Consider the following 110,072-nt stretch of genomic DNA (forward strand, 5'->3'; position numbering starts at 1 on the left):
GGCCGAGGCCGGGGTGATCGGACGGCCCGACCCGGTCGCCGGGAATGTCGTCAAGGCGTTCGTGTCGCTGCGCCCCGGTGTCGAGCCGACCCCGGATCTGGAGCGGGAGCTGCTGGCCTTCGGCCGCCGCAAGCTGGGGCCGGCCGTCGCTCCCCGGGAGATCGCCTTCGACCAGAACCTGCCCAAGACCCGCAGCGGGAAGGTGATGCGCCGTCTGCTGCGCGCACGGGAACTCGGCCTGCCCACCGGCGACTTGTCGACTTTGGAGGGATCCGCATGAGCGTGACCCGCCCCGCCCGCGCACGGAAGGACTCGGCGCCCTCGAAGTCCGGCAAACCGGCGACGCACAAGGCGGCCGGAACGGCCGAGCGGAAGGTGAGTGCCGGGCCGCCGGCCGGGCGCGGGCCGGCCGGGCACCGGACGGACCTCCTGGAGGCGATGCTGCGCATCCGGCGCTTCGAGGAGCGGTGCGTCGAGCTGTACAGCGCGGCGAAGATCCGCGGCTTCGTCCACCTGTACATCGGTGAGGAGGCCGTCGCCGTCGGTGTGCGACCTGGCCTCGTTGTACGAGCGCTGCGGACGCATCCGGGGCCGCCCCGGCTCGGTCACCGTGCTGCCGGTGCTCACCATGCCCGCGGGCGACATCACCCACCCCGTGCCGGACCTGACCGGCTACATCACCGAGGGGCAGATCGTGCTCTCGCCCGAGACGCACGCGCGGGGCGTGTACCCGCCGCTGGACGCCCTGTCCTCCCTGTCCCGGCTGATGCGCAAGGGCGCGGGCCCCGGCCGGACCCGTGACGACCACCTCGACGTCGCGGCCCAGCTGCTGGCCGCGCTGGCCCGGGCCCGGCAGGTGCGCGACCTCGCGGACCTGGTCGGCCAGGCAGCTCTCAGCGCGACCGACCGCCGCTACCTGGACTACGAGGAGGCGTTCCTGCGGGACTTCGCGAACCAGCGCGCCGACGCACCACGCGACCTCGACACCTCGCTGGAACGCGGCTGGCGGGCCCTGCTCACCCTGCCCCGCAGCCAGCTCTCCATGCTCCCTGCCCGGCTCCTCGACGCCCATGGGGCGAGGGACCTCGACGCTCTCGGGGATCCCGGCGAGGGGGTGCCGCGATGACCGGCGCCCGGCGTACGCCGCCCGGGCGGGCGGGACGCCTGCGGCTGCGGCACAGCCTCGATGTCGCCGAGCGCGGAGCCGATCTGCTCGAGCAGAAGCTGCGCATCCTGCGCTCCGAGCACCAGCGGCTGCTGCGGGCGGAGCAGGAGGCCGCCCGGGTCTGGCGGGACGCGCTGCCCGAGGCCGAGAGATGGCTGCTGCGGGGCCTGCTGCTGAGCGGGGAGCGGGCCCTGGACTCGGCCGCCGCGGGCATCAGTCCCGCCGAGATCGCGGTGCACTGGGCCACCTCCATGGGGGTTCGCCATCCGGCGTCGGTCACCACGTCCGTGCCCGCCCGGCCGCCCACCGCCGCCGCTCCCACCAACACGGCTTTCGTGCACGCCGAGGCGGCCTACGGCCGTGCCCTGCGGGCCGCCGCCGAGTACGCGGCCGCCCACGCCGCCGACGAGCTGGTGGGTGCGGAGGTCCTCGGCACCCGGCACCGGGTGCGTGCCCTGCGGCGCCACTGGATCCCCCGCCTGCGGGAGGCCCTCGGCCAGGCCGACCTGGCCCTGGAGCAGGCCGAGCACGAGGACGGCGTCCGGCGCCGCTGGGTGGCTCGGACCGCGGAGCGGTGACCGTCGCGCTCTGCCGTGTGCTCCTCCGCAGCAGGCGGCGGTTCACTGGAACGCCGCGTGGATCTCCTGTTCGGTCGCGGAGTGCGAGACCAGGAGGAGTTCGTCGCCGGGATGGAGCCGTATCGCCGGATCGGGCACGGTGGGCTGCCCCTCGCGGACGATGGTGGCGACGACCGTCCCTTCGGGCAGCCGGACGTCGCCCAGGGCCCGGCCCACCGCCCTGGACTGCGGTGTGATGGCCGTTTCGATGACGTCGACGCCGGCCTTGCTGAGCCGCAGCAGGGCGACCGTGTCGGTGGCGCCGGTGGCCTCCTCGATGAGGGAGACCAGGGGCGTGGCGGCCGGAACGGCGACGTCGACACCCCAGCGCCCGTCGAACAGCCAGGCGTTCTCGGCGTCGTTGACCCTGGCGGCCACACGGGGGACGGAGAACTGGCGTTTGGCGAGCAGGCTGATGACGAGGTTGTCCTCGTCATCTCCGGTGGTGGCGATGACGAGGTCGGCGGTCAGCGCACCGGCGTGTTCCAGGAGGGCCGGTTCGCAGGCGTCCCCCGGAACCAGCCGTGCGGCGATGCGGCCCCGAAGGCCGGCCAGGCGGTCGTCGTCGGCGTCGATCAGAGTGACCTCGTTGCGGGCCGCGGCGAGCACCTGGGCGATCTGGGTGCCGAGGCGTCCCGCGCCGGCGATGAGCACGTTCACGTCCCCAGCTCCTTGTCGAGAAAGCCGCGCAGCCGGCCCAGGGCGGTGGCGGCGACGGCGAAGGTGACCAGGTCGCCCGCCTGGGCGGGCGTGCTGTGCGCGGGGATCAGGGAGCGGCCCCCGCGGGTGACCTCGACGACGCGGATCTCACCGTCGACATCGAACTCGGTGAGCCGCCGCCCGATGAGGTAGGCGGGTACTTCTGAGCGGATGAGCAGCGTCTCTCCGTTGCCGAAGCTGAGTTCGGGACTGAGGTGGCGGTGCAGGAGCATCTGGTGGATCTGGTGCACGGTCCAGCGGACGCTGGCGATGGTGGGGATGCCGAGGTCGCGGTAGATGTCGGCGCGCCGGGGATCGTAGATGCGGGCGAGGACGATCGGCACCCGGTAGGTCTCCTTCGCGGTGCGCGCGCTGACGATGTTGCTGTTGTCGCCCGACGTGACGGCCACGAACGCGTCCGCGTGCTCGATCCCGGCGGCCGTGAGGACGGCGCGGCTGTAGCCGTTGCCCTCGTGGAAGCGGATGCGGGGGCTGTCGGGCAGCCGCTGGGCCGCCTTGGGACGCCGGTCGACGACAACCACGTCGTGCCCTTCGGTGGCGAGCAGACCGGCGAGCATCGACCCCACCCGTCCGCAGCCAACGACGATCACCTTCACCGTGGGGCTCCTTTCCGGCGCTCCGCGCGGCGGCGCAGCCATGCCTTGCGGGCCTCGTCCGCGATCAGGGGCAGGGTGCCGAGCCCGGCGAGGACCGCCCAGTCGGCGGCGTCGAGCGGGGCGGTGTTGAAGACGGCCTGCAGCGGCGGGAGATAGCTGATGGCGGCCATCAGGGCGACGCCGAAGCCGCCGGCCGCCAGCAGGGCCGGGTTGGACAGCAGACCGGCCTTCAGGACGCTCTGGCGGTCGGTGCGCACGGCGAGCGCGTTGAAGAACTGGCTGAGCACGATCCCGGCCTGGACCATGGTGATCGCCTCCTGGTACACGAGGGTGTCCTCGGTGAAGTCGTCGTACGGGATGCCCGAGGAACCGATGTGCCAGAAGAACAGGGCGGTCACGCAGATCGCCTGGATGCCGCCGAGGAACAGGATCCGCCCCACGACTGCGGCCGAGAACAGGCGTTCTTGGCGGGACCGCGGCAGGCGGTCCATCACGTCGGGCTCCGGTGGCTCCGCCCCGAGAGCCAGTGCGGGCAGCACGTCGGATCCCAGGTCGATCGCCAGGATCTGCACCGCGCTGATCGGGACCAGCGGAAAGCCGGCGAAGGTCGCCGCCAGGATCGGGACCAGCTCCCCGATGTTGTGGCTGAAGAGGTAGACGAGGAACTTGCGGATGTTCTGATAGACGGCCCGGCCGAGCCGTACCGCCGCCGCGATGGACGCGAACGAGTCGTCCAGCAGCACCATCGAGGCGGCTTCCCGGGCGACGTCGGTGCCCGAGACACCCATGGCCACGCCGATGTCGGCGTGTTTGAGGGCCGGTGCGTCGTTGGCGCCGTCCCCGGTGACGGCCACGACCTCGCCGCGTCGCTGGAAGGCCGTGACGACCCGCATCTTGTGCTCGGGGCTGACCCGGCACAACAGCAGCTCGGACGGCTCGGCGAGCAGCGCGTCGAGTTCCTCGTCGTCCATCGCGTCAAGGCGGGCGCCCGTCACCACGATCGGATCCGGGCGCCGTACGATCCCGACGCGACGGGCCACCGCCTCCCCGGTCAGCGGGTGGTCGCCGGTGACCACGACGATCCGGATGCCGGCCCGGCGGCAGGCGGCGACCGCGTCGGAGACCTCCGGGCGCGGCGGGTCCAGCATGCCGACCAGGCCGAGCAGCGTGAGTGCCGACTCCGCCTCGTCCTGCGCGGGGCGCGGCCCGTCCAGCTCCCGCCGCGCGACGGCCAGCACCCGCAGCCCCTGAGACGCCAGCGCATCACTCGCCGCGACGGCCGCCGCCCGGTCCTCGCCGGTCAGCGACCCGCGCCGCCCCGCCCACTCCACGTCGGTGCACCGCGCCAGCAACTCCACGGGCGCGCCCTTCACACACGCCTGACAACCCACACCGCTCTTGTGCACCGTCGTCATGAGCTTGCGGTCCGAGTCGAAGGGAAACTCCGTCACCCGCGGGGCCTGAGCCTCCTCGGCGTCCAGGTCGAGCCCGGCCTTGGCCGCCACCACGAGCAGCGCCCCCTCGGTGGTGTCGCCGAGCACCCGCCAGTGCCCCCGGGGGCCGACCGGGGGAACCAGCCGGGCGTTGCAGCACAGACCCGCCACCCGCAGCAGTTCACGCACGGGCCCCGCGTCGGCGACCTCGCCGCCGGGGGCGTACCCCACCCCGCTCACCGAGTGCGCCGCACCCCCCGCCCACACCTGTGTGACGGTCATCTCCGCCTGGGTGAGCGTCCCGGTCTTGTCGGTGCACACCACCGTGGTCGACCCGAGCGCCTCCACCGCCAGCAGTTGCTTGATCAGGGCGTGGCGGCGCGCCATCCGCCGTACCCCGATCGCCAGGGACACCGAGAGGGTGGCGGGCAGCCCTTCCGGCACCAGCGCCACCATCACTCCCAAGGCGAACACGAAGACGGTCACCGGGGACTCCCCGGTGGGCAGCCGCACGGCGAACATCAGGGCACCGATCGCCAGCGCAGCACCCGCCACGCGCCGCGCCATGGAGGCCACCTGGAGCTGCAGCGGGGTCTTCTGCCGGGGAGCCGCCGCGGCGAGCCGGTAGATGCGCCCGAACTCGGTCCGCGCGCCGGTGGCGAAGACCACCGCCCGCCCCGACCCGGCGACGACCTCAGTCCCCATGAACACGCAGTTACGGGCCTCCAACGGCGGCCCGGCCGCCACTGGATCGGCCGTACGGCCCACCGCGTTGCTCTCCCCGGTCAGCGGCGCGTTGTTCACGGCCAGCTCGTGCGCCTCCACCACCCGGCAGTCCGCCGACACCGCGTCCCCGGCCTCCAGCACGACCATGTCGCCCGGCACCAGCTCCCGGGCGGGCACCTCCAGCCGCTCGCCGCCGCGCAGCACGCGGCAGGTGTGGGGCACCATCGCCGCCAGCGCCTGGGCCGTGCGCTCGGCCGAGTACTCCTGGGCGAACCCGATGGCGGCGTTCAGCACGACGACGCCGAGGATCGCCACCGCCAGCTGCAAGGTCCCGATATCGCGCGGTTCTTCCAGCCCGTATGCCAGAAAGGTGATCCCCGACGCGACGATCAGCACGACCGCGAAGAGGTCGGTGAACTGTGCCCCCAGTTGACGCCACACGGCGCGCCGCCGGGGCCGGGGCAGTTCGTTGGCCCCGTGGCTCTCGAGCCCGGCCCGTGCCTGCGCCGCGGACAGGCCGCGCCGTGACGTGTCCAGTGCCGTGAAGACGTCACCGACAGCCAGTTGCGTCACCGGGACGGACGTGGCGTGGACCGCCTCGCTCTGCGCCCCGCCTTGGACGAGGGGATCCGTTCGGCTGTGCATCATCCGATCCTGTGCGGTGGCGGGATCACCGTCGCCGCGGGCATCGGTCTCACTGCGCACAGGGCCTTGGCTGAGGCTGCCATCACGGACTCCAGGGAGCTCGGCGGGCGTTGCGCCGGTTCGCCGCCCTCGATGGACGGCCGTCCCATCGTGTTCCGGGCACGCCGACGCCACCAGGGCCGTCCGGGCCAGAGGTCCGGGCCGTTCGCCGTCTCACGCCGGGACTGTGATGACGGGGCAGTGGGCGTGGTGCAGTACTCCTTGGCTCACCGAGCCCAGCAGCATGCCCGTGAAGCCGCCGTGCCCCCGGGTTCCCACGACCAGCCCCAGGGCGTGTGCCGAGGCGTCCGTCAGAACCTGCACCGGGTGTCCGAGGACGACTTCATGGTGCAGTTCCACGTTCGGGAACCCGGCGGAGCGACCCGCGACCGTCTCGGACAGCACGCGGCGGCACTCCCGCACCGCGGCGTCCTCGTCCAGGGCACCGAGGAGCGGCGGATGCCACACGTACAGGGCCCGCAGGTGCGCACCGCGCAGGGCCGCCTCCTCGAACGCCAGGTCCACCGCCGCGGCCGAATGCGGACTGCCGTCGACGCCGACCACGAAGTACGCAGGCTGCTGGGTGATGTGCTCCGGCTCCGGTACGACCACGACCGGGCACGCGGCGCGGGCGGTGAGCGGGAGCGCCACCGAGGCGGAGCCGAACAGCTCACGCCGTCTGCTCAGGTGCCAGGAGCCCACCACGACCAGGGAGGCACCGCGGGCCTCCTCTCCCAGAACCCACGCCGGCTCTCCCTCCGCCAGCAGCGTCGACACCTCCACCGTCGGCTGCCGGGACTCCACGAAGGCGACCGCCTCCTTCAGGACCTGGTCGCCCATCCCGTGCAGCGCCCGGTTCCACTCCTCCCACGACGGTCGTACCTCCCCCGACCGGTGTCCGCGGGTCGGTACGCCCTGGGCGTGGACGAGCCGCAGTGGCAGGCCACGGCGGCCCGCTTCGTCGGCCGCCCAGGCGAGCGACAGCCGCTTCGCAGGGTCGGGGTCGACGCCCACCACTATCGGCCGGCGTCCGTCCGCTCCGGTCATGACTCCTCCAAGAGATCTCCGTGCCGCCGTCCGTCCGCCGTCCTTCCAGCCTCGTCCCTGCCGCCGGGTGCCGCCACGCCACGAAAAGTCCTGTCCGGCGTCCGGGTCCATCCGGGCCGTTTGGTCCCGGTGCCTGTGCCGACATGGCCCAAAGGGTCGGGTCGGTCGCCTCATGGTGCGCACGCCAGGTCCGGACAAGGCTTGCCGGTACGCGCAGCACCGGGTGACCGGCAGCTCGCACACCACGTCCGAGGAGGCGGCGGTCATGAGGCGGACACAGGAGACCAAGCGCCCCCGAAGCCCTCGCGGGCCGGAGCCCCAGGATCTGCGCACCCCCTCCGGGCGGCCCCGTCCGTACTGAGGGTGGACGGGTCCCGGTCCGTCAGCGGACGAGGACCCGCTCCCCGGAACGCGGGACGACCGCGGTCCAGCCCAAGGTCCGGTCGATGCGGTCGCGCAGCGCCTCGGCCGCGTCGGGCTCTCCATGCACGAGATAGGTGGCGTGCGGTGCGGGCGCCCCACGCAACCACTGGATGATCTGTCCGGCGTCGGCGTGCGCCGAGAAGTGCGGTACGTCGGCGACCTCGGCGCGGACCGGGACGTACTCGCCGAACATCTTGAGCACCTTCGCCCCGTCGACGAGATCGCGGGCGCGCGTACCCTGCGCGGCGAAGCCCACGACGACGACGCTGTTGCGCGCGTCGGGCAGCAGGCGCCGCAGGTGGTGCAGGACGCGCCCTCCGGTGGCCATGCCGGACGCGGAGACGATGACGGCGGGTCCGCCCGCGCGGCTCAGCTCGACGGACTGCTGGATCGACCGAACGGGACGGAACGGCTCCGGGCTCAATGCCGCCGTTCCAGCGAGGGCGACCTCGGGCAGCAGTTCCGCCGCCCCCGAGCGGACGGCATCACGGTAGACGTCGAGGGCGGCCAGGGCCATCGGGCTGTCGACGTACACGGGCACGTGTGCCGGGAGCCGGCCGGCCCCGCGGAGTTGGGCAAGCTCGTGCAGGACGACCTCGGTGCGGTCGAGGGCGAACGCCGGGATGACGACGGTGCCGCCGCGAACGAGGGTCCGGACCAGTACGTCCGCGAAGTGGGCGCGGCCGGCCTCCTCCTCGTGGCGCCGGTTGCCGTAGGTCGACTCCATCAGCAGTACGTCCGCCCCCGAGAAGGGTTCCGGCGGGCGCAGAAGCGGATGGCCCGGGCGGCCCAGATCGCCGCTGACGGCCAGGGTGCGGCCGTCCTCCAGAGTCAGACGGGCCCAGGACGAGCCGAGGATGTGCCCGGCCGGGTGCAGCGTGAGCCGGGTGCCGACGGCGATGTCCGTCGACGTGCACGCCGGGACGGGGGCGAGCAGCTTCATGGTGCGGTCGACGTCCGCGTCGTCGTACAGGGGCTGCGCGGGACGGTGCTTGGACCAGCCGTGCTCGTTGGCGTGCTGGGCCGCCTCCGTCTGGAGCTTGGCGCTGTCCCGCAGCACGATCTCCATGAGCCGCGCGGTGAACTCCGTCGTCACGATCCGGCCACGGAAGCCGTGGCGTACCAGTCGCGGCAGATACCCGCAGTGGTCCAGGTGGGCGTGTGTGACGACGACGGTTTCGATGTCCGCCGGATCGCACGGCAGACCGCGCCAGTTGCGCCTGCGCAGTTCGGCAAGGCCTTGGAAGAGGCCGCAGTCGATCAGTACGCGCGCGTGGTCGCTCTCGACGAGGAACTTGCTGCCGGTGACCGTGCCGACGCCGCCCAGGAAGGTCAGCAGGGCCGGCCGGGCTCGGGTCGGGGTGCGGCTCTCCGGGTCGACTACCAAGGTGGTCATGACGCCGGTCTCCTTCGTGGTCGGGCCGATCGGCCCTGGTGGTTCCACGATTCCTGTGGTGTGCTTGAGACGACGGGAAGGACCCCTTTTCCGGACGCGGAGAAGCGGCTTCGGGCCGTGCACCGCGCAATCAGGATCCGCGAGAAGCGGATGGGTCCTTTCCGCCCTTTCTCCAAGCTGGTTCTCGTGCCGGGGTACGGGGCGGCTTTCAGGTGTAGATGATCTGGCTCCCGGCCGCCCGCTCGTAGAACTCGCCGACCGTGAGGATGTCCTGGACGTGCTCGACGAGGTCGTCCTTGTCGAGTTCGAAGAGGTCCACCGATGCCCTGCAGGCGTAGATGCCCGCGCCGGTGTCGGCGATCATCTCGAGGAACTCGGGGATCGGTGGGATGTCGAGCTGGTCCATCTTGCGTTCCATGTACCGGGTGACCAGGTCGGGTACGCCCGGCAGGCCGCCCAGGAGGGTCGGCAGGTGCAGGCCCGGGTTGCCGACCGTGGCGAGCTTGATGTGCTCCCAGCGCTTCTTGGTGATGGCGTCCAGGCCGAAGAAGGTGAAGAACAGGTCGGCGTCGATGCCCTCGGCGCGGGCACCGTTGGCCAGGATCAGGGCCGGGTAGATCCCCTCCAGGGATCCCTTGGAGACGATGATCGAGACTTTGTCGATCGTCGCCCTGGTCGACTCGGCCGTCGCCCTGCTCGACTCGGCCGTTGCCCTGTCCAATGCGGTGTCGGTCATGACGGCACGCTCCTCAGATGCAGCCGCGCGGCTTGGGAATGCCGGCGATCTTCGCGGCGGTCTTCGCCGGTCCCTTCGGGAAAAGCTGGTAGAGCTCCTTGACACTCACTCCGGACGTCTTGCCGAGGACACGGACGGTCGGTCCGGTGCCCTTCTGGGCGTACTGGGCGCGCATGAAGCGGATGACCGTCCAGTGCCGGTCGGTCAGCGTCTCGATGCCGGCCTCGCGGGCGATCTGCTCGGCCATCGGCTCGGTCCACCGGTCGGGGTCGGTGAAGAACCCCTCGTCGTCGACCGGGACGGCGGTGTCGTCGTAGGTGGTGGTGGCCATGGTGGTGTCCTCCGGGTCAGACGGGGAGTTGTTGCTTGCCGCGCTCCGGCATCGGTGATCCGATGCCGGGCAGCTCGCGGCCGGGCAGCAGGCTGTGCCAGTACAGCCATTCGAAGGCGAGCTTTCCGAGGTGGTTGGCGTACGACTCCTTCAGCAGCGGCAGGCCGACGCCGGCCGGGTAGTGGCCGGGCAGCGGCTCGGTGTCGTAGTTGAAGTCGATGAGCAGCGCCTTGTGGAAGCCGGTTTCGACGAAGCAGTTGGTGTGCCCGTCGAAGGAGGCGTCCAGCGGCTCTCCGGCGAGGAAGCGGCCGATGTTGTGCACCAGCGTCTCGCCCTCGAAGTGGGCCACCGAGCCCGCCTTCGACGCGGGCAGGCCCGCCGCGTCGCCGACAGCGAACACCTCGGGGCGGTCAGGGTGTTGGAGGGTGTGCGGGTCGACGGGGACGAATCCGAGTTCGTCGCCCAGTCCCGGGGAGCGGTCCACGTACGCGGCGCCGCCGTGCAACGGCACGACGACGGCCAGGTCGAACGGCACCTCGCGGTCGTCGTACGACACGAGCCGCCCGCCGGCGCCGTCGACCTCGCCCAGCGTGAACTCCGTGATCAGTTCGATGTCCTTCTCCGCGAGCAGTCCGCCGAGCGACCTGGCGGCCACCGGCTTGGTGAAGGCGGCGTCCAGGGGGGTGGCGTAGGTGAGCCGGACGCGGTCGCGGATCCCGCAGCGCTGGAAGTACCAGTCGGCGAGGAAGGCGAACTCCAGTGGCGCGACAGGGCACTTGACCGGCAGGTCGGCCACGTTCACCACCACGCGGCCGCCGTCGAAGCGTTCGAGCGCGTTGTGCAGGCCGACGGCGCCCGGCAGGTCGTAGAAGGTGAAGACGTTCTCGCACCAGCCGGGGCCGGTCAGTCCCGCGGTCTCCTCGGAAAGGATCCGGGCGCCGGTCGCCACGATCAGAACGTCGTACGTCAGCCGGCCGCCGACCGCGAAGTGGACCCTCCGCGCGTCCAGGTCGACCCGGTCGATCCTCGCCCGCATGTAGTCGATGCCGCGGTGGAGCTGACGCGGCCGGGACCGGATCAGGTGGTGCGGTTGAGCCATCCCGAACGGCACGAACAGCAGCCCGGGCTGGTAGACGTGGTCGTCGTCCTGGTCGACGACCGTGATCCGGCACTCCCGCTCGTCGTGCGCACGGCGCAGCCGGTTGGCCGCGAGCGTGCCGGCCGTACCGCCGCCGAGAATCACGATGTGTTTGCTCATGTCTCCACTCTTGTGCGGGAGATGAGGCGGAGTGAGGGGCCGGTGGTCCCTGGCCGGGTACCCATAGGGGTATATCCGTGAAAGAGGGCCGAAAGGCCCCGTCACTGCTCCCCCTGGGCCCTGGGCGCGCCCTGTCCCCCGCGTTCCACTGGAAACCGGAGCAATCGACGTGGAGGAGAGAGGCGCGGCCATGACCAGCACAGCGTCGGGGACGCCGTCTCGACCGGAGGACGACGCGGCTCAGGTTCTCGAAGTCACTCATCTCGACGGGGACGCATACGTCGTCGGCGTGCGCGGGCACCAGGTCCTGGTGGACCAGCCCACGGAGGTGGGCGGCAAGGACACCGCGCCCACCCCCACCGAACTGTTCGCGGCATCCCTCGCCACCTGCGTGGCCTTCTACGCGGGCCGCTATCTCCGGCGCCACGGGTTGCAGCGCACCGGGCTGCGGGTGCGCGCCGAGTTCGCCATGGCGACCGACCGCCCGGCGCGCGTCGCGTCCGTCCGGCTGGTCCTCACACCTCCGCCCGCGCTGTCCGAGCAGCGCCACGCGGCCCTGCTCGCGGTCGCGTCGCATTGCACGGTCCACAACACGCTGCATCAGCCGCCGCGGGTCGACATCGAGCTGGCGCCGTAACTCGGACCGCCGCCTGACACCGCTGACAGGCGTGTGTGCACGGCCGGTTGGGCGGCTCGTCGAGCATCGCGGCGAGGCCATGGGCAGGCTCGCCGCGCGCTGCTGTCACAGACGGGAGACCCGTCCTGTTCTTGCGCACGCGCAGTCGCAACTGCTGGTGACCATGCGTGGTCGACGCGGCAGAGCCGTGGGGGGGGGGGGGGGGCGGCCCCCCGGCCCCCCCCCGCCCCCCCCCCCCCCCCCCCCCCCCCCCCCCCCCCCCCGGGGGGGGGGCGCGGGGGGGGCGGGGGGGCCGCCCGGGGGGCGGGGCCCCCCCCCCCCGCCCCCCCCCCCCGACGGTCTCCCACCGCGGAGCAACGCTCACGCGTGCCGCACGGGGATGGTCCTGGTGCCCGCCTTCACCTCCGGCACCGGAACCGTGATGGTCAGAACTCCGTCCTTGTATTCCGCGGTCGCCTCGTCCCCCTTGGCTCCGGCAGGCAGCCGGACGGTACGGGTGAAGGTGCCGTAACGGAACTCCGTGTGGTGCTTTTCCTTGGTCTCTTCGGCGCGCTCGGCTCGCAGCGTGAGCAGACCCTCCGTGACGGTGATCTCGACGTCCTTCGCGGGGTCGATGCCCGGGAGCTCGGCCCGCAGCTCGTACGTTCCCTCTGTCAGGCGCTCCTCGATGCGGATGCCGTGGGTACCCGGAACGGTGTGCACCGCGGGGAACCCGCCCTCGACCCAGCCGAACAGGTCGGGAAGCGTCGGCCAGCCGGGCAGCCGCTCGATCATGCTGCTCATGTCACCCTCCCTTCTTCCCTCTTCCATCGTGACGCCGCAGGCCAGGGGTGTGCCTGGGCCGACCGGCCCTCTGGTGGCCCCGGTCGGCCCCTGGCCGCCCGGTGAGCTCGTCGTCAGGCGGGCCCTGAGGCTGCGGACGGTCGTACGGCCGAGCCGTCGTCGGGAAGGTCCGGGTCGAGAACGGGGCGGCGGCGTGGTCCGAGCAGCTCGCAGTCCACAGCCACCACGCCTTCCACGGCTTTCGTCAGTCGCGTGGCAAGGGGTATGAGCGTGGCGTCCCTGGCCCGGCCGGTCAGCCGCACGACGCCTTCGCGGACCTCCACTCGAACCGTCTCGGGCGCGTCCCGGAAGAGGCGGCCAACGACGTCGTACCGCACTTCCCGTGCGATGTCCTCGTCGCTCCGCAGGAACACCTTGAGCAGGTCGGAGCGGCTGACGATGCCCTGCAGTACGCCCTCGCCGCCGACGACCGGCAGGGACTCGACCCCGAAGTACGCCATCATCCGCGCGGCCCGTGCGACGGGATGGTGCGTCTCGGTGGTGACAGCCGGCGTCGTCATCAGCTCCTCGGCGGTCCGGGCCCCGGCCTTGACCAGATCGGACGCGTGCTCGATCCGGCCGACACCGGCTGAGTCGTCGTCGCGGAACTCCTCCTTGTGGAGCAGGTCCGCATGGGTCACGACGCCCAGGACCCGGTTTCCTTCGTCTATGACGGGAAGAGCGCTGACCCCCCACCGCTGCATGGCCTTGACGATGTCCTTGAACGTCGCCCCACGCCGAAGAGCCACGACGGTGCGGGTCATCACATCGCCCACGGTGGTCGGGGTGCCGTACATGGTGTCCTCCGGCGAATTCCGATACGAGCGGGCGGGCAAGCCCCGGATCAGCCCCGGCTTCCGCTCCCAGAGGGGGCGTACAGGTCGAGGATGCGGCTGCGGGCGACGTGCAGCCGACGGGCCACGACCCCGCCGACCCACAGCGTGACGGCGTGCCCCATCGCGGGATCGTCCGCGCACATCCGGCGTACGGCCCCGGCGTCGAACTCGTGGGCGCGTACCAGGCCCACCGTCTCGGCACCGAACCGCCACCCGTGGGGCGGGAACAGCCAGGACCAGCCGAGCAGTTCACCGAAGCCCAGTGTCTCGAGCACGACCGGCCTACGGCCGGGCACCCGCATGTCGAGGGCCACGGTGCCGGACCGGATGATCCAGAAGTGGTCGGCCCGGCCGCCCTCGCCGAAGAGCCGGATGCCCGCCGGGAAGCGCGCCTCGTGAGCCAGGCTCATGAGCCTGCCGCGGTACTCCGCAGGGAGCGTCGTGGCCGGCCGGGGCATTGTCGCGGTCGTCATGGTGCGCCTCCTCGTGCGCCGGCCGGCACGGCCGTCGTCGTGGGCGTACGTCGCCTGTCTTCAGCCTCGGCCACGGGCGCGGGGAGAGCATGGGCCGACCGGCCCTCGTCCAGGGTCCCAGTGGGCATGTGTGCACGACGCGGCGGGTGACGCGCGGGGGCCGTCAGCGCTTGACCGTCAGCGGCACGGTGTCCTCGATCACCGCGTGGCCGTCCTCAGGGGAGTCCCAGTACGCCGTGAGGAGGCCGGCACCCGAGCGGGTCGCCTTGTAGGGGATCGTCACGTCGAACGTGCCCCGCGTCCCGGTGCCGGAGGTCGCCACGCCGTAGATGTTCGCGGCGGTGCGTCCGGCAGCGTCGGTGATCTTCAGGCGGAAGGTCGCCTCGAACGTGTTGGCGCTCCCCCACACCCGGACGGGCGTGCGGATGGTGTCGCCGATCAGCGGCGACTCGACCAGGACGAGCGGCGTGAGGTCCTCGAAGTCGGCCCGGCCGACCGGCCCGTTGAGGAGGATGCCTTCCCCGCCGAAGGACGTCACCGGCTTGCCGTCCAGCTCGAAGCGCACCTTCTCAATGGTGGGGAAGCGGGTCGCGGTGAACACCACCTGGGCGAGCCTGGCACGCATCGACAGGCTTCCGCCGCCGTCGTCGAAACGGCCGGACAGGTCCACCGTGGCCACCTTGCGGTCGACCACGACCGAGTGCAGCGTCGTGCCCGACGGAATGGCCGTCGTGCGCCTGTGATCGCGTTCGTAACGGCTGGGTCCGGCCAGCAGGGCCCGCAGGGCACCCGCGGCGGTGGTGGGCGCGGTCACGCTGCGCGGGGCTGGTGACACCTTCTCGCCGTGCAGGAAGTACACCGATGCACGCACCTGGCGCGGTCCGCCACCGGGGGGGGGCAGCGGAGTCGTCGGCGCGGGGGTGCCGGGTGTGGTGGTCCCGTCCCGGCCGGGTGCGGTGGTGTCGTCCCGGCCGGGTGCCGTGGGGCTGCCTCCCGTCGTGCCGCCGCTGCTGCCGTCGGTGTTCGACGTGCCCGGCATGCCGGTTCCGGGAGTGGTGCCCGGGGCACCGCTGCCGGTGTCGGTGCCGCACGCGGTCGCCGCCGAGGACAGGAGCAGGGCGGCGGCAGCCAGGACGATCGGTCGCCGCAGCCGGTGGGAGATGGGTTTGGTGGAGATTTCTGTGCGCATGGCGGCCTCCTCCGACCCTTCCAGGCAACACCCCCGGGAGACCCGCCCCAAGTGCCGTACGGCCCTGACGAGCAGGCCGTACGGCATCGACTCGGGTCGCGCCGGGCGTCGGTGACGCGGCATCAGAAGCGCGGACGACGACCCTCCTTCCGGCGTTGCCGCACGCATTGGCGGCCGCCGGGCCAATCGCCGCTGAGCGAGGACGCGTTGAGCGGGGCGGGCCGGAGCCGGGTGCGTTCGCGGGGAGGACGACCATCGGACCGGCGTGCTGAGCAGTCGTACACATCAATAGGCCGGTTGGCCTGGCCGGATGTCCCCAACGGCTCTCCTCGCCGGACCGCCGGCAGCCTAGGGTCGTGTGCGGGGCATCAGCCCCCGGCCGCTGCTCAGGAATCGGCCGTGGGCGGTCGGCCCCGGACGGGCTTTCCCTGCCCGGCAACCTCCCGCGTCCGGGTGGGGAATCCGGTGTCCGGCCGGCGGTCAGGAGGGGAGCGCCGGCCGGACGCACACCGACTCGCCCGAGGAACTCCTCGCCGAACGCTGTCCTGGTGAGACGGTCGCCGTGGGAGACCCTCGCTACGACGTCGGCTTTCCCTCGCCCTGCGCGGCCTGCAGGTCGGCCAGCAACTCGGCCTGCCCCGCGAGCACCCCGGACAGAATGGTCCGCGCGACTCGCAGGAGCTCCGCGACCTGCGGGCTGGTCAGCGAGTAGTACACGGTCGAGCCCTCCTTGCGGGTCGCCACCAGATTCGCCCGCCGCAGCACGGCCAACTGCTGGGACAGATGCGCCGGTTCGATGCCGACCTCGGGCAGCATCTCGGCGACTGCGTGTTCGCGCTCGCTCAGCAGCTCCAGGACCCGGATACGAGCCGGATGACCCAGAGTCTTGAAGAACTCGGCCTTCAGTTGGTACAGCGGTGCACTCATCGTGCCGTCCTCTCCCCGACACCACAGCACGGCCCGACCGGCCGAAACGCGGCGCATCGCATCCACCCTCCCCCACCCTTCGGGCGGGGGGACCCATCTCGCTTCGCTCGTCAAGAACATACGACCATCCTCGCCTGCGGCACCGGCCACCCCGCACTCGCGGGTGACTGTCCGACCTCGATCGCCTGCGCCGCCTGCTCACCGCCACCGGATTCACCGAACCGGACATCGAACCGATGCGCGCAGGGCAACCGCCCTGGCCCGGGCCGGTCGGTCAGGCCTTCTTGACCACGCTGGACTTGAGCTGCATGGCGCCGAACCCGTCGACCTTGCAGTCGATGTCATGGCCGTCCACGCCGTCGACGAGGCGGATGTTGCGCACCTTGGTGCCCGCCTTGATCCCGGTCGGGCTGCCCTTGACCTTCAGCGTCCTGACCACCGTCACGGTGTCACCGTCGGCGAGCACGTTGCCGACCGCATCGCGGATCACCCTGTCCCCGGAGGCACCCTCCACGGACTCCTGGGACGGCGACCACTCGTGCCCGCACTCGGGGCAGACCAGGAGCGCACCCATCTCATAGGTGTACGAGCCGGAACATTCGGGGCAGGCGGGAAGGCTGTTGTCACTCATGGCATGGATCTTTCAGTCAGTGAGCCGATACGTGGGTCAGGTCGGGGTCTGGCGGGGATCAGGCGGGCCAGCCGTCGGTGCGCCACGCCTGCCTGCTCTCCTCGGGAGCGGCCGGCCCCCGGGCGTGGGCGGCGAGTGCGGCGGCCAGGTCGCAGTGGACGGGGACGTCCGGGCAGTCGCCGGGCGGGACCAGCGAGCCGTCGGCGGGGATGGCGGCCAGTTCCAGGTGTCGGCCCGCTGCGGCGAGGCGGTGTGCGGCCTCGATGATGGCCAGCTGGCCTTCGGTGGACCAGCTGCGCAATTCGCTCAGGTCGAGGATGACCGGTCCGGTACCGCGGGCGACGACCCAGCCGACTGCGCCACCGAAACGACGGACAGCGTCGGGACCCAGGTATCCGGCGACGGAGAGGATGCCGAGATCCTGCTCGATGGTGTACCGCCACTCGATGGTCATGGGGGTGAACTTCCTTGTGGTGCGGTCCGTCGGATTCAGTCGGGTTCAGAGGGGGGTTCGGTCGGATTCAGCGGGGAGTTCAGTCACGGATTCAGAGGGGGAGGGTGATCCAGATGCTCTTGCCGAGCCTGTCGGCGTCCGCGCGGACGACCGCGCTGCCGCCCAGCCCCAGAGTCAGCTCCATGACCGTGGCCAGCCCACCGGTCCCGCCGGACGCACCGCGCAGTGGAGGCTGGTAGGGGTGGCGGTCGTGGACGGCGAAGGCCATGCAGTCCCGCCCCGCCGCGTAGATCACGGTCAGCTGCGGGGAGCAGACGGCGGCGTGCCGGACGCTGTTGGTCACCAGCTCGCCCAGGATCAGTAACGCCGGGTCCACGGCGGGGTGCCGCAGGCCGATCCCCCATTCGACCAGCGCCTGCTCGGCCGTCTCGCGGGCCATGCGCACGGCAGCCGGCATGGTCGGCAGGGTGAGCACGTGCCGGAGTGGGAGGGTTTCCAGTCGCTTCGACATCACGACTCCGCGCGGACCAGGCGGAAGCCGCTGACCGTCTTGGGGTGCAGGCGCAGCACGGTGTCGTGCGGGCCGTGGGTCCAGCCGGTCAGGGTGCGTCGGTAGTGGGCCGCCTCGTCGGGATCGGTGATCACCTCGGCGGGGCCGGACAGGGTCACCGTCCAGCCGGTGCCGGCCACGGCCCGGATCTCGTCCACCTGGTACGTCGCCGCTTCGGGCACGACAGCCGCCTGGACAGGAGCTCGCACGATCAGACGCCCGTACTCCCACACATGCCGGGCAGGCCGTACGACGGTCTGCCCCCGCTGCGGGTACACCAGCCGCCCGAGGCTGCTCCCCTCCACCAGCCACAGGGCCTCCGCACCGGAAACCTCGACCATGCGCCGGGCCTCGACGGGAAGACTCATCGCGCGGACCCTTCACTGAACTCGGCGGGAGACCCGGCGGGGCTCGGGACTGCCTTCTGCTTCTGCCGGGCTGCGCCCGTGGGCAGAATTCCCGCCTGCTCCAGGTGATCCCGAGCGTCCCGGATGGCCTCCGGCGTGGTGGCGTAGTCCCGGCCGTCGTACTGCAGCAGTTCCAGCGCGCCGACGGATTCCAGGACCTGACGCTGCTCGGGGCGGATGCCGGAGACCAGGACGAGGATGCCGCGCCGCTTCAGCTTCTCCACCGCGTCCTTGAGTACGAGGGCGCCGGTGGCGTCCATCGTCGACACCCGCGACATGCGCAGGATCACGACCCGTACGTCGGCCACCTCGGTCAGCTCCAGCAGGAAGCGGTGTGCGGCGGCGAAGAACAGCGGTCCGTCGATCCGGTACGCGACGATGTGCTCGGCCAGCAGTGCGTGTTCCTCTTCACTGTGGTCGCCCCGATCGAGCGGGACCTGTCCGAAGCTGGCCTGCTTGGCCACGGCGCGCAGGGCGAGGGCGCCCGCGACGACCAGGCCGATGATCACCGCGTACACGAGGTCCAGTGCCAGGGTCGCGACCGCGGTCAGGACGAGGATCAGCGCATCCGAGCGGGTGGCCTTGGCCATGGCCCTGAGCGAGCCGACCTCGACCATGCGGACGGCGGTGGCCAGCAGTACACCGGCGAGGGCGGCGAGGGGAATCTTCGACACCAGGGGAGCCGCCGCGAAGACGATCATGGCGAGGATCGCCGCATGGGTGAGGGCGGCCAGCCGGGAGCCCGCACCCGTGCGGACGTTGACCGCGGTCCGGGCGATCGCGCCCGTCGCCGGCACTCCGCCGAACAGCGGGGCCGCGATGTTGGCCAGCCCTTGGCCGAACAGCTCGCGGTCGGGGTCGTGCCGCTGCCCGACCGTCATGCCGTCCGCCACCGAGGCGGACAGCAGCGACTCCAGAGCCGCGAGCGCCGCCACGGCCACGGCCGGTGCGACCAGCGTCCCGAGCGAGCCGAGGTCCAGGAAGCCGAGCGAGGGCGCGGGCAGCCCGGACGGAAGGTCGCCGATCGGCTGCGCCGCGTCCAGGCCCGCGACCTCGGCGACGACCGTGGCGGCGATGACCGCGAGGATGGAGAACGGGACGGTCGGGCGGCGGCGGGCGCCGATCAGCATGACCGCGGCCACCGACACGGCGAATCCGACCGCCGTCCAGTTCGGACGGTGCGCGAACTCCTCGACGGCCCGCCAGGTCACCACCAGCACGCGATCGCCCTCGGGTCTGGGCACGCCGAGCGCGTTCGGGACCTGCTGCAACCCGATCACGCAGGCGATACCCAGCGTGAAGCCCTCCACCACCGGCGCGGGCACGTACTGCATGTACTTGCCGGACCGCAGCGCGGCCAGCACCACGAGTATGACGCCCGCCATCAGCCCCACGGTCAGCACGCCGGTCGGACCGTACTCGCCGACGATCGGCACCAGCACCACGGTCATGGCCCCGGTCGGTCCGGACACCTGGAGATTGGACCCGCCGAACACGGCAGCGAGCGCACCGGCGACCACCGCGGTCGCCAGTCCCGCCTCGGCGCCGAGACCGGAGGAAACGCCGAAGCCGAGGGCGAGCGGCAGCGCCACGATCGCCACGGTCAGGCCGGCGAGCAGGTCCCGCCGCGGGGCACGCCGCATGTCCGTCAGGTCGTCGCGCGTGGGCAGGAGCGCGGTGAGCCGGGCCGTGGCCCGGCCGATCGCCGAGGTCATCGCGCGGCGACCTCGGTTTCCCGCAGCTCGGCCAGCAGTTCGTTGCGCCCGGCGAGCATCTCGGTCAGGATCCGGCGCGCGGCCGTCATCAGATCCGCCACGTCCCCACCCGCCAGCTCGTAGACGACGGTCGAGCCCTCCCGGGTCGCGGTGACGATCCCGGACCGCCGCAGCACCGCCAGCTGCTGGGACAGAGTCGACGGCTCCACCTCGATGGCGGTCAGCAGCTCCCGCACGGGCCTCGGCCCGTCCTGCAGCAGCTCCAGTACCCGAATCCGCACGGGATGCCCCAGCATCCGGAAGAACTCGGCCTTGGCCTGGTACAGCGGAACGGACACGATCCCTCGGCTTCCCCTACAGCACCCCACCTCGGGGTGGACACGAAACGCTGCGCCGGCGGCTGCCGGAGAACGGGCACAGCAAACACAGCATCTAGGCAATTGCGAAATTTTGCAATTCCGCATCTCCTGCGCCCGCCGGGCCGGCCCGACCGGCCCTCTTGGCCGCGAGACGCTCAAGACATGACGGGCGCCCCTGCCCGCGCCGCACGCCGCCGACCAAGATCTGGTCCAGGAACGGCGGGAATGTCCGAATCAGTGCCCCAGGCGGCGGTGCCGTCACGCCCCCGGCTCGACGTGCCGGACCGCATCGCCCGGGACCCGCGACCCGCGAGCTCGCCATCCAACGGCTCGGATGATGCCGTGCCGCAGGGTGTGCGCCGTGGTGCACCAGAACATGGCGATGGTCGCCGCCCATGACCCGACGGATGGCGTCACGGCCTCACGACGTGCGGGGCTTGGTGAAGAACGGTAGAAGTGGGGGGAGGGCGCAGCGTCGCCCGGACGCCTCAGTCATCCCGTGGTCCCGATGGTCTCGAGCCCGAGTGTCCGCGGGGCAGGATGGGCGAGATCGACATGCACGGTGACACCAGTGGCACCCCACTCGGCAACGGCTCCGACCCCCGTCCGGACCCGGCGGCCGCGTCCGGCCCGGCCACGGCGCTCGTCGACACGCAGGGGATCGTCAGGGGGTGGAGCGGGGGCGCCGAACGGCTGCTCGGGTATGCATACGGGGAGATCGTCGGCCGTCCCGTGAAAGGCCTGCTCGGTTCGGGCGCGGACGTCGAAAGGGGATTCCCGGCGGTCCCCGGCGAGCGCGGTGGAACGATCCGGCTCCGGCACCGCAGTGGTCGGCGAGTGGACGTACGTGTGCGGGCCTATCCGTCATGTGATGGCGAGGGCAATGCGCAGCAGTTCGTGGTGATCACGCCACAGAAGCAGCCACAACCGGAGCAGCTGACACCGGATCAGCTGACACCGAACGGGCTGATCACCGAGGAAGCCTTCGCCCAGTGCGACCTGCCCCTGATGGTGTACGACTCCCGTCTGCGGGCGCTGCGGGCGAGCGCCGGCGCCGTCCGGGAACTCGGTCTCACCGAAGAGGAGATGTGTGGTCGACGTGTCACGGACATTCTGCCGCCGCACATCTGCCGGCGGGTGGAGGACGGCATGCATCGCGCGTTCACCACGGGGGAACCCGAACACTTCCATGTGCGCGGCCGACCTCGCCCCGACGCGCCTGAAAGGGTCTGGGCCGTGACCGTGTCCCCGCTCACCCGGGCAGGGCAGGTCCGGCACGTAGAGGTCACGGCACTCGATGTCACCGAGCAGCACTTCGCCCGAGAGCGTCTCGCCCTGCTCAACGACGTCAGCACGCAGGTCGGCAGCACCCTGGACGTGATGCGCACGGCCCAGGAGATGGCCGACCTGGCGGTCGGCAAGCTGGCCGACTTCATCAGCATCGACCTGCTGGACTCCCTGTTCCGGGGTGCCGAGCCGAGGCCTTCCGCCCCTGGCACCGTCGCCCTGCGCCGTGCGGCACAGCAGTCCGTCCTCCACGGCGTACCCGAGGCCGTGATCCAGCAGGGAGACGTGGACTACTACCCCGAGTCCACGCCCCCGGTCCGCTGCCTCGCCACCGGCCGGTCCTCGCTGCACCGGACCCTGGACGACCAGGCCATCAGGGAGTGGCAAGAGGCCGACCCGGGGCGGTCAGGGGTGGTCCGTGCCTTCGGCATCCACTCGGTCATGGTCATTCCCCTCCGGGCCCGCGGCATCACCCTCGGCGTGGCCGTCCTCGTCCGCCACCGGCGTCCGGATCCCTTCGAGGAGGACGATCTGCTCCTCGCCGAGGAGATCGGCGCACGTGCCGCAGTGGCCGTGGACAACGCCCGCCGCTACACGCTCGAACGCACCACCGCACTGGCGCTGCAGCGCAGTCTGCTGCCCCGTCGGCTCGCCGCCCAGGACGCCGTCGAGGTCGCCTACCGCTACCTGCCGACCCGTACCCGGGCCGGGCTCGGGGGCGACTGGTTCGATGTGATCCCTCTGTCGGGCGCCCGGGTCGCGCTGGTCGTCGGGGACGTCGTGGGGCACGGCCTGCGTGCCTCCGCCACCATGGGGCGCCTGCGGACCGCCGTACGCACCCTGGCGGACGTCGACCTGCCCACGGACGAGCTCCTCGTCCATCTCGACGACCTGGTCACCCATCTCGCAGCTGAGGAGGACACCACCGAGGGCCCCGAGTCCGACCTCGGGATCTCCACCGACCTGATCGCCACATGCCTGTACGTCGTGTACGACCCGGTCACACGTCGCTGCACGGCCGCCACCGCCGGCCACCCGCCGCCCGCCGTCGTCACCCCTGATGGCGTGGCGGACTTCGTTGAGGTCCCTTCCGGGCCTCCGCTGGGTGTGGGCGGTCTGCCCTTCGAAACGGTCGAGTGGGAACTGCCCCCGGGCAGCCTCCTGGCGCTGTACACGGACGGCCTGATCCAGGGGGCCGAACTGGACCTCGGCAAGGGCCAGACAGAACTGCGCCGGCGCCTGGAACGGCCCAGCCCCTCGCTCGAGGCCACCTGCGACGACCTGGTCCGGAGCCTTCTGCCCACCCAGCCGCAGGACGACGCCGCCCTGCTCGTCGCCCGTACCCTGGCCCTCGACGCCGACCAGGTCGCCACGTGGGAGCTGCCGTCCGACCCGGCCGCGGTGGCCGAAGCCCGTGCGGAGATCCTGGCCCGGCTGACGCGGTGGCGTCTGCACGATGTGGCCTTCACTGTCGAGCTGGTGGCCAGCGAACTCGTCACAAACGCCATCCGCTACGGCCAACCACCCATCCAACTGCGTCTCATCCATGACACCGCGCTCCTGTGCGAGGTCTCCGACAGCAGCAGCACCGCTCCGCACCTGCGGCGGGCGCGAACCTTCGACGAGGGCGGGCGCGGACTGCTGCTCGTGGCTCAGTTCGCTGAGCGCTGGGGTACCCGACACCACGCCGGCGGCAAGACGATCTGGGCGGAGATCGCACTCCCCGACAGCCGAGAGTGAGAGCGCCGCCGCCCCACCACACCTTGCTGCCTCGCCACCCGGCTCTGAGCTACGGCCGCCCCGGACCCCACGGACCCGCACCCCGGGTATCGCCTCCGCCGGGCAGACCGGGCGGCCGGCCAAGCGGGCGAAGGAAACATGACCGCCGGCTTCGATCACAGTGCGACCGCGCTCCTGCCGCGCCACGAACTCTCTTCCGTCCCCGGGGTGCGGCGTCGCCCGAGTCGCCTCGCTGTCTCGGAAAGCGCAGGATGAATCTGCAAACCGTCCCGATTCCTTCTCCTCTCCCCGGAGGTGGACGAGACGACGCTGCGGCGGAACAGCCTCCGCGCCCGGAGCCGCCGGGTCCCCTGCACGTGCGGCTGAAGCAGGATGCCCAGGTGGACCAGTTCGCCGATCAACGCCGAGCTCGTGGTCCGGGCACCGGTCCGGCGCAATGCCCACGGCAAGGGCGAGCACCTGCCATCGCGCCGCGCGCGCACGCCGTGCACCTCTTCTCCGCACAACAGGTCTGCGGCTGCCGCCCGACGAGGCCCCGCGGCCTCGGACACGGGCGGAGCGGCCGAGGCGTCCTGATGCGGGCCGACCGCTCGGCCGCCCGGGACCTTCGGCCCCTGCCGAGGTCCGTACGCCGTGCGACAGCGTCTGAAGCAGCCGACACGGGAGGCTTCATGTCCACGGTTTCCGCTCCACAGCTCCGCGGTGAGCCGGGCGGTGACGGCTCCGTCGCCGTGGCCGTCTCGGGGCTGGTGAAGACCTTCGGGCGAACCCGTGCGCTGGACGGGTTGGACCTGACCGTCACCACGGGCGAGGTGCACGGCTTTCTCGGACCCAACGGCTCCGGCAAGACCACGACCATCCGTGTCCTGCTCGGACTGCTCCGGGCCGACGCGGGCGAGGCCCGGCTGCTGGGCGGTGACCCCTGGCGCGACTCCGTCGCCCTGCACCGGCGGCTCGCCTACGTGCCGGGCGATGTCAGCCTGTGGCCCAAGCTCACCGGCGGCGAGATCATCGACGTCTTCGGCCGACTGCGCGGCGACCTCGACCCGGTCCGGCGCGATGAGCTGCTGAACCGGTTCGAGCTGGACCCGACAAAGAAATCCCGCACCTACTCCAAGGGAAACCGGCAGAAGGTCGGCCTGGTCGCGGCGCTGGCCTCCCGCGCCGAACTGCTGCTTCTGGACGAGCCGACCTCGGGTCTGGACCCGCTGATGGAGAGCGTCTTCCAGGACTGCATCCGCGAGGTGAAGGCCGAGGGCCGCACGGTGCTGCTGTCCAGCCACATCCTGGCCGAGGTGGAGGCGCTGTGCGACCGGGTGAGCATCATCCGGGCGGGCCGCACGGTGGAGAGCGGCACGCTGGCCGGGCTACGGCATCTGACACGCACGTCGATCGACGTCGAGACGGTCCGCCCACCCAGCGGCCTCGGCGTGCTCGCGGGCGTCCACGATCTGCGGGTCGAGAACCACCGGGCCCGCTTCGACGTCGACACCGATCGCCTGGACGAGGCCGTGCACCGGCTCGCCGACTTCGGCATCCGCACCCTCACCAGCCGGCCCCCGACCCTGGAGGAACTGTTCCTTCGCCACTACGACGCGGAGCCCGTCCCACGCGTGAAGGACGAGACGCGATGACCCTCGCGACCGATCAGACGGGCACGGCAGTCCTCACCCGGCTGATCCTGCGCCGCGAACGGGTCCGCATCCTGATCTGGACCGTCGCCATTCCGCTGCTGGTGCTGCTGACAGCGGCGAGCGTGAAGGGGCTCTACCCCACCCAGCACGACCTCGACGTGGCGGCCGAGGCCAGTGAGGGCAACGCCGCGGCCATCGCCTTCAACGGACCGGCCCAGGGCCTCGACACGCTGGGCGGTGAGGTGGCCTTTCAGGTCGGCACCTTCGGACTGGTCCTCGTGGCCGTGATGAGCACCTTCATGACCGGGCGGCAGACGCGCGCCGAGGAGGAGGCCGGCCGCGCCGAGATGATCGGCTCGCTTCCGGTCGGCGGACACGCGAACGCCACCGCCGCTCTGCTGGTCGTGTCCGGCATGAACGTGGTCGTCGGGGCGCTGGTGGCACTCGGCCTCATCGCCATGGACCTGCCCGTCACGGGTTCGGTCGTCTTCGGCGTCTCCTTCTGCGCGCTGGGACTCGTCTTCGCCGCCATCACCCTCGTCGTCGCCCAGATCTCGGAGAACACCAGGGTCGTGCACGGCAGCATCGGGGCCGTGCTAGGCGTGGCTTTCCTGCTGCGTGCCGTCGGGGACATCGGGGACGGCACGGTGTCGTGGTTCTCCCCGATCGGCTGGGTCCAGAAGACACGGCCCTTCGCGGGGGAACGCTGGTGGCCCCTGCTGATCGCCGCCGTGTTCGCCGCCGCCGCCGTGCTCGGGGCGCACGCGCTGTCCGACCGGCGAGATCTCGGTGCGGGCCTCGTGCCGCCCCGGCCGGGCCCGCCGAGGGCGGCACGCGGCCTCGGCCGGCCGCTCGGGCTGGCCCTGCGCCTGCAGCGCGGAAGCCTGATCGGCTGGAGCTGCGGTGTGTTCCTGACCGGTCTCGCCTACGGCTGGGTCGCCGACGATGTCGAGGACTTCGTCGCCGACAACGAGGCCCTGGAGGACCTGATCACGGGGTACGGCGGAGCGAGCCTCACCGATTCCTACCTGTCCCAGTCGCTCCTCGTCGTCGCTCTCCTCGGTGCCGGCTACACCGTCCAGTCCGTCCTGCGGCTGCGCGGCGAGGAGAGCGGACTGCGCGCCGAGCCGCTGCTCGCCACGCCGGTCTCCCGTGGCCGCTGGGTGGCCGGTCACCTGACGGTGGCGCTGGCCGGCAGCGTCGCGATGCTCGTCGCGGCCGGTCTCGGCACGGGGCTCGCGTACGGCATCACCAGCGGTGACCTGGGCCAGGTGCCCCGCCTCGTCGGCGCCGCACTGGCCTACACTCCCGCGCTCTGGCTGCTCGCGGGTCTCGCGATCGCCCTGTACGGGCTCGTCCCGCGCGGCACAATCGCCGCCTGGGCCGCCCTCCTCGCGTGCTTCGTCATCGGCCTGCTGGGCGAGGCCCTCGATCTCCCGGGCCGGGTCAGGGACATCTCGCCGTTCGAGCACATACCGCACGCACCGGCGGCCGACCTGGGCCTCACGGCACCGGCGCTCCTCACGGCGATCGCGGCCGCCCTCACGGCGGCCGGTGTGGCGGGCTTCCGACGGCGGGACATCGGCTGAGCGCTCCGCCGAGTCTCTCGACCTCCCTCGCATCGGGGCGACCCCGTTCGAGGGGAACGCACCGAGACAAGGCCCCGCGAACCCTCAGCGCTGCCGAACCGCAGCGGAGACCCGCGCCGCACCCCTGGGCCAGATCACCTCGACCGGGATGCCCCGCGCCCGTGCACAGGCGACGAGGTGCGCGGTGGCGTCCCTGCCATCGGTCGGGGAACCGTCCCAGACGGCCAGCACCTTCCGGCTCGCGGCGACGAGTCGCTCGTCGGCGCCGATGCGGGCGTCCCTGTCGGCGGGGTCGAAGGCCAGCAGCCGTACGTGCTCGGCGAGCATCAGCAGCTCCGCGGCCGCCGAACGGTCGGGTTCCGGCAGGATCGCGGGCACCGAGCGCTGTCGGCAAAAGCACCACGAGCCTGCGCCCGGCCTCCCGCACCGCCCGTCCGAACGTCAGAGGCAGCCCTGCCCCGGCACGTACAAGACCGCCGGCGCCCTCGGTGAGGCGTGCCAGGCGGTCCTTCAGCTCGGCCTCCACCAACTCCAGTGTGGGCACGGTCAGATCGGCGTGCCCCACGGCGACGATCACCGGCCCCGCCCCGTCCTGCCGAACATGCCTGGTCCTCTCCCTGTCACGACCCGTCTGAGGCAGTGAACCGAGGGGCGTCCGCCCTCCGGTAGGGCCGAAGGGCCCATGGCCGGTCAGGCAGGCGACAAGCGCGTGCGGTCGGCCCGCCGGCGGACGTCGCTGATCGCCTCGGGCTCGGTACCGGCCTCGTGCCGCACCGACCGGTACCGAAGGGCCGTTCGGCCCCCCGCCGCGGGCCGCTGTGGCCCCTGCCCGAGCCGGTGCCCGCGCGGGGATTCTGGAACCGAAGGGGTCCGCACACCGGCGTGCGGGCACCGACCCGGGGAGGTGTTGGCCGTGCTTCGCCCCGTTGTGGTGGGACTGGACGGTTCCCGCGAAAGCCTCGCCGCCGCCGACTGGGCGGCCCGGGAGGCGCTCAGGCGCGGCCTGCCGCTGCGCCTGGTGCACGCCTGGGAGGGCGGTGTGTCGCCCGACCAGTCGGAGTTGCCCGAACTGGAGGCACCGCGGTACTGGGCGCGGCGGATCCTGCGCGGCGCCATGGACCGGCTCAACGAGCGTTACCCGCAGGTCTATCTGAGCGCCGAGCAGATCTCCCGGCCCGCGGCCGACGCCTTGGTGGCGGCGAGCGACGAGGCCGAGCTGCTGGCGCTGGGCAGCCGGGCGTTCAGCGGTTTCGGCGGGTTCCTGGCCGGTTCGGTGGCGCTGGCCACGGTCGCCCATGTGGCGCGGCCCGTCGTACTTGTACGGGCCGATCAGACACTTGAGGACGAGCATCTGCCGGATGCGGAGGGCAGGCTGTCGTCGCACACGCCGTACCGCCCCGTCGTGGTCGGCGTGGACCCGGCGTATCCGTCCGAGGAGCTCCTCTCCTTCGCCTTCGAGAGCGCGCTGCTGCGCGCCGCCCCGCTGCGGGCCGTGTACGCCTGGCGCCTGCCGTACGTCCAGAGTGCGGCGGTGGCGAAGGTGCGCAGGACGATGGGGGCGGCCGCCGACAAGGCGCTGGCGTCGGCGCTGCGGCCGTGGCGGGAGAAGTACCCGACGGTCGAGGTCGTCGAGATGGCGGAAGAGGGACATCCGGCGCAGCGGCTGCTCCATGCCACGGACGACGCCGGTCTGCTGGTCGTCGGCCGCCGGAACCGTCCGGCCAGGATCGGCATGCGCACGGGGCCGGTCGCACATGCCGCTATGCACCACGTCCGGTGCCCCGTCGCCGTCGTCGCGCACGGGTGAGTCGTCCCTCCCGGTCCGGATGACAGGGCCCGGGCCGGGAGGGACCCGTATCCACCGATGCCCGCAGGGCACGCACCCAAGGGGGGCGCCGTGTTCCAGGTTCGTGTCCACGGCCGCGGAGGCCAGGGCGCCGTTACGGCCGCCGAGTTGCTGTCGGTGGCGGCCTTTCTGGAGGGCCGGTACGCGCAGGCGTTCCCGAGCTTCGGTTCGGAGCGTACGGGAGCGCCGGTCGTCGCGTTCTGCCGGATCGACGACCGCCCGATCCGCGTCCGTGAACCGGTCACCCGGCCCGACGCGCTGGTGATCCAGGACGCGACGCTGCTGCACCAGGTGAACGTCTTCGAGGGCCTCGTGCCTGGCGGCTCCGTACTGATCAACTCGCCGAACAGCCCGGACGAGTTGGGCCTCGCGACGCTCACCGGGCGCATCCTCACGGTACCCGCCACCGCCCTCGCCGTACGCCACCTCGGCCGCCCGGTCCCCAACCTCGTTCTGCTCGGCGGCCTCGCCGCTCTCACCGGCTGCGTCACGATCGACGCGCTCACCACCGCCGTGCGGGACCGTTTCCCGGGCGGTCTGGGCACGGCCAACGCGGCCGCGGCCGAGGAGGCGTACGACCATATCCGTGTCCAGCGGGAGGAGTCCGCCCATGCTCAAGCAGACTGAGGGCTCGCGGGCGGTCGCCGAGACGGTCGCGTACTGCCGCCCCGAAGTGATCGCCGCCTACCCGATCTCCCCGCAGACGCACATCGTGGAGGAGCTCAGCCGGCGGGTGAAGTCGGGATCGCTCACACCGTGTGAATACGTCAACGTCGAGTCGGAGTTCGCCGCGATGTCGCTGTGCATCGGGGCCTCCGCGGCGGGCGCCCGTGCCTACACGGCCACCGCGAGCCAAGGCCTGCTCTACATGGTGGAGGCCCTGTACAACGCCTCCGGGCTCGGCCTGCCCATCGTGATGACGGTGGCCAACCGCGCGATCGGCGCCCCGATCAACATCTGGAACGACCACAGCGACGCCATGTCCCAGCGCGACTCGGGCTGGATCCAGCTGTACGCGCGCGACAACCAGGAGGCGGCCGACCTGCACCCGCAGGCGTTCCGGCTGGCCGAGGAGCTGTCGCTGCCGGTGATGGTGTGCATGGACGGCTTCGTGCTGACGCACGCCTGGGAGCCGATCGAGGTGCCGGAGCAGGCGCAGGTCGACGCGTTCCTGCCGCCGTACGAGCCACGCCAGGTCCTGGACCCGGACGAGCCGGTGTCGATCGGCGCGATGGTCGGGCCGGAGGCGTTCACCGAGGTGCGCTACCTCGCCCACGCCAAGCAGATGCAGGCGCTGGAGGCGATCCCGGACATCGCACGGCAGTTCCGGCAGGCGTTCGGGCGGGACTCGGGCGGCCTGATCCATCCGTACGCGTGCGAGTACGCCGACACGATCGTCGTGGCCCTCGGCTCGGTCCTGGGCACGGTGTGCGACGTCGTCGACGAGATGCGCGCGGCCGGGGTGCGGATCGGGGCGCTGGGGATCACCTCCTTCCGGCCGTTCCCGTTGGAGGCGGTACGGACCGTGCTCGGCGGGGCCCGCCGGGTCGTCGTTCTCGAACGCGCACTCGCTGTCGGCGTCGGCGGGATCGTCTCGCAGAACGTGCGCACCGCGCTGTCCGGGATCCGGCTGGACGGTCACACGGTGATCGCCGGGCTCGGTGGGCGCCCGATCACCAAGACCTCGCTGCACCGGCTGTTCGCCGACGCGGTCGTCGGGCGGCTCGGGCATCTCACGTTCCTGGATCTCGACACCGGCCTGGTGGAGCGGGAGTTGGACCGCATGGCGCGCACCCGCAGGTCCGGGCCGTCGGCGGAGAACATCCTGCGTGATGTGGGGAGCAACCGATGAGTGCCGCGCGGCAGGTGAAGTTCTACCAGGTCGGCAGCTTCGCCGCCGGAAACCGGCTGCTGAGCCCGGAACTGCGGTCCGACCAGGCCGACCCGGAGCGGGCCAACGCGCTCACCTCCGGCCATCGCGCCTGCCAGGGCTGCGGCGAGGCGCTCGGCGCCCGCTACGTCCTCGACGCGGCACAGCGGGCGGCCGGCGGCAAGGTGATCGCGGTCAACGCGACGGGCTGTCTGGAGGTGTTCTCCACGCCGTACCCGGAGACCTCCTGGCAACTGCCGTGGCTGCACTCCCTGTTCGGCAACGCACCCGCCGTCGCCGCGGGGGTCGCCGCCGCGCTGCGCGCCAAGGGGCGCATGGACGTCCGGGTGGTCGGGCAGGGCGGGGACGGCGGCTCGGTGGACATCGGCTTCGGCTGTCTTTCCGGCATGTTCGAGCGCAACGACGATGTCCTGTACGTCTGTTACGACAACGAGGCGTACATGAACACCGGCGTCCAGCGCTCCGGGGCCACTCCCCCGGCCGCGCGCACGGCCACCACCCAGGCGGTCGGCGAGGAGCCGGGCGCGCCTTTCGGGCAGGGCAAGAGCCTGCCGCTGATCGCGATGGCCCACGAGATCCCGTACGTCGCCACGGCCACCGTCGCGGGGCTGCGTGACCTGGAGGCCAAGGTGCACCGGGCGATGGGGATGCGCGGCGCCCGCTATCTGCATGTGCTGGTGCCCTGCCCGCTGGGCTGGGGCACGGCGTCCTGTGACACCGTACGCATCGCGCGGCTGGCCGAGCAGAGCGGGCTGTTCCCGGTGTTCGAGGCCGAGCACGGCGAGGTCACCGACGTGACGCCGATCCGGCGGCGGGTGCCGGTGGAGGAGTATCTGCGACCGCAGAAGCGGTATGCGCACCTCTTCCGGCCGGAGCCGCGCACGGACGTCATCGCCCGTCTCCAGCGGCTCGCCGACCGCAACATCGCCCGCTTCGGGCTCCTGCCTCAGGAGCGGGCACACGAGCAGGCACAGGAGGCAGCGCCGTGAAGGAGAAGCCGTTCGCGATCACCCTGGACGTGGGGTCCAGCCTCGCCAACCGCACCGGCGCCTGGCGCACCGAGCGCCCCGAGTACGTCCACCGGCTGCCGCCGTGCAACCAGGCCTGCCCGGCCGGCGAGAACATCCAGCAGTGGCTGTTCCACGCGGAGAGCGGCGACTACGAGTCCGCCTGGCGGCAGTTGATGCGGGACAACCCGCTGCCGGCCGTCATGGGCCGGGTCTGCTACCACCCGTGTGAGACCGCCTGCAATCGCGTACAGGTCGACAACGCCGTGGGAATCAACGCCGTAGAGCGCTTCCTGGGCGACGAGGCGATCAAGCGGGGTTGGCGGGTGGAGGCGCCCGCGGCCTCGTCCGGTAAGCAGGTCCTGGTCGTCGGCTCCGGTCCGGCCGGGCTGTCCGCCGCGTACCATCTCCGGCTTCTCGGGCACGAGGTGACGATCCGTGAGGCGCAGGAGCGTCCGGGCGGCATGATGCGTTACGGCATCCCGCGCTACCGGCTGCCCCGGGAGGTGCTGGACGCGGAGATCGACCGCATCCTGGCGCTGGGCGTCACGCTGGAATGCGGCACCCGCGTCGACGACGTGCTCGCCGCCCGGCGCGACGGCGGCTTCGACGCCGTGTTCCTGGCGGTGGGCGCGGGCATCGGCAGGCGCACGTACATCCCGGCGGGCGACAGCGCGCACATCCTCGACGCGGTGGCGCTGCTGGGCAGCATGGAGGGCGAGGATCCTCCCCTGCTGGGACGCACGGTCGCGGTCTACGGCGGCGGCAACACGGCCATGGACGCGGCCCGCACCGCGCGCAGGCTGGGCGCGACCGACGCCGTGGTGGTCTACCGGCGCACCCGGGACCGGATGCCCGCGCACGACGAGGAGGTCGAGGAGGCGCTGGAGGAGGGTGTGCGGCTGAAGTGGCTGTCCACCATCAAACACGTCGGCGGCGGCCGCCTCACCGTCGAGCGGATGCGGCTCGACGAGAGCGGATTCCCGCAGCCCACGGGCGAGTTCGAGGAACTGGACGCCGACACGGTGGTACTGGCGCTGGGGCAGGACTCCGACCTGTCGCTGCTGAAGGGCATGCCCGGCCTGACGGTGGACCACGGTACGGTGCGGGTCGCCGAAGGGCTGATCACCGGGCAGGAAGGCATCTTCGCCGGGGGCGACATGGTGCCGGACGAGCGCACGGTGACCGTGGCCGTGGGCCACGGCAGAAAGGCCGCGCGGCACATCGACGCGTATCTGCGCGGGACCCCCCGCGCGCCCGGCGCCAAGCACGCTCCGGCCGGCTACGACCGGCTCAACACCTGGTACTACTCGGACGCTCCTGCGTCGGTGCGGCCCCGGCTCGAACTGGCCCGCCGCGTCTCGACGTTCGACGAGGTGATGCAGGGTCTCGACGAGTCCACCGCCCTGTTCGAGGCGCGGCGCTGCATGTCGTGCGGGAACTGCTTCGAGTGCGACAACTGCTACGGCGTCTGCCCGGACAACGCGATCACCAAGCTGGGGCCGGGCCAGGGCTTCGCGATCGACCTCGACTACTGCAAGGGGTGCGGGCTGTGTGTGGCCGAGTGTCCGTGCGGGGCGATGGAGATGGTGCCTGAGGAGTAGGGGGGCCTCAGGCCTGCGTCGTGAGTGCGGCGAGGGCCGCGTCGAGCCGGCGTGTGGCCTCCTCGGCGACCGGGCGCAGGGCGTCGAGTTCGGTGAGGGCCACCATCGTGTTCGGGTCCAGCGCCTGTACGGCCGTGCGGTCGCCGTCGGCGCGGACGACCACGTTGCAGGGCAGCAGCAGGCCGACGGAGCGGTCCGTTTCCAGGGCGCGGTGGGCCAACGGCGGGTTGCACGCGCCCAGGATCACGTAGTCCTCCATGTCCTGGTCGAGCTTGGCCTTGAGCGTGGCGGTGACGTCGATCTCGGTAAGGATCCCGAACCCCTGCGCGGCGAGGGCGTCCCGGACGCGGCCGACGGCGGTGGCGAAGTCGGTGTCGAGGTGCACGGTGCGGTCGTAGCGCATGGTGGGGTCCTTCTGTTTACGCCAGTGACAGGAACAGCTTCTCCAGGCGGGCACGCATCTGGTCGGTGTCCGCGCCGTTCTTCCGGCCGGAATCGATATCGATCACGCACTGCTGCAGCCCGGTGGCGATGATCGCGAAGCCGGCCCGGTCCAACGCCCGCGAGGCGGCGGCCAGCTGCGTCACGACCTCCTCGCAGTCCCGGCCCTCCTCGATCATCCGGATGACGCCGGAGATCTGCCCCTGCGCCCGGCGCAGCCGGTTCAGTACGGCCTTGAGGTCCGCGCCTTCGAGTTCGAGTTCCACGATCACTCCCCGGATCAATACCCCTACGGGTATCGTACGCCCGATTCGATTCAACCGGCGCTCGGCCCGACCGGGCCGCGTTCGGCCAGTGCGGCGTGGGCAAGGAGGTGCTGAGCGAGGTCACGGGCCTCGTCGGCGGTCAGCGCCGCCCAGACGCCCGGCTCACCACCCCGGTCCGGGCCCACGTCCAGCGTGACCCGGCCGATCGGCCGGTCCGCCGGAGCGAGCCTCAGGCACTTCACCACGATCCGCCGGCCGCACGTCGTCACCAGAGCCGCGTCGCCGGCCGTGCGCGACCGGCCTTCTCCCGCCGTCGTCATCGGTCTCACACCCTTCCCGGGGGACATTCCCTCGAGCACTCCCCCGCCCGACGGCACCTCGCCGCCGTATACCTACCGGGGTATTAAGAGAAGCGCGCCCGGAGTCTGAATTGTTCCCGTGGTCCGGCGTGGGCACGGCGGGCGCCGTAGGGGGATTGCCGCGCCGGAGCAGACAGGAGCCCGGCGGCCATCGGACGGCCGCTGGCGGCCCAGGCGAGGATGCCGCCGGCCACCGAGTAGGCGTCGACGCCGCGGGCGGTCATCCAGTCGGCAGCGGTCTTGCTGCGATTGCCGCCGGCGCAGATCACGTACACCGGCCGGCCGGTGGGCAACGCGTCGCAGCGGACCGGGACGGTGCGCAACGGGATCAGCCGCGCGCCGGGCACATGCCCGGCCTCGTACTCGTCGGGTTCGCGTACGTCCACGACCAGGCCTCCCTCGACCCAGGCCGCGGCGAATCTCTCCAGCCTCGCTTCACGGGCCACTTCATTGCCTCCTCAAATACCCCCGGGGGTGTCCTGGCGCCGAGAGTACGGCGCCTTGCGGAGTCGCGTCAAATACCCCCTGGGGTATTTGCCCACCAGGCAAATCCGGCGGCGGCAGTCGATCAGGTGACGCCGAGAGCCGGAGGGCTCGAACGCCCTCCGGCTCACCTCGCCGCCGACCGTGTCGGCCTCCGGCCCCCTCCCCTGTGCTCCGGTCAGCCCACGAACTCCCCCACCGCGGCCTTCAGTTCACCGAGCCCCTTCTTCGCGTCCGTGAAGAACATCCCGGTCTTCGGGTCGGTGTAGAGCTCGTTGTCGATGCCCGCGTAGCCGTGGCCCATCGAGCGTTTGATCACGACGACGCTCTTCGCCTTGTCGACGTCGAGGATCGGCATGCCCGAGATCGCGTTGCCGGGGCGGCGGGCGATCGGGTTGGTCACGTCGTTCGCGCCGATGACGAGGGCGACGTCCGCCTGCGGGAACTCGGGGTTGACGTCGTCCATCTCCTTCAGCCGGGTGTACGGCACGTTGGCCTCCGCCAGCAGCACGTTCATGTGCCCCGGCATGCGACCCGCGACCGGGTGGACGGCGTAGCTGACGTCGACGCCGTGGTCGGTGAGCAGCTTGGCCAGGTCGCCGAGTTCGTGCTGCGCCTGGGCGGCGGCGAGGCCGTACCCGGGGACGAAGATGACCTTGCGCGCGTACGCCAGCTGAATCGCCACATCGTCCGCGGAGACCGACCGCACCTGGGCCGGCGCCCCGGAGGCGGTCGCCGCGGGGGCGCCGTCGCCGGTGCCGAAGCCGCCGGTCACGATGTTGGCGATGGAGCGGTTCATGGCGTCGGCCATCAGCTTGGTCAGGATGCCGCCCGAAGCGCTGACCAGCATGCCCGCGATGATCAGCGCCGTCTCGTTCAGGACGAAGCCCGCCATCGCGACCGCCGAACCCGTGAAGGCGTTCAGCAGGGCGATGACCACGGGCATGTCGGCGCCGCCGATGGGCAGCACCATCGTCACGCCGAACAGCAGCGCCACGGCCACCAGCCCGTACAGGGCCGTACGGGACTCGGGCGCCGACACCAGCCGGACCGTGCCGGCGACGAAGGACACCGGCAGCGCCACGTTGAGCAGCCGCGCGCCCGGGAAGACCACCGGCGCGCCGGACACCACACCCTGGAGCTTGCCCGCGGCGATCAGCGAGCCGGAGAAGGTGACCGCGCCGATGACGATGTCGAGCGCGCCCGGGAGGGACACCCGTGCGCCCAGCAGCGCGGCATCGTCGGCCTGGAGCAGGTCGGTGATCGCGATCAGCGCGGCCGCGCCACCGCCGACCGCGTTGAAGAGGCTGACCAGTTGGGGCATGGCGGTCATCTGCACGGCACGCGCGGCCCACATGCCGAGGGCGGCGCCGACCAGTCCGCCGCTGACGAGGACGAGCCAGCCGGTGCGGGTGATCACGTCCTCGTACGCCACCAGCCATACGGTGGCGCCGATCGCGACGGCCATGGCGGCGGCGGAGAGGCTGTTGCCGCGGCGGGCAGTGCGCGGGTGGTTCATCAGGTGCAGGCCGAGGACGAAGCAGGCGGCCGCGGCCAGGAAGATGTAGTGGACGGCGTCGGCGACGTTGTCCATGGCGGTCACACCTCCTTCTTCTCACCGGTCGGCTTGGCCTTGAACATCTCCAGCATCCGGTCGGTGACGACGTACCCGCCGACGACGTTCATGGCCCCGAACGCCATCGCCACGAAGGCGAGGACGTATCCGAGCCACGTGTGCGACTCGGCCGCGATGAGCATCGCGCCGATGACGACGATGCCGTGCACGGAGTTGGAGCCGGACATCAGCGGGGTGTGCAGGGTCGCCGGGACCTTGCTGATGACCTCGATGCCGACCAGGACGCTCAGCACGAACACGGTGATCGCGGCGAGGAGATCGAGGTTGTTCATGAGGACTCCCCTCCCTCGGGTTCGGTCACTCCCGTGAGCGCGGCCGTGATCTCGTCGGCCGGGTCGAGGACGATCTCGCCGTCGCGCCCGAGGTGGCGCAGCACGGCGACGAGGTTGCGGGCGTACGCCGTGGACGCGGCGGTCGCCATGGCGGACGGCAGGCGTCCGGCGCCGATGAGCGTGACGCCGTTTTCGAGCACGTCGGTCTTGTCGGGTTCGGTGCCCTCGACGTTGCCGCCGAGCTCGCTCGCGGCGAGGTCGACGACGACCGCACCGGGCGCCATCCGCTCGAGCACGGCCGCGGTGACCAGCAACGGCGGCTTGCGGCCCGGTACTTGCGCCGTGGTGATGACGATGTCGCTGCGGGCGACGTGCGCGTCCAGCGCCCCCCGCTGGGCCCGCTGCTCCTCCTCGGTCAGCTCGCGTGCGTAGCCGCCCTGGCCGGCGCCCGATCCGGTGCCTGGCGAGCGCTGGATGTCGAGGAATCGGGCGCCGAGCGACTCCACCTCCCCTCTCGACTCGGGGCGTACGTCGTACGCCGTGACGACGGCGCCCAGGCGGCGGGCGGTGGCGATCGCCTGGAGCCCGGCCACTCCGGCGCCCAGGACGAGGACCTGCGCCGGGCGCATGGTGCCCGCCGCGGTGGTCAGCATCGGGAAGAACCGGTCGTAGGAGTCGGCCGCGAGGAGAGCCGCCTTGTAGCCGGCGACGTTGGCCTGGGAGGTCAGCGCGTCCATGGACTGGGCGCGGCTCAGCGTGCGGGGCAGCAGATCCAGGCTCACCGTGCGGATGCCGCGCTCGGTCAGGTGCTGGACGAGGGCCGGGTGCCGCAGCGGTTCGAGCAGCCCGATGAGGGTCTGCCCGGGGCGCAGTGCGGTGGCGGCCTCCTCGTCCGGCGGGCCGACGCACAGGACGGCGTCCGCGCGCGCGTACAGCTCCTCAGGGGGCACGACAGCCGCCCCCACGGCCGTGTAGTCGGCATCGGTGAACCAGACGCCGGATCCGGCTCCGGCCTCGATCAGCACCTCGAGTCCGGCCCGGCGCAGGAGGGTGACGGCCTCGGGGACGAGGGCGACCCGGCGTTCGCCGGGCGCCCGCTCCCGTACGGCCCCTACGGTGACGTTTGGCATGATCTGCTGCCCTCCCTGTGGCCCGGGATGTCCGGGGCCGTCAGAACTCGAAGACGAGGCGCGCCTCGGCCCGTCCGCCGAGGACCTCCTCGAAGGAGTCGTTGACCTGGTCCAGGCGCCGCGGTTCGGCGATCACCCGGGTGCGTCCGGCGGCGTGCAGCGCGAACACCTCGGTCAGGTCCTGGCGGGTGCCGACGATGGAGCCGATGACGGAGATCCCGCCGAGCACGGTCTCGAAGATCGGCACGTCGATCGCCGCGTCGTCGGCGGGCAGCGCGACCATGACGAGACGTCCGCCGCGGTTGAGTGACCTGTACGCCTGCTCGAACGCCTTGGGCGCGGCGGCGAGCACGACGGCCACGTCCGCGCCGCCGGCCTTCTTGATCTCCTCGACCGGGTCGTGTGTCCGGGCGTTGACGATCTCGTCGGCGCCGAGCCGGTGGGCCAGGCCCAGTTTGTCGGGTTCGAGGTCGACGGCGGTGACGAAGCCGCCGACGAGCCGGGCGTACTGGAGGGCCAGATGCCCGAGGCCGCCGATGCCGAAGACGGCGACGCGTTCGGCCGGCTGTACGCGGGCGACCTTGATCGCCTTGTAGGTGGTGACGCCCGCGCAGGTCAGGGGCGCCGCGTCGAACGAGGTCACACCGTCGGGCACCTGGACGACCGCACCCGCGTTCGCCACGGTGTACTCGGCGTAGCAACCGTCCACGGAGTAGCCGGAGTTGACCTGGCTCTCGCACAGGGTCTCCCAGCCGGAGACGCAGTAGCGGCAGGTACCGCAGGAGGAGCCGAGCCACGGGACGGCGACCCGCTTGCCGATCAGCGTCTCGGAGACGCCCGCGCCGACGGCCTGGACGGGGCCGATCCCCTCGTGGCCGGGGATGAACGGCGGCCGCGGCTTGACGGGCCAGTCGCCGTGCGCGGCGTGGATGTCGGTGTGGCACAGGCCCGATGCCTCCATGCGGACGAGCACCTGGCCGGGGCCCGGCTCGGGGACGGGGACGTCCTGGATCTCCAGCGGCTTGCCGAAGTCGGTTACCACTGCTGCCTTCATGACCCACTCCTCAACTCGGTTCACTTCCGGGCGGTTCACCCGGCTGACGAAATGCAGCCCGTCCCCGGCTGCGAGGGAGAAACCGCCCGGTGTGCCGGGTGCGACGTCCAGGACGAGGCGCGGACGGCCGAGTGCCTCGTACAGGTCGGCGTCGATGTGGAAGGTGCAGCCCGCCACGACGCCCAGCAGCACATCCCCCTTCCCCAGGGCGAGTTCGCCGTCGGGGAAGCACATCGGGGCGCTGCCGTCGCAGCAGCCGCCGGACTGGACGAACATCACCGGTCCCCCGCGGGCGGCGCGCAGGGCCGCGATGGCCTCGCGCGCCGCCTCCGTCGCGGTGACGCGCCCGGCGGTGTCGTCGTGGACGTGTCCGGGCATGTCCGCTGCCCCCTAGAACAGCCCGAGCGGCTCGGTGCCGTAGCTGACCAGGAGGTTCTTGGTCTGGCTGTAGTGCTCGAGCATCATCTTGTGCGTCTCGCGGCCGATGCCGGAGACCTTGTAGCCGCCGAACGCGGCGCCCGCCGGGTACTGGTGGTAGCAGTTCGTCCAGACACGGCCGGCCTTGATGGCGCGGCCCATCCGGTAGGTGCGGCCGGTGTCGCGGCTCCAGACGCCGGCTCCGAGGCCGTACAGCGTGTCGTTGGCGATGTCGAGGGCCTCCGCCTCGTCCTTGAAGGTGGTGACGGCGAGGACGGGTCCGAAGATCTCCTCTTGGAAGACCCGCATCCTGTTGTGGCCCTTGAGGACGGTGGGCTCGAAGAAGTAGCCGTCCGCGAACTCCCCACCGAGGGTGGGCCGGTGGCCGCCGACGAGGAGCTCGGCCCCTTCCTTCAGGCCGATCTCGACGTACGACGCGATCTTCTCGACCTGCTGCCGGGAGACCTGCGGCCCGATCATGGTGGCGGTGTCGAGCGGGTCGCCCTGCTTGATGGCGCGGATCCGCTCCAGGCAGCGGCCCATGAACTCCTCGTAGATGTCCTCCTGGATGAGGGCGCGGGAGGGGCAGGTGCAGACCTCGCCCTTGTTGAACGCGTAGAGCACCAGGCCCTCGACGGCCTTGTTCAGGAAGTCGTCGTCCTCGGCGGCCACGTCGTTGAAGAAGATGTTCGGCGACTTGCCGCCCAGCTCCAGGGTGACCGGGATGATGTTCTGGGACGCGTACTGCATGATGAGCCGGCCGGTGGTGGTCTCACCGGTGAAGGCGACCTTGGAGATGCGCTTGTTGGTGGCCAGCGCCTTGCCGATCTCGGTACCCGGGCCGTTGACGACGTTGAGGACGCCCGGCGGCACGATGTCGCCGATGACCTCCATCAGCTTCAGGATCGACCACGGGGTCGGCGAGGCCGGCTTGATGACCGTGGCGTTGCCGGCGGCGAGCGCCGGGGCGAGCTTCCACGCGGCCATCAGCAGCGGGAAGTTGAACGGGATGATCTGCCCGACCACGCCCAGCGGCTCGTGGAAGTGGTAGGCGATCGTCTCCTTGTCGATCTCGGTGATCTCGCTCTCCTGGGCGCGGATCGCGGCCGCGAAGTAGCGGAAGTGGTCGGCGGCGAGGGGGATGTCGGCGGCCAGGGTCTCGCGGACCGGCTTGCCGTTCTCCCAGCTCTCGGCGACGGCGAGTTCCTCGCGGTGGGCGTCGATGGCGTCGGCCACCTTGGTGAGCACCGCGGCCCGCTCGGTGGTGGACGCGTCGCCCCACCTGTCCTTGGCGGCGTGTGCGGCGTCCAGGGCGAGTTCGATGTCCGCGGCGCCGGACCGGGGCACCTCGCAGATGGGCTTGGCGGTGGCGGGGCACGGATTGGGTGTGTACTTGCCGGTGGTGGGTGCCTCCCACTTGCCGCCGATGAAGTTCTCGTACCGGGGTGCGACGTCAACTGGACTGCCCGGCCTGCCCGGAGGGTCGTACTTCATGACCGTCCCCTTTCCGATCGCGGCGATCGTGGTGATGGTCGGCACGCTAGAAGCGGGAACGCTGCAACAACGCTGCATGCCGGGCGACCTGCGGCGGGATCGACAGCAGGTCGGCGTCCAGCGCGTGGGCCCGTGCGACCGCCGCCGCGCGCTGGGGTGAACCGCCCGGCAGCCGCTGGGCGAGCGTTCGCCAGGCAGCGACGTCGTCGGCTCCCCATTCCGCGTCCACCCAGTGCCGCAACAGCCCCGGGTCCCCGCTGCCGAGCACGGCCCCGCGCAACTGCTGCTCCAGGGCACGCCGTTGTTCCACGACGACCGGCGCCTCGGACCGCGGCAGCAGCGGCCCCCGGTAGCGGGCCAGCGCCTCGCGCACCCGCCCCTCGGCGAGCAGCGCGGTCACGTCGGCGAAGTCGGCGCGTACGCGGCTCAGCAACGCATACGGCCGTGAGCCGAGCAACGCCGGCCCGAGCACAGCCCTCAACCGGGTCAGCTCGGCCCGGAGCGTCGAGGCCGGCACCTCACGCTCCGACAGGTCGACGGCGAGCCGCTCACCGGTCACTCCCCGGCCGGCCAGGGCGAGCGCCACCACGATCTCGCTGTGCCGCGGACTGAGCCGCTGGACACCTTCGGCATGCTCCAGCAGGGCGCTGTCCCGCCCGAGCGCGGACAGTCGTACGACGGTCTCACGACCGTCGGCGGACAGCGGCCGCCCCTCGGGTCCGAGCAGCGCCTTGGTGGGCCCGGTCCGGGCGAGCTCGGCCTCGGCCGCGAGCGCGGCGGCCCGTACGGCGGCCAGGGCCGGAGGGGAGGCGATACTGCCTCCGCCGGTGAGGTCGATGACCCCCAGCACCCGCCCGGTGCCCGGGTCGTGCACGGGGGCGGCGGCGCAGGCCCAGTCGTGCACGGCCGAGCTGAAGTGCTCGCCGGTCACGATCTGGACGGGGTGCCCCACTTCCAGCACGGTGCCCGGCGCGTTCGTCCCGGCCCGTGCCTCGGACCACACCGCACCCTCGGCGAAGTGCATCCGCTCGGCCCGCCGCACCGCCCCGCTGTCGCCCTCGACCCACAACAGCGTCCCGTCGGTGTCGCCCACCGCGAAGACATGCCCGTCGTCGGCCGCGCCCGCCCCCAGCAGGTCCCGGAACAGCGGGAGCACCGTGGCCAGCGGGTGGCCGCGCCGGTAGGAGGCCAGTTCCTCGACGCTGCGGGTCGATCCCGGCAGAACGCTGCCGTCGGCTCGTACGCCACGGGCCGCGCACCGCTGCCACGAGTCGGCCACCAGGCGCCGTACGCCTGGCGGCGGAGTCGGGTGCGGTGACGTCATGAACCGCTCGTGTGCGGCGCGCAGTGCGGATGTGGAGGCGGCGTCGGCAGCGTCCATGGCACCTCCCTCGTGCCTTCGCGCGGGTACGGCCCCATGAGCCTCACGCACCCCGGACAAGAGACCGCAGAGGCCGTTCGGCCCCTGCGGCAGGGTCGGTGGGACTTTCCCCCCGCTTCGAGGTCCGGTCCCGGTCCGTTGTCGGCCGGGGCACGGCATCATGACCCGGAGGCGAGGGTGCGGCGGTCGTGTTCGACGTGCCGCGCGAGAGCGACCAGCCCGATGGCGCCCAGCACCGCGAGCGGCGCCAGGATGATCCCCACCATGGACATGGTCAGCGCGAAGGCCAGGAACGCGAGCACCACGGCGAGCGCGTACAGCACGGTTTCCTCCGTGACCAGGAACAGGCGCCGGTACTTCATGACGGCCTCCCTCGCCGGCGGTTCTCCTTCTCACTCTCAGCGTCATCCGGAGTCGAGTGTGACGGGATGGGCCGGGTGGCCGTGGTGCCCGGCCGGACGGCCCTGATCCCACTCCCCCCTGGACGGGGTGTGCCGGGCCCGCCGACTGTGCGGAAGCGCGTCCCCAGCACGACCGCCGCCGGCCTGACGCGGGCCCGGCAACGGGCAAGGCGGCCTGCCCTGCCCTTTCCCGAGGGGCCGCACGAGGCGTTCCCATCCGCCGATGTGCCTCGTGGGCCGACCCTCAGCGTGACACCGCGCACCATGAAGAGGCAGAACCGAAAGGCCCGTGACAGAGGTCCGACCGGCCCCGTTCCGGGGGCGCCGCCTACTGCGCTTGCGCCGCCACCGGCACCCGCCACACCAGCGTGCTCCCGCCGCCCTCGGGAGTGGTCACCGTCAGCTCGCCGCCCAGCTGCTGAGCCCGCTCGGCCATGTTGGCCAGGCCGCTGCGGCGCCCCTCGGCCGGGATACCGATGCCGTTGTCGGACACGGTCAGCCGCACCTCATTCCCGTCGGTCACCAGCCCGACCTCGGCGCGGTCGGCGCGGGCGTGCCGGCCGACGTTGGTCAGGGCCTCGGAGAGCACGGCCACCACATGGTCGGCGACCTCGCGGGGTACGTCGGTGTCCACCAGGCCCTCCATGCGCACGCTCGGCGCATACCCCAGTACGGCGGCGGCCTCGCCGGCCACGCGGACCACTCGGGCCCGCAGCCCGGTCCCGGAGGCTCCGTCGCGGGCACGCAGGCCGAAGATGGTCGATCGGATGATCTTGATGGTCTCGTCCAGGTCGTCCACCGCTCGCGCCACGCGGTCCGAGGCCTGCTCGTGCTCGATGAAGCGGCCGGCGCTCTGCAGTGTCATACCCGTCGCGAACAGCCGCTGGATCGCCAGGTCGTGCAGGTCCCGCGCGATGCGGTCACGGTCCTGCAGCAGGGCGATCTGCTCCGCGTCCGCGCGGCGCTCGGCCAGCTCCATCGCGATCGCGGCCTGCGCGGCGAAGCCCTGGAGCGGCTCGATCTCCTTGTCGGAGAACACCGTCTGCCCCGCCTCACGCACCAGCAGCACCACACCGCGTACTCCGTCGCCCCTCCCGATGGGCACGGCCACGGCTGCCCCCAGCCCCTCGAATCGAGGCAGGGGGGACGTCACACGCTCGTCATGGGTGATGTCAGGGCTGGTGAGGGGGGCGGCGGTGGAGAAGGCCTCGCCGATCAGGCTCTCGTTCATGGGCAGAACGAGCCCGCGATGGGCCTCGGCGCCCTGTCCGACGGCCAGCTCCACCTCGAGCGCTTCGGCGTCCTCCAAGGGCATGGCGACCACGGCGAGAGCCGCGCCGGTGATCTCCCTGGCGCGCTCGGCGATCAGGCCGATGGCCTCGCCGCGCTCGCTGCCGGACATCAGGCGTTGGGTGAGTTCCGCATTGGCCTGCAGCCAGCGCTCCCGCAGCCGCGACTCCTCGTACAGGCGGGCGTTGTCGATGGCGACGCCCGCCGCGACGGCCAGGGTCGACAGGACCGACTCGTCCTCCTCGTCGAACTGCACCCCGCCCCGCTTCTCGGTGAGGTACAGGTTGCCGAAGACCTGGTCACGGACCCGGATCGGGACACCGAGGAACGTGTTCATCGGCGGGTGGTCCGCCGGGAATCCGTACGAGGCGGGGTGCTGGGAGATCTTCGACAGCCGCAGGGGCTCGGGGTGCCGGATCAGCTCGCCGAGGATGCCGTGGCCCTCCGGGTAGTGACCGATCCTGGCGATCTGCTCCTCGTCGACCCCGACGGTGTGGAAGGCGGACAGCCGCTTGCCGTCGGAGCCGATGACGCCGAGCGCGGCGTACTGCGCGTCGACCAGGACCGCCGCGGCTTCCACGATGCTGTGCAGCGCCTGTTCGAGGTCCAGCTCCCGGCCGACCGAGAGCACCGCTTCCAGAAGGCTGTGCACCCGGTCGCGGGTGCCACGGGCCGCGTCGAGACGGGCCTGCAGCTCTTCCAGCAGCTCGTCCAGCTTCAGCTGCGGCAGCCTCACGCGGGCCTGACCGGCCTGCTCCTGGCTCTCCACCGGTGCTCCTCCACGTCCCCTCGACTCACCCGAAGCCGACCGTTGCGGGCAAGTGCCACGCTAATGGTCCAGGGCAGGGGACGGTAGCGGATCGGCCGTGCGGCCGGACCAGTCCCGGTCAGCGGGGGCCCCAGAAGGCGGGCTCAGTGGCCCTGCTGCTTCATCCGGTCCTGGGCCTGGGTGGCGATGACCGCGGCCTGGATACGCCGCTCCACACCCAGCTTCGCCAGCAGCCGGGAAATGTGGTTCTTCACCGTCTTCTCGGCCAGAAAGAGCCGCTGACCGATCTGCCGGTTGGTCAGTCCCTCACCGATCAGCGCGAGAATCTCCCGCTCACGGTCGGTCAGACCCGGCAGCGCGTCCGGCTCCTCCTCCTTCTCCTGACCGTGCCGCAGCCGGGCCATCAGCTTGGTGGTCGCACTCGGATCGAGCAGGGACTGCCCTCGCGCAACCGTTCGCACCGCCGACACCAGATCCGAGCCCTGGATCTGCTTCAGCACGTACCCCGACGCACCGGCCATGATCGAGTCCAGCAGCGCCTCCTCGTCATCGAACGAGGTCAGCATCAGACACGCCAGCTCCGGCATCCGCGAACGCAACTCCCGGCACACGCTCACACCGTCACCGTCCGGCAGACGCACATCGAGCACCGCCACCTGCGGGCGCAGCGCGGGCACCCGGACCAGAGCCTGCTCAGCCGTGCCCGCCTCACCGACCACGGTGATGTCCGGCTCGTCGTCCAGCAGGTCGTGCACCCCCCGCCGCACCACCTCGTGGTCGTCCAGCAGGAACACCCGGATCGGGGTGTCGGGGCCGGGCAGCTCGCCGTCCGCCATCACATGCTCCTTGTTCTGCGTCGTATGAATCTGTACGCGTCCAGCACGATCATCCGCGATCCGGGGCTGTCGGACCAGGGCCGTTGGGCCCTGCTGTCCTCGCCCACGGGACGCTCGGCCCCTGCGGCGGCGCCCGCCCTTCAGGGAGCCTGAAAAGGAACGGAGGCCGATGTCCGGGTTCCCCCCGGGACCGGCGACAACCGCTGCGACCGCCAAGAGCCCCTGGTCCGGTGGCCCGCTGGGCGCGCAGCCGCGCCGCGGGTGGGAAGGGAGTGAGTGCGATGCCCCGCATCGTCGGAGAGGTGATGACGCGTGAGGTCGTCGAAGCCCGCCGGGAGACACCGTTCAAGGATGTCGCACGGCTGCTGGACCGGCACCGGATCAGCGGGCTGCCGGTGGTGGACCACGACGACAAGGTCGTGGGCGTGGTCTCCGGGACCGACCTGGTCCGCTGCCAGGCGGCCCGGCACGCCCACGGCCGGGCAGGCCGGTTCCGGATACCCGCGCTGCGCCGCTCCGTCCGCACCAGGGCTGCCCTTGCCCCAGCCGTCACGGCTGGAGACCTGATGTCGACGCCCGCGATCACGGTTCACCCTGAGCAGCCGGTCGCGGACGCCGCGCGCATGATGGAGCGCCACGGTGTCGAGCGGCTCCCGGTCGTGGACGAGGAGGACCGGCTGATCGGCATCGCCACGCGGCGCGACCTGCTGCGCGTCTTCCTGCGCACGGACGACGAGATCCGCCAGGAGGTCATCGAGGACGTACTGAGCCGCGTCACGGGCGCGGCCACCACGCCCCACACCGTGCTCGTCTCCGTCCGTGACGGCGTGGTGGCCCTGGAAGGGCGCCTGGAGCGTCGCAGCGACATCCCGCTCGTGCTCCGGCTCACCTATCGGGTGGACGGAGTGGTCGGCGTGGTGAACGGCCTGGCCTTCCGCACGGATGACACCCGCACGTCGGACAAACCACCCGCCGCCGGAATCACACACACCTAGCCACTGCGGCGTGCGGGCCGTACGACCCAACGGCGTGCGGGCCCGTCAGTCCCTCACGGGGACCAACGGGGCCTGCTCGCAGGAACCGTCGGCGAGAGACGCTGCTGGTGGGAGCGGTGCCGATCCCCCGCGGTGCCGCTCCCACCCGCACCGCCGACTGGGGGCTTCGGCTCTCCACGCCGGCTTCGGCTCTACGACGGAGGCACGCTTCCATGACGCGCGACGCCCGAACCTCGACCACCGACCCCATCCCGGCCCCCACGGAGATCACCATCGCCGTGGACAGGCTGGTGACGAACGGGCTCAAGGCGCTCGCGGACTACGAGGCCCTCGACCAGGAGCAGGTCGACCACATCGTGAAGAAGGCCTCGGTCGCGGCGCTCGACCAGCACACCACACTCGCGCGCCTCGCGGTGGAGGAGACCGGACGCGGCGTGTTCGAGGACAAGGCGGCCAAGAACATGTTCGCGTGCGAGCACGTCACGCACAGCATGGGGCACCTGAAGACCGTCGGCGTCATCGCCCGCGACGACATCGAGGACATGGTCGAGATCGCGGAACCCGTCGGCGTGGTGTGCGCCGTCACGCCGGTCACCAACCCGACCTCCACGACCGTCTTCAAGGCGCTGATGGCGCTGAAGACCCGAAACCCGGTGGTCTTCGCCTTCCACCCTTCCGCGCAACGGTGCAGCGCTCAGGCGGCCCGGATCGTACGGGACGCCGCGGTCGCAGCCGGTGCGCCGGAGCACTGCATCCAGTGGATCGAGACCCCGTCGGTGGAGGCCACCGGCACGCTCATGCGCCACCCGGGCGTCTCACTGATCCTCGCCACCGGCGGCAACGCCATGGTCAAGGCCGCCTACTCGGCCGGCAAGCCCGCCCTGGGCGTGGGCGCGGGCAACGTACCGGCGTATGTGCACAAGAGCGCGAAGCTGCGCCGGGCCGTCAACGACCTGGTGCTGTCCAAGTCGTTCGACAACGGCATGATCTGCGCGTCCGAGCAGGCCGTCGTCCTGGACGACGAGATCTACGACGCCGCACTGGCCGAGTTCCGCACGCTGCACGCCCACCTGGCGACCGCCGAGGAGAAGGCGAAGCTGGAGACCTTCCTCTTCCCCACCGGCAAGGTCGAGGGCGGCGGCTGCGAGCCCAAGGTCAATTCCGCGGCCGTCGGGCAGAGCCCGGCATGGATCGCCGAGCAGGCCGGATTCACCGTGCCCGCCGACACCTCGCTCATCCTGGTCGAGGCCGAACGGGTCGGCCCGGACGAGCCGCTGACCCGCGAGAAGCTCTGCCCGGTGCTGGCCGTGCTGCGCGCCGGTTCCGCGCAGCAGGGTTTCGACCTCGCCGCCGACATGGTCGCTTTCCACGGCCAGGGCCACAGCGCGGTCATCCACACCGAGGACCGGGAGCTGGCCGAGGCGTACGGCCGCCGGATGAAGACCGTGCGGATCATCGTCAACGCACCCTCCTCCCAGGGCGCGATCGGCGGCATCTACAACAGCCTGCTGCCGTCGCTGACACTCGGCTGCGGCTCCTGGGGCAGCACGTCGGTGTCCAACAACGTCTCCGCCGCCCAGCTCCTGAACGTCAAGCGGGTCGGCACGCGCCGCAACAACCTGCAGTGGTTCAAGGTCCCGCCGAAGATCTACTTCGAGCCGCAGGCCATCCGCTACCTCACGGCGATGCCGGACGTGCACCGCGTCACGATCGTCACCGACGCGACGATGACCCGTCTCGGCTTCGTCGACCGTGTCTCACGCGTCCTGCAGCGCCGCCACGAGCCGGTCACGCTCCAGATCATCGACAACGTCGAGCCCGAACCGAGCATCGACTCCGTCCGCCGCGGAGCGCGTCTCATGGGCGACTTCCGCCCGGACACCATCATCGCGCTCGGCGGCGGCTCCCCCATGGACGCGGCCAAGGTGATGTGGCTGCTGTACGAACAGCAGGCCGAGGGCAAGGACATCGACTTCGCCGACATGCGGCAGAAGTTCTCCGACATCCGCAAGCGCGCCTTCCGCTTCCCCGTCCTCGGCAAGCTCGCGCGCCTGGTGTGCATCCCCACCACGTCCGGAACCGGCGCCGAGGTCACGCCGTTCGCGGTCATCTCCGACCCCGCCACGGGCAAGAAGTACCCGCTCGCCGACTACGCGCTCACTCCGAGCGTGGCCATCGTCGACCCGCTGCTCACCACCGAACTGCCTCCGGCACTGGCCGCCGACAGCGGCTTCGACGCCCTCACCCACGCCATCGAGGCGTACGTCTCCGTCTACGCCAACGACTTCACCGACGGCCTCGCCCTGCACGCGATCCGCCTGATCTTCGCCCACCTCGAGGCGGCGGTGAACGACCGCACCGGCCGGCCGGACGCCCGCGAGAAGATGCACAACGCGGGCACCATCGCCGGCATGGCTTTCGGCAACGCCTTCCTCGGCATCGTCCACGCCATGTCCCACACCCTCGGCGCCACGTTCCGCATCGCCCACGGCCGCACCAACGCCGTCCTGCTGCCGCACGTCATCCGCTACAACGGCACCGTCCCGACGAAGCTCACCGGCTGGCCCAAGTACGAGAACTACCGCGCCCCGGAACGCTTCCAGGACATCGCCCGCACCCTGGGCCTGGCCTCGGCCACCCCGGCCGAGGCCGTGGAGTCGCTTGCCCGCGCGGTGGAGCGGCTCCGGGCCGCCGTGGGTATCGAGCCGTCCTTCCAGACCCTCGGCATCGACGAGTCCGCCTTCCTCGCCTCCCTGCCCCAGCAGGCCCTGGGCGCCTACGAGGACCAGTGCGCGCCCGCCAACCCGCGGATGCCGATGCTCGACGACATGCAGGAGCTGATGCGTGAGGCCTTCTACGGCCGGACGGACTCGGCTGCCGTGTAGGCCTGGCGGCAGGCAATGGACCGGGGCACCGCCGCAGATGTGCGGCGGTGCCCCGGTCTGGTTCAGCAGGCGGTGGTCGGGGGCTGTTCAGCAGCCGGTGCTCGGGTTCAGAAGGCGGCCAGGCCCTGCTCACGGAACTGCTCACGCACCCGCTGCACCAGTTCGGGCCCCGGAGTCGGGGTGTCCCGCAGCGGGAAGGGCAGGCCGAGGGCGTCGTACTTCGCGGCCCCCAGTTTGTGGAACGGCAGTACGTCCACGCGGTCGACGCTCCCGAGACCGGCCACGAAGCGGGCGAGAGCCTCGACGGATTCGGGGGCATCGGTCCAGCCGGGCACCAGGACGTACCGGACCCACATCCGCACGCCCAGCCGGTCGAGTCGGGTCGCGAAGTTGAGCGTGGGGCGCAGTTCGCCACCGGTGAGCTTCCGGTACGTGGTGACGTCGAAGGACTTGATGTCCAGCAGCACCAGGTCGGTGCCGGCGAGGAGTTCGTCGCTCGCCCGGGAGCCCAGGAAGCCGGACGTGTCCAGGGCGGTGTGCAGTCCGGCCTCTTTGCAGCGGCGCAGCACCTCGGCGGTGAAGGCCGGCTGCAGCAGCGGCTCCCCGCCGGTGACGGTCACGCCTCCCCCGGCCGTGGTGATGAAGCCCCGGTACCTGTCGATCTCCGCCATCACCTCGTCGACCGTCGCCTCCCACCCGCCACGCATGTGCCACGTGTCGGGGTTTGCGCAGTACAGGCACCGCAGCGGGCAGCCCTTGAGGAACAGTACGAACCGGGTCCCGGGACCGTCCACGCCGGTGGACAGGTCCCAGGAGTGAATGCGCCCGGTCGTCGTCATCGCCGTCTCAGCCGTCATGTCCGCCATGGCCGTCACAGCGAGCCGTGGAAGGTGCGGCTGATCACGTCGAGCTGCTGCTCGCGGGTCAGACGGACGAAGTTGACCGCGTATCCGGAGACGCGGATCGTCAACTCCGGGTACTTCTCCGGGTGTTCCATCGCGTCCTCGAGCGTCGCCCGGTCCAGCACGTTGACGTTCATGTGGAAGCCGCCGGAGGCCATGTACGCGTCGAGGATGCCGGCCAGGTTGGCCGCGCGCTCCTCGGGGAAGTGGCCCAGTCCCTCCGGCGTGATCGTGGTGGTCAGCGAGATCCCGTCGCGGGCCTCCTCGTACGGCAGCTTGGCCACCGACAGGGCGGAGGCGGCCACCCCGTGCCGGTCGCGGCCGTTCATGGGGTTGGCGCCGGGGGCGAAGGGCCGGCCGGCGCGGCGGCCGTCGGGGGTGTTGCCGGTGTGCTTGCCGTACACCACGTTGGAGGTGATGGTCAGCACCGACTGTGTGTGCTCGGCGTCCCGGTAGGTGGGATGCCTGCGCACCTTCGCCATGAACGACTCCACGAGGTCGACGGCGAGGGAGTCGGCCCGGTCGTCGTTGTTGCCGTAGGCCGGGAACTCGCCCTGGGTCTCGAAGTCCACGGCCAGCCCGGTCGCGTCACGGAACACCTTGACCCGTGCGTGCTTGACGGCGGACAGGCTGTCCACGGCGACCGACAGACCGGCGACACCGCAGGCCATGAAGCGGTGCACCGGGTGGTCGTGCAGCGCCATCTCGATGCGCTCGTAGGCGTACTTGTCGTGCATGTAGTGGATGACGTTGAGCGTGTTGACGTAGGTCTCCGCCAGCCAGTCCAGAACTCGGTCGTACGCCGCCGACAGTTCTTCGTAGTCCAGGTACTCCCCGGTCAGCGGGGCAGTCCGCGGCGCGATCTGCTCGCCGGTCATCTCGTCACGGCCGCCGTTGACCGCGTAGAGCAGCGCCTTGGCGAGGTTGACGCGCGCCCCGAAGAACTGCATCTGCCTGCCGACCGCCATGGCGGAGACGCAGCAGGCGATCGCGGTGTCGTCGCCGGTGCTCGGCCGCATCAGATCGTCGGACTCGTACTGCACGGCGCTGGTGTCGATGGACACCTGGGCGCAGAACCGCTTGAAGCCCTCGGGCAGCCGGGGCGACCACAGCACCGTGAGGTTGGGCTCGGGGGCCGGCCCCAGGTTGTACAGCGTCTGCAGGAACCGGAACGAGGTGCGGGTGACCAGTGGCCGGCCGTCCGCACCGATGCCGCCGATGGACTCCGTGACCCAGGTCGGGTCGCCGGAGAACAGCTCGTCGTACTCGGGGGTGCGCAGGAACCGCACGATCCGGAGCTTGATCACGAAGTCGTCGATCAGCTCCTGGGCGCGGGTCTCGTCGATGATCTGCTCCTCCAGGTCGCGCTGGAGGTAGACGTCCAGGAAGGTGGAGGTGCGGCCCAGCGACATCGCGGCGCCGTTCTGTTCCTTCACGGCGGCGAGGTAGCCGAGGTAGAGCCACTGCACGGCCTCGTGCGCGGTGGCGGCGGGGCGGGAGACGTCGCAGCCGTACGAAGCGGCCATCTCCGTCAGCTCGCCCAACGCCTTGATCTGCTCGGCCAGTTCCTCCCGGTCCCGGATGACGTCCGGGCCGGACGGCCGCGCGTCCAGCAGGGCCCGCTCGGCCCGCTTGGCATCGATCAGCCGGGCGGTGCCGTACAGCGCGACACGCCGGTAGTCGCCGATGATCCGGCCGCGGCCGTAGGCGTCCGGCAGACCGGTGATGACCCCGGCCTTGCGGGCGGCCCGCATCTGCGGGGTGTACGCGTCGAAGACGCCGTCGTTGTGGGTCTTGCGGTAGGTGCCGAACACCTTCGTCACGAACGGGTCGGGCTCGTAGCCGTACGCCCTCAGTCCGTTCTCCACCATCCGCAGGCCGCCGTTCGGCATGATCGCGCGCTTGAGCGGGGCGTCCGTCTGGAGACCGACGATCAGTTCCCGCGCCAGGTCGATGTAGCCGGGCTCGTGGGAGGTGATCGTCGAGGGGGTCGCGGTGTCGACGTCGAGGATGCCGCGGCGTCGCTCCTCCGGGAACAGCGCACTGACCTGCTCCCAGACGGCCTTCGTGCGATCCGTGGCACCGGTGAGAAAGTCCGCGTCGCCTCCGTACGGCGTGTAGTTCGCCTGGATGAAGTCGCGGACGTCGATCCGCTCCCGCCAGGTCGTCCCGCCGAAGCCTCGCCAGGCTTCGGCGGTCCGGCTGCCGGCTGTCACCGTCGCGGTCATCACAGGTCCTTTCCTTCAGGGCTTCTCTCACAGCCGATGGTTGTCGCCGGCGGTGATCGCGGCGAGTGCCGGACAGGGCACGGGACGGCCCTGTCCGACCCGGCCCGCCGGGACCTTCGGCCCCAGCGCTCACCTGTGACGCCGCTGTCAGCCGCCGACCAGGTCGGGCCGGACGAGCGTGCCCGCCCTGCCGTGGACGATCTCGTACGCCGCGTCGAGGGCGCCGATCGCCGCCAGCCCCGCGGTGTGTTCGACGAACCGCGCGGCGGCCTCGGTCTTGGGGCCCATGGAGCCGTCCGCGAAATGGCCGCGCCGCAGCTCGGCGGGGGTCACGTCGAGGACGGGCTGCTGGCGGGGGGTGCCGTAGCCGGTGTAGACGCACGGGACGTCGGTGAGGATCAGCAGGAAGTCGGCCTTGAGGTCCTCGGCGAGCAGGGCTGCCGTGAGGTCCTTGTCGACGACCGCCTCGACGCCGGCCAGCGCGCCGGTGTCGCCGTCGGCGGTGACGGGGACGCCCCCGCCGCCCGCGCAGATCACGAGGGAGCCGCTGTTCAGCAGTTCCTGGATCGTGTCGGTCTCCACGATGCGCTCGGGCGCCGGCGAGGCGACGACACGGCGCCACCCTGTGCCGTCCTCGGCGATGTGCCAGCGGTGCCTGCGGGCGAGGGACTCGGCGAGTTTCCGGGAGTACATCTGGCCGACGAACTTCGTGGGCCGGGCGAAGGCCGGGTCGTCGGCCCGGACGAGGGTGTGGGTGACCAGCGCGGCGATACGGCGCCCGGGCAGGGCGTTGTGCAGGGCGCACGCCAGCAGGGAACCGATCATGCCCTCGGTCTGGGCACCGAGCAGGTGCAGCGGATAGGGGCCGGTCAGGGCGGGATCCGCCGTGCTCTCCACGGCGAGCAGGCCGATCTGCGGGCCGTTGCCATGGGTGATGACGACCTCGTGTTCGTGGACGAGGGCGGCGAGCGCGGTGGCGACCCGCTCGATGTTGGCCTGCTGGACGGCCGCGTCGGGGCGTTCGCCGCGGTGCAGCAGGGCGTTGCCGCCGAGGGCGACGACGATGCGCATGGTTCACTCCCCGAGGGTGGCGACGAGTACGGCCTTGATGGTGTGCAGCCGGTTCTCCGCCTGGTCGAAGACGATCGAGGCGGGCGAGGAGAACACCTCGTCGGTGACCTCCAGGCCGTCGAGGCCGTAGGTGGCGTGCAGATCGTGGCCGAGCCGGGTGCGGCGGTCATGCAGGGACGGCAGGCAGTGCATGAACCTGACGTCCGGATTGCCGGTGGCGGCCAGCGTCCCGGCGGTGACCCGGTACGGCAGCAGCAGGCCGATCCGGTCCCGCCAGGTGTCGGCGGGCTCGCCCATGGAGACCCAGACGTCGGTGTGCAGGAAGTCGGCACCGCGTACGGCCGTCTCGGCGTCCTCGGTCAGGGTGATCCTCGCTCCGCTGCGGTCGGCGAGCGCGCGGCAGGTGGTGACCAGGGCCGGGTCGGGCCACAGAGCGGCGGGGGCGGCGATGCGGACGTCCATGCCGAGCAGGGCACCGATGGACAGCAGCGAGTTGCCCATGTTGTTGCGGGCGTCACCGAGGTAGCAGTAGCTGATCTCGGGCAGCGGCTTGGAGGTGTGCTCGCGCATGGTGAGCACGTCGCACAGGCTCTGGGTGGGGTGCGCGGTGTCGGTCAGTCCGTTGTAGACGGGGACGCCCGCGTGGGCGGCGAGCTCGGTGACGACCGGCTGGGCGGAGCCCCGGTACTCGATGGCGTCGAACATCCGGCCCAGCACGCGGGCGGTGTCGGCGATGGACTCCTTGCTGCCGATGTGGGTGTCGCCGGGGCCGAGGTAAGTGGTGGCGGCGCCCTGGTCGGCGGCGGCGGCCTCGAAGGCGCAGCGGGTGCGGGTGGAGGTCTTCTCGAAGATCAGCGCGAGGTGTTTGCCGGTCAGCCGGGGCTGTTCGGCGCCGTTGCGCCGGGCGGTCTTGAGTTCGGCGGCGAGGTCGAGGAGGTGGTGGACCTCGTCGGCGGTGAAGTCGAGTTCGCTCAGGTAGGAGCGGCCTCGCAGGTCCGTACTGGTGACGGTGGTCATGGCGGGTCCTCGTGCGGTGCGGTCAGGCGACCGGGTCGCGTTCGATGGGGCAGCTCATGCAGCGCGGGCCGCCCCGGCCGCGGCCGAGTTCGGCGCCGGCGATGGTGACTATCTCGATGCCCTGTTTGCGCAGGTAGGTGTTGGTGGTGACGTTGCGCTCGTAGCCGACGATCACTCCCGGGGCGAGGGCGAGGAAATTGCTGCCGTCGTCCCACTGCTCGCGTTCGGCGCCCAGGCTGTCCTGCGGGGCGGCGAGCATCCGGACCTTGTCCAGGCCGAGGGCTTCGGCGAGGGCGGTCGCCAGGTCCGAGTTCGGGGCGACGGCGAACCCGGCCTCGTGCGCGCCGCTGGGCGTGAGGGTCCACGAGCGCAGTGAGTCGGCCAGCCCCGGGTAGAGGACGAAGGCGTCCCGGTCGACCATGGTCAGCACCGTGTCGAGGTGCATGTACGTGCGCGTGGCGGGGAGTTGGACCGCGATCAGCCTGGTCGCCGTGCCGGCCGCGAAGAGCCGGACGGCCAGGTTCTCCACGGCCTGCGCGGTGGTCCGCTCCCCCATGCCGACCATCACGGCCCCGTTGCCCAGGACGTGCACGTCACCGCCTTCGAGGGTGCCCACCGGTCCGTCGAGGATCGGCGCGGGCGCGGTGGCGGCGAACATCGGGTGGAATCGGTAGATGGCCTCGGCGTGCAGGCTCTCGCGGAGCCGGGCGGGCTTGGCCATGGGGTTGACCGACAACCGGTCGTAGATCCAGGAGGAGTTGTCGCGGGGGAAGAGGTGGTTGGGCAGCGGGGCGAGGGCGAAGTCCTCGGCGTTCAGCGCGTTCCACACCAGGCTGTGCGGGGTGGCGAGCGGCAGGTCGCTCTTGAGCAGCCCGCCGATCAGATAACCGGCGAGGGTTTCGCCGTCCGGCTCGGCGCACAGGTCACGCACGGGGTCCACCAGGGCGGGACCGACGGTGGCCCGGGTGACGACCCGGTCGAGCAGCCAGTCGCGGGCCTCGGGAATGTCCAGGGTCCGGGCCAGCAGGTCGGCGAAGTAATGCACACGGGCGCCGTGGTCACGCAGCACCTGGGCGAACGCGTCGTGCTCCTCGCGGGCCCGCTTGGCCCACAGGATGTCGTCGAAGAGAAGGGCGTCGACGTTGCGCGGGGTCAGCCGCGAGAGTTCGAGTCCGGGACGGTGCAGGATCACCTGGCGCAGGCGGCCTGCTTCGGAGTCGACGTGGAAGGTGTTCATGGCGGAGCTTCCTTGCCGTCGGGTTCAGTCGTGGTGGCGGGGCAGGTTCTTCCGGAAACCGCTCGGCCGGCTCGGCTGCGCTGCCCGCTTGGCCCGCGCGACCGGCGGGGTCTCCGGCGCCCGCGCTTGCGTGACGGGGAGCCGTGTCGGTTCCGGCTCGCCGTACTCGCCGCGGTCGCGCTTCAGCCAGACGTAGACGGGCAGGCCCAGCAGCAGCACGAACAGCCCGTAGTAGACGGTCTGGTAGCCGCTGCCCTGGATCGACCAGTACGAGAAGGCCATCGCCAGCGCCGCGACCGTGACGTCCCGGGCCAGCCGCCGGCGGCTGAGCCTCTCCCGGCCGCGCACCAGCAGCCAGTACAGCTGCGCGGCGGCAGAAAACAGGTACGGGATCACAGCAGTCAGCACACTCAGCAGCACGATCTTGGTGAAGACGTCCTCGAAGCGCGTATAGCTGAACACGGTGATCAGGGAGGCCAGCACCGTCGAGGCGACGATGCCGAAGGCCGGGACGCCGCTGTCTCCGCGCAGCCTCGCGAAGGCTCCGGGGAAGAGTCCGTCGCGGGCTGCGGCGTACGGCATCTCCGCGCACAGCATGGTCCAGCCGTTCAGGGCGCCGATGCCGGAGACGATCGCGGCCACCGCGACGGCGTCCCCGGCCCAGCTGCCGCCGACGATGTTGTTCGCGGCGTCGGTGAACGGTGCTGTCGTGGCGCCGAGTTGCGCGTGGGAGACGGTGCCGAAGACGGCGAGGGTGCCGAGGATGTAGACGGCGGCGCAGACGAGGGTGCCGTAGACGGTGGCGCGCGGGACGTTGTGTTCCGGATCGCGGACCCGGCCGGCGACGACCGAGGCGGCCTCCAGGCCCAGGTAGCTGAACAGGGCGATGGCCGCGGCGGCCGAGATCGCTCCGACCGCGGACTGGCCGCTGGCGTTGAAGACGCCGAAGTTGTCCGGGTCGATGAACAGCAGCCCGACGGTGGCCATGAAGACCAGCGGCACGAACTTCAGCACGGTGGTGATCACCTGGAAGGCGCCGGTGTTCCGCGCTCCGGTGAGGTTGATCGCGGCGGGGATCCACAGCCCGACCAGGGCGATGAGTATCGAAATCCAGGTCTTGTGACCGGTGTTGACGAATACCTCGACGTACCCGACCCAGGCCACGACGATCGCCGCGTTGCCGGCCCAGACGGTGATCCAGTACGACCAGGCGTTGAGGAAGCCGGCGAACTCGCCGAAGGCTTCCCGGGCATAGACGTACGGCCCGCCGCTCGCCGGGACGCGCCTCGACAGGGAGCCGAAGGTGAGGGCCAGCGCCAGCGCGCCGAGCGTGACGGCGACGATCGCCACCAGTGAGATGGGCCCGTACGGTGCGAGGGCGGAGGGCAGGGCGAACACTCCGGTGCCGATGATGCTGCCGATCACGAGAGCGGACGCGGCAGGTAGACCGAGTGCCGCGTCGGGAGCGGGTCTCGAGCCGCTCCGTGTGGTCCTGGACATGGCTGCGCTCCTTGTGCGGGTCGCTGTGGATCAACTCTGATCCGCGAACGATCCTTCTGCGCCACCCCCCTCGCCGTCAGCGGCCACAAGACCCCCACGCGGTCCGTTGGTCCCGACTTGCGGCACGTTCGGGCGGGCGGCAACGGGACAGGGCCGATGGGAGAGCGCTTGGGCGCCGTACGGCCCTGCGAGCGCCGTGGCCGTTGGGCCGATGCGCCCGAGTTGACGGGGCCTTCGGTCCTCACTTCGCTCAGCGCCGCGAAACGGCACCGAAACACGGTCGGATGCCTGCTACACAGAAGACCCGCCGCCCTCCCGTGACGCGGCGCTCTTTCCCTCTCATCCCCCCTGCCCGGGAGGCTTCATGCTGTCCGCAGAATCCGCTGCCGTCGTGCGTGCCACCCTGCCCGTCGTGGCCGGAGCACTCGACGAGATCACGACGCGCTTCTACGGCGCGATGTTCCGCGACCGGCCGGAACTGCTCGACGGAATGTTCAACCGCGGCAACCAGGCCAGCGGAGCCCAACGCCGCGCACTGGCCGGTTCGATCGCAGGCTTCGCGACGGCCCTCCTCGACGAGCCGGACACACGCCCGGATGCCCTGCTGGCCCGCATCGCGCACAAACACACCGCGGTCGGGGTCACCGACGACCAGTACACGATCGTCCACAAGTACCTCTTCGGCGCGATAGCCGAGGTCCTCGGCGACGCGGTCACCCCGGAGGTGGCCGCCGCCTGGGACGAGGTGTACTGGCTGATGGCCGGTGCCCTGATCGCCCAGGAGGCCCGCCTGTACCAGGACGCGGGCGTGGAGCCCGGCAGGATCTGGCGGCGGTGGACGGTCGTCGAACGCCGCACCGAGACCGACGACGTGGTGTCCTTCCTGGTCCGCCCCACCGACGGCGGACCCGCGCCGCGGGCCCGGGCGGGCCAGTACGTGAGCGTGCGTGTCCGCATGCCCGACGGCGTGCACCAGCTGCGCCAGTACAGCCTGTCCTGCGACCCCGGCGGTGACCTGCGGCGGATCACCGTGAAACGGGTGACCGGGACGGCGGGCGAACCGGACGGAGAAGTCTCCGGCCTCCTGCACGACCAGGTCCACGAGGGCGACGAACTCACCCTGTCCGCGCCCTTCGGCGACGTCTTCCTCGACGACCCGGCCGACGCCACCGACCCGGTCGTCCTGGTCTCCGCGGGCATCGGCTGCACGCCCATGACCGGCATCCTGGCCCACCTCGCCGCGACCGGATCGACCCGCCCGGTCCTGGTCCTGCACGCCGACCGCTCGCCCGCCGAGCACGCCCTGCGCACCGAGACACGACAGCTCGTCGGGCAACTGCCGGGCGCCCGCGCCGTGTTCTGGTACGAGAGCTCCGGCTCCGAGGAACCGGACGCCCGCACCGGCCTGATGGACCTCGACGGCATCGAACTGCCCGACGGCGCCACGGTGTTCCTGTGCGGCCCGCTGCCGTTCATGCGGGAGGTACGCGGGCGGCTGCTGACCGCCGGCGTCCCGGCTCGCGCCATCCGCTACGAGGTCTTCGGACCCGACCTGTGGCTGCCCGGCCCGACGGCCTGAGCACCCCGACCCCACCCTGCGTCGCAACCTTGGAGGAATCCGCATGACCAGCGACAACCAGCAAGCCGCACCGGCGGTCCGGCTGCGCCACGAGGGCCCCGTCGACGAGGACACCTTGACGTACGCCCGCACGAAGATCGACGCTGTCGTCACCCGGCCGGGACTGCCCGCCGTCACCGGCGAGGTGCGGATCGTGCGCGCGACCGTTCCGCACCTGGACCGGCCGTGGTCGGCCACGGCCGACCTGCACGTCGGCGGACGGCAGGTCGTCGTCCTCGCCGAGCAGACCACCGGCCGCGAGCTCGTCGACCAGCTCCAGGACCGGCTGCGCCGACAGACCGACAAGGCCGCCCACGCGTGGGACGACCGCCGCCGAACCGCGGCCCCGCCGTGGCGTGGCGGACGGCGCTCCGCGTAGGTCCACGATGAGCACGGCCCGGTCGGTGACGGTCCACCGACCGGGCCGTCGTCATCCTGTCCAGCCACCTTGTCGCGGCACGCGCCGCGCGTCCGCTTTTCTGATCCGCGTTCGAGGCCGAGTTCCCCGGCGATCGAGTGCCGCCGCTGTCTCAGGAACGCGGCGTCGCCGTCCACACCGGCTGTCAACGCGTCCCTGACCGACGTCTCAAGCCGCGCTCGCACACCGCCGCGCCGCCGCTGCGTCCGCGTCGCCCGGAGCCAGGCCGGCTCACGGATTCTGCCGACGCATCCTCCGACGGTCCTCCACCCCGCTCCGGCCCGCGGACGCCCAGCCGATCGCCATGGCGAGGAACAGCCCCGTGACCACGACGGGGAGCACGACGGTCGCCCAGTCCCGGCGGGCACCGGGGCCGGTCGTCACGGCGAGGGCGGCGAGGGTGGCCGCGGCCAGTCCGGTACCGACGAGGGCCACGAACACCGTGCGGGCCCGGTGTTGGCCGCGTCGAGGTGCGGCCTGCCCGAGTTCCGCCCGGTGACGGGCGCTCTCGCGCGCCTCGGATCGCCGGCGCACCGCCGCACGGATCCGGAATACGCCCGCGAGGGCCGCACCCGCCCCGACCGCGGCACACGGCAGCCACCAGGTGTCCGTCAGGAACAGCAGCACGGCACTGCCCGCGACCGTGCCCCAGCCGCTCAGGCAGGCGGCCGCCGCGCTACGGCGCGAGTCCGGCCGGTCGGCTCCCGCGCGCAGGTCGGCCAGGGCGGGGACGTACCAGACGCTGCCGGCGACGGCCACCAGCGCCAAACCCAGCGCCAGGACGCCGTGCGGCACGGCTCAGCCCGCCGCTTCGGTCGCGGCGATCTCCGGGTGGTGCAGGTCGAACGCCGGGGACTCGGAGCGGATGCGGGGCAGCGCGGCGAAGTTGTGGCGCGGCGGCGGGCAGGAGGTCGCCCACTCCAGCGAACGGCCGTAGCCCCAAGGGTCGTCCACGGCCACCGGCTTGCCGTACTTCGCCGTCTTCCAGACGTTGTAGAAGAAGGGCAGGATCGACAGGCCCAGCAGGAACGCCCCGATCGTCGACAGGGTGTTGAGGGCGGTGAAGCCGTCGGCGGCGAGGTAGTCGGCGTAACGGCGTGGCATGCCCTCGGCGCCGAGCCAGTGCTGGATCAGGAAGGTGAGGTGGAAGCCCGCCGTGAGCGTCCAGAACGTGATCTTGCCGAGCCGTTCGTCGAGCATCTTGCCGGTGAACTTGGGCCACCAGAAGTGGAATCCGGCGAACATCGCGTACACGACCGTACCGAAGACCGTGTAATGGAAGTGCGCCACGACGAAGTACGAGTCGGACAGGTGGAAGTCCATCGGCGGCGAAGCGAGGATCACTCCGGTCAGGCCGCCGAAGACGAAGGTGATCAGAAAGCCCGTGGTCCACAGCATCGGTGTCTCGAAGCTCAGGGAGCCCTTCCACATGGTGCCGATCCAGTTGAAGAACTTCACGCCTGTCGGGACGGCGATGAGGAACGTCATGAAGGCGAAGAACGGCAGCAGTACACCGCCGGTGACGTACATGTGGTGCGCCCACACCGTCACGGACAGACCCGCGATGGCGATGGTCGCCGCGATCAGACCCATGTAGCCGAACATCGGCTTGCGGGAGAAGACCGGAATCACCTCGGAGACGATGCCGAAGAACGGCAGCGCGAGGATGTACACCTCGGGGTGGCCGAAGAACCAGAACAGGTGCTGCCACAGCAGCGCGCCGCCGTTGGCCGGGTCGAAGACGTGGCTGCCGAACTTGCGGTCGCACTCCAGCGCGAACAGCGCCGCCGCCAGGACCGGGAACACGATCAGGATCAGCAGGGCGGTCAGCAGTACGTTCCAGGTGAAGATCGGCATCCGGAACATGGTCATGCCGGGGGCGCGCATGCAGATGACGGTGGTGATGAAGTTGACGGCGCCCAGGATCGAGCCGAAGCCGGACAGTGCCACGCCCATGATCCACAGGTCCGCGCCAAGCCCTGGCGAGTGAACGGCGTCGGACAGCGGGGCGTAGAGGAACCAGCCGAAGGAGGCCGCGCCGCCCGGGGTGAGGAAGCCGGCCGCCGCAATGGAGGAGCCGAACAGGAACAGCCAGTAGGCGAGCATGTTCAACCGGGGGAACGCCACGTCCGGCGCGCCGATCTGCAGCGGCATGATCCAGTTGGCGAAGCCGGTGAACAGCGGCATGGCGAACATCAGCAGCATGATCGAGCCGTGCATGGTGAACGCCTGGTTGAACTGCTCGTTCGACATGACCTGCAGCCCCGGGCGGGCCAGTTCGGCGCGCATCAGCAGTGCCATGGCGCCGCCGACGATGAAGAAGGCGAATGCGCTGACCAAATACAGCGTCCCGATCTTCTTGTGGTCGGTGGTGGTCACCCACTCGACCCAGGACGGCCGAGGCGTCAGCCGCACAGCCGTGCGGCTCTCCCCGCGGTCGGCGGGGCGTATCGGCGCCTCCTCCGTGTTCCTGACATGTTCTGTCTGTACCTCGTCCACCGGACGGTGCCCTCCCCATCTGTTCCTGTTGTCGACGGGCCGGAAAGTGCCGTTCCGGCGGTGGATCGGAACGGCACTCCCCGGCCGCCGACACATGATCAGCTGTGGGGTACCAGGGGCTGATAGGGCCGAACGGTCCCTGCATCGGGCCACGCCTGGGCCCAACGGCCTCTCTCGGCCCGCTGCTGACTGGCCGGCCGGGAGGGCGAGCGGGCTATCGGTCCGGCCGCTCCGCGTCGAGCACCGCCCGGGGAACCCGACGGGGGGTTGCGGGGCCCTCGGGACCGTGGCCGAGGCGGATCAGCATCTGGGCGTGCTGCCCGGTGTGGTCGGGGGCGGGACTCAGGGTGCGCCGCAGGTCGGGCCACTCCATCGGCTGGTGCAGCAGCGACGTGCGCAGGCCGAGGGCCGTGGCGACCAGCAGGACGTGTTCGAGCGCCTGTCCGGCACGCAGCCAGTCCGCTCGGCGGTCGTGTGCGGTCGTCAGCAGGGCGATGACCGGGTCGGCCTCGAAGTCCTGGGCGGGCAGCCTCTCCAGGTGCCGTTGCGCGGTGAAGTCGCGCATGGGCATGCGCTCATGGGTGTCCTGCGGACCGAGTGCCTCCCGCGGGATACCGACGTCGGCGGGGTCGTCCGGGTCCCGGTGCACCCAGCGGCGGCTTTCCGTGCCGCGGTCGGGATCGCTGTGGTTGCGCCGTTCCGCCTCCGCGGTCACCCGGAGCAGACGGGCCGTCTCGTCCGCCGTGGGGAAGGCCAGGGAGGCGCCCTCCGTGTGGGCCGCCGAGGCGAGTTCGACGCGGGCGTGCGGCGGCAGCGGCCTGCCGGAGAAGGGCACGCGGCTGCTGTGCCGTCGCGAGATGGCGGGGTAGAGATCGGAGCGGTGCCCCGTGGCGTACCGGCTGTGGGATGCGGTGAGCCGAAGGGTGGCGAGCAGGGCCGTGTCCTCGGACCGCGGCAGCAGGCGCACCACGGGTGTCCAGCCGAAGTGGGTCACCGCAACCCGGAGGTTGAAGACGGACGCGCCCACCGACATGTGCAGGGCGCGTGCGACGGGATCCGCGTGGCGCAGGCTCCGCTCCGGGGCGCCGTGCACCTCGAAGGTGAGGGTGCCGGGGTCCAGCCGATAGCGCCAGGGCTGGGTGTTGAAGAACGACGGCGCGGCCACGGCGGCCGACATGCAGGCTTCCAGGGTCACCGCGTCGAGAGGCTCGGTGCGCATGGTGTCCTCCTCCCGCAGGGTCGTCGGACAGGTACCGACGTCCTTCGAGAGTGGAGGCACGGCGGGAGCGTGCTCAGGGGCCGATGGTCCCTCGTCCGCGGACAGCCGGGGTACGGTCCCCCGCGGGGCGGGGCCCCCATAGGATCGAATGTGCCGTGGCAGCGGTACTGACACACGTGTTCGCGTCCGGGGTGGACCGGCCGGGCATGCTGGGAACGTGCTGGTGAGCACGTTGTCCGGAGGGAGCGGGAATGGCGGACAGCCCGGCTGAGGGCCGCAAGGACATGCCCGCAGCTCCCCAACTGCGGCTCGATGAGCTGCTGGAGGGCCTGCAGGCGCAGGTGGAGCAGGTACGGGCGACCCGGGACCGGGTGCACACACTGCTGGACGCCGTCCTCACCATCGGCTCCGACCTGGACCTCGACGTGGTGCTGCGGCGGATCACCGAGTCCGCGGTCGCCCTGGTGGACGCCCAGTACGGTGCACTGGGCGTGCTGGGCGAGGAAGGACGGATCAAGCAGTTCATCACCGTCGGCGTGGACGAGGAGACGGTCCGGGCGATCGGCCACTATCCCGAGGGGCGGGGCATCCTGGGCCTGCTGATCCGGGAGCCGGAGCCGCTGCGGCTGGCGGACCTCGGTACGCACCCGGAGTCCGTGGGCTTCCCCGAGGGGCACCCCCCGATGACGACGTTCCTGGGGGCACCGCTGCGCGTGCGCGACCGGGTCTTCGGGAACCTGTATCTGACCGACAAGCGCGGCGGGACGCAGTTCGACGACGAGGACGAGGCGGTGCTGCGCACGCTCGCGGCCGCGGCCGGCGTGGCGATCGACAACGCCCGGCTGTACGAGGACACCCGCCGCCGGGAGCAGTGGCTGGCGGCGAGCAGCGAGCTGACCCGCAGCCTGCTGTCGGGCACCGATCCGGCCGAGGTGCTGGACCGGATCGCCTGCACCGTCCGGACGCTGGCCGGGGCGGACCTGGTGACGCTGGCGGTGCCGCTCGACGCCGACGACGAGCTGGTGATCGAGGCGGCCGACGGTACGGGCGCCGAGCAGGTACGGGGACTCGTCCTGCCTGCCAGCACGCTGGCCGCGAAGGTGTACCAGGCAGGCGAGCGCATCACCAGCACCGCGCTGTCCGGCGAACCGCAGGAGGGAGGCGGCTCCGCGGCCCGGATCGCCCTGGGGCCGGGGTTCCTGCTGCCGCTGGGCGGCCCCGAGCACACCCGCGGGGTCCTTCAGGTCGCCAACCTGCCCGGCGGCGCGGAGTTCTCCGACGCCACCATGGAAATGATCGGCGGTTTCGCGGACCAGGCCGCACTGGCCCTGGAGATCGCCGAGCACCGGAGCGAGGCGGAGCATCTCCTGGTGCTGACCGACCGCGACCGCATCGCCCGCGACCTGCACGACCTGGCCATCCAGCGGCTCTTCGCCTCGGGGCTGACCCTGAACTCGGTGCTCGGCCGCCTCTCCGACCGGCCCGAGGTGGCCGAGCGAGTCCAGCGGGTCGTCGACGACCTCGACGACACCATCAAGACCGTACGGTCCACGATCTACGCCCTGCGTGAGGGCGACCGGCCCGGCCGGCACGGCGGACTGCGCGCGAAGCTGCTGACCGAGACCGACCGGGCCGCCACCGTGCTCGGTTTCGCCCCCGCCCTGCGCATGACCGGTCTGCTGGACACCGACGTACCCGCAGGCCATGCCGAGCACCTGCTGGCGGTGCTGCGCGAGACGCTGTCCAACACCGCCCGGCACGCGCACGCCACCGCCGTCGAGGTCACCGCCGAGACCGACGGCACCCGGGTGCGGCTACGGGTCGCCGACAACGGACGCGGCATGGACCCGGCCGTCACCCGCCGCAGCGGCCTGGACAACCTCAGCCGGCGCGCCGCCGACCTCGGCGGCAGCCTCACGCTCACGCCGAACCGGCCGACCGGCACCGTGGTCGAGTGGACGGTTCCCGTGCCCGCCTCGGCAGCCGAGTAGATCGGCAGTCGGATCAAGGGTGCGCCCTGCCGAGTGCGGGACGAGCGCAAGCCTGATCGCGTCCGCGTGAAGGCGGCCGCATGCTGGACCCGAGGCGCGTGTCCGGGGAGGTCGCATGGAATGGCTGGTCACACTGGTCGGCGCGGCGGTGGTGCTGGTCATCCTGCGCGATGTGTTCCACACCCTGTGGCACCCGACCCGCCATGGGGGCCTGAGCAGGTTCGTGATGAATCTGCTGTGGCGGCTGTCCACCCGGGGCCGCAAGGGCCGGAGGGCCGCCGGGCTGGCCGGCCCCGTCGGCATGGTGGCCGTCGTGGCCACGTGGGCCTGTGCCATGGCCGTGGGCTGGGCCCTGGTGTACTGGCCGCACATGCCGGAGGCGTTCTCCTTCTCCGGCGCGCTGAAGCCCTCCGAACACTCCGGTCCCGTCGACGCCCTGTACCTCTCCATGGTGACCGTCGCCACCCTCGGCCTGGGAGACATCGCACCCTCCGCCGACTGGGTGCGCATCGTCGCACCCCTGGAGGCTCTGGTCGGCTTCGCGCTCCTGACGGCCACCGTCTCCTGGATCCTCGGCATCTATCCCGCCCTGGCCCGCCGACGGGCGCTGGCCCTGCGCATCTCCCAGCTGCGCCGCGCCGGCCCGCCGGCCGCGCACCTGGCCTCCGACGCGGGAGCCGCCATCCTCGACCAGCTCGCCGCCGACATCGCACGCGCCTGCGTGGACTTCCTCCAGTACCCCGAGTCCTACTACTTCCACGACGGCCTCAGCGACACTTCCCTGGCCCTGACCCTCGGTTACGCCGCGGAGGTCGCCGAGCAGACACGGCGGACCGGGCACTCCGGCGCCCGGGACGCCGCGGCGATGCTGGCGGTCTCGCTCGACGACCTCGCCACCGTGCTCGACGAGCGTTTCCTGCACACCCGGGGCACCCGGCAGGAGGTCCTGTCCGCCTACGCCCACGACCACCGCAGCCGCTGAGCCGGCCGCACGCCCCGGCGCGTGTGCCGCCCTGTTGCCCGAGCGGGTCAGGCGGTCGGCCGGGACAGGGTGCCGCCCGCCTCGACGCGCGCGGCCTCGACCGCTTCCCACTCCTCGGTGCTGAGGTTCGCGAGCGCGGCCGGGAACACGCCGTCCTGTTCCTTGAGGATGTGGTCGCGCAGGACCGCCATCGCCTCGATGAGCCGGTCCGGCCAGGTCGGATCGGTCAGGAACGGGCCGTTCGCCTCGGCCAGCACCGCCTCGACATGGCGGTGCTCGGCCTCCAGGGCGGCGATCTGCTCGGGGAAGTCCTTGGCCAGGGCGGGGAACAGGCCGTGCTCCTCGACCTCGGTATGAGGACCGAGCACCCTGGCGATCTCCCGGGCGACCTCCGCCATCCTCGCCACCCCGCCCTGCTGATGGGCGGTGCGAACGTGGCTGATCAGCCGGACCACCTCGTCATGCTCCTGGGTCAGTTCGTCGATCGTCTCCAGGGCCTGGCAGCCGCAGTACTCGCACACCGGAATCCTCCTCGATCCGCTACCCGTCGTTCCTGTCCGCTCGCCTCAGGCGGTGGTGTCCGCGGTGCGGTGCCCGCCTCGGCCGCTGGTGCGCGGCTTCCGCTCGCCGCCTTCGGCTGCCGCGCGGACACCGGTGAGGGTGTAGGCCAGCGCGGCGGCGGCCACGACGGCGAGCAGTGCCAGGCCGGCGGCGTACGTCCCGTACTCGCCGTACAGCGATCCCATGACCAGCGGCGGCAGGAACCCGCCCAGGCCGCCCGCGGCGCCGACGACACCGGTGACCGAGCCGACCTTGTTCGCCGGGGTCAGCAGCGCCACCAGGGCGAAGGTCGCGCCGCTGGCCGCCCCGAGCGCGGCGGCCATCGGCAGGAAGGCGAGGGTGCCCACGGGGGCAAGCGCCGGGGTGAACGACTGCGTCACCGCCCCGGCCACGACCACGGCGAGCGAGGCGGCCAGCACGCGCACCGGGCCCAGCCGGTCGGAGAGCCAGCCGCCGACCGGCCGCATCGCCACCGCGACGATCACGAACCCGGCCATCCGATTGGCGGCGTCGGCCTGGGTCAGTCCGTAGCCGGTCTTGAGGTAGGTAGGCAGGTAGACGGAGAAGGCCACATAGCCGCCGAACGCGACCGCGTACAGCGCGGACGCCTGCCAGGTGATGGGCAGCCGGACCGTGGCGGCCAGGCGACGGGTCAGCTTCTCGGTGGGCACGCTGCGGCCGGGTGCGTCACGCAGCAGCAGCGCGGCGGCCACCGCGTACACGGCCAGTACCGCCGCGGTGATCAGGAACGGGGTGGACATGCTGTTCGCGTCGACCAGCTTCACCGTGGTCAAGGCGCTGATGGCGGTGCCGCCCATGCCGGCCCCGAAGACGCCGATGGCAAGGCCCCGCCGCTCGGGCGGGAACCATGCGTTGACGAACGGCACACCCACGGCGAAGGCGGTGCCGCCGATGCCGAGGAAGAATCCGCCGGCCAGGAGGGCGGCGAGGGAGGAGTGCCCGGCCAGGCCGAGGTACAGCACCGGCACGATGGTGGCCGCCGACACGATCGGGAACATGATCCGGCCGCCGAACCGGTCGGTCAGCGCACCCACCGGGATCCGCCCCAGGGATCCGACCACCACCGGCACGGCCACCAGCAGCGACTGCTGGAAGGACGACAGGTCGAGGTTGTCCTTGAACCGCGGGCCGAGCGGGCTGAGCAGCGCCCATGCCCAGAAGTTCACGGCGAAACCGACCGTGGCCAGGGCCAGCATCAGCCAGGCTCTGCCGGACACCGGCGCACCTGATGGTGAACCGGCGCTCTTCGACTTCAACGGCTGGACCATGTTGTCCGTCCCTTTCCTCAGTGTGGTGGTACTGCGCCACCGGGAGTGCACGAGCACCGCGGGCCCCTTGCCCGCAGCACGGCACCTCGTCACCACTGTCCGCACCGGGACCCCATCGGAGGCATGGGCCATGGGTCCCTGCCGGTGTCCGGACGTCCCCGGGTGCGGACCCGGCCGTCCCTGCGCACGGCCCCCGGCGGGTAGGGCCGACCGGCCCTACCCCCTTCACCACGACCGCGAGGACGATGGACTGATGTTCCAGAACGACGCCTTTCGCGCACTCGACCGGCAGGAGTGCCTGCGCCTGCTCGCCAAGGTGCCGATCGGCCGTGTCGTCTACACCCGGCAGGCGCTGCCCGCGGTCCTCCCCGTCAACTTCGCCCTGGACACGGACGCCTCGGTCCTGCTGCGGACCTCCCCCGACTCCGACCTCGTCCGCGCCATCGACGGTGTCGTGGTGGCCTTCGAGGCGGATGAGTTCGACGCGGATACCCGGTCCGGCTGGAGCGTGGTCGTCACCGGACGGGCCACCGTGGTGACCGACCCCGGCGAGCTCGAGCGGCTGTCCGAGGTCGGCCCCACGTCCTGGATGCCCCTGCGGGACCCGGTGTTCGTACGGATCGAGTCCGAGATGGTCACCGGACGCGAGCTCAGGGGCACGCGCGACTCACAGTGAGGGACGATCCGCCGCGGCCGCGCGAGGCGTACGGCCGCCCTCGGGACCGTACCCGAAGCGGATCAGCAGCTGCGGGCGGCATCTCCGCCGCGCTCCTGCCATCGCCGTCCGCAGGTCCGGCCACTCCATCGCCTGGTGCAGCATCGAGGTCCGCACACCGCTCCGGGTCGCGGTGAGCAGCACCCGCTCCAGCGCCTGACCCGCCACCAGCCAGTCCTCCCGACGGTCGTGGAAGGTCCACAGCAGTGCGACTTGGGCGTGGCGTTCGAAACGCAGGGCGGGCAGGTGGGGAGCGGGCAGCCCACCGGTGAAGTCCCGCACCGGCATCCGCCCGGACGCGTCCAGCGGGCCGAGGGCCGTGAGGGGAATGCCGTAGAAGGCGTCCGTTCCCGGAGCGTTGATCCACCTGCGCACCTCGGCCGCACGCTCCGGGTCGAGGGCGTTGCGTGCCTCCGCCGCCTGGGTCAGGCGCAGCAGACGCCGGGTCGCCGGGATGTCGGGCACGTCCAATTGGGCGCCCTCTGCTCGGGCCGAGCTGATCATCTCGGTCACGATCGCGTCCGGAACCGGGCGCCCGGTGAACGGCATCCGGCTCGTGTGCCGCCGCTCGACCGCCTCGTACAGCTCCCCCAGGGGCAACTGTCCGTCCGTGGCGGGCCCGGCCAGTTGCACGGTGGCCAGCAGATCCGGATCGTCGGCGGCGGGAAGGAGCCGGGTGACGGGACCCCAGCCCAAATGCACCGCGGCCACGCGGAGGTTGAAGACGGTCGCGCCCACCGACAGGTGCTGGGCCCGCGTATCCGGGTCGGCCATCGGCAACCGCCGCCCCCGGTCGACACGGACCTCGATCGACCGGTTTTCCGGGTCCAGGCCGAACCTCCAGGGCTGCGTGTTGTGGATCGACGGCGCCGCCACCGCCGCGGCCAGCAGGGCCTGCACGGCTGTGGCGTCGACTTCCCGGGTCTGCATGTCGGCTCCTTCGCAAGACTCCCCTATTCGGTCAACCCTCCGCCGCTCCCCTGCTCAGGAGGAGGGTTGACCGGCCCCTCCCGGTGGGCCATGAGGCCCCGAATGGCAGCAGCACGACGCGGAACGGGCCTGCGACAAGGGCGGCAGACCGCTGGGAGAACGATGGTGGGCCGGCACCCCGTCGGCTCTGCGGGGGAAGCCGGAGGCACCCAGCCTCCCCCATGGGGGGCAATCAGCTCTGGTAGGCCACCAGCGCCATCATTCCGGCCTCGCCGTGGTAGGCGTTGTGGCAATGCAGCATCCACTGCCCCGGGTTGTCCGCGTCGAAGAACACGGACAGCGTCCTCCTCGGCAGGACGATCGCCGTGTCCTTGCGAGGGCCGCCGCTGCCCAACTGGTAGGTGTGGCCGTGCAGGTGCATCGGGTGCCACATGGTGGTGCCGTTGACGAAGTCCAGCCGTACCCGCCGGCCTTCCTCGACCGTGATCGGGTCCGCGGCCGGGTTGTTCATGTCGAACCGCTTGCCGTTGACGGCCCAGTTGTAGGTCATCATGCCGCCGGTCAGCTCGATGCGGTGGACCTGATCCGTCCTCTTCGGCGTCAGTCGGACGTCGTCCGCCGCGCGCAGCTCAGAAGCGGTCATGATCTTTCCGTCCAGCTCCTTGGGACGCGTCGTCGGCTTCGGCGGCCCGCCCGAGCCGGTGCGGACCAGCGCCATGCCGGTGGCATTCTTGCCCTCGGCCAGTGCGACGAGCGGGAAGACGCCGTCGTCCAGGGTGACGAGGGCGTCGTAGCGCTCGCCCATTCCGATCAGCACGGCGTCGACCTGCTGATGCCGGATCGGGAAGCCGTCGGTGTGGGTGAGGGTGAGCCGGTGGCCGCCGAGAGCGACGCGGTACGCGGTGTCGCCACCGGCGTTGATCAGGCGCAGCCGGACGCGCTTGCCGGGTTTGGTGCGCAGGACGTCCGGGTCGGCCGGAACGCGGCCGTTGATGAGGTGGTGGGGGTACCGCACGTCGCCGGCGTCGCCCCCGAGCAGCGGGCTGCGGGCGCCCATCAGCATGAACTCTCCCATGTGCATCCCGCCCATGCCCTGCCTCAGCTCGGCGAAGGCTTCATCCGGTGTGCCGGTGACGCCGTCGAGCCAGTCGTCGAGGACGACCACCCACTCCTCGTCGTACGACAGCGGCTCCCTCGGGTCTTCCACGATCAAGGGTGCGTACAGGCCCCGGTCGAGCTGAACACCGACGTGCGGGTGGAAGAAGTAGGTGCCGGGTGCGTCCGCGGTGAACCGGTAGGTGAAGTTGCGTCCTGCCCGGACGGCACTCTGGGTGGCCGGCGGCGCGCCGTCCATGTCGTTGCGCAGGGCGATGCCGTGCCAGTGGATGGAGGTGGTGGCCTGGTTCGGCAGCTGGTTGGACAGCGTGGCGGCCAGCGTGTCACCGGTCGAGACGCGTACTGCCTTGCCCGGCAGTCGGCCGCTGAAGGTCCAGGTCCTGGCCGTGATGCCGGCGCCGAGATCGACCATGGCCTGGGCGGCGGTGAGGGTCAGAGCGTGCGTCCTGCCTGTCTTGGTGCGTTTCTTGTCGGCGGCGGTGACGGCCGGCCCGGAGGGGCTGATCAGGGCGGGCGTACTGCTGGAGCCGCTGCAGGCGGCGAGCGCGCCCGCGCCCGCGACGCCGAGGCCGGCCAGCAGGGCGGAGCGACGGTTCATGCTGTTCACGGGGATCTTCACTGGGATGCCCTCTTCTCGATATCGCTTCTGTTCGGTTCGCGGGCGGACACGGCTGGGCGCACACGTGAGCGTGCGCAGCCGCGGGCGCGGCCTACAGCAGCAATCGAGAAAGGACCGAGAGATCGGGTGGGGCTCTGCCTGCGGTGCCCGGTACGTCACGGCCGACGGCCGCTCCGGGCGGGAGGGCCGTGGCCGAGCCGATGGACGGCTGGTGAGGAGGGGGGAGCTGCACGCTGTCCACGCCGGCGGCGGAGCAGTGCTGCATCAGGGTGGCCGAGCAGGCCCCGTCATCGTCGTGGGCCGTGGCCGGGTCTCTGACGTCCAGCGGCATGGAATACCCGTCTGCGGGCACGTCCGTGTGGTGCACGCCCGCCTGACCGCTCGTCGCGGAAGCCCGGGCGGGTGGTACATGGGTGATGGCGCCGACTGTTTCGTGGTGGACGAGCACGGCAAGCGCCGCAACCAGCGTGATGACGGCAGCCCGGGTCCACCGCAGCACGGCACCATGAGCGGTGCCCCCTCGGTGACTGGCTGTCGTCATCGCTTCCATCCCGTGCTTCGGTTGAACGGCCGCTATCCGTCAAGGTACCCCATGGGGGTACGCGGACCAGTGGCGCGGTACGGAGGGACGTACCGCCATGGAGCTACAGACGCAGTGCGCGGCGCAAAGTGTCGCTGAACTCCGCGAACCTCTCCTCTGCCTGGGTGGGATCGGTGCGGGCGGCGTCGGTGACGCAGCCACGTACGTGGTCGTCGAGGAGGCCGAGGGCGACCTCTTGCAGGGCGCGGCCGGCGGCGCTGATCTGGGTGAGCACGTCGATGCAGTAACGGTCGTCGGTGACCATGCGGGAGATGCCGCGTATCTGGCCTTCGATCTTGTTCAGGCGGGCCAGGTGGTCGGCTTTGTGGTCGGCGTAACCGGGTGCCTGGGCGTGTGGACCATGGGCACGGCGTGGGGTGGCCGGAGCACTGGTCATCGAGGTTCACCTCCCTGGCTCATACCGCTGGACGTGGGGGCCGTACAGCGGTCCGGGTCGCCGTCGAACGCGGTGGCGCAGTGGGCGGAGCAGAAGTAGTAGGTGCCCTGCTCGGTCTGCCGCTGTTCGGCGGCAGCGGTCCTGTCGATCTGCATGCCGCACACCGGGTCCGTGACCAGGTCGTCACCGCCGGGGGAAGCAGGGTGGTGGTGCTCATGGTCCTCGGCGGCGGCCGTGATGCGGTCGGGGGCGCGGTCGGCATGGGACTCGACCCGGGGCCTGCCGCCGGCGGGCCGGGCGTCGGGCAGCGGCTGGGTGTGCCAGCGGCGCAGCCGGGAGGCGTTGGTGACGACCGACAGCGAACTCAGCGCCATGGCCGCGGCAGCGATGATCGGGCTCAGGCGCAGGCCCCACAGCGGGTACAGGGCGCCCGCGGCCAGCGGGACGCCGACGGCGTTGTAGACCAGGGCGAAGAACAGGTTCTGCCGGATGTTGCGCATGGTGGCCCGCGACAGGCGGATCGCGGTGACGACACCGCTCAGTGAGCCGGAGATGAGGGTGATGTCGGCGGCCTCGATGGCGACGTCCGTGCCGGTGCCGATGGCGAGGCCGATGTCGGCGGCGGCCAGGGCGGGGGCGTCGTTGATGCCGTCGCCGACCATGCCGACGGTGCGGCCCTCGCCCTGCAGGCGGCGTATCTCCTCGGCCTTGTGCTCCGGCAGCACCTCGGCCAGCACCCGGTCCACGCCCACCTGGGCGGCGATCGCCGCGGCGGTGCGGGCGTTGTCTCCGGTGATGACGACGACCTCGATACCAAGGCGCCCCAGGGCGGCGATGGCGGCGGCGGAGTCGTGCTTGACGGTGTCGGCGACGGCCAGCACACCTGCCGGACGTCCGTCGACGGCCGCCAGCACGGGGGTCTTGCCCTCGGTGGAGAGGGCGGCTGCCACAGGGGTCAGCGCGGAGGTGTCGACGCCGATGTCGTCCAGCAGCCTGGCTGTGCCGACGAGGACGGGGTGCCCGTCGACGGTGGCCTGGACGCCCTTGCCGGTGACCGAGTCGAAGCCGGCCGCTGTGAGCGGATGAAGGCCGCGGTCGCGGATGCCCGTGACGATGGCCTGCGCGAGCGGGTGCTCACTGTCGGCCTCGGCCCCCGCGACCAGCCGCAGCAGCGTCGTCTCGTCGAATCCGCCGACGGGGTGGACATCGGTCAGGACCGGCTTGCCCGCGGTGACGGTTCCGGTCTTGTCCAGGACCACGGTGTCCAGCTTGTGCGCGGTCTCCAGGGCTTCGGCGGAGCGGATCAGGATGCCGGCCTGGGCGCCCTTGCCGGTGCCGACCATCACGGACAGCGGAGTGGCGAGTCCGAGGGCGCACGGGCAGGCGATGATCAGCACCGCCACCGCGGAGACCAGCGCCAACGTGAGGGCGGGCGACGGCCCGAGGGTGAACAAGAGGGCGAAGGTGCCGATCGCGATGGCGATGACCGCGGGCACGAAGTACGCCGATACGGCGTCGGCGAGCCGCTGGATGGGGGCCTTGGACGCCTGGGCCTGCTGCACCAGGCGGATGATCTGGGCCAGCATCGTGTCCGCGCCCACCTTGGCCGCGCGGACCCGCAGGGAGCCGGTGCCGTTGACGGTCGCACCGACCACCGTCTCCCCGGCGCGCTTGGTCACCGGCATCGGCTCACCGGTGACCATCGACTCGTCCACGGCGGAGGAACCGGAGAGCACCTCGGCGTCGACCGGGATCTTCTCTCCGGGGCGGATGACGATCTCGTCTCCGACCATCACGTCCTCGACGGGGATCTCCGTCTCGGTGCCGTCGCGCACCACCCGGGCGGTGCGGGCCTGCAGACCGAGCAGGGCGCGAATGGCCTCGCCGGTGCCGGCCTTCGCACGGGCCTCCAGCAGCCGTCCGAGAAGGATCAGGGTGAGGATCACGCCGACGGCCTCGAAGTAGACCTCCCGCACGTCCTCGGGCAGCAGCCCGGGGGCGAGGGTGACCAGCAGGCTGTAGCCGTAGGCGGCACTCGTGCCCAGGGTGATCAGGGAGTTCATGTCGGCGGCCCGGTGGCGCAGGATCAGCCAGCCCGTCACATGGATCGGCCACCCGGTGTAGAACATCACCGGCGTGATCAGGGCCAGCTGCAGCCAGTGGTTCAGCATCCAGCCGGGCACCCAGTCCGCGCCGAAGACTTCGTGTGCCATCACGGCGAACAGCACCGGGGCGGTGAGCACAGCGCCCGTCAGTACCCTGCGGGCGAGGTCCTTGATCTCCGCCTGCCGCTCGGCGGCGTCCGCGGCCTCCGACTCTGCGGCAGACGCTTGCTCACCCGCCGGAGGCGGCCCGCCGCCCGCAGGAGCAGGTGCGGCCGTGGTACCGGCGCCGTCAGGGCCGGGGGGTGCAGCCTGTTCCTCGGGTTCGACCAGAAGCGTGCCGTGGATCATGTTCATGCCGCAGGCGAAGCCGAAGGAGCCCGGATGCTCCGGATTCAGTCGCACTGTCGTGCGGGGGTGTGCGGGCAGTCCCGCCCCGACCTTGAGATCGGGGAAGACCACGCGGGAGGTGCACTCGCCGGCCTCCTGCCGGTCGAAGACCAGCTCCACCGGCGTGCCCTGCCGGACTTTGATCAGGTCGGGGGTGTAGCCGCCCCGCACCGTGACCTCCACTCGCTGTACGCCGCCTTCCAGCCGGGCGGCACCAGCCCTGCGCGGCCCGAAGAAGTACCAGCCCAGCGCGCAGACCAGCAGGACCGAGGCCAGGACCACAACGACATCGACGGCACCCATGGGCTTCTCGCCTCCCTTGGCGGTCACTCACCAGCCTGCGGCCGGGTACCCCTGCCGGGTAGGGGCTGAACGGCCCCCTGGCCCTGGCCCGTCCGGCCCCAGACCGCCGCACCGGGCAGCGGGACGATGCAGGTGAAGGGCAAGAAGCCTCCGGGAGCCCGCCCGGCTCCCGGTCGCCGGCAAGCCGAAGCAGGTGAGTGGCGATGATGTTCTGGTACGACCACGACGTCAGTGGATGGGGCTGGTTCGCGATGTCGGCCAGCATGATCCTGTTCTGGGCGCTGATCATCACGGCCGTCGTGCTGCTCATCCGCGCCCTCAACACCCCCCACGAACAGACGCACGCCCCCGCCGCACCCACACCGCCCGAGGACATCCTTCGCGAGCGGCTGGCCCGCGGGGAGATCGACGAGGAGGAGTACCGGCGCCGCCTGACCGCGCTGCACGCCGGCCCCCTCACCAAACCCTGAAACCGGGCCGCCCCGGTTGCGGCCCGTGGCCCTCCGCTGAAGGAGGCGTGAGATGCCCGAGACGAACGACCGGCGCAACTACGGCATGTACGCCATTGCCGCCGCGATCGTCCTGGTCGGCGCCCTGATCGTCGGGGCGTCCCTGGAGAGCCTGGTCTGGCTCGCCCTCGTCGCCGCCTGCCCGCTGATGATGTTCTTCATGATGCGCGGCATGCACGGCCAGGACATGCACGGCAGTCACGACCGGCACCGTGCCGACCGTGACCAGGACCCACTGCACAAGCACGACCACCACACCGGGCCCGGGCGGGCCTGAGCCCCCCGGCCCGGGCAGGGGGTGAGCGCCATGGCTGCCGTGATCGCCGTGCTGGTCGGGGCTCTGATCCTGGCCCGCCTGCGCGGACGGCGTGCCGCGCTGGAGGAAGCGGAAGTGTGGCTGGTGGGCCTGCGCCTGCACCACCGCATCGACGCGGTCACCTACCAGCGCCGCATGAGCACCCTCGCCCGCGGACGGCGCCGCATTCCCACCGGACCGGTCTGTGCCGTGGGAGCACGCCATGGCTGACGCGGCATACGGCCTGTGGCCGCTGGTGGTCCTCAACACCCTGCTCTTCATCGCGTTCGCCGCGAGCTTCTTCCACCCGAAGAGCAAACGGGACTGGCGCGCGATGGGCGCGTACAGCGCCTTCCTCGTCGCGCTGTTCACCGAGATGTACGGCACCCCACTGACGATCTACCTGACCGGGTGGTCCGGCGATCCGCACCTGAGCCCCTTCCACCTGGTCAGCTACGTCGCGATCGGCGGTGGCTTCTGGCTGATCGCCACGGCGTGGAAGACCGTGCACGCCGCCGCCCAGCACGACGACCTGGCCACCACGGGCGTCCACGCCTGGGTGCGCCACCCGCAGTACGACGGCTTCCTGCTCATCATGATCGGGTTCCTGCTGCAGTGGCCGACGATCCCGACCCTGATCATGTTCCCGGTCCTGGTGTACGTCTACGCCCGCCTCGCCCGCAGCGAGGAACGCGAGGTGGCCGGCCGCTTCGGCGAGCGGTGGACCGCCTACGCCGCCGTCACGCCGGCGTTCCGGCCCCGTCACCCGCGCCACCCCGCCCACCCGCGTACATCGCGCACCCCCGTGACGAGGTGACCTGCCATGACCGGCCCGGACACGCTGCTGCAGGCCACGGGCATCGAGAAGAGTTACCGGCGTGGCATATGGCCCACCCGCCACCGGTTCCCTGTCCTGCGGGGCGTCGACCTGAGGCTCGCGCCCGGTGAAGTGGTCGGCCTGGTCGGGGAGAACGGCGCCGGCAAGAGCACCCTGATGAAGATCCTCGTAGGAGCCCTGGCCCCGGACACCGGGACGGTCGTCCACGCGGGCCGGCTGGGTTACTGCCCGCAGGAACCAGTCGTCTACGAACGTCTGACCTGCGACGAGTACTTCGAACTCTTCGGCCGCGCCTACGGGTTGACCGACCAGGCCGAACGCCACGCACGCCGGGAGCTGTACGAGGCGCTGGGCTTCACACGGTACGCGGACACGCGCACCGACCGCCTCTTTGGCGGCACCCTCGCCAAACTCAACCTGGGCCTGGCGCTGTTGGCCGACCCCGAGGTGCTGCTGCTTGACGAGCCGTACGCGGGCTTCGACTTCGACACCTACCTCAAGTTCTGGACCCAGGTCGCCGAGCGCCGTGAGCAGGGCCGCGCGGTGCTGATCATCAGCCACTTCGTCACCGACGAGGAGCGCTTCGACCGGATCGTCGAACTGCGTGACGGGCGGGCGGTGCCACGATGACATCCACGACCGGGCTGCTGGTGGGCCGCTGGCTGTCGTCGTCGCTGCCGCAGGCGGCGAGTACCAGGGCTGCGGTCACAGCCGTCGCGACGAGGCCGGCGCGACGGGCCGTGGAACGGGTGCTGGTCATGCGGAAACCCCTGTGGAGTGAGTGATGATGCGCCAAGGGCGCGGGACATGGCTGAAGGCCGTAGTCCGCCGGCCGCGGCCTGCGCGGCAGTGGCGGAAACGGCTGGGCCTTGTCCTAGATCCGCAGGAGTTGCAGCTCGGCGAGCGAAGGAGGTGCGCGGCCGCCGTCAGGTTCGGTCGCCGTGGACCGGTGACCGCCGACGCCCGACGCCGCCTGCCCGGCGGGGTCGGGCGGCAGCGCGGGGAGGGCCGGGCCCGTGCTGACGGCGCCGGACGAACACGTCGCGTCGGCATGCTGGGCGTGGCCGCCGCCGTCGCTGTCGCCGTGGCAGAGGGACTCCGTGCTCATCGAGCCGGTCATGTCCGCATGCGCGGCGGCCGGCGTGTGATGTCCGGCAGCCGAGTGGTGGCCGCCGACCGCGGTCGCGCTGCCCGGAGCCAGCCCATGCATGCCGAACAACCCGGTCAGCAACCCGAGCACCAGCAGCGCCGGCCACCACGTCAGTGGCGACAGCGCGCGGCGAAGCTGTGCACGGGCTGTCACAGCTTTCATGCTACGGAAGCCTGGCTGCCTTGGCGGGCGGGGGCGCTGCCGTGGACTCGAAGGACGACATCGGTCTCGTCACTACTCGGATGCGAAGAGCTGGAAGAACGTCGGGAAGGTACCGAGGACCCCGAGCCCGATCAGGACCACGGCCACGGCGAGTGCGCGGCCGGTCTCCCGTGGCTTGTTCCTCAGGGCCACATGCAGGATCGCCCAGGACACCAGCCAGACGATCACCGCCATGAGGGTCTTTCCGGACAGCGGACCGACCCGGTCGTTCCACTGCAGCCACTCCGCGACATCGGCGCTGGCCTCGGCCAGGGTCGTGAACAGGCCCAGAGCCGCGGCACCGATGCCGGCGGCGATGATGGCGGCCGAGATCGGTCCCTCGGGTCGGTCGACGTCCGCCGTGCTCTTCTCCTCGGTCACCGGGGCCGGTGGGAGCGGCCGGCCGGTGTGCTGCGAGTGTTCCTCGTGCTGGGTCATCTCGATCACTCTCCGGCTCACTCGACGGGTGCGACTTTGGTGATGAGGGCGCCGAACGCCCCGGCGATCGCGGCGAAGGCGAAGGCGAGCACGAACAGCAGCATCGTGGTGCGCCGTACACGCTCGTGGCGGATGAGGGTCTTGCCGTAGTAGAGGACGATGAAGGCGACCACGGTGGCCAGGATCGGACTGATCCAGGCGATGTGCTCCTTCCACTCCATGCCGAACTCGTGCCAGTCCGCGGTGTCCGGATCGGCCAGCAACTGCGACCTGGGGCTGTTCGGCACCTTCTCCCGGTACCACGGGTAGACCACCCAGGTGCCGGTGATCACGGTCCCCCAGGCGGCCACCGCCATCGCCGTGACCCCGATCTTCAGCCGCCGCATGCGCTCGACGACACCGGTGCCGGTGACCAGCGCCGTCCTGAGCCCGTAGAGGTCGGCCAGTCCGCCGGCGAAGGCCAGCAGGAACACCGCGCCGAGGACCATGCCGTGGATCAGCCCCCACACTTCGCGGTCCGTGAAGCTCATCGGCCACCTCCCTGTGCGTTTCCTGTGTGTCCGTGTGGCCGGAAGGTAGGGCGGTGAAACGGTTGCTGGGCATGGGCCGAACAGCCCACCGTGGCGACTCCGAAGGACCCCCGCCGATTCGCGGACAGGGGGCCGGCGCGCTTCCTCGCCCGTGTGCCTGCTCGGACTCCGGTGGAATAGTGGAAGAGACGGACACAGCGTTCCGTGACGGGCCGGTCGGCTCCTGGAGGGAGGCTCCGGTGTCAGTACACGCGCTCGACACGAAGACCGTGACGGCCCTGGTCGAAGACGCCACAGCCGCCCCGTCGATGTACAACGCGCAGCCGTGGAAATTCGCCTTCCGCCGCGCCGACGACGCCCTGCAGGTGCGCTCCGACCCGGAGCGTGCCATCCCGCGGGCCGACCCCACCACCCGCGCCCTTCACCTGGGCTGTGGCGCCGCCCTGTTCAATCTGCGGGTCGCCGCCGCTCATGCGGGCCTTCAGCCGGCCACCGACCTGCTGCCCGATCCCGCAGACCCGCACCTGCTCGCCACGGTGCGACTGGGCGACCCCGCCCCTGACGACACCGACCTCGCCGCGCTGTATCCGGCGATCCACCGGCGTCACACCAGCCGCCACCCGTTCACGGACGAGGAGATACCCCAAGCCATCAAGGACGCCCTCGGCGCCGCCGCCCTGCTGGAGGGAGCGCGGCTGACGTTTCCCGACGCATGGCACGTGCAGACGCTTCTGGACCTGGTCCACGATGCGGAGGGGCACGACGCCATGGACTCCTCGGCTTCGCAAGAGCTGCGGCGCTGGACCCGCATCGGCGCCGAATCCGTGAGCGCGGCGACGGACGGGATCCCGGACTACGCCTTCGGACCCCGCAAGTACGGCGGCAAGGCGCCCGTGCGGGACTTCGCCGGCCGACATCCCGTGCCCGGGCGCGACGCCGCCACGTTCGAGGACGTGCCCCAGCTCGCCCTGCTGGGCACCGCGGACGACCGGCCGAGGGACTGGCTGCGGGCGGGCCAGGCCCTGGAACGCGTCCTGCTCCAGGCCACTTTGGACGGGCTCGCCACCTCCCTCACCTCCCACGCCCTCGAATGGCCGGACATCCGCTGGGCCGTCCGCGATCCGCAGTCGGCGATCGGCTTCGTACAGATCGTGCTCCGGCTCGGATACGGCCCCTCGGGGCCCCGGACGCCGCGCCGCCCCGTGCATGAGGTGCTCGACATCGAGTGAGCCGTACGCGGCTGCGACGAGGCGGAGGCCGGACGCAGCGCACCTGGGAACCGGGGTGGCCCCTTGTCACGTGGCAGGCAGAGCCGTCGCCAGCAGGACGACGCCGAGTGAGCCGACCAGGGACACGACCGCCAGCGCCCGCGCCAGGTCCGCTCGGCCCTTGGCGTGGGCGATGCCGTGTCCGGCCGCGGCTAGCATCACGACCACGAAGAGAGCGAGTTTGGTGGCCAAGGTACGGCCGTAGCCGGGGTCGGCGAGGGAGGCCCAGGTCACGCCCCTGTGCCAGGCCATCGCCCCTCCGGTGGCCAGTTGCACGGGCAGGAACACCGCCCCGGTCAGCATCCCGAACCGGCGGCCGGCCGCGGCGGTGAAGCGGTCCCTGACCTCCGGGGCGAGCAGATGGCGGGCCAGCGGCAGGATCACCAGGGAGAGGGCCAGTTGGCCGCCGACCCAGAGGGCGGCGCCGGCCACATGCGCGAACCGCACCAGCGACCACCAGCCGACGGTGTCCATCAGCGGCTCACCTCCACCATGCCGTGCGCCCCGGACTCGGCGTGGCGCATGTCGTGGTCGACGAAGGCGTAGTGACCGGCCTCGGGGAACGTCGTCTCGACGAAGCCACCCTGCGCCGCGGCCAGGTCCAGGACCTGCGAGCCGCCCGCCTGCCCCGGCTTGAGCAGATAGGTGCCCTCCTTGTACACGGTGTCGAAGACGGTGCCGACGATGTGGAAGGCGATGCCGTCGCTCGGTCCGGCGGCGACCACCCAGAACCGGGCCCGTTCGCCTGCCTTCGCCTTCAGGGGCTGCTGGGCGTACTGGTCGGCGGCGCCGTTGAACACCCAGGCGTCCGGGGTGCCCTTGTGCATCTTCGTCACCTGGGCGGTGCTGCCCGGCGTGCCGAGGTAGAGCTCGGAGGAGACCAGCACGTACTCGTGGTCGGCCTTCGCGAGGCCGGGCGGGTCGATGACGACGGCGCCGTACATGCCGTTGCCGATGTGCTGGAGCATCGGTGCGGTGCTGCAGTGGTACAGCCATGCCCCGGCCCGCTCGGCGCGAAAGCGGTAGACGAGGCGTTCGCCGGGCTGGATCGTGCGCATGGGCCGGTCGGGGGCGAGGGATCCGGCGTGCAAGTCGATGCCGTGGCCCATGCCTTCGTCGTCGTTGACGAGGGTGACCTCGAAGACGTCGCCGATCTTTCCGCGCAGGGTGGGGCCCGGTGCGGTGCCTCCGAAGGTCCACATCTGCTGCTTGACGCCCGGCGCCACTTCGACGGTGGTGTGCGCGGCGTGCATTTCGACCCTGTGGATCGTCCCGCCGGGCGCGGGAGCCAGGTCGGCGTCGCGTGACTGCCAGCCCTTGGAGAAGGCGCCGGAGAGGGCAGAGCCGGTGTCGTCGGCGTCCGATGCATGCACCTCGTGATCGCCGCTGTGCGTTGCCGTGTCGTCCTTCACGACGATGTCCAGGGTCATCCCGGCCGCTCGGTGGCCCGGCAGGGTGCACCAGGCCTCGCGACTCCCGGTGATCCGCCCGAGGTCGAGGACGCGGGTGTCGCCCTTGGCGAGCATCGGGGTGGCGGGACCGTCCTCGACCTTGAGGTCGTGGCGCTGGGCGTCGTTGTTGGTGACCTGCAGCCGCAGTTCGGCTCCCGCGGTGACCTCGATGCGGGCCGGGCGGATGCGCATGTCGGCCAGGGTGACGGCGACCGTGCGGGCGGTCCCGGCGCCCGCACCCGAGGCCCCGGTGGCGCTCGTCCCGCCGCCCGTGTCGCCGCCGCTGTTGGCCACGAGTACCGCCAGCACGGTCAGTACGGCACCTGCGGCGGCGCCCCACAGGACCGGGCCCCGCGCCGAACCGGACCTGTCCGCGTCCTGCGGAAGACCCCGTGCCGTGCGTACGAGCACGGGCACCGCGAGAGCGAGGAACGCGACCCCGGCCGCCGCGGCCAGCAGGATGCCGGTCGTGGCGGCGGAGCCGGGCAGCGGAAGGGCAACCAGTGCGACACCCGCGTTGAGGGCCACCAGCCTCGGCAGCCAACCCCGTTCGAGCAGCGCCCTGACCGCCGCACGGTCCTTCGGGCCGCTGCTGAGGACGACCGGCAACAGATAGGTGAGCGCACCGACCAGGATCTGGACGACGAAGCCGATGAGCAGCACCGGGACCAGGGCATCGATCCCGGACTGTGCCGCCGCGAGCGGCCGTGCGGCCAGCCAGGCCAGATCCGCCGCCACCGCGGTCAGCAACCAGCCGGTGGCCGCCGCGAGCATCCAGGCCGCCGCCGCGGAGACGGGACGGTTGCCGCGTACGGTACGGACGAACAGGCCGGCGGCGAGGGCTGCTCCGGCCACGTACAGGGCGAGGCCCGCCACAGCCGACCAGCGCAGGCCGAGTGCGAGTCCGGCGACCGCCACCAGCAGTCCGCCGCCGGTGAGCCACAGCACCCACCGGGACACCTTCGTGGTGCGGTCCCTCATCCGCACGCCCAGCACGGTCGGCCACAGCATGAACAGCGTGCCGAGGACGGGCAGTCCGATCCAGCCGAGCAACGTGACGTGCACGTGTGCGAGGCGCAGTCCGGCGTACCGGTCGGGTCCGCCGGCACCGCCCGTGGCCAGCAGCCCACCGAGGGCGGTACCGATGATCAGGGCTACCGTGGCCGCCCGGTAGTAGGCGACGATCGGCTTGAGCCGCCCGCCGAGTGCGCCCCGCCCGAGGCGGACCAGCATCACGAGGTGGGCGGTGGCCGCGGCCACCAGCACCACAGCGGAGGCGGCGGTCAGCACGTGCCGTGCCGTCCATACGCCGATGAGCAGCCCGGCCACGGCGAGGTTCGCCGTCGCGAGCCGGGCGGTGCTCCAGCGCTCGTCGGGGATCTTCGCGTGCAGCAGGGCGACGGCGAAGTGCTCGCTCCAGATCAGGATGGCGGTGGTGACGGCGCCGAGCAGGAACATGTGCACGGCGAGCCAGCGGGCCACCGGCGGCGACTCCTGGGCGGCGGTGGCCGACAGGGCGAGGGCCAGCCACACCACGACCAGAACGTGGGCGCGCAGATGCCGGGCCTTCACGCCGGACGCACGGAACCTGCTCGGGTACCTGCCGGGCCCGCTCGCGTCGCCGGTCTTAGGGGGCCCGCCCGCACTGCCGGTCCCAGGGGGCCCGCTGGCGATGCCGGTCATGTCACTCCTCGGTGCTTGTCGAACCCGTGGCGCCGGCACCGCCGGACAGCAGCGCGGCCAGTTCCCGCTGCCGGGGAAACGAGCCGGGGACGTAGGCACACCACGGCTCCTCGGCGTACGGGTCGCCGGTGACGCCGTACGCGCGCGATCGCGAACCGCCGCAGACACGGCGGAACTCGCACGCTCCGCACCGGCCACCCAGCCGGTCGGCGTCCCGCAGCCCGGTGAACAGCTCGGACGTGCGGTAGATCTCCGTCAGGGGCGTCTCGCGGACGCTTCCGGCGCCCAGGGGCAGGAAGCCGCTCGGGTGCACGGTGCCGGTGTGGGAGACGAAGACGAAGCCGCGGCCGGCGTTGACGTCCAGCGGCGGACGGCGTACCCGGCGGGTTCCCGCGTCCAGTCCCAGTGCGGCAGCCTTCTCGCGCAACTCCCGGTAGAGCGTGCCCAGTTCGAGTGCTGTGACGTGGTCGTCGCCGGTGGCGGCAAGGATCTGCCGCTGCAGGGCGACACGGCGGAAGTGGTGGGCCTCGGTGGTCTTGGCCGGGACGGTCAGGCCCACGTCGTAGACGAAGTTGAGGACGTCCTCCACCTCGCCCGCGGTCAGGGCGCCGAGGCTGCGGCCGCGGCCCGTGGGCACGAGGAAAAAGGCGCTCCACAGCATCGCGCCATGGTCGGCCACGAGGCGGACGATGGCCGGGAGGTCGTGCAGGTTGTGCCGAGCCACTGTGGTGTTGATCTGGACCTTCATACCGAGGGCACGGGCGGCGTCCCAGGCGTCGAGGGTCCAGCGGAACACCCCGGGCACTCCGCGGAAGGTGTCATGGATGTCGGCGGTGGAGCCGTCAACGCTCAGCGAGAGGCCGACCGCGCCCGCCGCGTGAAGGTCCCGCAACCGCTCTGCGGTGAGCGTCGGGGTACCGGACGGGGACACCGCGACCCGGACGCCGACCTCTCGGCCGTAGGCGATGAGCTCGGTCAGATCCGGGCGCTGGAACGGGTCACCGCCGGTGATGACGAACAGCGGGGGTGGCTGTCCGAACGCGGCCACTTGCCGCAGCAGGTCCTTCGCGGCGGCGGTGTCCAGTTCGCGCGGGTCGCGGTCGGGCACGGCCTCGGCACGGCAGTGCAGGCAGGCCAGCGGACAGGCCCTGGTCGATTCCCAGATGACGATGAACGGCCGCGATCCCGCGTTGTGCCGCTGGCGGCGGATGGCCTGGGCGGTGGCGCTCATCGCACCGTCCAGCCCAGCGCCCTGGCACTGTGTCCGGCCGCCCAGGAGTCAGGGCAGACGAGTCGGGCGGTCGGACGGTGACCGATCCGGACCGTGCGCGGCACCCACCGCGAGCGACAGCGGTGGAATCGGCCTTGAGGGCGGTCGACGTGGTCGTGCACGGGTTACCTCCGGATCGGTCGCCGTCAGCATCCACCGGCGGTGGTGGTCGGCGCGGCGGCCGATGGTCTTGTCGAACAGGGCCGATGGTCCCTCTTTGCGGCAGGTGGGCCGAGGCCGGATGGACTGCGGCAGGTCGGCCGGGGCCGGGATGGGCTTCAGGAGCGGTTCGAAGGGCCGGGCGCCAGGGCGTCCGCCGTGGCCACCAAGGCGATACCCAGACCGGTCAGTGCGGCGCCCAGACCCGTGACCAGGGTGGTCAGGTTCCATCCCTGATACGCGGACATCAGCGAGGCGCGCAAGGACTGGCCCATGAACGCGGTCTGGCGCAGCTCGGCGAGCTTGTCGTCGTCACCGCCGGCGGCGTGCAACTCGGCGCTGATCTCGGCATAGGTGCGGCCGTCGGTGGCATGGGCGACATTGCCCTTGATGAACTCGGCGTAGGCGTGCGCCTCGGGGCCGGTTTCCACCCGGCGGCCGGCGTAGGCGGCGAGTTCGGCGGGGAGTCCCCGCTCGGGGAAGGAGATCTTCTGAGCGGCCAGCTCGCTGCGGATCTCCTTTCTGCCGCTGCGGCCGCGCCACACCATGACCGGCCCCGATGCTGCCAGGGCCACACCGATTGTCCTGAGCAAGGCGCCGGCCCGACGGTGCGATCCGTCCATGACGTGTTGTCCTTCTTTCCTCGTGTGCTTGAGCTTTCCTCGTGTGCTTGAGTGATCCAGCAGCGGATCAGCGATGGCTGAGTCGCAACCGCCAGGCTTCCGGGCCGCGTTGCAGGTACTCCACTGCGAAGACTCCCGGGCTGCGCTGCTCGATCTGCGCGAGCAGCGGCAGGGGATCGTGCGGGGCGACCAGCACCATCGCGGTGCCCGCCGGGACGGCGTCCAGGGCGCCGAAGACGGTGGCGTGCCGCAGGGCGTGCGGAACGTCCCGCACGTCCAGTTCGGGATCGGCCGTAGCCTCCTCGTCACCACAGCCGCATGCCCCGCCGCAGCCGCCGGCCTCCTCGATCTGCCCTTGCCTGTCCGTGCCGTCCGCGAGCCGTTGGTGCATGTCCGACAGCAGCGCGGCCAGGGACACCTCGGGCGTCATGGCGAGCAACGGCAGCACGAGGCCGTTCTCCTTGGCCACATGCTCCTCGAACAGCACCTGCAGGGCCCGGGCGTCGGCCGCCGCGCCCGCCGGGCCCTGTGCGCCGCGCAAGGCGTCGACGAGCGCGGTGAGGCAGCGGTGTTCGCCGATGAGGCTCTCCATGAGAAGACGGGCGTCGGGCATGCCATGGGCGGCGGGGTAGAGCACGGCCTCCTCGGCGACGGCGTGCGGCAACAGTGAGCGGTCGCAGAAGGCCACGAGCCCGGCGTGGATCTTCTCCGCGGCGATCGGATCGCGCTCTACGGCCGTCAGCAGCATGGACACCCGGCCGGCCAGCTCACCGGCCAGGCGGGCGTGGTGCGCCTCGGCGGTTTCAAGGGCGGTGGCGTCCTCGGGGGTCGAGGCAAGGGTGAGCAGGCTCATGACGGCGTCTCCAGCAGGTCACGGTCGGCACGGCCGGCCAGTGCGGGGCGGTAGGGCCGGCCGGTGCGGTCGGCAGGGCATTCCGCGGTGGCGGCCCCGGGGAGGAGGGTGCTGCGTCCGGACGCGAGGCGCGCCCGGACGCGCGAGCGAACCGGACGCCACCCGCCGCACGCGCTGTGCCTGTGACGGCCGGGGACGGGGGAATCGGCCACCTCGCAGGCACGAGACGCGGTCGCGCAAGAGGCGCATCCGTGGTTCGATCAACGCCCAGCATGCAACGCCGGCCACACCGACTCCCTGGCCGACCGGGCCTCATCGCAGGGACCATTGGTCCCTGTTCCGACCAGCGGGGTTGGGCCGGAAGGTCGTCCGGCGGGGACCGCCGGCCCCAGGTGCACGGGGGTCCGCGCCACCTAGCGTTCCTGGGCATGGAGAACGATCAGACAGCACGGCGTCAGGCGCCGCGCGCCGGGGAAGGGTGGCCGCTGGCCGCCCGCAGGCTGCTGACCCGCCGCGAGGTGTCGGCCGACGGACGCGCCGTGTTCGGCGAGGGCGACCCGGCATGGGAGGGCTTCTACCGGGACCGCTGGGCCCACGACAAGGTGGTGCGCTCCACGCACGGCGTCAACTGCACCGGTTCCTGCTCGTGGATGGTGTACGTCAAGGACGGCATCATCACGTGGGAGCACCAGGCCACCGACTACCCGTCGATCGGCGCGGACTGCCCCGAGTACGAGCCCCGCGGCTGCCCGCGCGGCGCGTCGTTCTCCTGGTACACGTACTCCCCCAGCCGGGTCCGCTACCCCTATGTGCGGGGTGCGCTGCTGAAGCTGTGGCGCGAGGCGCGCCGTCGCCTCGGTGACCCGGTGGCCGCGTGGGCCGAGATCACGTCCGACCCGGCCAAGGCCCGCGCCTACAAGCGCGCCCGCGGCAAGGGCGGCCTGGTGCGTGCCGACTGGGACGAGGTGAGCGAGCTGATCGCCGCGGCCCATGTGCACACCGTCAAGGCGTACGGCCCCGACCGCGTCGCCGGCTTCTCCCCGATCCCGGCGATGTCCATGGCCTCCTTCGCGGCAGGCGCCCGCTTCATGTCGCTGATCGGCGGCACCCTGCTCTCCTTCTACGACTGGTACGCCGACCTGCCCATCGCCTCGCCGCAGGTCTTCGGCGACCAGACCGACGTGCCCGAGGCGGCCGACTGGTGGAACGCCGGCTACCTGATCATGTGGGGCTCCAACATTCCCGTCACGCGCACGCCCGACGCGCACTTCCTGACCGAGTCCCGCTACAACGGCACCAAGGTCGTGGCCGTCAGCCCCGACTACGCCGACAACGTCAAGCACGCCGACGAGTGGGTGGCCCCGCATCCGGGCACGGACGGGGCCCTGGCGATGGCCATGGGGCACGTGATCCTGCGTGAGTTCCTCGTCGACCGCCAAGTGCCGTACTTCCAGGACTACTTGCGCAAGTTCACGGACGCGCCGTTCCTGGTGACCCTGCGGGAGCGTGCCGACGGCGGTCTGGTCCCGGGCGGTTTCCTGACCGCCGCCGACCTGGGGCGCGACACGGAACACGCGGAGTCCAAGACCGTTCTCCTCGACGCGGCCACCGGGCGACCGGTGGTTCCGAACGGCTCGCTCGGCTTCCGCTGGGGGGAAGCCGAGCCGGGTCGTTGGAACCTCGATCTGGGCACCACGGTGCCCGAGTTGAGCCTGCTCGACGGCGCGGAGGACACCGTGGCCGTGGCCCTGCCCCGCTTCGACGAGGGCAGCACGGAGGGCGGCTCGGTCATGGTGCGCGGGGTGCCCGTACGGCGCATCGGCGGGCGCCTGGTCACCACGGTCTTCGACCTGATGCTGGCCCAGTACGGCGTTCGGCGGCCGGGGCTGCCCGGCAGCTGGCCGTCGTCGTACGACGACGCGTCGCAGCCGTACACCCCGGCCTGGCAGGAGACGATCACCTCCGTGCCGGCAGAGCAGGCGGGCCGGATCGCCCGGGAGTTCGCCCGCAACGCCGAGCGCACGAACGGCCGGTCGATGATCGCCCTGGGCGCGGGCACCAACCACTGGTTCCACTCCGACACGATCTACCGGGCGTTCCTGGCGCTGGTGACCATGACGGGCTGCCAGGGCGTCAACGGCGGCGGCTGGGCGCACTATGTCGGCCAGGAGAAGATCCGCCCGATCACCGGCCTGCAGCACCTGGCGTTCGCCTTCGACTGGCAGCGGCCCACCCGGCACATGGCGGGCACCTCGTACTGGTACCTCAACTCCGACCAGTGGAGGTACGAGGCGTTCGGGCCCGAGGAGCTGGCCTCTCCGCTGGGCGAGGGCCGGTTCGCGGGCAAGGGCTTCGCCGACTGCCTCGCGCAGGCCGTGCGGCTCGGCTGGACGCCGGGGCACCCCGGCTTCAACCGCAACCCGCTGGACCTGACGGACGAGGCGCGGGCGCAGGGCAAGGAGGTCGCCGAGCACATCGTCGACGAGCTGAAGTCCGGGCGGCTGCGGTTCGCCGCCGAGGACCCGGACGACCCGGCCAACTTCCCCCGTGTACTCACCGTGTGGCGGGCGAACCTGCTGGGTTCCTCCGGCAAGGGCAACGAGTACTTCCTGCGGCACCTGCTGGGCACCGACGCGGCGGTCCGATCCGAGGAGACCCCGCCGGAGGGGCGCCCGAAGGACGTGGTGTGGCGGGAGGAGGCTCCCGAGGGCAAGCTCGACCTGCTGGTCACGGTGGACTTCCGGATGACCTCCACCGGCCTGCTGGCCGACGTCGTCCTCCCGGCGGCCACCTGGTACGAGAAGGACGATCTGTCCAGCACGGACATGCACCCCTTCGTACACGCCTTCACCCCGGCCATCGCCCCGCCCTGGCAGGCCCGCACCGACTACGACACGTTCCTGACGATCGCCGACCGGTTCAGTGAGCTGGCCGCCGAGCACCTCGGGACGCGCACCGATGTCCTCGCCGTGCCGCTGCTGCACGACACCCCGGACGAACTCGCCCAGCCCGGCGGGACGGTACGGGACTGGAAGGCCGGGGAGTGCGAGCCGGTTCCGGGCCGGACCATGCCGAAGCTGGTGGTCGTGGAGCGGGACTACGCGGCGACCGCGCAGAAGATGCGCGCCGTCGGCCCTCTGCTGGACACCCTGGGCACCACCACCAAGGGCATCACCGTCCATCCGGACCAGGAGCTGGACGAGCTGCGCCGGCGCTGCGGCACCGTACGAGACGGGATCGCCGCCGGTCGGCCCTCGCTGGCCACCGCCACCGACATGTGCGAGGCGATCCTCGCCCTGTCCGGCACCACCAACGGGCGCCTGGCCACCGAGGGCTTCCGGGAACTGGAGCGGCAGACCGGCAGCGAGGGTCTGGTGGAACTCGCCGCCGAGCGGGAGGCGGAGCGGATCACCTTCGCCGACACCCGCACCCAGCCCCGGGCCGTGATGACCTCGTACGAGTGGTCGGGCTCGGAGACGGGTGGGCGCCGCTACTCGCCCTTCGTCATCAACACCGAGCACCTCAAGCCCTGGCACACCCTCACCGGACGCCAGCACTTCTTCGTCCAGCACGACTGGATCACCGAACTCGGTGAGCAACTCCCCGTCTATCGACCGCCGTTGAACACCCCTCGGCACTACGGCGACCAGCAACTCCACGACGGCCGCGCCGAGGTGACGGTCCGTTACCTCACCCCGCACTCCAAGTGGTCCATCCACTCGAACTACCAGGACAACAAGCACATGCTCGACCTGTCCCGCGGCGGCCCGGTGATCTGGATGTCCACCGCCGACGCCGAGAAGATCGGCGTCAAGGACAACGAGTGGATCGAGGCGTACAACCGCAACGGCGTCGTCGCCGCCCGGGCCGTGGTCACCCACCGCATGCCCGAGGGCACCGTGTACATGTACCACGCCCAGGACCGCAACGTGAACGTCCCGAAGACCGAGGTCAGCGGCAAGCGCGGCGGCATCCACAACTCGCTGACCAGGCTGCTGCTCAAGCCCACTCATCTCGCGGGCGGATACGCGCAGTTCACCTACGCCTTCAACTACTACGGCCCGACCGGCAACCAGCGCGACGAGGTCACGGTCATCCGCCGCCGCAGCCAGCAAGTGGAGTACTGACATGCGCGTCATGGCCCAGATCGCGATGGTGATGAACCTCGACAAGTGCATCGGCTGCCACACCTGCTCGGTCACCTGCAAGCAGACGTGGACCAACCGCACCGGCGTGGAGTACGCCTGGTTCAACAACGTCGAGACCAAGCCGGGTGTCGGCTACCCGCGCCGCTACGAGGACCAGGAGCAGTGGAAGGGCGGCTGGATGCTCGACAAGCGCGGCCGGCTCGTCCTGCGCTCGGGCGGACGCCTCAAGCGTCTGCTGTCGCTGTTCTCCAACCCTGACCTGCCGAGCCTCGAGGACTACTACGAGCCGGTCACTTACGACTACGACAATCTCGTCAGCGCCCCGGCCGGGAAGGACATCCCCGTCGCCCGGCCCCGCTCCGTCCTCACCGGCAAGCCCACCGCCATCACCTGGGGCGCCAACTGGGAGGACGGCCTCGGCGGCGCTCCCGAGAACGCCGGCGGCGACCCCAACCTCACGGGCGAGTGGGCTCAGAAGGTGAAGTTCGAGTTCGAGCAGACCTTCCTCTTCCACCTGCCCCGCCTGTGCGAGCACTGCCTCAACCCCGCCTGCGTGTCCGCCTGTCCGTCCGGCGCGATGTACAAGCGGGTCGAGGACGGCATCGTCCTCGTCGACCAGGACCGCTGCCGTGGCTGGCGGATGTGCGTGACCGCGTGCCCGTACAAGAAGGTCTACGTCAACCACGCCACCGGCAAGGCCGAGAAGTGCACCTTCTGCTTCCCGCGCATCGAGGCGGGACAGCCCACCGTCTGCTCCGAGACCTGCGTGGGACGCCTGCGCTACCTGGGCCTGTTGCTCTACGACGCCGACCGCGTCGGCGAGGCCGCCGCGACCCCGGACGAGCAGGACCTCCTCGACGCCCAGCGCGGCGTCTTCCTCGACCCGCACGACCCCGAAGTCGCCGCGGCGGCACGGGAGTCGGGGATACCGGAGGACTGGCTGGACGCGGCCCGCCGCTCCCCGGTGTACGACCTGGTCATGCGGTACAAGGTCGCCCTCCCCCTCCACCCGGAGTACCGCACCCTGCCGATGGTCTGGTACGTCCCGCCGCTCTCACCCGTCCTCGACGCCGTCGGCGCGGCGGGCGGCGATCAGGACGATCCCGACCACGTCTTCGCCGCCGTCACCCGGCTGCGCATCCCGCTGGAGTACCTCGCGGAGCTGTTCACCGCCGGGGACACCGACGTGGTCGCCGGGGTGCTGATGAAGCTCACCGCGCTGCGCTCGTACATGCGCGAGCGCACCCTGGGCGAGGCCGGGGACGAGGCCGCGCTCAAGGCCGTGGGCCTCACGGCACGCGAGGCGGAGGACCTGCACCGGCTGCTCGCCGTCGCCAAGTACGCGGACCGGTACGTCGTTCCCGCCGCCCACAAGGAGGACGCCGCCGCGCTGACCGCGATGGAGAACCGCTGCCCGGTCGAGTCCTCCGGGGACCCGGCGGACACCACCGGCCGACGCGTGATGCTCGGCATCCCCACCCTGCGCCGCAATACCGCTGGAGGCCGTCCGTGACCCCGTTGCCGGCGACCATTCCCGCCCTCGTCCGCACCCGCGTCCGGGCAGCCGTACGCCGCCCCGCCCGGCTCACGCCCGAGGAGGCCGAGGCACGCGCCCTGCTGCTGCGGCTGTGTTCGCTGCTGCTGCAGTACCCGGACGCCGAACTCGCCGCCGCCCGGCCGGTCCTCACCGCGACCGTCGAGGCTCTGCCGCCCTCCCCCGCCGCCGGGCATCTGGCCGCCTTCACCGCCTGGTTCGCGGGGCAGGAACCCGATGCGCTGGAGCGGCACTACGTCGAGATGTTCGACCTGCGCCGCAAGAGCAGCCTCTACCTCACCTACTACCTGCACGGCGACACCCGCCGCCGCGGCATGGCCCTGCTCACCCTGAACCAGCGCTACCGCGCCGCCGGCTGGGACACCGACAGCGGGGAACTTCCCGACCACCTCCCCGTCGTCCTGGAGTTCGCCGCGCTGGCGGGTCCGCGTGGCGGCGAGGCACCGCTGCGCCAGCACCGCCGAGGGATCGAGCTGATCCACCGCGCCCTCACCGACGCCGACTCCCCCTACCGGCACGTCCTGGCGGCCCAGCTCACCCTGCTGCCGCCGGCCACCGAGGCCGACCGCGCGGCCGTGGCCCAGCTGGCTGCCGAGGGCCCGCCGAACGAGGAGGTCGGCCTCGACCCCTACGGGACGTACGGGGACGGGGAGTTCGCACCTCCGGGCACCTTCGTGCCGCCGACGCCCGCCCCGCCGACCCGTGTGCCGCCCGCCCCGACCAGCCGTACGGAAGGCCCTCGATGAACGCCCCGCTCTCCCCACTGGCCGCCACCTCGGCGAGCGGCGCCGACCTGCTCCTGTGGGTCGCCGTCCCCTACATCTGCCTCGCGGTGTTCGCCGTCGGACACGTCTGGCGCTACCGGCAGGACCAGTTCGGCTGGACCTCCCGCACCACCCAGCTCCTCGAACACCGCTGGCTGCGCTGGGGCAGTCCCCTGTTCCACCTGGGTGCCTTCATGGTGATCGCCGGGCATGTCGTGGGCCTCGCCGTTCCCGACGCGTGGACCGAGGCCGTGGGCATCACCGAGCACGCGTACCACACGACGGCCGTCTGGGCGGGTTCGGTGGCGGGCGTCGCCATGGTCGCGGGACTGGGCATGCTGTGCGCCCGGCGACTGCTGACCCGCCGGATCCGCCTCGGCACCGACCGCAGCGACAAGCTCCTCTTTCCCCTGTTGTCCGCCACCGTCCTGCTGGGCATCACCGCCACCTTCGCCCACAACGTCTTCGGCGCCGGCTACGACTACCGCTCCACCGTCTCCGTCTGGTTCCGCGGCCTGTTCCTCCTCCAGCCCCGGCCCGAGGCCATCGCCGGAGCCCCGCTGCTGTTCCAGCTGCACGCCCTGAGCGCGTTCCTGCTCTTCGCGGCCTGGCCGTTCACCCGGCTGGTCCACGTGTGGAGCGCCCCCATCGGCTACCTGGCCCGGCCCTACCTGGTCTACCGGCGCCGAGCCACGACGACCGCGGCCCCCACTGCGGCGCACCAGGCCCGCTCCGCCTCCGCCTCGCGCCGAGCCGCATGAGCCACGGACCCGCGCTCGCGCCGGACGCGACGACCGTCCGGCGCCCGCACACCGTGGGAGCGAGCCGCTGGACCGGATGGGTGATGGTCCTCACCGGGATCATCGGCTGGCTCGCCGTCTTCCAACTCACCGTGGACGACTGGCGGCTGCTGCGCGATCCCGGCTACCGGCCGCCCTGCAACCTGAGCCCCGTCGTGAGTTGCGGCAGCGTCATGTCCAGCCCGCAGGGCAGCCTGTTCGGCTTCCCCAACATGCTGCTCGGACTGGGCGCCTTCGCCGCCGTGGCGGCTCTGGGCATCGCCGTGCTCTCGGGGGCGCGCCTGCACCGCCGGCTGTGGCTCGGGCTCGCTGCCGGGGCGCTGGCGGGGGTGGTGTTCGTGCACTGGCTGATCGTGCAGTCGCTGTACGAGCTCAACAAGCTCTGCCCCTACTGCGCAGTCGTGTGGGTCGTCACCATCGGCCTGTTCTGGTACGTGGCCCTGCACTGCCTTGAACAGGGAATCGTCCCCGCGCCACAGGGTGTCCTGGACGTCGTCCGGGACACGCACTGGATGCTGCTCGCCGCCTGGTACGGGGTGATCGCACTGCTGGTCCTCACCCGCTTCTGGACGTACTGGAGCAGCCTGCTGTAGCCGCGCCGGTCCCCGAGCCCTGCTCAGCCGTCGAGCCCCTGGGTGGGTGCTCCGCCACTGGGCGCGTTGCGGGCATACGTGACCTGGAACCGCAGATGCGTGACATGCGGCGAGGCGAGGATTCTGGTCCGTTCCAGCTCGATGTGTTCCGTCCCCAGATGATCGAACAGCCGACGGCCCTCACCCATCAGCACCGGCGCGATCTGCAGGTTGATCTCATCAAGGAGCTCGGCTCTGAGCGCCTGCTGAGCGATGTCCGCGCCCATCAGCGTGACGTCCTTCCCGTCCGCCGCCGCTTCCGCCTGCCGAAGCGCACTTTTCACATCACCGGTCAGGAACGTGAAGGATCCGCTCTTCATGACGAGCCGGCCTCGAGGGTCGTGGGTCAGCACGAAGCACGGCACCGGAAAGGGCGTGTCCTGCCATACCTCGACACCGACGTCGAATGTTCTTCTGCCCAGTACGACGGCACCCGTCGAGGCCGAGACTTCCTGTGTCACCGCGGCGTCGACGTCACTGGTCGATGCATTGAAGATCCATTCATGCAGCCGCAGACCACCCCGGCCCATCGGTTGTTCGACGCTGATGTCCGGACCGGCCATGAAACCGTCCAGCGACATAGTGGCGTTGAGGACCACCTTGCTCATGGGACGAGCACCTCTCTCCGGGGATCGTTGCCTGGCATCCACCGGAGTCAGACCGCGCGACGATGCCGAACTCATCGGCGTCCTGCAGTGCGACAACGTCATCCCGGTGGCTTGGGCCGAGTCGCTCGATCACACAAAGTCGAGAACATCAGCCACCGGGCGGCGGGGCGTCGCCGGGCCCCTCGGTCCGTAGCCGAGCCGCAGCACCATCTGCACCTGTCCGGTGCCCGAGCCGGGGTCGCGGGCCACCATGCGCAGCTCACGGTCCTCCAGGGCGTGGGACGTCAGGGAGGTGGCCAGATCGGCCAGGGTGGCTTCCAGCAGGACACGCTGCAGAGCCTGACCGGCTCGCAGCCAGTCGGCGGGGCCGTCGCCGGGGGTGCTCAGCAGCGCCAGGTTCGGGGCGTGTTCGAAGGTGGTGGTGCCGCGGTCGGCCACCGGCCGGCGCCCCGCGAAGTCCCGTACGGGCGCCCTGCCGTCCCGCTTGCTCGGCCCGAAGGCGTACTCGGGGACGCCGTCGACGGCGATGTCCGCCTCCGGCCCGAGCCGGGTCCAGCGCACCAGGTCCTCGTTGGCGTCGGGGTCCATGGCGTCGCGGCTTTCCGCGTCGTGCACCAGGTCGAGCACGGTCTCGGCATGCCAGGGCCCGGGAAACAGCAGCTCGGCCCCCTCCCGCACGGCCGCGTCCTGCAGCGTCGCCCGCACGTCCTCGGGCACGTCCTTGTCGGCGAAGGGGTGACGGCTGGTGTGTCGCTGCCGGATCGCCGGATGCAGCCGCGCCAGATCGTCGTCCCGCCGGCGCCCGGCCGGGTCGGCCAGGTGCACGGCGGCGAGCAGCAGCCGGTCGTGCGGCTCGGGCAACAGCTGCGTCTCCGGGACAAGGCCGGCGTGCGCGGCGGCGACGCGGAGGTTGAGCAGTGCCGCGCCGCAGCCGATGTGCAACGCCCGGTTGTCCGGATCCGAGTGGGGCATGGCCCGCTCGGGGTCGGCGTACAGCAGCATGCGGCGCTCGCCGGTCAGGAAGCGGAACCGCCACGGCTGTGCGTTGTGCATGGACGGGGCGGTCGCGGCCTCGGTCACCAGCTTCGCCACCGTCTTCTCGTCGAGCCGCGATGCCATGGCATCCTCCTCGAGCACTCGGGATGCGACAGGACTCCGACCGCCGGGTACCCGGTCGGGCGGATCACCGTGTGCGCCGGCGCCACGACACGCTGTCCGGAGCAGGCCCGTGACGACCCGGTTCCGTCAGGCGCGCGGCAACCGGGCGGCGACGTACTCGGTGAGGTCCAGCAGCCGGTTGGTGTACCCCCACTCGTTGTCGTACCAGCCGAAGACCTTGACCAGCTCGCCGTGCGCCTGGGTGAGCGGGGCGTCCAGGACGCAGGAGGCGGGATCGCCCACGATGTCGCGGGAGACGATGGGGGCGTCGGACACCCGCAGGACGCCCTTCAGCGGCCCGTCGGCGGCCTCGCGGAACGCCGCGTTGATCTCCTCCGCGGTGACCGGCCGGTCCAGGACCACGCTGAGGTCGGTCAGCGATCCGTCCTCGACGGGCACGCGCACGGCGATCCCGTCCAGGGTCCCGGCCAGCTCCGGCAGGACCAGGCCGACGGCGCGGGCGGCTCCGGTGGAGGTGGGGATGATGTTGACGGCGGCGCTGCGGCCGCGGCGCAGGTCCTTGTGCGGGCCGTCGAGGACGACCTGGTCGTTGGTGTAGCCGTGGATGGTGGTCATCAGGCCCTTGACGATGCCGAAGTGCTCGTCGAGGACCTTGACCATGGGGGCCACGCAGTTCGTGGTGCAGGAGGCGTTGGAGACGACGTGGTCGCTCTGCGCGTCGTACGTACCCTCGTTGACGCCCATCACCACGGTGGCGTCGACGTCCTTGCCCGGCACGGAGAGCAGCACCTTGCGGGCGCCCGCCCCCAGGTGCCGGCCGGCCTGTTCCCTGGTGCGGAAGCGGCCGGTCGACTCGATCACGATGTCCGCTCCGAAGTCACCCCAGGCCAGGGCCGCCGGGTCGCGCTCGGCGGTCACGGCGATGCGGTGCCCGGCCACGGTGAGGGAGTCGTCGTCGTGCTCGACGGGGCGACCGATGCGGCCGTACGTCGAGTCGTACGCCAGCAGATGGGCCAGCGCCGCCGGCGAGGTGATGTCGTTGACCGCCACGACCTCCACCGGGGTGCCTGCGGTCTCCGCGCGCTCCAGTACGCAACGCAGGTAGTTGCGGCCGATCCGGCCGAATCCGTTGATGCCCACGCGCACGCTCATGTCCGTCGTCCTCCCGATCGGTGTCCGGTGCACTGCACTGCCAGCCTCTGCCGGGCGGATCCGGTGCGGGAGGGGCCGTACGGTGCCGGGGTACCGGACGACCGGCCCCACTTCGCCGCCGTCACGGGGCCCCCTGGCCGGCTGCCGGGATCAGCGCCACGGGGCAGTGGGAGTGGTGCAGCAGGGTGTGGGCGACCGGGCCGAGCTGCGGTCCGAGCCTGCTCGCCCGCCGGTGTGCGCCGATGACGACGACGGCCGCCTCGCGCGTGGCGTCCGCGAGGGCATGGGCCGCTCCGGTGCGCATGGTGCGGGTGTCGACCTCGACCTCGGGGTGTTCCTGCTGCAGTGTGGCCAGGCTGAAGCGGGCCACGGCCTCCTCGGCGCGCTCGTCCTGGACGAGTCGCCGCTGGCCCGGACTCGTCGCGGGGATCAGCGAGGGCAGTTCCGGGGTGACGTACCGGTGGGTCGAGTGAAGGACCCGCAGCCGGGCTCCGCGCCGCTCCGCCTCGCGGAAGGCGTAGGCAGCCGCGTCGGCGTCCGAGTCGCTCTCCAGGCCGAGCAGTACCTCGCGCCCGTCGTCGCACGGGTGGTCGCCGCGTACGACGAGCAGGGGGCCGCGCACGTGCGCGGCGAGCCGCAGGCTCACCGAGCCGGCCAGCAGTCCGGTGACTGAGCCGAGGCCGCGGGTGCCGACGACGGTGAGGTCGCTGCCCTCGCTCTCGCGCAGGAGAGCCGGTACCGCGCCCCCCGCGTCGGCCTTGGTCACGACGGACAGGTCCGGATGACGTTGCCGCACGCGTGCGATCGCCGACGCGAGGACGGGGCCTGCCTCGTCGCGGTCGGGCACGGCGTACACGACACGCAGTTCGGCGCCGCGGCGTGCGGCCTCGTGCGCGGCCCAGTCCAGCGCTCGTACGGCGTTCAGGGAACCGTCGACTCCGACGATCACATGATGGAGGGTCATGGCCCTCTCCCTTCTGCTCCGGTCCCGATGCTCGTCCTTCCACGGCGCCGCGAGCAGGGGCCACCCGAACCCGGCGACACGCCGTAGGTCCCCGGCCGTGAGGCCGTTCGGCCCGGCCGGACGGGCACGCAAGGGCGTGCACGCGGTCAGCAGGAGAGGTCGAGCCCGTACATGCTGCGTCCGCCGACGAGTGCGCGTCCGGTCACCAGCTCGGGCTGGATGCGGATGAAGACCTCGACGGGCGAAGGCACCCAGGAGCGTGGGCCGGTGCAGCACAGCCGCTCGTGCTCGGCCCCGTCGGTGACCACCGTGGCTGAGCCGGTGACCACCACACTCCAGCCCGAGTGCGACGCCGCGTCGACCTCGTCGGCCTCGAAGGCGACCACGGTGCCGTCGATCGCACGCGCCAGTTCCGAACCGGCCGCGGTGCGCAGCAGCACGGCGCCGTCGCGGTCCAGACCGAAGTTCACCGGCAGCACCGCGGGCAGCGCCTGACGCGTGTGCACGATCCGGCCGACGGGCACCTTCGCCAGCAGGCGCAGGCACTCCTGCAGTCCTAGTTCACGGAATCCGTCGTTTCGGTACATGGGCCAGTCCGTCTTTCGCCTGAACCAGCGGTGCGCTGGGAACTCCATCGTCAGCCGTGCGAACGCCGTGGGCGAGGGCCGACGGTCCCGGACGTGCCGGACAACAGCCCTCATTGCCCGTGAGCAAGTCGTGGGCGACTGGGATTGTCGGGTGGGGCGGCGACCAATTCGGTTGCCGCTGGGGTGGCGGGCGGGTTGAGTGACTGGCCATGAACCTGGCACAGGCGGTCGAGCGGCTCGGGTTGGGGCAGTTGCTGGATGCCCCGCTGCTGCTCAAGGATGACGAGCAGAGCCCGGTGTGGAAGGTCGTTACTGACACCGGCGCATGGGTGGTGAAGATCGCCCAGCCCTGGGGTGACTTCTGGCTGCCCATGGCTGCCCAGGCAGGGGCGCTTGAAGCCGCCGCGTGGGAGATCGGTGTCGCGATGCCCGAGCCGCAGTCGACGGCTCTGGGAGAGGCGGGTCTGTGGCGACCGATCGGGGACGGTGCCTACGCCCGTGCGGTGCGCTTCGTCGAGGGCGCGCATCCGACCGCACCGGCGGCCGAACCGTTGGCGGCATGGGCCGGCGGGCTCGTCGCCGACCTCGCGCGGTGCGCGATTCCAGCCGACCCGGCCGTCGATGGGGACTACCGGTCGTACTCCCAGGGAGAGTGGGCGGAGTGGTTCGCGCAGGCCGAACGTCTTGAGGTCCTCGGTGCCGAACATGTCCGCATCTTGAAGCTTTCAGTGGAGCATGCCGAGGCCATGATCGAAGATCAGCAGGAGCTGTGGCGATCCAAGTTGGTCATGCATCGCGACATCCGGCACCACAACGTTCTGACCGGCTCCGACGGACCGGTGCTGTTGGACTTCGATGCCGCCGGGGCGCAGGACCCGTGGTGGGAGCTGGTCTTCACCGCTTTCGGTCTCGCCGGCTTCGGCCGCGAGTCGGAAGTGCCCGAGCGCCGTGTCGTCGAAGCGTGCCTCTCCGGGTACGTCGCCGCCGGAGGGGCAGTCGGGGCGGTCGATGAGTCGGCGTTCACCGGCATGTTCGCCGGACGCGTGGGAGCGGCGGCTTGGCAGCTGTGGATGGCCTGCGGCCACCGGGGCGGAAGTCCGGAGTACCAGGCCGGCTTCGCTCGGACGCTCAGGGAGTCGGTGAAGGCGATGGCCATGATGCTTGAGGCCATGCCGACCTGGGCCACTTGGCTCAGGGCATGAGCGCAGAACGCCGGGCAAGGGTCGCCAAGCACGGGGCTGTTCCGGTGGCGTGGTTCGGTGTCGGTGTCAGCGCGCTCGGGCCGCGGCGGTGTCGCGGAGGAGTCCGGCGAAGGTCTGGGCGGCGGGGGTGAGTGAGTGGTCGGCCATGCGGACCAGGAGGATGCGGCGGATGGGGGCCGGCGGCTGGAGGGGCAGGACGTCGACGCCGGGTCGGATGCCCTCCAGGGCCAGGGTGGGGGCGAGGGCGACGCCGATGCCGGCGGCGACCATGGCCTGGGCCTCCTGGTAGTCGTGGGCCTCGTAGGCGATGTGGGGCTCGAAGCCGACGGCGCGGCAGCCGCGGACGAGGGCTTCGGCCACGGGGTGGTGGTCGGCGCGGGTGATCCAGGGGTCGTGCGCGAAGTCGGCGAGTGAGGCGGCGTCGCGGCCGGCGAGTGGGTGGTCGTCGCTGACGAGAAGGGCCGGCGGGTCATCGAGGAGGGGGGTGACGACGATGTCCTCCCGGTCGATCCGGCTCCAGTCGTAGTCCCACATCAGCGACATCTCGATCTCCCGGTTCTCCAGCATGGTCCAGAGCCCGGCGATGCGGGCGCTGCGGACGGTCAGCCGTACATCGGGATGGGCGTCCCGGAAGGCGATGACGGCCTGCGGGAGGAGCGAGGCGCCGACGGTGGGGAAGGTGCCGATGCGCAGGGTGCCCGCGCGCAGGCCGGCGTAGTCGGCGAGTTCGTTCTCCGCGGCCCGCAGTTCGCGTTCGATCCGTTGCCCTCGTTCGGCCAGCGCCCGTCCTGCGTCGGTGAGGGTGACGCCGCGGGCGTGGCGTTCCAGCAAGGGCTGCCCTGCCTCCGTTTCCAGGCGGCTGATCTGCTGCGATACCGCTGACGGGGTGTAGTTGAGGGCGCGGGCCGTGGCGGTCACCGAGCCGCGCCGGGCGACCTCCGTGAACAGCAGGATGCGCCGGACGTCGAGCATGTCGCCCCCTTGAGCGTTCACTTCAGCTTAATAGCCATGCAGATTTCCGAGATTGTACTTCACGCTGCCGTAACTCACCGTAGAGGACACCACGCACGGCGAGACCGTCGGCGGGCTTCCCCTTCCCTGTCTGTGAGGAGTCGGTTGTGCTGCGTCTGCAGGGCGAGATGATCCGCGGAGGAACCAGCAAGTGCTGGATCTTCGACCACCGCGACGTGGTCGACACGGGCGTGGACGTCGATGCCCTGTTGCTCGCCGCCTTCAACGCCGCCGACCCCCGCCAGATCGACGGCGTGGGCGGCGCCTCCTCCACCACGTCGAAGGCCGCCGTCGTACAGGCGTCGACCCAGGCCGGTGTGGACGTCGAGTACGCCTTCGCACAGGTCGGCATCGGCGACGAGCGCGTGGAGTGGGCCAGCAACTGCGGCAACTGCGCCACCGCCGTGGCCCTGTACGCCGTCCACCACGATCTCGTGCCGATCACGTCGGACACCACCACCGTCCGCATGCTCAACGTCAACACCGGGGCCCGCCTCACCGGTTCGATCCCCACCCCCGCGGGCGTGGCCCCGGAGTCGGGCACGGCCGTGGTGCCGGGTACCTCGGCGCCGGGCGTGCCGGTCCTGCTCGGGTTCCAGGACCCGGCGGGCTCGACGACCGGCCACGCCCTGCCGACCGGCCGGGCCCTGGACGAGCTGACCGGCCCGGGCGGCCCCGTCGAGGCATCCCTGGTGGACGCGGGCGCGCCGGCCGCGCTGTTCGAGGCCAAGGCGTTCGGCCTCGACGGCACCGAATCCCTCGCCGCGTTCGCCACCGCCGTACCCGCGCTGACCCTGCTGCGTCGCCAGGCAGCGCTGGCCATGGGCCTGGCCCACGAGGGCGATCCGGTCAGCCACGCGGTGCCGAAGGTGGGCATCGTCGCCCGGCCCGCCCCCTATCGCACCACGCAGGGCATACTCGTCCACCAGGACGAGTACGACCTGGCCGTCCGCATGGTCTCCATGCACGCCCCGCATCCGGCGATCGGCCTGACTTCCGCCGTGGCACTGGCCACGGCCGCCGCCACCCCCGGCACCCTCGCCCACCGCGTCGCCCGGCAGACCGCCGACGGCACGCTGCGGCTGGGCACCCCCGCCGGCGTGATCACCACCCGAGCCGTTCCCGCACCGGACAGCGCGTCCCCCACGGTGCTGCTGCACCGCGCCGCCCGGCGTATCGCCCGAGCCGAACTCCTCGTTCCCGTCCTGGAAGGTCGCCCCGCATGAGCCGCAACGACGCCGCCCCGGGTACCGTCACCGCACCACCCGGCCGCATCCGCCGGACGCTGTCCCACCTCTACGTCCAGTGCCTGATCGGCGTCCTCCTCGGCGCCGCTGTGGGCGGGCTGTGGCCTTCCTTCGGCGCCGACCTCAAGCCGCTCGGTGACGGCTTCATCGCCCTGGTGAAGATGCTCATCGCGCCGATCATCTTCTGCACGGTCGTCCACGGCATCGCCTCCATGGGCAACGCCCGCGCGGTCGGCCGGGTGAGCCTGAAGGCGCTGGTCTACTTCGAGGTGCTGACCACCGTGGCCATGGTGCTCGGCCTGGTCGTCGTCAACGTCGTCAAGCCGGGCAGCGGTCTGCACGTCGACGTCTCGACCCTGACCACCCAGGGCCTGCCTCCGGAGGCGACCACGGCCCACGAGGGCTTCGCCGAGTTCGTCCTCGCCATCATCCCGGCCACCCTGGTCAGCGCCCTGACCGGCAACGAGATCCTGCCGGTGCTGCTGGTGTCGGTGCTGTTCGGCTTCGGCCTGCACGCCGGCGGGGAGGCCGGGCTGGGCATCGCCCGGGGCATCGAGAAGTTCTCCGCGGTCCTGTTCGCGCTCATCCGCTGGATCATGCGGCTGGCCCCCGTCGGCGCGTTCGGCTCGATGGCCTTCACCATCGGCAACTACGGCCTGGGCACCCTGCGCCATCTCGCCCTGCTGGTCGGCTCGTTCTGGCTGACCGCCCTCTTCTTCGTCCTGGTCGTCCTCGGGACCGTGATGCGCCTGAACGGACTGCGGCTGCTGCCCTTCCTGCGCTACATCAAGGAAGAACTGCTGATCGTCCTGGGCACCTCCTCCACCGAGCCCGTCCTGCCCCGCATGATGGCCAAGCTCCAGCACGCGGGTGCCTCGAAACCGGTCGTCGGCATCACGCTGCCCGCCGGGTACTCCTTCAACCTCGACGGCACCGCCATCTACCTGACCATGGGCTCGGTCTTCCTCGCCCAGGCCCTCGGCATCGACCTCAGCCTCACCCAGCAACTGACCATGCTCGCCGTCATGCTGCTCACCTCCAAGGGTGCCGCGGGCGTCACCGGCTCCGGCTTCATCGCCCTGGCCGCCACGCTCAGCGCCATCCCGCACGTCCCCGTCGCCGCCCTCGCGCTGATCTTCGGCATCGACCGGTTCATGTCCGAAGCCCGCGCCCTGACCAGCCTGGTCGGCAACGGCGTCGCCACCCTGGCCGTCGCCCGGTGGGAGGGCGAACTGGACGAGGCCCGCGCCAAGGCCGTCCTGCGCGGCGAGATCCCCTACGCCCCCGCCCCCGCGCCCTCCGCGGTGCCGGCCGAGCCCGACCCGAAGGAGACACCCGCACCGGCTCACGACCCCGTCCCCGCCGCACGCTGACGTCCCATGGTGGGTCGGCCCGGAGCAGACACTCCGGGCCGGCCCACCACGTCTCGCTCCGGGGGCGAAGACGCCGTCGCCGGGGGTGTGCGGGGCCACGTTTGCGAAGCTGCTGTGGGGGGACTCCGAGGGGCGTCAGAGAACCAGAGCCGGGGCATCACAGTGGGCACCAAAGGTCCCTGGTCCACAGCAAGCCCGTCAGGCCGTCGCGCTCAGCACCCGCGGCTGAGAGGTCTGGACATGAAGTGCTATGAATGCGTCCAGTCGGGGCGCTCCTCCGAGGCAGTAGCCGTCTGTCGACTGTGCGGTGCCGCCATCTGCGCCGAGCACGTGCGCACAGAGAAGATCCAAATACGCGAGACAGCCAACCCCGGCAAGGTGATACACGACCAGCCGGCCCGACAGCTGACGTGCCCGGTGTGCCGTACGGCGGAGGAGTCGCGCTGACTCGCAGCCCACACCACCGAAGCTGCCCAAGGGGACGCTTCCATGACCTGCGGAGGGTGCCCGCTCGGCCGGCCCTTGAGGGGACCTGCTCCGTCATAGCCGGTCAGCCCCCTCGTCATGCCTCCCGGACGGCCACCGTGTCGTGCCGCTCTCCGCCCAGGACGACCTTGACGGCGCCGGTCTCGGCGGCCTTGCCGAAGACGTCGTACGCCTCCTCCATGAGGTCGAGCGGGAAGGTGTGGGTGACCAGCTGCGCGGTGGGCAGCCGGCCTGCGGCCGTCATGCGCAGCAGGGTGGGGGTGGAGTGGGTGTCGACGAGGCCGGTGGTGATGGTCACGTTCTTGATCCACAGGTCTTCGAGGTGCAGGGTCGCGGGCCTGCCGTGCACGCCGACGTTGGCGACGTGCCCGCCGGGCCGGACCATGCGCGTGCACATCTCGAAGCTCTCGGGCACGCCGACGGCCTCGATGACGACGTCTGCGCCGAGCCCGTCGGTGAGGTCGGCGATCAGCTGCTCGGGGTCCTCGCGGGCGTCGGCCACGGCGTCGGCGCCGAGCTGCCGGGCCGTCTCCAGCCGGGCTGCGGCCAGGTCCACGGCGACGATCCGCTCGGGCGCGAACAGCCGGGCCGTGGCGATCGCGGCCAGCCCGACGGGACCCGCGCCGACGACGGCCACGGTGTCGCCGGGCCGTACCTGCCCGTTCAGCACGCCCACCTCGTACGCGGTCGGGAAGATGTCGGCGAGCAGCACGGCGTCCTGGCCGTCCAGCGTGCCGGGCAGCGCGTGGACGGACAGGTCGGCGTGCGGCACGCGCACGAACTCGGCCTGCGTGCCGTCGATCAGATGGCCGAGGATCCACCCTCCGCCTCCCCTGCACTGGCCGTACATGGCCTTGCGGCAGTACGCGCAGCGGCCGCAGGCGGTGATGCAGGAGACCAGGACCCGGTCCCCGGGCCGTACGGTGCGCACGTCGGCGCCGGTCTCCACGACCTCGCCGACCGCCTCGTGCCCGAGCACCGTACCGGGGCGCACCTCGGGCACATCGCCCTTCAGGATGTGCAGGTCGGTGCCGCAGATGGTGACCGTGTCGACGCGCACGATCACGTCGGTGGGGTCCTTGAGACCGGGGTCGGGGACGTCCTCCCAGGAGGAGCGTCCGGGACCGTGGAAGACGAAGCCCTTCATGACGATCCTTCTCCCGTCGGTTGCCAGGGGGCTGGACCGGGGCCGCAGCTGTGCCCGTATCGGCCCGCACATTCCAGCTTGTCGCGCGCCCGGGCGAGCAGGCTTGGGCCGGTCGGCCCCGATCACCCCGGCCGCAAGGAGGGTGTGCGCCACAGGGTCCGGTCGGCCCCGCGGAATCGGGCGGGCTGGGCCGACCGGCCCTACCGCTCCCCCGCCGCGAGGGCTTCGCTGTACCCATGTACGAAAACCACGCCGGGTCCGCGCCGCCCCTCCCGGCGCGCATCGTCGCCGGTACGACCGTCGCGCAGTTGCGCGGCGAGGTCGATCTCCATGCGGCGTCGACCCTGGCGGCACGGCTGGACGAACTGACGGCCGGTACGTGCCCCGATCTGGTGCTCGACCTGCGTGACGTGTCCTTCATCGACTGCAGCGGGCTCGGCGTCCTGTGCCGAGCCCGCAGTCGCGTCCTGGCCCGGCAGGGCCGGCTGCGGCTGATCATCCGCGACGCGCGCATCCTGCGTCTGCTGCGCCTCGCCGGTCTGGCGGGCGTGTTCGAGATCCACACCGGCTGGCCCGCGTCCCTGGATGCCGAGGCCATGACCGTCACGGCCGCCGGCTGACCCAGCAGGCGATACGGGCCGGGCGCCCCGTCCCGAGCAGGGCTGAACGGCCCGGCTTCGGCCCCGCCTTGGTCCCGGTCGGTCCCCCGGCGCCGTCTGATCGGCCCATGCCGGAGCCGGGCGCCGGCTGCCACCGTCGGGACAGCGGACACACGGAGACGGAGGAGGTGCGGACCGATGAGCGACGGCACCTGCACGAAGAAGCGGTTCTGGCGGTGGCGTGGCAATCCGTTGCGGCGACGCGCCGACATCGTCGAGGCATGGGTCGTGCTCGCCGTGTGGACGGTCGTGCTCGTGGCCGGCACCCTCGCCGGCCTGGTGACGGCTCACGCCGCCGACGAGCAGTTCGAGCGGCAGCGCGCCGAACGGCACTCCGTGCGCGCCGTGTTGCTCGTGGACGTGCCGGACACCGCCGCGTCGACGACCCGGCGCGGGCTGGGGAAGGTCCGCTGGACGACGGCCGACGGCACGACGCACACGGACACGACGCTGGTGGCCACCGGGCAGAAGGCCGGCGCGAAGGTCACCGTCTGGCTGGACGGCCGGGGCGGGCTCGCCTCCGAGCCGCCGAGCCGCGCGGAGGCGGCCGTCGAGGCAGGCGTCCTGGGCACGGCCGCCGCGCTCGCGGCCGTCGGCGGGGTGCTCGGCACGGGTGCCCTGGTCCGGTGGCGGCTCGAACGGCGGCGTATCGCCGAGTGGGGCCGGGAGTGGGAGCTGGTGGGTCCCCGCTGGAGCCAGAAGACCGGGTGACGGGGCGAGAGGGTGCTCCCGGTCGGCCCCTCGGGGCACGGACACGGAGGGCGCACATGGTCAGTCGCCCCGGTACAACGCGCTGAGCAGCTCGATCGCCGCCTGCGCGGCGGGGTGCGGGTCGTCGCGCCACCAGGCCAGCCGTACGGCGATGGGTTCGGCGTCCCGGACCGGCCGGTAGGCGACGCCGGGGCGCGGGTACTGGTGGGCGGTGGCCTCGGCGGTCACGCCGACACAGCGGCCGGTCGAGATCACGGTGAGCCAGTCGTCGACGTCGTGCGTCTCCTCGGTCGCCGGGCGCGCGCCGGGCGGCCACAGGTCGGTGGTCGTGGTGCCGGTGCGGCGGTCGACGAGCAGGGTCCGGCCGCTGAGGTCGGCCAGCCGGACCGCGCGGCGGCGGGCCAGCGGGTCGTCGGCGGCGACGGCGCACAGCCGCCGCTCCAGCCCGACGATGGCCGAGTCGAACCGCCGGTCGTCCACCGGTCGGCGTACGACGGACAGGTCGCAGGCGCCCTCCGCCAGACCCGCGGTGGCGGAGTTGACGCGCACGAGCTGCAACTCGGTCCCGGGGCGGGCGGCGACCCAGCGGCGCTGGAAGTCCGCGGTGTGCCGGCCGAGCGCCGCCCAGGCGTAGCCCATCCGCAGCCGGTCGTGCCCGGAGCCGGCCTCCCGGACCAGGTCGTCCACCTCACCGAGCACGCGCCGAGCGTGCGCCAGGACGCGCAGGCCGGTCCCCGTCGGGGTCACCTCGCGGGAGGTCCGCCGCAACAGCCGTACCCCCAGGGCGCGTTCGAGCGAGGCCAGTGAGCGGGAGACGGCCGCCTGGGAGACGCCGAGGGCGATGGCGGCGTCGGTGAACGTGCCCTCGTCGACGATCGCGACGAGGCAGCGCAACTGCCTCAGCTCCACATCCATGCGTCAAGCGTATGGATGATGGTGCGAGCGCATTTTGGGCAAAGATCGAACAGCCTGACGATCGGCGCATGCGAACCCGACCCGCACCCGCGTCGGCCCCGGCCCCGACGCCCGCAGCCCCGCTCGAGAACGCTGACCCGGCCGGTGACCGTCTCGCCGGTGTGACCACCATGATCGGCAGTGGTCTGTCCAACCAGACCGGCGCCGCGCTCGGCTCCCTCGCCTTCCCGGTCCTCGGTCCCGTCGGCGTCGTCGCCGTACGCCAGTACGTCGCCGCCCTCGTCCTGATGGCCGTCGGCAGGCCGAGGCTGCGGACGTTCACGTGGCGGCAGTGGTGGCCGGTCACCCTGCTGTCCGTGGTGTTCGGCACCATGAACCTCTCGCTGTACTCCGCGATCGACCGCATCGGCCTGGGTCTGGCGGTGACCCTGGAATTCCTCGGCCCGCTCACCATCGCCCTGGCGACGTCCCGCCGCCGCATCGACGTCTGCGGTGCGGTGATCGCCGCGGCCGGCGTCGTCACCCTGATGCGTCCGCGGCCCTCGACCGACTACGCCGGGATGGCTCTGGGCCTGCTGGCCGCCGTCTGCTGGGCGTCGTACATCCTGCTCAACCGCACCGTCGGCCGGCGCATCCCCGGAGCGCAGGGCGCGGCGGCCGCGTCCTGTCTGTCCGCCCTGCTGTTCCTGCCGATCGGCGCGGTCGTCGCCCTCCGGCATCCGCCGACGGCAGGCGCCCTCGCCTTCGCGGTCGCCGCCGGTGTCCTCTCCTCTGCCGTGCCGTACCTCGCGGACCTGTTCACCCTGCGACACGTCCCGGCACGGGCCTTCGGACTGTTCATGAGCGTCAACCCGGTGCTCGCGGCGATGGTCGGCCTGATCGGTCTGGGCCAGGACCTGGGCATGCCGGAATGGGCCGGCATCGGCGCCATCGTGGCGGCCAACACGCTGAGCATGCTGACGTCGCGAGAGTGATGACGAGTAATTCTCCCTGTCTTCCCGGGAGTTGGCTCAGCCCCAGGGACGAACTCCCGCCCCCACAGTGAACGCCCAGCGCACGTTCCTCCTCTTGCACGGCGAAACACCCCCCACCGAAAGGGATACGCCGTGCGCAGACGTACGCGTATACGCACCACTCCTGCGGGCCAGGTGATCCTCGCCCTCACGGCGGCGGGCTCCGTGCTCGCCACCCCACTTCCTCCCGCCTTTGCGGCCCCGTCGCCCGTGACCGCGGACCTCCGCGCGGACGTCGACCGCGACGGCCGTGTCGACGTCACGGGCGACACCGACACCGCGGGCGAGGACGGTTGGTCCGCCGGCCGTGGAGCGGTCTATCTGCCCAACATCGACGACGACACCAAGCGCTGCCCGGTCAAGGGCCCGGACGGCCGGCCACTGCCGGATGCCGGGCTGGCCGCCTGCAACGACGCCTCCGACAAGAAGGTCAACGGGCAGGGCGACGCCGCCGATCTCGCCCGCATACGGTCCGTACCGATGCCGGACCTGGTGTCCGGCGCGCGGGGCGGCGTGCGGGTGACGGCGGGGGCCGAGTACACCCGGGTCTTCCTCAAGCGCTCCGGCGCCTGGGTCCTCGTCACTCCCGACACCCGGCTGTCCGCGGCCGAATTGCGCTCCGGCGCCGAGTTCGGCGTCGAGGCCACCGACGTCATCCGGGACACCGCGAAGTGGGACGGCCGGGCGGTGATCCGGCTGACCGTGACCTCCGGCGGCCGGACCACGTCCGACGCGGTCACCCTGCGCGTCGCCCCGCTCCTGACCCACCACCACCTGCAGAACACCCAGCAGGTCATGGTCACCAAGCTGCCCGGCAACGACCCCGCCGACCGGCCCTACCGGCAGTTCGTCACGAACCTGGGCAACGAGGTGCAGCGCGCGGGGATCACCAAGCCGCTCGTGACCTTCGACAAGTACGGCGACATCTGGGCGCAGGACTTCGTCGAGCCGGCCTACGTCAGCATGACCGGCCCGGGCGGGCACCGTCAGGTGATGCGCGTGATGCTGCGGTCGGCGCAGCCCGACCGCGAGGCGGGCCGGGAGCTGTTCGAGAAGGTGCGCGGCCGCGACATCGGGGTGGTGCAGGTCTCCGGCGTGCGCGACTCGGAGGAGCGGACGCTCAACTCCATGGGGAACCTGGAGACCATCCCGCCCTACACGCACGGCGGGCGCTCCTTCCCGGCCGGCCGCATCATCACGGGCCATCGCAAGGACACGGGTTCCAGGCCGGCGCAGGCGATGCGCACCCTGCTGAAGTCCCAGGGCCTGCAGGACCCGCTCCTGCTGGACACCTCATGGCTGGGCGTCGGTCATGTCGACGAGTTCGTGCAGTTCCTGCCCGCCGACACGCCGCGCGGCTGGCGGATCGGGGTCGCCGACCCTGAGGCCGGACTGAAGCTGCTGCGCGACGCACAGCGTGACGGCCACGGCCGCACCAAGATGTTCTCGGTTCCGGACCTGGGCAACCAGCCTGCGCCCAGGGAGACCGTCGAACAGGCCCTCGCCTCCCGGCACTTCGTGGCCGACAACACCATGGCGGCTCAGCGCATCAAGGCCAATCTCGACATCCTCAAGCGCGAGACCGGCGTCACCGACGACGAGATCGTGCACGTGCCGGCCCTGTACACCCGGGAGGCCGAGATGTCCGCGGGCAACGGACGGGACGTGTCCGTGCCGCGTCTGACGCGCATGGGCGCAGACCCGTCGCTGGTCGGCTCACTCGGCAAGCACGGCCAGCAGAAGTGGCTCGACGGGAACGACCGCGGCGGCTCCGGCGCCCGGGCCGCCGTCCAGACCAGCGCCTACGTCCCCGGGGCCGTCAACGGCATCCTGCTCGCCCGCGACCGCTACCTCGCCCCGCGCCAGTGGGGTCCCGTCATCGGCGGCAAGGACATCTTCACGCAGGCCGTCACCGCGGCGTACGCACGAGCGGGTCTGAAGGTGTCGTACATCGACGACTGGTACACCTACCACCTCGGCATGGGCGAGGTGCACTGCGGCACCAACACTCTGCGGGACGCGTCCGCGGCGTGGTGGAAGTCGAGCTGACGGCTCCGTGGTGCGCGCCCCGCGCCCCGGCGCGGGCCACCGCAGCGCCCCCCCCCCGGGGTGTCCCCGGCCCCGCGGGTGCCAGGCCCCCACACGCGGTCGGGGGACACGTGCCGGGGGGCGCCCCGGGTGACCCCCC

At 71.6% G+C, this 110,072-nt stretch carries 102 protein-coding genes and 3 pseudogenes (1 of these 105 cut by a window edge); 39 read left to right on the plus strand and 66 right to left on the minus strand.

The features are described from left to right. From acsA to ACIBU0_RS32635, 3 genes and pseudogenes are all read left to right on the plus strand, one after another. Positions 1 to 280: pseudogene (acsA, locus tag ACIBU0_RS32625) on the plus strand (acetate--CoA ligase); its annotated part reaches 1,301 nt to the left of the window's first position; the annotation flags it as partial. A gap of 264 nt (positions 281 to 544) precedes the next feature. Further along, positions 545 to 1,126: a hypothetical protein gene (locus ACIBU0_RS32630; protein WP_398825651.1), complete on the plus strand. Its 582-nt coding sequence runs from the start codon at positions 545 to 547 to the stop codon at positions 1,124 to 1,126. After that, positions 1,123 to 1,743, plus strand: coding sequence for a V-type ATP synthase subunit D (locus tag ACIBU0_RS32635; protein WP_398825654.1), 621 nt, complete (start codon positions 1,123 to 1,125; stop codon positions 1,741 to 1,743). The genes ACIBU0_RS32630 and ACIBU0_RS32635 overlap by 4 nt, the downstream gene beginning before the upstream one ends. A gap of 42 nt (positions 1,744 to 1,785) precedes the next feature. Here ACIBU0_RS32635 and ACIBU0_RS32640 read toward each other — a convergent pair whose 3' ends face one another. From ACIBU0_RS32640 to ACIBU0_RS32675, 8 genes are all read right to left on the minus strand, one after another. Continuing rightward, positions 1,786 to 2,442 (minus strand): potassium channel family protein, encoded by a 657-nt coding sequence (locus ACIBU0_RS32640; RefSeq protein ID WP_398825657.1) that lies wholly within the window; start codon positions 2,440 to 2,442, stop codon positions 1,786 to 1,788. After that, on the minus strand, positions 2,439 to 3,098 hold the full coding sequence (locus ACIBU0_RS32645) for a potassium channel family protein (protein ID WP_398825660.1): 660 nt from the start codon (positions 3,096 to 3,098) through the stop codon (positions 2,439 to 2,441). Before ACIBU0_RS32645 ends, ACIBU0_RS32640 begins: the two co-directional genes overlap by 4 nt. Beyond that, positions 3,095 to 5,905, minus strand: a complete 2,811-nt coding sequence (locus ACIBU0_RS32650) for a cation-translocating P-type ATPase (protein WP_398825663.1) — start codon at positions 5,903 to 5,905, stop codon at positions 3,095 to 3,097. Before ACIBU0_RS32650 ends, ACIBU0_RS32645 begins: the two co-directional genes overlap by 4 nt. Before the next feature lie 210 nt (positions 5,906 to 6,115). Next, positions 6,116 to 6,988 carry a universal stress protein gene (locus tag ACIBU0_RS32655; RefSeq protein ID WP_398825666.1) on the minus strand — a complete coding sequence of 291 codons (873 nt, stop codon included), beginning with the start codon at positions 6,986 to 6,988 and terminating at the stop codon, positions 6,116 to 6,118. Positions 6,989 to 7,370: 382 nt separating this feature from the next. Next, positions 7,371 to 8,807: an MBL fold metallo-hydrolase RNA specificity domain-containing protein gene (locus ACIBU0_RS32660; RefSeq protein ID WP_398825669.1), complete on the minus strand. Its 1,437-nt coding sequence runs from the start codon at positions 8,805 to 8,807 to the stop codon at positions 7,371 to 7,373. 208 nt (positions 8,808 to 9,015) lie between these two features. Next, entirely contained in the window at positions 9,016 to 9,543 is a 528-nt protein-coding gene (locus ACIBU0_RS32665; protein WP_398825671.1) for a DsrE/DsrF/DrsH-like family protein, read from the minus strand. A gap of 13 nt (positions 9,544 to 9,556) precedes the next feature. Beyond that, complete coding sequence (locus ACIBU0_RS32670; RefSeq protein ID WP_398825674.1) at positions 9,557 to 9,874, minus strand: TusE/DsrC/DsvC family sulfur relay protein; 318 nt, start codon at positions 9,872 to 9,874, stop codon at positions 9,557 to 9,559. Between the two features lie 16 nt (positions 9,875 to 9,890). Then, a complete protein-coding gene (locus tag ACIBU0_RS32675; RefSeq protein WP_398825677.1) occupies positions 9,891 to 11,132 on the minus strand; it encodes an NAD(P)/FAD-dependent oxidoreductase in 1,242 nt (413 codons plus the stop codon). 190 nt (positions 11,133 to 11,322) lie between these two features. On the opposite strand from ACIBU0_RS32675, the gene ACIBU0_RS32680 reads away from it, so the two are divergent. Then, the gene (locus ACIBU0_RS32680; RefSeq protein WP_398825680.1) at positions 11,323 to 11,769 is read left to right on the plus strand and encodes an OsmC family protein; all 447 of its coding nucleotides are present in this window, start codon (positions 11,323 to 11,325) and stop codon (positions 11,767 to 11,769) included. Between the two features lie 360 nt (positions 11,770 to 12,129). Here the strand turns inward: ACIBU0_RS32680 and ACIBU0_RS32685 are convergent, their stop codons facing one another. From ACIBU0_RS32685 to ACIBU0_RS32735, 11 genes are all read right to left on the minus strand, one after another. Next, positions 12,130 to 12,552: an Hsp20/alpha crystallin family protein gene (locus ACIBU0_RS32685; protein WP_398825683.1), complete on the minus strand. Its 423-nt coding sequence runs from the start codon at positions 12,550 to 12,552 to the stop codon at positions 12,130 to 12,132. 113 nt (positions 12,553 to 12,665) lie between these two features. After that, complete coding sequence (locus ACIBU0_RS32690) at positions 12,666 to 13,388, minus strand: CBS domain-containing protein (RefSeq protein ID WP_398825686.1); 723 nt, start codon at positions 13,386 to 13,388, stop codon at positions 12,666 to 12,668. A gap of 47 nt (positions 13,389 to 13,435) precedes the next feature. Further along, positions 13,436 to 13,900, minus strand: a complete 465-nt coding sequence (locus tag ACIBU0_RS32695; RefSeq protein ID WP_398825687.1) for a cyclic nucleotide-binding domain-containing protein — start codon at positions 13,898 to 13,900, stop codon at positions 13,436 to 13,438. Positions 13,901 to 14,063: 163 nt separating this feature from the next. Next, positions 14,064 to 15,089 carry a GerMN domain-containing protein gene (locus ACIBU0_RS32700; protein ID WP_398825690.1) on the minus strand — a complete coding sequence of 342 codons (1,026 nt, stop codon included), beginning with the start codon at positions 15,087 to 15,089 and terminating at the stop codon, positions 14,064 to 14,066. 576 nt (positions 15,090 to 15,665) lie between these two features. After that, positions 15,666 to 16,016: an ArsR/SmtB family transcription factor gene (locus tag ACIBU0_RS32705; RefSeq protein ID WP_398825692.1), complete on the minus strand. Its 351-nt coding sequence runs from the start codon at positions 16,014 to 16,016 to the stop codon at positions 15,666 to 15,668. Positions 16,017 to 16,290: 274 nt separating this feature from the next. Then, complete coding sequence (locus ACIBU0_RS32710) at positions 16,291 to 16,647, minus strand: zinc ribbon domain-containing protein YjdM (RefSeq protein WP_398825694.1); 357 nt, start codon at positions 16,645 to 16,647, stop codon at positions 16,291 to 16,293. A gap of 58 nt (positions 16,648 to 16,705) precedes the next feature. Next, positions 16,706 to 17,101, minus strand: a complete 396-nt coding sequence (locus ACIBU0_RS32715) for an STAS domain-containing protein (protein ID WP_398825697.1) — start codon at positions 17,099 to 17,101, stop codon at positions 16,706 to 16,708. A gap of 91 nt (positions 17,102 to 17,192) precedes the next feature. Further along, positions 17,193 to 17,612, minus strand: a complete 420-nt coding sequence (locus ACIBU0_RS32720) for an ATP-binding protein (protein WP_398825699.1) — start codon at positions 17,610 to 17,612, stop codon at positions 17,193 to 17,195. Then, on the minus strand, positions 17,612 to 18,019 hold the full coding sequence (locus ACIBU0_RS32725; RefSeq protein WP_398825702.1) for a pyridoxamine 5'-phosphate oxidase family protein: 408 nt from the start codon (positions 18,017 to 18,019) through the stop codon (positions 17,612 to 17,614). Before ACIBU0_RS32725 ends, ACIBU0_RS32720 begins: the two co-directional genes overlap by 1 nt. Then, on the minus strand, positions 18,016 to 19,773 hold the full coding sequence (locus ACIBU0_RS32730) for a SulP family inorganic anion transporter (RefSeq protein ID WP_398825705.1): 1,758 nt from the start codon (positions 19,771 to 19,773) through the stop codon (positions 18,016 to 18,018). Before ACIBU0_RS32730 ends, ACIBU0_RS32725 begins: the two co-directional genes overlap by 4 nt. Then, positions 19,770 to 20,111: an ArsR/SmtB family transcription factor gene (locus tag ACIBU0_RS32735; protein ID WP_398825708.1), complete on the minus strand. Its 342-nt coding sequence runs from the start codon at positions 20,109 to 20,111 to the stop codon at positions 19,770 to 19,772. The genes ACIBU0_RS32730 and ACIBU0_RS32735 overlap by 4 nt, the downstream gene beginning before the upstream one ends. A 561-nt stretch (positions 20,112 to 20,672) precedes the next feature. Between ACIBU0_RS32735 and ACIBU0_RS32740 the strand changes: the two genes are divergently transcribed. The 3 genes from ACIBU0_RS32740 (at position 20,673) to ACIBU0_RS32750 (ending at position 26,382) form a co-directional block, all read left to right on the plus strand. Next, entirely contained in the window at positions 20,673 to 23,159 is a 2,487-nt protein-coding gene (locus tag ACIBU0_RS32740; RefSeq protein ID WP_398825711.1) for a SpoIIE family protein phosphatase, read from the plus strand. 671 nt (positions 23,160 to 23,830) lie between these two features. Continuing rightward, positions 23,831 to 24,793, plus strand: a complete 963-nt coding sequence (locus ACIBU0_RS32745; protein ID WP_398825713.1) for an ATP-binding cassette domain-containing protein — start codon at positions 23,831 to 23,833, stop codon at positions 24,791 to 24,793. Then, positions 24,790 to 26,382, plus strand: a complete 1,593-nt coding sequence (locus ACIBU0_RS32750) for an ABC transporter permease (RefSeq protein WP_398825716.1) — start codon at positions 24,790 to 24,792, stop codon at positions 26,380 to 26,382. The genes ACIBU0_RS32745 and ACIBU0_RS32750 overlap by 4 nt, the downstream gene beginning before the upstream one ends. An 84-nt stretch (positions 26,383 to 26,466) precedes the next feature. On the opposite strand, the pseudogene ACIBU0_RS32755 reads toward ACIBU0_RS32750, so the two are convergent. Continuing rightward, positions 26,467 to 26,959 (minus strand): annotated as a pseudogene (locus tag ACIBU0_RS32755) (hypothetical protein). 336 nt (positions 26,960 to 27,295) lie between these two features. Between ACIBU0_RS32755 and ACIBU0_RS32760 the strand changes: the two are divergent. From ACIBU0_RS32760 to ACIBU0_RS32780, 5 genes are all read left to right on the plus strand, one after another. After that, complete coding sequence (locus tag ACIBU0_RS32760; RefSeq protein ID WP_398825718.1) at positions 27,296 to 28,189, plus strand: universal stress protein; 894 nt, start codon at positions 27,296 to 27,298, stop codon at positions 28,187 to 28,189. A 90-nt stretch (positions 28,190 to 28,279) separates the two neighbouring features. Continuing rightward, on the plus strand, positions 28,280 to 28,855 hold the full coding sequence (locus ACIBU0_RS32765) for a 2-oxoacid:acceptor oxidoreductase family protein (protein WP_398825720.1): 576 nt from the start codon (positions 28,280 to 28,282) through the stop codon (positions 28,853 to 28,855). Continuing rightward, positions 28,839 to 30,080, plus strand: coding sequence for a pyruvate ferredoxin oxidoreductase (gene porA / locus ACIBU0_RS32770; RefSeq protein ID WP_398825723.1), 1,242 nt, complete (start codon positions 28,839 to 28,841; stop codon positions 30,078 to 30,080). Before ACIBU0_RS32765 ends, porA begins: the two co-directional genes overlap by 17 nt. After that, positions 30,077 to 31,108, plus strand: coding sequence for a thiamine pyrophosphate-dependent enzyme (locus ACIBU0_RS32775; RefSeq protein WP_398825725.1), 1,032 nt, complete (start codon positions 30,077 to 30,079; stop codon positions 31,106 to 31,108). The genes porA and ACIBU0_RS32775 overlap by 4 nt, the downstream gene beginning before the upstream one ends. Then, the gene (locus ACIBU0_RS32780; RefSeq protein ID WP_398825728.1) at positions 31,105 to 32,730 is read left to right on the plus strand and encodes an NAD(P)-binding protein; all 1,626 of its coding nucleotides are present in this window, start codon (positions 31,105 to 31,107) and stop codon (positions 32,728 to 32,730) included. The genes ACIBU0_RS32775 and ACIBU0_RS32780 overlap by 4 nt, the downstream gene beginning before the upstream one ends. Before the next feature lie 7 nt (positions 32,731 to 32,737). On the opposite strand, the gene ACIBU0_RS32785 is transcribed toward ACIBU0_RS32780, so the two are convergent. The 14 genes and pseudogenes from ACIBU0_RS32785 to ACIBU0_RS32850 all read right to left on the minus strand — a co-directional run bounded on the left by ACIBU0_RS32785 (position 32,738) and on the right by ACIBU0_RS32850 (position 44,959). Then, on the minus strand, positions 32,738 to 33,133 hold the full coding sequence (locus ACIBU0_RS32785; protein WP_398825731.1) for a DUF302 domain-containing protein: 396 nt from the start codon (positions 33,131 to 33,133) through the stop codon (positions 32,738 to 32,740). A 16-nt stretch (positions 33,134 to 33,149) separates the two neighbouring features. Then, positions 33,150 to 33,437, minus strand: a complete 288-nt coding sequence (locus ACIBU0_RS32790; RefSeq protein ID WP_398825733.1) for a metal-sensitive transcriptional regulator — start codon at positions 33,435 to 33,437, stop codon at positions 33,150 to 33,152. 50 nt (positions 33,438 to 33,487) lie between these two features. Further along, positions 33,488 to 33,757, minus strand: coding sequence for a hypothetical protein (locus ACIBU0_RS32795; protein WP_398825736.1), 270 nt, complete (start codon positions 33,755 to 33,757; stop codon positions 33,488 to 33,490). 83 nt (positions 33,758 to 33,840) lie between these two features. Beyond that, positions 33,841 to 34,242, minus strand: coding sequence for a rhodanese-like domain-containing protein (locus ACIBU0_RS32800; RefSeq protein ID WP_398825738.1), 402 nt, complete (start codon positions 34,240 to 34,242; stop codon positions 33,841 to 33,843). A 215-nt stretch (positions 34,243 to 34,457) separates the two neighbouring features. Beyond that, the gene (locus ACIBU0_RS32805; protein WP_398825740.1) at positions 34,458 to 35,873 is read right to left on the minus strand and encodes an NAD(P)(+) transhydrogenase (Re/Si-specific) subunit beta; all 1,416 of its coding nucleotides are present in this window, start codon (positions 35,871 to 35,873) and stop codon (positions 34,458 to 34,460) included. Between the two features lie 5 nt (positions 35,874 to 35,878). After that, positions 35,879 to 36,187, minus strand: coding sequence for an NAD(P) transhydrogenase subunit alpha (locus tag ACIBU0_RS32810; RefSeq protein ID WP_398825744.1), 309 nt, complete (start codon positions 36,185 to 36,187; stop codon positions 35,879 to 35,881). After that, a complete protein-coding gene (locus ACIBU0_RS32815) occupies positions 36,184 to 37,317 on the minus strand; it encodes an NAD(P) transhydrogenase subunit alpha (RefSeq protein WP_398825747.1) in 1,134 nt (377 codons plus the stop codon). The genes ACIBU0_RS32810 and ACIBU0_RS32815 overlap by 4 nt, the downstream gene beginning before the upstream one ends. A 40-nt stretch (positions 37,318 to 37,357) precedes the next feature. Continuing rightward, positions 37,358 to 38,371, minus strand: coding sequence for a zinc-dependent alcohol dehydrogenase (locus tag ACIBU0_RS32820; protein ID WP_398825949.1), 1,014 nt, complete (start codon positions 38,369 to 38,371; stop codon positions 37,358 to 37,360). 48 nt (positions 38,372 to 38,419) lie between these two features. Next, a pseudogene (locus tag ACIBU0_RS32825) lies at positions 38,420 to 38,749 on the minus strand (DUF779 domain-containing protein); the annotation flags it as partial. Between the two features lie 12 nt (positions 38,750 to 38,761). Continuing rightward, entirely contained in the window at positions 38,762 to 40,282 is a 1,521-nt protein-coding gene (locus ACIBU0_RS32830; protein ID WP_398825952.1) for an aldehyde dehydrogenase family protein, read from the minus strand. Between the two features lie 46 nt (positions 40,283 to 40,328). After that, the gene (locus ACIBU0_RS32835; protein WP_398825750.1) at positions 40,329 to 41,663 is read right to left on the minus strand and encodes a GAF domain-containing protein; all 1,335 of its coding nucleotides are present in this window, start codon (positions 41,661 to 41,663) and stop codon (positions 40,329 to 40,331) included. Between the two features lie 158 nt (positions 41,664 to 41,821). Beyond that, a complete protein-coding gene (locus tag ACIBU0_RS32840) occupies positions 41,822 to 42,025 on the minus strand; it encodes a hypothetical protein (protein WP_398825753.1) in 204 nt (67 codons plus the stop codon). 367 nt (positions 42,026 to 42,392) lie between these two features. Next, positions 42,393 to 44,123 (minus strand): GAF domain-containing protein, encoded by a 1,731-nt coding sequence (locus tag ACIBU0_RS32845; RefSeq protein ID WP_398825756.1) that lies wholly within the window; start codon positions 44,121 to 44,123, stop codon positions 42,393 to 42,395. Positions 44,124 to 44,266: 143 nt separating this feature from the next. Next, positions 44,267 to 44,959, minus strand: a complete 693-nt coding sequence (locus ACIBU0_RS32850) for a response regulator (RefSeq protein WP_398825759.1) — start codon at positions 44,957 to 44,959, stop codon at positions 44,267 to 44,269. Between the two features lie 281 nt (positions 44,960 to 45,240). Here ACIBU0_RS32850 and ACIBU0_RS32855 point away from each other — a divergent pair, with 281 nt between their 5' ends. Both ACIBU0_RS32855 and adhE read left to right on the plus strand, forming a co-directional pair. Continuing rightward, positions 45,241 to 45,954: a CBS domain-containing protein gene (locus ACIBU0_RS32855; RefSeq protein ID WP_398825762.1), complete on the plus strand. Its 714-nt coding sequence runs from the start codon at positions 45,241 to 45,243 to the stop codon at positions 45,952 to 45,954. A 212-nt stretch (positions 45,955 to 46,166) separates the two neighbouring features. Continuing rightward, positions 46,167 to 48,839, plus strand: coding sequence for a bifunctional acetaldehyde-CoA/alcohol dehydrogenase (gene adhE / locus ACIBU0_RS32860; protein WP_398825764.1), 2,673 nt, complete (start codon positions 46,167 to 46,169; stop codon positions 48,837 to 48,839). Between the two features lie 107 nt (positions 48,840 to 48,946). On the opposite strand, the gene pflA is transcribed toward adhE, so the two are convergent. From pflA to ACIBU0_RS32890, 6 genes are all read right to left on the minus strand, one after another. After that, positions 48,947 to 49,705: a pyruvate formate-lyase-activating protein gene (pflA, locus tag ACIBU0_RS32865; protein ID WP_398825766.1), complete on the minus strand. Its 759-nt coding sequence runs from the start codon at positions 49,703 to 49,705 to the stop codon at positions 48,947 to 48,949. A gap of 5 nt (positions 49,706 to 49,710) precedes the next feature. Beyond that, positions 49,711 to 51,969, minus strand: a complete 2,259-nt coding sequence (pflB, locus tag ACIBU0_RS32870) for a formate C-acetyltransferase (RefSeq protein ID WP_398825770.1) — start codon at positions 51,967 to 51,969, stop codon at positions 49,711 to 49,713. Positions 51,970 to 52,116: 147 nt separating this feature from the next. Then, positions 52,117 to 53,040, minus strand: coding sequence for a carbamate kinase (locus tag ACIBU0_RS32875; RefSeq protein ID WP_398825773.1), 924 nt, complete (start codon positions 53,038 to 53,040; stop codon positions 52,117 to 52,119). Positions 53,041 to 53,043: 3 nt separating this feature from the next. After that, positions 53,044 to 54,057, minus strand: a complete 1,014-nt coding sequence (gene argF / locus ACIBU0_RS32880; protein ID WP_398825776.1) for an ornithine carbamoyltransferase — start codon at positions 54,055 to 54,057, stop codon at positions 53,044 to 53,046. A gap of 22 nt (positions 54,058 to 54,079) precedes the next feature. Next, positions 54,080 to 55,294, minus strand: coding sequence for an arginine deiminase (locus ACIBU0_RS32885; protein ID WP_398825779.1), 1,215 nt, complete (start codon positions 55,292 to 55,294; stop codon positions 54,080 to 54,082). Positions 55,295 to 55,318: 24 nt separating this feature from the next. After that, the gene (locus tag ACIBU0_RS32890) at positions 55,319 to 56,719 is read right to left on the minus strand and encodes an APC family permease (protein WP_398825955.1); all 1,401 of its coding nucleotides are present in this window, start codon (positions 56,717 to 56,719) and stop codon (positions 55,319 to 55,321) included. Positions 56,720 to 57,158: 439 nt separating this feature from the next. On the opposite strand from ACIBU0_RS32890, the gene ACIBU0_RS32895 reads away from it, so the two are divergent. Together ACIBU0_RS32895 and ACIBU0_RS32900 are read left to right on the plus strand one after the other, a co-directional pair. Next, a complete protein-coding gene (locus ACIBU0_RS32895; RefSeq protein WP_398825782.1) occupies positions 57,159 to 58,373 on the plus strand; it encodes a globin domain-containing protein in 1,215 nt (404 codons plus the stop codon). Positions 58,374 to 58,416: 43 nt separating this feature from the next. Next, a complete protein-coding gene (locus tag ACIBU0_RS32900) occupies positions 58,417 to 58,791 on the plus strand; it encodes a hypothetical protein (RefSeq protein ID WP_398825784.1) in 375 nt (124 codons plus the stop codon). A 270-nt stretch (positions 58,792 to 59,061) separates the two neighbouring features. Here ACIBU0_RS32900 and ACIBU0_RS32905 read toward each other — a convergent pair whose 3' ends face one another. From ACIBU0_RS32905 to ACIBU0_RS32915, 3 genes are all read right to left on the minus strand, one after another. Then, a complete protein-coding gene (locus ACIBU0_RS32905; protein WP_398825786.1) occupies positions 59,062 to 59,625 on the minus strand; it encodes a hypothetical protein in 564 nt (187 codons plus the stop codon). Between the two features lie 3 nt (positions 59,626 to 59,628). Further along, complete coding sequence (ctaD, locus tag ACIBU0_RS32910; RefSeq protein WP_398825958.1) at positions 59,629 to 61,245, minus strand: cytochrome c oxidase subunit I; 1,617 nt, start codon at positions 61,243 to 61,245, stop codon at positions 59,629 to 59,631. A gap of 298 nt (positions 61,246 to 61,543) precedes the next feature. Continuing rightward, the gene (locus tag ACIBU0_RS32915; protein WP_398825789.1) at positions 61,544 to 62,548 is read right to left on the minus strand and encodes an Acg family FMN-binding oxidoreductase; all 1,005 of its coding nucleotides are present in this window, start codon (positions 62,546 to 62,548) and stop codon (positions 61,544 to 61,546) included. Positions 62,549 to 62,799: 251 nt separating this feature from the next. Between ACIBU0_RS32915 and ACIBU0_RS32920 the strand changes: the two genes are divergently transcribed. Together ACIBU0_RS32920 and ACIBU0_RS32925 are read left to right on the plus strand one after the other, a co-directional pair. Further along, positions 62,800 to 64,539 (plus strand): GAF domain-containing protein, encoded by a 1,740-nt coding sequence (locus ACIBU0_RS32920; RefSeq protein ID WP_398825792.1) that lies wholly within the window; start codon positions 62,800 to 62,802, stop codon positions 64,537 to 64,539. A 115-nt stretch (positions 64,540 to 64,654) separates the two neighbouring features. After that, positions 64,655 to 65,521: a potassium channel family protein gene (locus ACIBU0_RS32925; protein ID WP_398825794.1), complete on the plus strand. Its 867-nt coding sequence runs from the start codon at positions 64,655 to 64,657 to the stop codon at positions 65,519 to 65,521. 47 nt (positions 65,522 to 65,568) lie between these two features. Here ACIBU0_RS32925 and ACIBU0_RS32930 read toward each other — a convergent pair whose 3' ends face one another. Both ACIBU0_RS32930 and ACIBU0_RS32935 read right to left on the minus strand, forming a co-directional pair. Next, a complete protein-coding gene (locus ACIBU0_RS32930) occupies positions 65,569 to 66,042 on the minus strand; it encodes a hemerythrin domain-containing protein (protein WP_398825797.1) in 474 nt (157 codons plus the stop codon). A gap of 45 nt (positions 66,043 to 66,087) precedes the next feature. Next, positions 66,088 to 67,299, minus strand: coding sequence for a nitrate/nitrite transporter (locus tag ACIBU0_RS32935; protein WP_398825960.1), 1,212 nt, complete (start codon positions 67,297 to 67,299; stop codon positions 66,088 to 66,090). A gap of 325 nt (positions 67,300 to 67,624) precedes the next feature. Here ACIBU0_RS32935 and ACIBU0_RS32940 point away from each other — a divergent pair, with 325 nt between their 5' ends. Beyond that, positions 67,625 to 68,047 (plus strand): pyridoxamine 5'-phosphate oxidase family protein, encoded by a 423-nt coding sequence (locus ACIBU0_RS32940; protein ID WP_398825799.1) that lies wholly within the window; start codon positions 67,625 to 67,627, stop codon positions 68,045 to 68,047. On the opposite strand, the gene ACIBU0_RS32945 is transcribed toward ACIBU0_RS32940, so the two are convergent. The 5 genes from ACIBU0_RS32945 to ACIBU0_RS32965 form a co-directional block, all read right to left on the minus strand. Continuing rightward, on the minus strand, positions 68,039 to 69,016 hold the full coding sequence (locus ACIBU0_RS32945) for an Acg family FMN-binding oxidoreductase (protein WP_398825801.1): 978 nt from the start codon (positions 69,014 to 69,016) through the stop codon (positions 68,039 to 68,041). The two genes, ACIBU0_RS32940 and ACIBU0_RS32945, sit on opposite strands and share 9 nt — an antisense overlap. A gap of 232 nt (positions 69,017 to 69,248) precedes the next feature. Beyond that, positions 69,249 to 70,739, minus strand: a complete 1,491-nt coding sequence (locus ACIBU0_RS32950) for a multicopper oxidase family protein (RefSeq protein WP_398825804.1) — start codon at positions 70,737 to 70,739, stop codon at positions 69,249 to 69,251. A 103-nt stretch (positions 70,740 to 70,842) separates the two neighbouring features. After that, positions 70,843 to 71,292 (minus strand): hypothetical protein, encoded by a 450-nt coding sequence (locus ACIBU0_RS32955; RefSeq protein ID WP_398825807.1) that lies wholly within the window; start codon positions 71,290 to 71,292, stop codon positions 70,843 to 70,845. Positions 71,293 to 71,395: 103 nt separating this feature from the next. Next, positions 71,396 to 71,728 (minus strand): metal-sensitive transcriptional regulator, encoded by a 333-nt coding sequence (locus ACIBU0_RS32960; RefSeq protein ID WP_398825809.1) that lies wholly within the window; start codon positions 71,726 to 71,728, stop codon positions 71,396 to 71,398. Beyond that, the gene (locus ACIBU0_RS32965) at positions 71,725 to 74,523 is read right to left on the minus strand and encodes a heavy metal translocating P-type ATPase (protein WP_398825812.1); all 2,799 of its coding nucleotides are present in this window, start codon (positions 74,521 to 74,523) and stop codon (positions 71,725 to 71,727) included. The genes ACIBU0_RS32960 and ACIBU0_RS32965 overlap by 4 nt, the downstream gene beginning before the upstream one ends. Before the next feature lie 203 nt (positions 74,524 to 74,726). Between ACIBU0_RS32965 and ACIBU0_RS32970 the strand changes: the two genes are divergently transcribed. The 6 genes from ACIBU0_RS32970 to ACIBU0_RS32995 are packed head-to-tail and all read left to right on the plus strand — an operon-like array spanning position 74,727 to position 76,950. Next, entirely contained in the window at positions 74,727 to 74,993 is a 267-nt protein-coding gene (locus ACIBU0_RS32970) for an SHOCT domain-containing protein (protein WP_398825815.1), read from the plus strand. Positions 74,994 to 75,045: 52 nt separating this feature from the next. Beyond that, positions 75,046 to 75,309, plus strand: coding sequence for a DUF2933 domain-containing protein (locus ACIBU0_RS32975; RefSeq protein ID WP_398825818.1), 264 nt, complete (start codon positions 75,046 to 75,048; stop codon positions 75,307 to 75,309). Positions 75,310 to 75,339: 30 nt separating this feature from the next. Further along, complete coding sequence (locus ACIBU0_RS32980; protein WP_398825821.1) at positions 75,340 to 75,558, plus strand: hypothetical protein; 219 nt, start codon at positions 75,340 to 75,342, stop codon at positions 75,556 to 75,558. Beyond that, positions 75,551 to 76,144, plus strand: a complete 594-nt coding sequence (locus tag ACIBU0_RS32985) for a methyltransferase family protein (protein WP_398825824.1) — start codon at positions 75,551 to 75,553, stop codon at positions 76,142 to 76,144. The genes ACIBU0_RS32980 and ACIBU0_RS32985 overlap by 8 nt, the downstream gene beginning before the upstream one ends. A 6-nt stretch (positions 76,145 to 76,150) precedes the next feature. Continuing rightward, positions 76,151 to 76,795 (plus strand): ABC transporter ATP-binding protein, encoded by a 645-nt coding sequence (locus ACIBU0_RS32990; RefSeq protein ID WP_398825827.1) that lies wholly within the window; start codon positions 76,151 to 76,153, stop codon positions 76,793 to 76,795. Next, entirely contained in the window at positions 76,792 to 76,950 is a 159-nt protein-coding gene (locus ACIBU0_RS32995) for a hypothetical protein (protein WP_398825830.1), read from the plus strand. Before ACIBU0_RS32990 ends, ACIBU0_RS32995 begins: the two co-directional genes overlap by 4 nt. 89 nt (positions 76,951 to 77,039) lie before the next feature. On the opposite strand, the gene ACIBU0_RS33000 is transcribed toward ACIBU0_RS32995, so the two are convergent. From ACIBU0_RS33000 to ACIBU0_RS33010, 3 genes are all read right to left on the minus strand, one after another. Beyond that, positions 77,040 to 77,468: a DUF6153 family protein gene (locus tag ACIBU0_RS33000; protein WP_398825833.1), complete on the minus strand. Its 429-nt coding sequence runs from the start codon at positions 77,466 to 77,468 to the stop codon at positions 77,040 to 77,042. A gap of 81 nt (positions 77,469 to 77,549) precedes the next feature. Further along, positions 77,550 to 77,954, minus strand: a complete 405-nt coding sequence (locus tag ACIBU0_RS33005; protein ID WP_398825836.1) for a hypothetical protein — start codon at positions 77,952 to 77,954, stop codon at positions 77,550 to 77,552. 17 nt (positions 77,955 to 77,971) lie between these two features. Next, positions 77,972 to 78,484, minus strand: a complete 513-nt coding sequence (locus ACIBU0_RS33010; protein WP_398825839.1) for a hypothetical protein — start codon at positions 78,482 to 78,484, stop codon at positions 77,972 to 77,974. Between the two features lie 239 nt (positions 78,485 to 78,723). On the opposite strand from ACIBU0_RS33010, the gene ACIBU0_RS33015 reads away from it, so the two are divergent. Then, positions 78,724 to 79,713, plus strand: coding sequence for an Acg family FMN-binding oxidoreductase (locus ACIBU0_RS33015; protein ID WP_398825842.1), 990 nt, complete (start codon positions 78,724 to 78,726; stop codon positions 79,711 to 79,713). Positions 79,714 to 79,779: 66 nt separating this feature from the next. Here ACIBU0_RS33015 and ACIBU0_RS33020 read toward each other — a convergent pair whose 3' ends face one another. The 5 genes from ACIBU0_RS33020 to ACIBU0_RS33040 all read right to left on the minus strand — a co-directional run bounded on the left by ACIBU0_RS33020 (position 79,780) and on the right by ACIBU0_RS33040 (position 85,791). Continuing rightward, positions 79,780 to 80,226: a hypothetical protein gene (locus ACIBU0_RS33020; RefSeq protein ID WP_398825845.1), complete on the minus strand. Its 447-nt coding sequence runs from the start codon at positions 80,224 to 80,226 to the stop codon at positions 79,780 to 79,782. Next, positions 80,226 to 82,886, minus strand: a complete 2,661-nt coding sequence (locus ACIBU0_RS33025; protein WP_398825847.1) for a multicopper oxidase domain-containing protein — start codon at positions 82,884 to 82,886, stop codon at positions 80,226 to 80,228. Before ACIBU0_RS33025 ends, ACIBU0_RS33020 begins: the two co-directional genes overlap by 1 nt. A 1-nt stretch (position 82,887) precedes the next feature. Continuing rightward, positions 82,888 to 84,117: a TIGR04053 family radical SAM/SPASM domain-containing protein gene (locus ACIBU0_RS33030; RefSeq protein ID WP_398825850.1), complete on the minus strand. Its 1,230-nt coding sequence runs from the start codon at positions 84,115 to 84,117 to the stop codon at positions 82,888 to 82,890. Between the two features lie 317 nt (positions 84,118 to 84,434). Continuing rightward, a complete protein-coding gene (locus ACIBU0_RS33035) occupies positions 84,435 to 84,890 on the minus strand; it encodes a hypothetical protein (RefSeq protein WP_398825853.1) in 456 nt (151 codons plus the stop codon). Positions 84,891 to 85,005: 115 nt separating this feature from the next. Beyond that, a complete protein-coding gene (locus ACIBU0_RS33040) occupies positions 85,006 to 85,791 on the minus strand; it encodes a DUF2249 domain-containing protein (RefSeq protein ID WP_398825856.1) in 786 nt (261 codons plus the stop codon). A 428-nt stretch (positions 85,792 to 86,219) separates the two neighbouring features. Between ACIBU0_RS33040 and ACIBU0_RS33045 the strand changes: the two genes are divergently transcribed. The 5 genes from ACIBU0_RS33045 to ACIBU0_RS33065 are packed head-to-tail and all read left to right on the plus strand — an operon-like array spanning position 86,220 to position 93,651. Next, complete coding sequence (locus ACIBU0_RS33045; protein ID WP_398825859.1) at positions 86,220 to 89,918, plus strand: nitrate reductase subunit alpha; 3,699 nt, start codon at positions 86,220 to 86,222, stop codon at positions 89,916 to 89,918. Position 89,919: 1 nt separating this feature from the next. Further along, positions 89,920 to 91,452: a nitrate reductase subunit beta gene (narH, locus tag ACIBU0_RS33050; RefSeq protein ID WP_398825862.1), complete on the plus strand. Its 1,533-nt coding sequence runs from the start codon at positions 89,920 to 89,922 to the stop codon at positions 91,450 to 91,452. Beyond that, a complete protein-coding gene (gene narJ / locus ACIBU0_RS33055; protein ID WP_398825865.1) occupies positions 91,449 to 92,240 on the plus strand; it encodes a nitrate reductase molybdenum cofactor assembly chaperone in 792 nt (263 codons plus the stop codon). The genes narH and narJ overlap by 4 nt, the downstream gene beginning before the upstream one ends. Continuing rightward, positions 92,237 to 93,019, plus strand: a complete 783-nt coding sequence (gene narI, locus ACIBU0_RS33060; RefSeq protein ID WP_398825868.1) for a respiratory nitrate reductase subunit gamma — start codon at positions 92,237 to 92,239, stop codon at positions 93,017 to 93,019. The genes narJ and narI overlap by 4 nt, the downstream gene beginning before the upstream one ends. Continuing rightward, positions 93,016 to 93,651, plus strand: coding sequence for a vitamin K epoxide reductase family protein (locus ACIBU0_RS33065; RefSeq protein ID WP_398825871.1), 636 nt, complete (start codon positions 93,016 to 93,018; stop codon positions 93,649 to 93,651). The genes narI and ACIBU0_RS33065 overlap by 4 nt, the downstream gene beginning before the upstream one ends. Before the next feature lie 23 nt (positions 93,652 to 93,674). Here ACIBU0_RS33065 and ACIBU0_RS33070 read toward each other — a convergent pair whose 3' ends face one another. The 5 genes from ACIBU0_RS33070 to ACIBU0_RS33090 form a co-directional block, all read right to left on the minus strand. Continuing rightward, positions 93,675 to 94,298, minus strand: coding sequence for a dihydrofolate reductase family protein (locus ACIBU0_RS33070; protein WP_398825874.1), 624 nt, complete (start codon positions 94,296 to 94,298; stop codon positions 93,675 to 93,677). A 129-nt stretch (positions 94,299 to 94,427) separates the two neighbouring features. Further along, positions 94,428 to 95,417 (minus strand): Acg family FMN-binding oxidoreductase, encoded by a 990-nt coding sequence (locus tag ACIBU0_RS33075; protein WP_398825877.1) that lies wholly within the window; start codon positions 95,415 to 95,417, stop codon positions 94,428 to 94,430. Positions 95,418 to 95,543: 126 nt separating this feature from the next. Continuing rightward, the gene (gap, locus tag ACIBU0_RS33080) at positions 95,544 to 96,569 is read right to left on the minus strand and encodes a type I glyceraldehyde-3-phosphate dehydrogenase (RefSeq protein WP_398825880.1); all 1,026 of its coding nucleotides are present in this window, start codon (positions 96,567 to 96,569) and stop codon (positions 95,544 to 95,546) included. Between the two features lie 121 nt (positions 96,570 to 96,690). Next, complete coding sequence (locus tag ACIBU0_RS33085) at positions 96,691 to 97,533, minus strand: universal stress protein (RefSeq protein WP_398825883.1); 843 nt, start codon at positions 97,531 to 97,533, stop codon at positions 96,691 to 96,693. 146 nt (positions 97,534 to 97,679) lie between these two features. Further along, entirely contained in the window at positions 97,680 to 98,120 is a 441-nt protein-coding gene (locus ACIBU0_RS33090; RefSeq protein WP_398825886.1) for a pyridoxamine 5'-phosphate oxidase family protein, read from the minus strand. Between the two features lie 209 nt (positions 98,121 to 98,329). On the opposite strand from ACIBU0_RS33090, the gene ACIBU0_RS33095 reads away from it, so the two are divergent. Then, a complete protein-coding gene (locus ACIBU0_RS33095; protein ID WP_398825889.1) occupies positions 98,330 to 99,322 on the plus strand; it encodes a phosphotransferase in 993 nt (330 codons plus the stop codon). Positions 99,323 to 99,388: 66 nt separating this feature from the next. On the opposite strand, the gene ACIBU0_RS33100 is transcribed toward ACIBU0_RS33095, so the two are convergent. Then, the gene (locus tag ACIBU0_RS33100) at positions 99,389 to 100,294 is read right to left on the minus strand and encodes a LysR family transcriptional regulator (RefSeq protein WP_398825892.1); all 906 of its coding nucleotides are present in this window, start codon (positions 100,292 to 100,294) and stop codon (positions 99,389 to 99,391) included. A 146-nt stretch (positions 100,295 to 100,440) separates the two neighbouring features. On the opposite strand from ACIBU0_RS33100, the gene ACIBU0_RS33105 reads away from it, so the two are divergent. From ACIBU0_RS33105 to ACIBU0_RS33115, 3 genes are all read left to right on the plus strand, one after another. After that, on the plus strand, positions 100,441 to 101,559 hold the full coding sequence (locus ACIBU0_RS33105; RefSeq protein ID WP_398825895.1) for a PrpF domain-containing protein: 1,119 nt from the start codon (positions 100,441 to 100,443) through the stop codon (positions 101,557 to 101,559). Continuing rightward, complete coding sequence (gene dctA / locus ACIBU0_RS33110) at positions 101,556 to 102,953, plus strand: C4-dicarboxylate transporter DctA (RefSeq protein ID WP_398825898.1); 1,398 nt, start codon at positions 101,556 to 101,558, stop codon at positions 102,951 to 102,953. Before ACIBU0_RS33105 ends, dctA begins: the two co-directional genes overlap by 4 nt. Before the next feature lie 240 nt (positions 102,954 to 103,193). Beyond that, on the plus strand, positions 103,194 to 103,400 hold the full coding sequence (locus ACIBU0_RS33115; RefSeq protein ID WP_398825901.1) for a DUF2180 family protein: 207 nt from the start codon (positions 103,194 to 103,196) through the stop codon (positions 103,398 to 103,400). Between the two features lie 115 nt (positions 103,401 to 103,515). On the opposite strand, the gene ACIBU0_RS33120 is transcribed toward ACIBU0_RS33115, so the two are convergent. Further along, positions 103,516 to 104,586, minus strand: a complete 1,071-nt coding sequence (locus ACIBU0_RS33120; RefSeq protein ID WP_398825904.1) for a zinc-dependent alcohol dehydrogenase family protein — start codon at positions 104,584 to 104,586, stop codon at positions 103,516 to 103,518. A 236-nt stretch (positions 104,587 to 104,822) separates the two neighbouring features. Between ACIBU0_RS33120 and ACIBU0_RS33125 the strand changes: the two genes are divergently transcribed. Both ACIBU0_RS33125 and ACIBU0_RS33130 read left to right on the plus strand, forming a co-directional pair. Further along, the gene (locus ACIBU0_RS33125; RefSeq protein ID WP_398825907.1) at positions 104,823 to 105,206 is read left to right on the plus strand and encodes an STAS domain-containing protein; all 384 of its coding nucleotides are present in this window, start codon (positions 104,823 to 104,825) and stop codon (positions 105,204 to 105,206) included. A gap of 177 nt (positions 105,207 to 105,383) precedes the next feature. Next, on the plus strand, positions 105,384 to 105,956 hold the full coding sequence (locus ACIBU0_RS33130) for a hypothetical protein (protein ID WP_398825909.1): 573 nt from the start codon (positions 105,384 to 105,386) through the stop codon (positions 105,954 to 105,956). 60 nt (positions 105,957 to 106,016) lie between these two features. On the opposite strand, the gene ACIBU0_RS33135 is transcribed toward ACIBU0_RS33130, so the two are convergent. Continuing rightward, the gene (locus ACIBU0_RS33135) at positions 106,017 to 106,871 is read right to left on the minus strand and encodes a LysR family transcriptional regulator (protein WP_398825913.1); all 855 of its coding nucleotides are present in this window, start codon (positions 106,869 to 106,871) and stop codon (positions 106,017 to 106,019) included. A gap of 68 nt (positions 106,872 to 106,939) precedes the next feature. Between ACIBU0_RS33135 and ACIBU0_RS33140 the strand changes: the two genes are divergently transcribed. After that, the gene (locus ACIBU0_RS33140) at positions 106,940 to 107,845 is read left to right on the plus strand and encodes an EamA family transporter (RefSeq protein ID WP_398825916.1); all 906 of its coding nucleotides are present in this window, start codon (positions 106,940 to 106,942) and stop codon (positions 107,843 to 107,845) included. A 132-nt stretch (positions 107,846 to 107,977) separates the two neighbouring features. Beyond that, positions 107,978 to 109,933: a protein-arginine deiminase domain-containing protein gene (locus ACIBU0_RS33145; protein ID WP_398825919.1), complete on the plus strand. Its 1,956-nt coding sequence runs from the start codon at positions 107,978 to 107,980 to the stop codon at positions 109,931 to 109,933. Positions 109,934 to 110,072 lie beyond the last annotated feature (139 nt).

Source organism: Streptomyces sp. NPDC049627 (assembly GCF_044465645.1).
Taxonomy (GTDB): domain Bacteria; phylum Actinomycetota; class Actinomycetes; order Streptomycetales; family Streptomycetaceae; genus Streptomyces.

Excerpts from the sequence above, each read along its gene's own strand:
- ACIBU0_RS32635 (WP_398825654.1), top strand. The coding sequence starts at position 1,123 with ATGACCGGCGCCCGGCGTACGCCGCCCGGGCGGGCGGGACGCCTGCGG.
- ACIBU0_RS32650 (WP_398825663.1), bottom strand. The coding sequence starts at position 5,905 with ATGATGCACAGCCGAACGGATCCCCTCGTCCAAGGCGGGGCGCAGAGC.
- ACIBU0_RS32655 (WP_398825666.1), bottom strand. The coding sequence starts at position 6,988 with ATGACCGGAGCGGACGGACGCCGGCCGATAGTGGTGGGCGTCGACCCC.
- ACIBU0_RS32660 (WP_398825669.1), bottom strand. The coding sequence starts at position 8,807 with ATGACCACCTTGGTAGTCGACCCGGAGAGCCGCACCCCGACCCGAGCC.
- ACIBU0_RS32665 (WP_398825671.1), bottom strand. The coding sequence starts at position 9,543 with ATGACCGACACCGCATTGGACAGGGCAACGGCCGAGTCGAGCAGGGCG.
- ACIBU0_RS32670 (WP_398825674.1), bottom strand. The coding sequence starts at position 9,874 with ATGGCCACCACCACCTACGACGACACCGCCGTCCCGGTCGACGACGAG.
- ACIBU0_RS32675 (WP_398825677.1), bottom strand. The coding sequence starts at position 11,132 with ATGAGCAAACACATCGTGATTCTCGGCGGCGGTACGGCCGGCACGCTC.
- ACIBU0_RS32680 (WP_398825680.1), top strand. The coding sequence starts at position 11,323 with ATGACCAGCACAGCGTCGGGGACGCCGTCTCGACCGGAGGACGACGCG.
- ACIBU0_RS32685 (WP_398825683.1), bottom strand. The coding sequence starts at position 12,552 with ATGAGCAGCATGATCGAGCGGCTGCCCGGCTGGCCGACGCTTCCCGAC.
- ACIBU0_RS32690 (WP_398825686.1), bottom strand. The coding sequence starts at position 13,388 with ATGTACGGCACCCCGACCACCGTGGGCGATGTGATGACCCGCACCGTC.
- ACIBU0_RS32695 (WP_398825687.1), bottom strand. The coding sequence starts at position 13,900 with ATGACGACCGCGACAATGCCCCGGCCGGCCACGACGCTCCCTGCGGAG.
- ACIBU0_RS32700 (WP_398825690.1), bottom strand. The coding sequence starts at position 15,089 with ATGCGCACAGAAATCTCCACCAAACCCATCTCCCACCGGCTGCGGCGA.
- ACIBU0_RS32705 (WP_398825692.1), bottom strand. The coding sequence starts at position 16,016 with ATGAGTGCACCGCTGTACCAACTGAAGGCCGAGTTCTTCAAGACTCTG.
- ACIBU0_RS32710 (WP_398825694.1), bottom strand. The coding sequence starts at position 16,647 with ATGAGTGACAACAGCCTTCCCGCCTGCCCCGAATGTTCCGGCTCGTAC.
- ACIBU0_RS32715 (WP_398825697.1), bottom strand. The coding sequence starts at position 17,101 with ATGACCATCGAGTGGCGGTACACCATCGAGCAGGATCTCGGCATCCTC.
- ACIBU0_RS32720 (WP_398825699.1), bottom strand. The coding sequence starts at position 17,612 with ATGTCGAAGCGACTGGAAACCCTCCCACTCCGGCACGTGCTCACCCTG.
- ACIBU0_RS32725 (WP_398825702.1), bottom strand. The coding sequence starts at position 18,019 with ATGAGTCTTCCCGTCGAGGCCCGGCGCATGGTCGAGGTTTCCGGTGCG.
- ACIBU0_RS32730 (WP_398825705.1), bottom strand. The coding sequence starts at position 19,773 with ATGACCTCGGCGATCGGCCGGGCCACGGCCCGGCTCACCGCGCTCCTG.
- ACIBU0_RS32740 (WP_398825711.1), top strand. The coding sequence starts at position 20,673 with ATGGGCGAGATCGACATGCACGGTGACACCAGTGGCACCCCACTCGGC.
- ACIBU0_RS32745 (WP_398825713.1), top strand. The coding sequence starts at position 23,831 with ATGTCCACGGTTTCCGCTCCACAGCTCCGCGGTGAGCCGGGCGGTGAC.
- ACIBU0_RS32750 (WP_398825716.1), top strand. The coding sequence starts at position 24,790 with ATGACCCTCGCGACCGATCAGACGGGCACGGCAGTCCTCACCCGGCTG.
- porA (WP_398825723.1), top strand. The coding sequence starts at position 28,839 with ATGCTCAAGCAGACTGAGGGCTCGCGGGCGGTCGCCGAGACGGTCGCG.
- ACIBU0_RS32775 (WP_398825725.1), top strand. The coding sequence starts at position 30,077 with ATGAGTGCCGCGCGGCAGGTGAAGTTCTACCAGGTCGGCAGCTTCGCC.
- ACIBU0_RS32785 (WP_398825731.1), bottom strand. The coding sequence starts at position 33,133 with ATGCGCTACGACCGCACCGTGCACCTCGACACCGACTTCGCCACCGCC.
- ACIBU0_RS32795 (WP_398825736.1), bottom strand. The coding sequence starts at position 33,757 with ATGACGACGGCGGGAGAAGGCCGGTCGCGCACGGCCGGCGACGCGGCT.
- ACIBU0_RS32805 (WP_398825740.1), bottom strand. The coding sequence starts at position 35,873 with ATGGACAACGTCGCCGACGCCGTCCACTACATCTTCCTGGCCGCGGCC.
- ACIBU0_RS32810 (WP_398825744.1), bottom strand. The coding sequence starts at position 36,187 with ATGAACAACCTCGATCTCCTCGCCGCGATCACCGTGTTCGTGCTGAGC.
- ACIBU0_RS32815 (WP_398825747.1), bottom strand. The coding sequence starts at position 37,317 with ATGCCAAACGTCACCGTAGGGGCCGTACGGGAGCGGGCGCCCGGCGAA.
- ACIBU0_RS32820 (WP_398825949.1), bottom strand. The coding sequence starts at position 38,371 with ATGAAGGCAGCAGTGGTAACCGACTTCGGCAAGCCGCTGGAGATCCAG.
- ACIBU0_RS32830 (WP_398825952.1), bottom strand. The coding sequence starts at position 40,282 with ATGAAGTACGACCCTCCGGGCAGGCCGGGCAGTCCAGTTGACGTCGCA.
- ACIBU0_RS32835 (WP_398825750.1), bottom strand. The coding sequence starts at position 41,663 with ATGGACGCTGCCGACGCCGCCTCCACATCCGCACTGCGCGCCGCACAC.
- ACIBU0_RS32840 (WP_398825753.1), bottom strand. The coding sequence starts at position 42,025 with ATGAAGTACCGGCGCCTGTTCCTGGTCACGGAGGAAACCGTGCTGTAC.
- ACIBU0_RS32850 (WP_398825759.1), bottom strand. The coding sequence starts at position 44,959 with ATGGCGGACGGCGAGCTGCCCGGCCCCGACACCCCGATCCGGGTGTTC.
- ACIBU0_RS32855 (WP_398825762.1), top strand. The coding sequence starts at position 45,241 with ATGCCCCGCATCGTCGGAGAGGTGATGACGCGTGAGGTCGTCGAAGCC.
- adhE (WP_398825764.1), top strand. The coding sequence starts at position 46,167 with ATGACGCGCGACGCCCGAACCTCGACCACCGACCCCATCCCGGCCCCC.
- pflA (WP_398825766.1), bottom strand. The coding sequence starts at position 49,705 with ATGGCGGACATGACGGCTGAGACGGCGATGACGACGACCGGGCGCATT.
- pflB (WP_398825770.1), bottom strand. The coding sequence starts at position 51,969 with ATGACCGCGACGGTGACAGCCGGCAGCCGGACCGCCGAAGCCTGGCGA.
- ACIBU0_RS32875 (WP_398825773.1), bottom strand. The coding sequence starts at position 53,040 with ATGCGCATCGTCGTCGCCCTCGGCGGCAACGCCCTGCTGCACCGCGGC.
- argF (WP_398825776.1), bottom strand. The coding sequence starts at position 54,057 with ATGACCACCGTCACCAGTACGGACCTGCGAGGCCGCTCCTACCTGAGC.
- ACIBU0_RS32885 (WP_398825779.1), bottom strand. The coding sequence starts at position 55,294 with ATGAACACCTTCCACGTCGACTCCGAAGCAGGCCGCCTGCGCCAGGTG.
- ACIBU0_RS32895 (WP_398825782.1), top strand. The coding sequence starts at position 57,159 with ATGCTGTCCGCAGAATCCGCTGCCGTCGTGCGTGCCACCCTGCCCGTC.
- ACIBU0_RS32900 (WP_398825784.1), top strand. The coding sequence starts at position 58,417 with ATGACCAGCGACAACCAGCAAGCCGCACCGGCGGTCCGGCTGCGCCAC.
- ACIBU0_RS32915 (WP_398825789.1), bottom strand. The coding sequence starts at position 62,548 with ATGCGCACCGAGCCTCTCGACGCGGTGACCCTGGAAGCCTGCATGTCG.
- ACIBU0_RS32920 (WP_398825792.1), top strand. The coding sequence starts at position 62,800 with ATGGCGGACAGCCCGGCTGAGGGCCGCAAGGACATGCCCGCAGCTCCC.
- ACIBU0_RS32925 (WP_398825794.1), top strand. The coding sequence starts at position 64,655 with ATGGAATGGCTGGTCACACTGGTCGGCGCGGCGGTGGTGCTGGTCATC.
- ACIBU0_RS32935 (WP_398825960.1), bottom strand. The coding sequence starts at position 67,299 with ATGCTGGCCCTGGCCACGGTCGGTTTCGCCGTGAACTTCTGGGCATGG.
- ACIBU0_RS32940 (WP_398825799.1), top strand. The coding sequence starts at position 67,625 with ATGTTCCAGAACGACGCCTTTCGCGCACTCGACCGGCAGGAGTGCCTG.
- ACIBU0_RS32945 (WP_398825801.1), bottom strand. The coding sequence starts at position 69,016 with ATGCAGACCCGGGAAGTCGACGCCACAGCCGTGCAGGCCCTGCTGGCC.
- ACIBU0_RS32955 (WP_398825807.1), bottom strand. The coding sequence starts at position 71,292 with ATGACGACAGCCAGTCACCGAGGGGGCACCGCTCATGGTGCCGTGCTG.
- ACIBU0_RS32960 (WP_398825809.1), bottom strand. The coding sequence starts at position 71,728 with ATGACCAGTGCTCCGGCCACCCCACGCCGTGCCCATGGTCCACACGCC.
- ACIBU0_RS32965 (WP_398825812.1), bottom strand. The coding sequence starts at position 74,523 with ATGGGTGCCGTCGATGTCGTTGTGGTCCTGGCCTCGGTCCTGCTGGTC.
- ACIBU0_RS32970 (WP_398825815.1), top strand. The coding sequence starts at position 74,727 with ATGATGTTCTGGTACGACCACGACGTCAGTGGATGGGGCTGGTTCGCG.
- ACIBU0_RS32975 (WP_398825818.1), top strand. The coding sequence starts at position 75,046 with ATGCCCGAGACGAACGACCGGCGCAACTACGGCATGTACGCCATTGCC.
- ACIBU0_RS32980 (WP_398825821.1), top strand. The coding sequence starts at position 75,340 with ATGGCTGCCGTGATCGCCGTGCTGGTCGGGGCTCTGATCCTGGCCCGC.
- ACIBU0_RS32985 (WP_398825824.1), top strand. The coding sequence starts at position 75,551 with ATGGCTGACGCGGCATACGGCCTGTGGCCGCTGGTGGTCCTCAACACC.
- ACIBU0_RS32990 (WP_398825827.1), top strand. The coding sequence starts at position 76,151 with ATGACCGGCCCGGACACGCTGCTGCAGGCCACGGGCATCGAGAAGAGT.
- ACIBU0_RS32995 (WP_398825830.1), top strand. The coding sequence starts at position 76,792 with ATGACATCCACGACCGGGCTGCTGGTGGGCCGCTGGCTGTCGTCGTCG.
- ACIBU0_RS33005 (WP_398825836.1), bottom strand. The coding sequence starts at position 77,954 with ATGACCCAGCACGAGGAACACTCGCAGCACACCGGCCGGCCGCTCCCA.
- ACIBU0_RS33010 (WP_398825839.1), bottom strand. The coding sequence starts at position 78,484 with ATGAGCTTCACGGACCGCGAAGTGTGGGGGCTGATCCACGGCATGGTC.
- ACIBU0_RS33020 (WP_398825845.1), bottom strand. The coding sequence starts at position 80,226 with ATGGACACCGTCGGCTGGTGGTCGCTGGTGCGGTTCGCGCATGTGGCC.
- ACIBU0_RS33025 (WP_398825847.1), bottom strand. The coding sequence starts at position 82,886 with ATGACCGGCATCGCCAGCGGGCCCCCTGGGACCGGCAGTGCGGGCGGG.
- ACIBU0_RS33030 (WP_398825850.1), bottom strand. The coding sequence starts at position 84,117 with ATGAGCGCCACCGCCCAGGCCATCCGCCGCCAGCGGCACAACGCGGGA.
- ACIBU0_RS33040 (WP_398825856.1), bottom strand. The coding sequence starts at position 85,791 with ATGAGCCTGCTCACCCTTGCCTCGACCCCCGAGGACGCCACCGCCCTT.
- ACIBU0_RS33045 (WP_398825859.1), top strand. The coding sequence starts at position 86,220 with ATGGAGAACGATCAGACAGCACGGCGTCAGGCGCCGCGCGCCGGGGAA.
- narH (WP_398825862.1), top strand. The coding sequence starts at position 89,920 with ATGCGCGTCATGGCCCAGATCGCGATGGTGATGAACCTCGACAAGTGC.
- narI (WP_398825868.1), top strand. The coding sequence starts at position 92,237 with ATGAACGCCCCGCTCTCCCCACTGGCCGCCACCTCGGCGAGCGGCGCC.
- ACIBU0_RS33065 (WP_398825871.1), top strand. The coding sequence starts at position 93,016 with ATGAGCCACGGACCCGCGCTCGCGCCGGACGCGACGACCGTCCGGCGC.
- ACIBU0_RS33070 (WP_398825874.1), bottom strand. The coding sequence starts at position 94,298 with ATGAGCAAGGTGGTCCTCAACGCCACTATGTCGCTGGACGGTTTCATG.
- ACIBU0_RS33075 (WP_398825877.1), bottom strand. The coding sequence starts at position 95,417 with ATGGCATCGCGGCTCGACGAGAAGACGGTGGCGAAGCTGGTGACCGAG.
- gap (WP_398825880.1), bottom strand. The coding sequence starts at position 96,569 with ATGAGCGTGCGCGTGGGCATCAACGGATTCGGCCGGATCGGCCGCAAC.
- ACIBU0_RS33085 (WP_398825883.1), bottom strand. The coding sequence starts at position 97,533 with ATGACCCTCCATCATGTGATCGTCGGAGTCGACGGTTCCCTGAACGCC.
- ACIBU0_RS33090 (WP_398825886.1), bottom strand. The coding sequence starts at position 98,120 with ATGTACCGAAACGACGGATTCCGTGAACTAGGACTGCAGGAGTGCCTG.
- ACIBU0_RS33095 (WP_398825889.1), top strand. The coding sequence starts at position 98,330 with ATGAACCTGGCACAGGCGGTCGAGCGGCTCGGGTTGGGGCAGTTGCTG.
- ACIBU0_RS33100 (WP_398825892.1), bottom strand. The coding sequence starts at position 100,294 with ATGCTCGACGTCCGGCGCATCCTGCTGTTCACGGAGGTCGCCCGGCGC.
- dctA (WP_398825898.1), top strand. The coding sequence starts at position 101,556 with ATGAGCCGCAACGACGCCGCCCCGGGTACCGTCACCGCACCACCCGGC.
- ACIBU0_RS33115 (WP_398825901.1), top strand. The coding sequence starts at position 103,194 with ATGAAGTGCTATGAATGCGTCCAGTCGGGGCGCTCCTCCGAGGCAGTA.
- ACIBU0_RS33120 (WP_398825904.1), bottom strand. The coding sequence starts at position 104,586 with ATGAAGGGCTTCGTCTTCCACGGTCCCGGACGCTCCTCCTGGGAGGAC.
- ACIBU0_RS33125 (WP_398825907.1), top strand. The coding sequence starts at position 104,823 with ATGTACGAAAACCACGCCGGGTCCGCGCCGCCCCTCCCGGCGCGCATC.
- ACIBU0_RS33130 (WP_398825909.1), top strand. The coding sequence starts at position 105,384 with ATGAGCGACGGCACCTGCACGAAGAAGCGGTTCTGGCGGTGGCGTGGC.
- ACIBU0_RS33135 (WP_398825913.1), bottom strand. The coding sequence starts at position 106,871 with ATGGATGTGGAGCTGAGGCAGTTGCGCTGCCTCGTCGCGATCGTCGAC.
- ACIBU0_RS33140 (WP_398825916.1), top strand. The coding sequence starts at position 106,940 with ATGCGAACCCGACCCGCACCCGCGTCGGCCCCGGCCCCGACGCCCGCA.